Here is an 85,289-nt window from a genome sequence, read left to right on the forward strand (position 1 = left end):
CCCCCCCCCCCCCCCCCCCCCCCCCCCCCCCCCCCCCCCCCCCCCCCCCCCCCCCCCCCCCCCCCCCCCCCCCGCCAAGCGGCGCCCCCGGGCGAACACCCCGCCAAGCCCCCTCAAAACCCCAGCTGCGCCGCCGCCAGGTTCCGCATCGTCTCGTCGGTTCCGCCGCCGATGGTCATCACCTTGACCTCGCGATAGATCCGCTCCGAGGCGGTTCCGCGCATGAAGCCCATGCCGCCGAGGATCTGCACCGCCTCGTCCGCGCAGAATTTCATCGCGTCGGTCGCCATCACCTTGGCCATGCTGGTGCGCGCCACGTGGATATTCAGCGGATCCAGCCCCGCCATCCGCCGCCGCGTCACGTCATAGGCCAGGGTGCGCGCCGCATCGATCCGCCCGGCCATGTCGGCGAGCTTGTGGCGGATCACCTGCTGCTCGATCAGCGGCTTGCCGAAGGCGCGGCGCTCGCGCGCCCAGGACAGCGCCTCGTCGAAACAGACCTGCGCCATCGCCGCGGCCTGGGCGGCCATGAACAGCCGCTCGTCGTTGAAATTCATCATCACCGCGCGGAACCCCGCGCCTTCCTCGCCCACCAGGTTGGCGGCGGGCACGCGCACCCCGTCGAAGCGCAGATGCGCGGTGTCCGAGGCGTGCCAGCCCATCTTGTCGAGGGGCGAGCGCTCCAGCCCCTTCGCATCGCCGGGGATCACCAGCAGGCTGATCCCGTACATGCCCTGGCTGCACGGGTCCGTGCGCACCGCGGCGGTGATGAAATCGGCCTGCATCCCCGAGGTGATGAAGATCTTCTCCCCGTCCACCACGAAATCATCCCCGTCCCGCCGCGCGGTGGTGCGCAGCGCGGCGACGTCCGACCCGCCCCCCGGCTCGGTGATCGCCAGCGCGGCGATGGCCTCGCCCGCGATCACCGGGACCGCGACGCGGGCCTTCAGGTCATCGGAGCCGTGCCGGACGATCGGCGGGATGGCGATGGAATGGGAGCAGAGCGAGGCGACCACGCCCCCGGCGCCTGCGCGCGACAGCTCCTCGGTCAGCACCATCTGCATGAAGAGATCCCCGCCCGAACCGCCGAGCGCCTCGGGGAACACCGCGCCCTGCACGCCGACCGCGGCGGCCTTGCGGTAGAGGTCGCGCGGCAGCCGCCCGGCGGCCTCCCACGCGGGGAGGTTGGGGATGATCTCGGCCTCGACGAAGGCGCGCAGGCTGGCGCGGAAGGCCTGGTGGGCCTCGGAGAAGTCATGGTCGGGGCGCGTGGCGTCGTACATGGCAGGGGCCTTTCGCGGGGGGCTGCTTCTGTCCCGTCCTTGGTGGCATGACCCGCGGGCCGCTTCTTGTCCCGACAAGCTGCGCCCGCGCCCCCTGCCCCGCCCCCGGCCTCGGCGTCGCCCCCGCAAAACGCGAACGGGCGGGCGCATCGCTGCGCCCGCCCGCTCCGTGTCGCCGCCCCCGGGAGGGGCCGCGCCCGCCTCAGCGCTGCATCACGCAGCCATTCGGCGCGTCCGCCTCGATCGGCAGGGCGGCCAGGATCTTCTGGTCGATCTTGCCGTCGGCGGTGCGGTCGTTGCGGTAGACATAAATCGGCTGGGCGAGGTTGTTGGTCTTCTCGTCCACGATGATCGTCCCGCGCGGGCCGGAGAACTTCACGTGGGCCAGCGCTTCGGCGATGCCCTCGCGCCCGCGGGCGCCGTTGGCCACCGCCTCGGCCAGCACGCGCGCGGCGTCATAGCCCTGGACGGCGAATTCCGACGGTTCGCGGCCCGTCAGGCGCTGCCACTTGCGGCGGAACACCCGGTTCGAGGCGTTGGAGATGGTCGGCGCGTAATGCGAGGACACGATCACGCCCTCGACCGCCTCGCCCTGCACGTGGCTGTAGAGCGGCGAGGTCAGGAAGCCCGACCCGAAGAGCTTCGCGTCCTCGCCCTCGGCCTTCGCCAGGGCATGGTACTGCTTGACGAACTTGATCGCCTCGCCGCCCGCGTAGAACACGTAGACCGCCTCGGCGCCGGTGGCCCAGGCCTTCTTGAGGTAGGGGCCGAATTCGTCGGTCTTGCCGAAGGGGGTGTAATCCTCGCCCAGCACCTTGCCGCCCGCGGCTTCGAAGGTCTTGCGGAAGGCGCCGACATGCTGGCGGCCGGCGGCGTAGTCGGGGGCCAGCAGGTAGGCCGATTTCAGCCCCTGCTGCGCCAGCCAGGTCCCCATCGGCCGGTTGACCTGCGCGTTCGAGAAGGACACGCGCACCACGTAGGGGCTGCAGGACTTCCCGGTGGCGTGGTCGTTGCCCGCGTTGGCCACGATCAGCGGCGTGCGCGCGTCATGCACCATGTCGCGCACATTGCCGAGCACGGCCGAGGAGACGAGGCCGACCAGCACGTCGACCTTGCGCTCCTCGATCATCTCGCGCGTCACGGCCACGCCGGTGGGCACGTCGGCGGCGGTGTCCGACAGCGCCATGGTGAAGTTCACGCCGACGTCGCTGTAGCCCTCGAGCCCGAGCTTGAAGCCCGCCTCGATCTCCTTGCCCAGCACGGCGTAGACGCCGGTCATCGGCAGCACGAGGCCGATGGAGATGGTATCCTGGGCGGCGTCCTGAGCCGCCGCCTGCCCGCCGAGTCCCGCGCAGACCAACGCGGCGAGCATCTTCCTGTACGCGATGCGCATGCCTTCCTCCCTGAAGCGCCGCGCGAAGGGGGCCGTCGCCCGCCCCCTCGCCCGGCGCGATGCTCCGCACGCGGCGGAACAGGCGGCCTCCGCCCGCGCGGGGGACCGTGTGAACACAGATGGCGGGACCCGCCCAGGCGGACGCGCCGCACGGCGCGTGTTCCCCCCGCGGCAAGCAGGGCGATCCCGGAACCGGCGGCGCCGCGACGCGGATAAGAGGGGCGCGTCGGCGGGCGGCGTCGCCGCTTCGCCCCGCCGCGCGCCGGGGGCGCGCGCGCAGGGTCGGCGCAATCATTGGGTTAATCCCGGTTCGGCGCAAGGGATGGAATCGAATTAATCAGGTATAGGCGCCTAGAACCGTTCACGTGCGGTGCGAAAAGATTGTAGTTTCCAAAAGAAGCTGTGAAAAGCCGCCGCAGCGCACGCCGCACGCCGCGCCGCAGCAGCGCCTTACCGGCGGGCGCGCCCGGCGGAACTCGCGCCCGGCGTGCATCCGCTTCCCCCTTTCGCGTCCCTCGCCCCGGGGGCCTGCGCCCGGCCGGCCCGCGCCGGGGCGCGGCGCATCGGGCATGGCGACCGCGGGCGGCGCGCCGGCCCGGCGGTGCGAATCGATCCCGGCCGTTCGGACCCCGCCGGTCTACGAAATCAGGCGCGCCGCCGCCGCCGCCGAGGACGGCCCGCCTCAGCGCAGCGGGCCTGGACGCCAGGACCCGGCATGGGCCCGCCAGGCCGCGAAGCCGGGCCGCGCGTCGCCCGCCGCGTCGAAGCCCAGCGGCCCCGAGGCGCCCATGTAGCGCACCGGCCCCTGCGCCGCGAGGCGCTTCGCCCGGGCCCAGTCGCCCGGCAGCACCTGCGGCGCGCCGGGGGCGGTCACCTCGCGAATCGCGGCCGCCAGCGCCGCGCCGCCCTCGCCGCCCGAGCGCACCAGCGCCAGCGCCAGCACCATCGCGGCGTCATAGCCCTGCGCGGCCAGCGGCGCGGCGGGGTCGAGCCCCTGCGCGCGGGCCGCCTCGGCGAAGGCCGACCAGGCCGCCAGCCCGCGGTCGGGCGCCGGCGCGACCAGCGTCACCCGCGTCAGGTTCAGCGTCCCGACCGAGCGCGCCACCGCGTCGTCCAGCAGCCCGTCGCCGCCGATCACCGCGCCCCAGGCCCCCTCGCGCAGCGCCGCCTTCAGCGCCGCCTCGCCGCCGCCGCCCGCATAGGCGAACAGCGCCAGCGCATCCGCCGCGCCGATCCCGGCCAGCGCGCGCATGTCGTCGGTGTAATCGTCGTCGCCGTCCGAGAAGCCCTGCATCGCGCGGACCTCGATCCCCGCCGCGCGGGCCGCCCCGGCGAAGGCCTCGGCCAGCCCCTGCCCCCAGGCGTCGTCCCCGTGCGCCACGGCGACCGAGGCGTAGCGGCGTCGCTGCGCCAGCTCCACCAGCGCCTCGGCGGCATGGGTGTCCACGGCCGCGGTGCGGAACACCAGGTCGCCATCCTCGAGCGCCGAGAGCGCGGGCGTGGTGGCCCCGTCCGAGATCAGCGGCGCGCCGAGCGCGATCGCCGCCTCGGCCGCCGACAGCGCCGCGTCCGAGCAGACCGGCCCGAGGAAGGCGACGGCGGCGGCGGCCTCGTAGCTCTGCGCCGCGACGCTCCCGGCCGCGTCGGCCTCGTCCCCGGCGCAGCCCACGTCCACCGGCTCGAGCGCCAGCGGCGCGCCATCCGCCAGCCCGCCGCCGGCGTTGACCTCGAGCGCGGCGAGCTCGCGCGCCGCCATCAGGTCGGCGGCGACGCCCGCGGCGGCGGCGGTCAGCCCGCCGAGCGAGATCACCCGCACCGGCGCGGGCCCCTGCGGCGCGGCCTCGGGCGCGGCGCCCGGCGCGGCGGGCGCGGCGGCCTGCTGCGCGGCGACGGGCGCGGCCAGCGCCAGCGCGGCGATCAGCGCGGCGAGAGAGGCGGCGGGGCGGGACCAGCTGGCGGACACCATGGCGGCGAACTCCGAAACAATTGACGCGACTGGGCGCACAGTATCCGCCGCGCGCGGCCGCAGGAAGCGCGGGCTTCGAAGGCGAGACATTTCAACGCCCGCCGAAGCGTCTCCGCCCCCCGCCGCCGCCGCCCGGTTTTCCCGCCCGGCGCCGCATCCGCGATATCCGGCGCCGCACAGGCCGCTTTCTTCCCCGCCCGGATCGGCCTAAATGACCCGATGCCGCCCCTTCACGCGATGCAATTCCCCCTTCGGAGCCTTCAATGACCGACCAGAGCCAGGACCCGCTCGTGATCTTCACCCCCTCGGGCAAGCGGGGGCGCGTGGCGCGCGGCACCAAGGTGCTCGACGCCGCCCGCCGCTTCGGGGTGGACCTCGACAGCGTCTGCGGCGGGCGCGGCATCTGCTCCAAGTGCCAGTGCGAGCCGGGGGTCGGCGATTTTCCCAAGCACGGCCTGCATGTCGAGGCCGACGCGCTGTCCCCGGTCAACGCGGTCGAGGAACGCTATGACCGCATCCGCGGGCTGAAGCCCGGCCGCCGCCTCGGCTGCCAGGCCGAGATCCAGGGCGACTGCGTGATCGACGTGCCGCCCGAATCCCAGGTCCACAAGCAGGTGGTGCGCAAGCGCGCCGAGGTCCGCGCGGTCGAGGTGAACCCGGTCGTGCGCCGGTACCTCGTCGTCGTCGAAGAGCCGAACATGCACGAGCCGTCGGGCGACCTCGAGCGCCTGCAGGACGCGCTCGCCGCCCAGTGGGGCGTCCATGGCGCGCGCTGCCCGCTCGCAATCCTCACCCGCCTGCAGCCGGTGCTGCGGGAGGGGAACTGGCAGGTCACCGTCACCGTCCACGACGCCTCCGAGGACGGGACCGCGCCCGTCATCATCGACATCGCCCCGGGCTTCGACGAGACCCCGCCGCTGGGTCTCGCCTTCGATCTCGGCTCCACCACCATCGCCTGCCACCTGTGCGACCTGGCGACGGGCGACGTCCTCGCCTCGGGCGGGCGGATGAACCCGCAGATCCGCTATGGCGAGGACCTGATGTCCCGCGTCTCCTATTCCATGATGAACGAGGGCGGCGCGGCCGAGATGACCCGCGCGGTGCGCGACGCGCTCGGCGCGCTGATCGAGGAGGTCTGCGCCGAGGCCGGCGCCGCCCCCGCCGCCGTCCATGACGCGGTGTTCGTGTGCAACCCGGTGATGCACCACCTGCTGCTGGGCGTGGACCCGAAGGAGCTGGGCTGGGCGCCCTTCGCGCTGGCCACCTCGGACGCCGTGGCGCTCGAGGCGCGCGATCTCGGCCTGCCGATGGCCGCCGCGGGCCGGGTCCACATCCTGCCCTGCGTGGCGGGCCATGTCGGCGCCGACGCCGCCGCGGTGGTGCTGTCGGAGGCGCCGCAGGAGGCCGACAAGCTCACCCTCATCGTCGACGTGGGCACCAACGCCGAGATCGTGCTGGGCGACAAGGACGGGCTGATGGCCTGCTCCTCCCCGACCGGCCCGGCCTTCGAGGGCGCGCAGATCTCCTCGGGCCAGCGCGCCGCGCCGGGCGCCATCGAGCGGATCCGCATCGACCCGGTCACCAAGCTGGCCCGCTTCCGGGTCATCGGCTCGGAGCTCTGGTCGGACGAGGATGGCTTCGACCACGGCGCCGTCACCGGCATCTGCGGCTCGGGCATCATCGAGGCGGTGGCCGAGATGCGCCTCGCCGGCATCATCGACGAGGACGGCGCGGTCGGCTCGGCCGAGCAGATCGGCCTGCCCGTCACGATCCCCGAGGGGCGCACCCACGCCTATGTCGTCCATGACGGGCGCGCGGCGGGCGGCCCGCTGATCACCGTCACGCAAGGCGACGTGCGCGCGATCCAGCTGGCGAAAGCGGCGCTGATGGCGGGCGCGAGGCTGCTGATGGACCGCCGCGGCGTCGACGCGGTGGAGCGGGTGGTGCTGGCGGGGGCCTTCGGCGCCCATATCTCGCCCATGCACGCCATGGTGCTGGGGATGATCCCGGATTGCCCGCTGGACCAGGTGGTCAGCGCGGGCAACGCCGCGGGCACCGGCGCGCGCATCGCCCTGGTCGACAAGACCGCGCGGGCCGAGATCCAGTCCACCGTCCGCCGGATCGAGAAGGTGGAGACGGCGGTCGAGCCGCGCTTCCAGGAGCATTTCGTCGACGCCATCGCGGTGCCGCACAAGACGGCGGTGTTCAAGGCGCTCGAAGGGGTGGCCGAGATCCCGGCGGTGAAGTTCGGCGGCTCGGATGGCGGCGAGGGCGGCGGTCGCCGCGGGCGGCGCCGGCGAGGCTGAGGCCGCGGCGCGGGCGCACGGGCGGGCGGCGGCGCCCCGGCCCCGCGCATGGCCATGATTTCGGCGAAGGGGGCGGCCAGGCTGGCCGCCCCCTTTGGTTTTCTCGTGACGGGAGGACGCGATGCGCCCCGGCCTGATCCTGCTTGTCCCCGCCCTGCTCCTCTCGGCCTGCGCCACGCCCGAATACCGGGCCGAGCGGGATATCTGCGAAGCGAAATGGCTGCGCCTGGTCCCGCCGGACTGGCGGCAGCGGGTGGTGACCCGGTTCCGGTATGAGCGGCGCCAGACGGGGCGGATGGTCTGCACCACGCGCGGGAACCGGACGTATTGCGAGCCGGTCTGGGAGAATGTGCGCGTGCCCTACACCGCGGTGGAGAGTTTTGACGCGGCGAAGGCGGAGCGGGATGCGGAGATCAGGGCCTGTACGGCGCGGGCGTGTCTGGAGCGGTATGGGAATGTGGCGTGTGAGGGGGGTAGTTAGCCCCCCGCGATCTTCTTTGCCCCGGATTTGTTCAATTCCACACTCAGACCGTCAGGGCCTGCTTTTGCAGAACTCGACATTGACAAGAGTGCCGCCAACGCCGCCGCCTCCGGACCTACGTCAGAAGCAGTGGTGTGCTTCTCAAACAGGCCACGAGTCGCACCAGCAACCCAATCCCCCGAGAGTTTTGTACCTTGTTCCTTCTCGGCTTCCAGCAGCGCCTCTGCAACCCAACTTGCGCGCGTAAAATCAAGAAAGTACCTCTCTCGCTCCCTGTGGTCGGCTGCTGCGTCAGTGTAAATTTTTCGCGTCCAATTGACCAAATAAAAACATGAATAAATGGCAACGCCAGAAAACAACAGAACGCGCAAAGCCACCAGAAAAACAGGCACATAGGACTCTGCAGACGACAACGTGAACCCGTCACTTTCCACCAGCGCCGCCAAGCTCTGAAGCGCCGACCACGCAAAGTACCCGGCAAAACCAGAGATAATCAAGATCATGTAAGCTGAAATGGCAAACCAAAGAGAATAAGAAGACCTTTGCCCGTTAAAATTAAGCTTTCCGGCTTGCATCTTTTGAAAAATTGAACGCCTTTCGCTCTTGTATGAGTGTGCCAAAAGTTCCTGACGGGCGACATCAAGCTTTTGACGCTGACTTTCAGCTTCGGCGGTCAGCGTAGCTCGTGCTTTTGAAATCTCTTCCTTCTCCAGCTTGCGCTCTTCGGCCATTGAGGCAAGCAAAGCCTGAGCCTGCATCGAAAAGTGCTTCTGGTTTTCCACCAGAGATATCATGGCGGCCCTGAAATCATCGGCAACCTCAGGCCGCTCTTCGCGCCCCAGAAATGCTATAGACGACAACTTTCGCTCAAGATGAGTGATGACCTCCGCCCTAGCGGAGGGACTTATCTGGCCCGAGTCCTGAATATTGAACTCAAACTCACAGTAAAATGAAAAATCGATCCATTCCTGATTGGAACGCCGACCCCGCCGAAAGAGCACCTGCGAAACAGCGCCCTTCTCCATCAACTTCAGTGTAGCAGATGATACCGCAAAGCCATCTCCGGAAAGGAGCAGCTCCGCCTCCTCACCCTGAACAACATGACCAGTCATCAATGAGGCAGTAACATCACCAAGAACCCAATCGAATGCCTTCAGCTCATCAAACACTTCCTTTACGAAGGAGTCAGGCACTCTTACAATTTTAAAAACTCTGGACTGCGGCATACCTCAAAACTCCTCCACCATAACAACGCCACTTGCCGCCTTCACGGCCCCCGCCACCTGCGGCGTCAGCGGCCACTCGCCCTTCAACTCCAACTCCACCTCGCAGGGCAAGTCCTGCGCCATCAGCACCAGCGACACCGGCCCGCCCTTGCGCCGCCCGGCCGCCTTCCTGGCGTCCCCCAGCACCCGCGCGACGCTCTCCACCGCCGCCTCGCTCTCCACGAACACCTTCAGCCCCATCGAGGCCGCGTCCGCCACCGCGTCGTCGATCCGCTGCACCGCGCGCAGCAGCATCTTCACCTGGTCCGGCCCCTCCGACGTCGCCTCCACCGTCGCCACCACGTTGGTCCCCGGCTCCAGGATTTCGCGATACATCGCAAGGGGTTCGGCGAAGCACATCGCCTCGTACATCCCCGTGGGGTCCGAGAAGCCGACGAAGGCGAAGCGGTTGCCGCGGGCCGATTTCCGCTCCTGCCGCGACACCACCGTGCCGGCGATCTTCACCGTGATCCCGGCGGAATTGGCCTTGGCGCAGACTTCGGCATAGGTCAGCACCCGCTGGCGCTTCAGCGGCCCGGCATAGTCGTCGAGCGGATGGCCCGTCAGGTAGAAGCCCACCGCGCCATGCTCCTCCGAAAGGCGCTCGGCGGGCAGCCAGTCATCCACCGCCTCCATCCGCGGCGGCGGCAGGTCGTCGCCGCCATCGCCAAACAACGAGGACTGGTCCGAGGCCGCCTGTTCATGGCTCGCCGCCGAATAGGCGACCAACTTGTCGAGCGACTGGAAGACACGCCGCCGGTTGCGGTCGATCCGGTCGAAGGCCCCTGCCCGCGCCAGCATCTCCAGCGCGCGCTTGCCGACCTTCTTCAGCTCCACCCGCCGGGCGAAGTCGAACAGGTCCTTGAACGGGCCGTCCGCGCGCGCATCCACGATCAGCTGCATGGCGTCGAGGCCCACGTTCTTCAGCGCCCCGAGCGCGTAGATCAGCTTGCCCTCGCGCACGTCGAAGGTGGCGAGCGAGGCGTTGACGCAAGGCGGCACGGTCTCGATCCCCAGCCGGTCGACCTCGCGCTTGTAGACGGCGAGCTTGTCCGTGAGGTGGATATCGCAGTTCATCACGCCGGCCATGAATTCGACCGGGTAATTGGCCTTCAGGTAGCCGGTCTGGTAGCTGACCACGCCATAGGCGGCGGCGTGGGACTTGTTGAAGCCGTAATTGGCGAATTTTTCCAGGAGGTCGAACACCTCCTTCGCCTTCGCCTCATCGACGCCGTTCTTCTTGGCGCCCTCGACGAACTTGGGGCGCTCGGCGTCCATCGCCTCCTTGATCTTCTTGCCCATGGCGCGGCGCAACAGGTCCGCGCCGCCGAGCGAATACCCGGCCATGACCTGGGCGATCTGCATCACCTGCTCCTGGTAGACGATGATGCCCTGCGTCTCGGCCAGGATGTAGTCGATGGAGGGGTGCAAGCTCTCGAGCTTCTCGCGCCCGTGCTTCACGTTGCAGTATTTCGGGATGTTCTCCATCGGGCCGGGGCGGTAGAGGGCCACGAGCGCGACGATATCCTCGATGCAGTTGGGCTTGAGCTGCCGCAACGCGTCGCGCATGCCCGCGGATTCCACCTGGAACACGGCGACGGTTTCGGCGCGGGCGTAGAGGTCGTAGGTCGGCTTGTCGTCGAGCGGGATGTGGCCGATGTCGATGTCGACGCCCCGGCGCTTCAGCAGGTCCAGCGCGTTCTGGATCACCGTCAGCGTCTTGAGGCCGAGGAAGTCGAACTTCACCAGCCCCGCCTGCTCCACCCATTTCATGTTGAACATGGTGGCGGGCATGTCGGATTTCGGATCGCGGTACAGCGGCACCAGCTTGTGCAGCGGCCGGTCGCCGATCACCACGCCCGCGGCGTGGGTGGAGGCGTTCCTGAGCAGCCCCTCGAGCTTGCCGGCATAGTCCAGCATCTCGGCCACCACCGGCTCGTTCTTCGCCTCTTCCGTCAGGCGCGGCTCATCCTTCAGGGCCTGGGCGATGGAGACGGGTTTGACGCCCTCGACCGGGATCATCTTCGAAAGGCGATCCGTCTGGCCGAAGGGCATCTGCAGCACGCGGCCGACGTCGCGCACGGCGGCCTTGGACAGCAGCGCGCCGAAGGTGATGATCTGGCCCACCTTGTCGCGCCCGTATTTCTCCTGCACGTAGCGGATCACCTCCTCGCGCCGGTCCATGCAGAAGTCGATGTCGAAATCCGGCATCGAGACGCGTTCCGGGTTCAGGAAGCGCTCGAACAGCAGCGAGTAGCGCAAGGGGTCGAGGTCGGTGATGGTCAGCGCGTAGGCGACCAGCGAACCGGCGCCCGAGCCGCGGCCCGGCCCCACCGGGATGCCCTGCTCCTTCCCCCACTTGATGAAGTCGGCGACGATCAGGAAGTAGCCGGGGAAGCCCATGCCCTCGATGATGTCGAGCTCGAATTGCAGGCGCTTCTCGTATTCCTCGACCGGGGCGGCATGGGGGATGACGTCGAGGCGGGACTTGAGGCCGTCCCAGCTCTGGCGCCGCAGTTCCTCGACCTCGTCATCGGCGAATTTCGGCAGGATCGGCGCGCGGGTATAGGCCTTGAAGGCGCAGCGCTTCGCGATCTCGACGGTGCTTTCGACCGCTTCGGGCAGGTCGGCGAAGAGGGCGCACATCTCCTCCTGCGACTTGAAGTAATGCTCCTCGGTCAGGATGCGCCGGTCGGACTGGGAGACATAGGCGCCCTCGGCGATGCAGATCAGCGCGTCATGGGCCGAGTACATGTCCCGGGTCGGGAAATAGACGTCGTTGGTGGCGACCAGCGGCAGGTCGCGCGCATAGGCCATGTCGATGAAGGCCGGTTCGGTCTTCGCCTCGGGGGCGGTGCGCACATCCTCGCCGCCATGGCGCTGGACCTCCATGTAAAGCCGGTCGGGGAAAGCGGCGGCGAGGCGATCGAGCAGCGCCTCGGCGGCGGCGCGCTTGCCGTCGCGGATCAGCAGGCCCAGCGGGCCCTCCGCCCCGCCGGTCAGGCAGATGAGGCCCTTCGACTGGCGCTCGAGCTGGTCGATGCTGGTCTTGGCGAGGCCCATCTCCGCGGTCACCCAGGCCTCGGAGACCATGGCCATCAGGTTCTCGTAGCCTTCCTCGTCCTGGGCGAGCAGGACGATGGGCGCGGGGTCCTTGGGCTTCTCGCCCGGCGCGGCGGGGGGCATGTAGTCGAGCGACAGCTGCACGCCGATGATCGGCTGGATCCCGGCGCCCGAGGCGGTGACCGAGAATTCGAGCGCGCAGAACAGGTTGTCCGTGTCCGTGACGGCTACGGCGGGCATGCCGCCCGCGGCGCAGAGCTTGGGCAGCGGCTTCACCTGGATCGCCCCTTCGAGGAGCGAGTAGGCGGAGTGAAGGCGCAGGTGGATGAATCGGGGATCGCTGGGCTCGGTCATGCGGCGAAGGTATGCCGCGGGGGGGCCGGGCGGAAGCGCGGATCGCGCCGGGAAGGCCGCGCGCCGGGCCGCGCCCCCGTGGCGGGCCGGGCGCCCGCGCGGCGCGTCGGGCGCGGCGCGTGCGGCTGGGGGCGCGTGCCGCAGGCGGGGCGCGAGCAGCCCGCCGCGGGCGCCCCGGCCCGCAGCCTGCGCAAGGTCCGGCGCGGCGGCCCCCCGCGGCGCGGGCGGCGCTTGCCCCGCCCGGCCCGGCGCGTCACGCTCCGCCCCCCGGCCCTTGCAGGAGAGACCCGCCATGCTGACCGACGACGCCCTGGCCGTCCTGCGCGCCATGAAGACCGACGGCCCCCTGCCGCCCGCCGCGATCGCCGAGATCGAGGCCCTTGTCGGCGCCCCCCTTCCCGACGACCTGCGCCAGGTCTACGAGGCGGTCGGCCTGCCCTCGGGCTTCACCGGCGGCGGCCCGGCCGAGGCCGAGACCCCGGACGACGCGGCGTTGGAGATCGCGTTCTTCGAGCTCGACGCCCTGCAGGGCCTCTACGCCCAGCTGCGCGACCCCGAGCTCGACTTCGACCCGGCGCTGCTGGAGGGCTGGTTCGTCTTCGCCACCAACGGCATCGGCTATGAATACGCCTGCCGCGCGGGGGATCCGCGGGTCCATGTCTGCGGGCTGTTCAACCCCGACAGCGCCGACGGGCCGGCGCCGCTGGCCGCGGATCTTTCGACCCTGCTGACCCGCGCCACGTGGAAGGATTTCGAGGCGGCCGAGGACCTGTTGCTGGACTGAGGCCCCGCCTCCCCGCCTCACTCCGGCGGCGCGGCGCGGTCGTCGAGGATCTTCTGCAGGAACACCATGTCGAGCCAGCGGCCGAACTTGGCCCCGACCTGCTCGTGCCGGGCAACCACCTTGAACCCGAGCTTCTCGTGCAGCGCGATGGAGCCGGGATTGTCCGCGTCGACGCTGCCCAGCATCACGTGGATGCCCTGCGCCCTGGCCCGCGCCTCCAGCGCCTCCATCAAGGCGCGCCCGAGGCCGCGGCCCCGCGCGCCGTCGCGGATCATGATCGTGTGCTCGACCGTGAAGCGATAGCCCGGGAAGGCCCCGCGCCACGGCCCGTAGGAGGCGTAGCCGAGGACCGCGCCGTCCGCGTCCTCGGCCACGATCACCGGGAAGCCCGCGCCCTGGCGGTCGGCGATCCAGGCCGCGCGTTCCTCGGCCGTCGCGGGATCGTCGCGGTAGATGGCGGCGCTGTCGGCGACGACCTGGTTGTAGATGGCGAGCATGCCGGGAAGGTGCCGCGGTGCGGCGTCGATGATCTGCATGGGAAAGCCCCGTGGGATGGCGCGAAGGCGCGCATCCTGCGCCCGCCGCCCCGGAACGGCAAGACCCGCCCGCGCGGGCGCGCAGGCGGGTCCTTCGGCAGGTAGACGGCAGGTCGGGCGGCACGTCGGGGACGGGCGACGGGTCCAGCGCCCCTGCCCCCGGCTTCGCGCGGCCCGGGCGTCAGCTCAGCGCCTGCACCTCGGCGCCGTAGCCGCCGGCCTCGAGCCAGGCGGCCTCCTCCGCCGCCGTCTCGCGCGACAGGGCCGCGTTGCGGAACGGGAAGCGGCCGAAGCGGCGGATCACCGCGCGGTGGGCGCGGGCATGGACCAGCGTGTCGACATGCCCCGGCATCCGCGCCGCCACCAGCCGCACGGCGCGGTCCTGGTCGAACAGGTTCTCGGAATGGGACAGCGGCAGGTAGAAGAAGATCCGCGCCTCCTCCTCGGTCGCCAGGTCATGGCCGAGCGCGATGGAGAGCTTGGCCAGCCGCCGCGCCCGCGCATCGCATTCGAAGCTGCGCGGATCGCCCCGGAACATGTTGCGCGGGAACTGGTCCACCAGGATCAGCAGCGCCAGCGCGCCCGCCGGATCCACCGACCAGCTGTCGAGCGCCCCGGCCCGGGCCTGCCGCCAGGCGGGCATGAAGCGGGCGCGGATCTCGGCGTCGAGCGTCTCGTCCACCGCGAACCAGCGCGACGGGCCGACCTCGTTCAGCCAGTAGTCCAGAACGGCTTCGGGCGTGGTGTGCATGGCGAAAGCCTCCCCTGTGATGCACCCTTGTCCCCGGCCCGCGCCGCTGCTCGCCAGGCGGGCCGTCGGTTTTTACGAATGTGCTTCGTAAAAATAATATGAACCTGTCATATCCCTTCGGCAAGAAAATTTCGCGCGGATCATCCAAAAGGATAGGTCATTGCGCAGCGCCCGACCCCTTCGCGGCGCCCGCGCCCTCCGCGGCGGCCTCCTCCGCCGCCTCTTCCTCCGCCGCCTCTTCCTCCTCTGCGGCGAGGATCTGCTCGATGGCCACCTCCTGCGCGACCTCGACCGCGACCGGCGAGGCCGAGGGCATGACCGCGGCATAGGCGGCCTGGTCCTCGACCGCGACCGAGGCGCGGCGGGTGGAGCGCCACAGCGCGTAGCTGCACAGCGCCGTCAGCGTGGCGGCGAGATAGGCGAAGAAGGCGGGCGCCCCGAAGGCCTGCATCAGCGCGCCCGCGATGACCGGGCCGCCGACCGAGCCGAGCCCGTTGAGGAACAGCATCCCCCCCGACGCCGCCGCCATGTCCTCGGGCGGCAGGAAGTCGTTGGCATGGGCGATCAGCAGCGAATAGAGCGGGTTGAACGTGCCCCCGATCAGCAGCGCGGCGGCGAAGACCAGCATCCCCTCGCCCTGCGCGACGAAGGCCGCGGCGGCCGCGGCGGCCCCGAGGCCCGAGGACGCGATGATCAGCAGGCGGCGGTCCATGCGGTCCGACAGCCAGCCGATGGGGGCCTGGAACACGAAGCCGCCGATATAGACCAGCGCGACGAAGAGCGAGATCTCCTCGACGCTCAGCCCCTGCTGGGAGCCGTAGACCGCGCTCATCGCGAACACCGCCGAGGCGCCCGCGCCCAGCAGCAGCTGCCCCACCGCGCCCAGGGGCGACGCGCGGTACAGCCGGCGCAGCGTCATCGGCGACGCGGTCTCGTAGACCGGCGCCGGCGAGACCGAGAGCAGGATCGGCGCGAAGGAGAGCGAGACCACGACCGAGATCACGATGAACAGCGTGAAGCCGCCCGGATCGGCCAGCGTCAGCACCACCTGCGCCAGCACCAGCCCCGCCATCGAGACCATCATGTAGACCGACAGCGCCTGCCCGCGCGTCTCGTTCGTCGCGGTGTCGTTCAGCCAGCTCTCGGTCACCACGTAGACCCCGGCGAAGCAGAAGCCCACGATCAGCCGCATCACCGCCCAGGCCACCAGGTCCGGCGCGGCGGCGTAAAGGATGAAGGCGGCCGAGATGATCGAGGCCAGCGCCGCGAAGACCCGCACATGCCCCACCCGCTTGATCAGCCGCGGCGCCGAACGCGAGCCGATCAGCAGCCCGAGGAAATAGGCCGACATGACCCAGGACAGCCCCGCCGGGTCGAACCCCTCGATCGCCCCGCGCACGCCCAGCAGCGTCCCCTGCAAGCCGTTCCCGAGCATGAGCAGGAGCATCCCGAGCAGCAGCGCCCAGGCGTTGGAGAGGATCGAGAGCATGACGTCATCCGCGCGGCCGGTCGGCGGGGGGAAGGGTCGGCCGCTGCTTCCTGCCTAACAGCGCGGCGCCGCGCGCCTCAAGCCCATGACCGACAGAACCCGTGTCGTTTTCAGACCGAAACCGCCCCGTCCCGCCACAGAAGCGACCCGTCGCCATAGGAATAGAAGCGGTATTTCTCCGCCACCGCGTGGGCGTAGATCGCCCGCAGCCGCTCCATCCCCGTCAGCGCGCCGACCAGCATCATCAGGGTCGAGCGCGGCAGGTGGAAATTGGTGATCAGCCCGTCGGCGACGCGGAACGGAAAGCCCGGGGTGATGAAGATGTCGGTATCGCCCACCCAGGGACGCAGGGCGCCCGTCTCGCGCGCCGCCGTCTCGAGGAGGCGCAGCGCGGTGGTGCCGACGGGGATGATCCGGCCCCCGGCGGCGCGGGCGGCCTCGATCTTCGCCACGGCCGCCGCGTCGATCTCGCCCCACTCGGAATGCATCTTGTGCCCGTCCACGGTGTCGGACTTCACCGGCAGGAAGGTGCCCGCGCCCACGTGCAGCGTCAGGCGGGCCGAGCCGACCCCGCGCGCCGCGAGGGCGGCGAGGAGGGCGTCGTCGAAATGAAGGCTCGCCGTCGGGGCGGCCACGGCGCCGGGGCGCTCGGCGAAGACGGTCTGGTAATCCTCGGCGTCCCGCTCGTCCGCGGGGCGCTTGGCGGCGATATAGGGCGGCAGCGGCATCGCCCCCGACGCGGCGATGGCGGCGTCGAGATCGGGACCCGAGACGTCGAAGCGCAGAAGCGTCTCGCCCGCCTCGCCCTTGTCTTCCACGCGCGCGGAGGCGGCGCCGAAATGCACCCGGTCGCCGGGCTTCAGCCGCTTGGCGGGCCTGGCGAGGGCGCGCCAGGCGTCGGGGCCCTCGCGCTTGATCAGGGTCGCCTCGATCTTCGCCTCGCCAGAGCCGTCCGGCGTCTCGCGCCGCCGCACGCCCGAGAGGCGCGCGGGGATCACGCGGGTGTCGTTGAAGACCAGCAGGTCGCCCGGGCGCAGCTCCTCGGCCAGGTCGGTGAAATGGCGGTCGCGGATCGCGGCGCCGGGGGCGCTGACCAGCATGCGGCTCGCGCTGCGCGGACGGGCCGGGCGCAGGGCGATCAGCTCCTCGGGCAGGTGGAAGTCGAAATCGTCGACGCGCATGACGGGCCTCCCCGAAGGATTGCAGGCGGGATCGCGGCCGGGATCGCGCAGCGGCCCCCGGCTGGGGCGCGAGGTAGCGCGGGCGCGGCGCGCTTGTCCAGAGCGGCGGCGCCCGCGTCCCCCGCCCGCCGCGGGGCGCGGGCTCGAGGGCCCCGTCCCTCCCCGGACCCGCCCCCGGGCGCCGCGGGGCGGACCCGCGCCGGGGCGCGCGCGAAATGTTTCAACCCGCTCGCCCCCGGTGACGGCGCTTCACGGGGCCGCGGGGATTGTTACACCGAGATTGCCGTCGCGGCGCCCGATCCCCTTCTGACAGGAGCGCCCGCCCCGGGCCGCCCCGCCCCGGCGGGCCCCAAGCCTCGTCGCGCCCTGCCCCGGGCCGCCATCCAAGGACCAGTTCGATGACCTACGCCGCCGCCCCCGCCGAGACCGCCGCCGCCACGCCCGGCCGGGGCGTCGCCCGCCTCGTCTCCACCATGCTGCTGGCCGGCGCCGCGGCCACCATCGCCTTCGACCTGTTCGGCCAGGCGCTCTCGCCCCTGTTCGGCTTCGCCCGGCTGGCGCCGGTGCCGCTGGCGACCCAGACCTGGGCGACCCTGTTCGGCGAGACCTCGGCCTCCATGGGCCACCTCCTGCACTATGTCGCCGGGCTGATCGCCTATCCCCTCGGCTGGCACGTCGCCCGGGCCCTGCTGCTGCGCGCCGCGCCGGCCTCGCTGCCCCGCCCGGCGGTGCTCGGCCTCGGGGTCCTCGGCTACGGCGTCGCGCTCTGGGTCTTCGCGCTGTGGTTCATGGCCTCGGTCGTCAACGGGCTGCCGCCCTTCCTCGCCTTCACCGGCATCACCTGGGTGGCGCTGGTCGGGCATGTCCTCTTCGCCGCGGTCTACGCCGCGGTCGCCGAGACGCGCCTCCCCGACTGAGCCGCCGTCCCGCGCGAAAACGCGAAAGGGCCGCCCCGCCGGGCGGCCCTTTCGTCACGTCGCGCGCGCCGCGCCGGGGGTCACATCGCCCAGTCGAGCGGCTCCGGCAGGTCCTCGGCCGCGTAATCCACCCGCACCGAGCGGCGCGGCAGCGTCTGCGCGCCGGACACGGTCCGGTGCAGCGTCAGCATCTTGGTCAGCACCACGTCGCCGCGCCGGGCGCCGATCGGCTCCCACGGGCATTTCGCGGCGGCCTCCTCGGCGGCGGCGCCGGAGACGGCCCCCGCGCGGTGGCTGCCGAGCGCGAATTGCCGCCCGCCATGCGCCTCGTCCCAGTCATCGAGCAGCACCCGCGCGACCACCATGCGCTCAAGCACCGACTCGGGCGCCTCGACATGCCAGATCCCGCCCTTGCTGGACCAGTTGGAGAACCCGTCGACCTCGGCGCGCTCGGCCACCAGGATCTCGCGGTCCTGGCGCCAGGGCTCGGCCTCGGGGGCCGAGGGCCCGGCGGCGAAGACGGCGGCGCGCACCGGGCGCGCGAAGGGCAGCGCCTCGCGCACCAGGGCGGCGAGGGCGGCGGTGGGGGCGATGGCGGCGCCGAGGGCGGCCGCGGCCTGCATCCGGGCGCCGGGGCGCTCGGACAACGCGCAGGCGCTGTCGAACGGGGCCAGCTGCGCCTCGGACAGCGCGCCGCGCAGCCAGGTGCGGCCGTCGATCTCGAGCGGCGAAGCGAATTGGGGTTCTACGATCATGACGTGGACACGGTCCTGCACGGGCGCCCGGCGCCCCGCCCCGTCGGCGGGCCGTCCGGACCGATCAGGCCCCCCGGCGCGCATCGGCGCGCCGGGGGGCGGGGCCGATCAGAGGTCGGCGACGACTTTCATGGACAGCATCCGGTCCGGGTTCGCGGGCGGCTCGCCGCGGGTGATGGCGTCGACATGCTCCATCCCGGCGACGACCTGGCCCCAGACGGTGTACTGGCCGTTCAGGAAGTGACCCTGGTCGAACATGATGAAGAATTGGCTGTTGGCGCTGTCGGGCATGGCCGAGCGGGCCATGCCGCAGGTGCCGCGCTCGAACGGGGTGCGCGAGAATTCGGCCTTCAGGTTCGGGTGGTCCGAGCCGCCGGTGCCCGCGCGGCGGAACTCGGCCGCGCCGGTCTCGGCCTTGCCGAACTTCACGTCGCCGGTCTGGGCCATGAAGCCCTCGATCACGCGGTGGAAGGCGACGCCGTCATACTCGCCGTCGCGGGCGAGCTTCTTGATGCGCTCGACATGGCCCGGGGCCACGTCGGGCAGCAGGTCGATCACCACCGCGCCATCGTTCTTGAGCGCGATGACGAGGGCGTTCTCGGGGTCTTTCACGGCGGCCTTGATCGCATCGGCGTCCATGGCGGTCTCCTCTCGGGTCTGTCTGTCTGTCGGGTCGGACGGCGCGCGGGCGCGCCTGTCCGGGGAAAACAAAGCCCCCGCACGGGGCATGAAGCCCGTGCGGGGGCGAGGCGCGGCGCGGCTCAGCGCTGGTCGGCGGTGCGCACGCGGATCATGCGGGACGGGTTCGCCGGCGGCTCGCCCTTGGCGATGGCGTCGACCGCGTCCATGCCGTCGATCACCTGGCCCCAGACGGTGTACTGGCCGTTCAGCGACGGATACGCGGTGAACATGATGAAGAACTGGCTGTTGGCGCTGTTGGGGTTGCGCGACCGGGCCATGCCGACGATCCCGCGCTCATACGGAACCCCCGAGAACTCGGCCGGGATGTCGGGCATGTCCGACCCGCCGGTGCCGGCGCGGAAATACTCGTTCGAGCCGGGCTCGGCCTTGCCGAACTGCACGTCGCCGGTCTGGGCCATGAAACCGCGGATCACGCGGTGGAAGGCGACCCCGTCATAGGCGCCGGAATTGGCCAGCTTGCGGATCTGCTCGACATGTTTCGGCGCGATCTGCGGCAGCATCTCGATGGTGATGACGCCGGTGTCGGCCTCGATCACGAGGGTGTTCTCGGGCGACTGGGCCGCGGCGGTCTGAGGGGCCATGGCGGCGAGCGCGAGGCCGAGCGCGGCGGCGAGGCGGGCGAGAAGTCGGGTCATGGGGCGTCTGCTCCGGGTCCGTTTTGCGCGAGGCGCCGCGGCGTCCTGCCGGGCGGAAGCGCCCGACCGCGGGGCCGCGGGTCTTCGGGGATAGCCGCTGGGGCCGCCCGGCTCAAGGACTTCCCTGCGCGGTCCCGCCGCATGGGAGGTGAACGGAACGGTAACGACCCTTGGCGCGTCTTTACCGGCGCCGGGGCCGGGACGCGCCGGGCACGGGGGGAATCGCCTCCCCCGCGCGACCGGCCGGGCAGGCCGGGCGGCCGGGCCCGGGGCGGCTCAGCCGCGGCCGAACCTGTCCAGCAGCGCGGCCTCGACCGCCGGGGTCACGAAGCCCGAGACGTCGCCGCCGAGGCGCGCGATCTCCTTCACCAGCTTCGAGGCGATGGCCTGGTGATGCGCGTCGGCCATCAGGAACACCGTCTCGACCCGGTCGTTCATCGCCCGGTTCATGCCGACCATCTGGAACTCGTATTCGAAATCCGACACCGCGCGCAGGCCGCGGATGATGACCTGGGCCCCGACCTCCTCGGCGAAATGGATCAGCAGCGTCTCGAACGGAACGGCGACGATCTCGGTCCCCGTCTCCTGCGCGATGGATTCGCACTCCGCCTCGATCATCGCCGTGCGTTCCTCGAGCGTGAACAGCGGGCCCTTGTCGCGGTTGATGGCGACGCCGAGCACCAGCTTGTCGACCAGCGTGCAGGCCCGGCGGATGATGTCGAGATGCCCGAGCGTGACCGGGTCGAAGGTCCCCGGGTAAAGGCCGGTGCGGGTCATGGTGGCGGTCCCCCCTGGCCCCCCGTGCGGCGGGGCCCGTTCAAGCGCGGCGCGCGCGCGATCCGGCGGGCCCGGCGGGCCCGCGTCGCTCCTGACCCCGACGCAACATTATTGCGCCGCGGGGGTCAAGGCCTGTTCAGGACTGGATGCAGGCATGGGACGGAACGTCGCGAAACATCGTTCCACAATGAAAGCGCCGCCCCGGCCGGACCGGGGCGGCGCGCCCTGCCCCGCGCGGGGCTCAGTAGCCCTTGATCATGTCGGCGAGGGCGGTCGTCTCGTGCTCGAGATCATCGATCCGCGCCTGGACCAGGTCGCCGATCGAGACGAGCCCGACCAGGGTTCCGTCCGAGACGACGGGCATGTGGCGGAAGCGGCCCTCGGACATCCGCCCCAGCACGGATTCCACCGTGGCGTCGGGGGCGCAGGTCTGCACCTTGGAGGTCATGATCGCGGAGATCTTCCGGTCGAGGCAGCCGGGGCCGTCGGCGCCCAGCACGCGGATGATGTCGCGCTCGGAAATCATCCCGGAGACGCTCTTGCCGTCCTCCGAGCAGATCAGCGCGCCGATGCGCATCTTCGAGAGCGTGGCGGCCGCGTCGGCGATGCAGGCCGAGGGCGAGACGGTCTCGACGTTCTTGATCTGCTTCCTGCGCAGGATCTCGGCGACGGTCATGGCGTTCCTCCCAATGAATGCGACCAGATTGTCGCACCATCGTGGCGTCGCCTCATGCGGGCGGTCAAGCGGATTGCGTCGCGAATCCCGCGAATTCACCCGTGTTTCTCAGGCTGGTTAACGACGGGTGACCGGAAGGCCCCCCGCCCGGTTCATTCGGCGGCGATCCAGCCCTTGGCGCGGAGGATCGGGTCGAGGTACCGCCCGGTGTGGGAGCGCGGCTCGGCCGCCACCGTCTCGGGGGTTCCGGCGGCCACCACCTCGCCGCCGCCATCGCCGCCCTCGGGGCCGATGTCGATGATCCAGTCGGCGGTCTTGATGACGTCGAGATTGTGCTCGATCACCACCACCGTGTTGCCCTGCTCCACCAGTTCCTGCAGCACTTCCAGCAGCTTGCGCACGTCTTCGAAGTGAAGGCCCGTGGTCGGCTCGTCGAGGATGTAGAGCGTGCGGCCGGTGGCGCGCTTCGACAACTCCTTGGACAGCTTCACCCGCTGCGCCTCGCCGCCCGACAGGGTGGTCGCCTGCTGGCCGACCTTGACATAGCCGAGGCCGACGCGGATCAGCGTCTCCATCTTGTCGCGGATCGCGGGGACGGCCTGGAAGAAGTCGCGCGCATCTTCAACCGTCATGTCAAGAACGTCCGCGATGCTCTTGCCTTTGTACAGAATTTCCAAGGTCTCGCGGTTGTAGCGCTTGCCCTTGCAGGTCTCGCACTCGACATAGACGTCGGGCAGGAAATGCATCTCGATCTTCTTCACGCCGTCGCCCTGGCAGGCCTCGCAGCGCCCGCCCTTGACGTTGAAGCTGAAGCGCCCGGCCTGGTAGCCGCGGGTCTTCGCCTCGGGCAGGCCGGCAAACCAGTCGCGGATCGGGGTGAAGGCGCCGGTATAGGTCGCGGGGTTCGAGCGCGGCGTGCGCCCGATGGGCGACTGGTCGATGTCGATGACCTTGTCGAGATGCTCGAGCCCGCGGATCTGCTCGCAGGGCGCGGGGGTCTGGCGGGCGCCGTTGAGGCGCATCGAGGCGGTCTTGAACAGCGTCTCGATGGTCAGGGTCGACTTGCCGCCGCCCGACACGCCGGTGACGCAGACGAATTTGCCCAGCGGGAACTCGGCGCTGACGTTCTTGAGGTTGTTGCCCGTGGCCCCGATCACCTCGACCGACTTGCCATTGCCCTTGCGCCGCTCATGCGGGATCGCGATCTCCCGCTCGCCGCGCAGGTACATGCCGGTGATGCTGTCGTTGTGGGCGGCGATCTCGGCCGGGGTCCCCTCGGCGATGATCCGGCCGCCATGCACCCCCGCCCCGGGGCCGATGTCGAGCACGTAATCCGCCTCGCGGATCGCTTCCTCGTCATGCTCGACCACGATCACCGAGTTGCCCTGGTCGCGCAGGTTCTTGAGCGTGGTCAGCAGCCGCCCGTTGTCGCGCTGGTGCAGGCCGATGGAGGGTTCGTCGAGCACGTAGAGCACGCCCTGAAGCCCCGAGCCGATCTGCGAGGCGAGCCGGATGCGCTGGCTCTCGCCCCCCGACAGGGTGCCGGAGCCGCGCGCGAGGGTCAGGTAGTCGAGCCCGACATTCACAAGGAATCCAAGGCGTTCGCGGATTTCCTTCAGGATCGGCCCGGCGATCTCGTTCTTCTGCTTGCCCAGCTGATCCGGGACCGAAAGCGTCCACTCATGCGCCTCGCGGATCGACATCTGCACCACCTGGCCCGCGTGCAGCCCGCCGATCTTCACCGCCAGCGCCTCGTCGCGCAGCCGGTAGCCTTCGCAGACCGAACAGGGGCGGGTGTTGCGGTACTGCTCCATCGCCTCGCGCGCGAGGGCGGAGCCGGTCTTGAACCGGCGGCCCAGGTTGGGAATCGCGCCCTCGAAGCTGCGCTCGAGGTTGTAGACCCGCCCGCCATCGTCGAAGCGGAACTTGATCAGCTCCTTGCCCGAGCCGTAGAGCATCACCTTGCGCACCTGTTCCGGCAGGTCGCGCCAGGGGGTCTTGAGATCGAATTCGTAATGTTTCGCAAGGGCTTCGAGCGTCTGGCGCCAGTGCGGGCTCTTGGTCTCGGAGAGCGAGGCGACGGCGCCGCCGATCAGCGAGAGCGAGGCGTCGGGGACGACCAGCCGCGGGTCGAAATAGGCCTCGGTCCCCAGCCCGTCGCAGGACGGGCAGGCGCCGAAGGGCGCGTTGAACGAGAACAGCCGCGGCTCGATCTCGGGGATCGTGAAGCCGCTGACCGGACAGGCGAAATTCTGGCTGAAGGTGATGCGCTCCGGCTCCCCCTCGCGCGGGGCCGTCTCGAGCACCGCGATGCCGTCCGCCAGCCCCAGCGCCGTGGAAAAGCTGTCGGCCAGGCGCTGCTCGATCCCCTCTTTCACCACGATGCGGTCAACCACCACGTCGATGTTGTGGCGGTACTTCTTGTCGAGGGTCGGCGGCTCGTCGAGCTCGTAGAACTCGCCATTCACCTTCACCCGCGCGAAGCCCTGTTTGCGCAGGTCGGCGAATTCCTTGACATAGGCGCCCTTGCGGTCGCGGATGATGGGGGCGAGCAGGTAGGCCCGCGTCCCCTCCTCCATCCCCATCACCCGGTCGACCATCTCCGAGACCTGCTGCGCCTCGATCGGCAGGCCGGTGGCCGGGGAATAGGGCGTGCCGGCGCGCGCGAACAGAAGGCGCATGTAGTCGTAGATCTCGGTCACCGTGCCGACGGTGGAGCGCGGGTTCTTCGAGGTCGTCTTCTGCTCGATGGAGATCGCCGGGGAGAGGCCCGCGATATGGTCCACGTCGGGCTTCTGCATCATGTCGAGGAACTGGCGCGCATAGGCGCTGAGCGACTCGACATAGCGCCGCTGCCCCTCGGCATAGATGGTGTCGAAGGCGAGCGACGACTTGCCCGAGCCGGACAGCCCGGTGATCACCACCAGCCGGTCGCGCGGGATGTCCACGTCGATGCCGGTCAGGTTGTGCTCCCGCGCGCCGCGGATGGAAATGCTCTTCAGCTCGGTCATGATGCGCTCCGGTCCCAGACGCGTTGCAGCATAGGGCGCGGCGCGGGGGTTTCGAGTCCCTCCATTGGTAAACAAAAAGAGAACATCGCGCCAGAGGTCCCGCCCGTGCGGGGGCGCGACGAAAAACCCCCGGACGCGGGCGGGCGTCCGGGGGCGGAACGGCGGCGCGGCGCGGCGCGGGCGGCGTCAGGCGCGGCGGCGCAGCGCCAGCAGGCCGAGCGCGCCGAGCAGCAGCGGCGCGGCGGCGGGAACCGGCACGTCCGACACCGCGTCGCCGGTGACGGAATAGGCGAAATTCTCCACGCCCACGTCCCAGGAATCGGCGCCCCACTGGAAGATCAGCCCGCCGACGGCCGAGATGCCGGGCGCGACGTTCAGCGCCGGGCCGGTGTTCAGCGCGATGCCGGTCCCCGAGCCGATCTGGTTCCAGGCGAGGTCGAAGATGAACCACTCGGCCGCTTCATCGGCGCTCCAGCCGCCCATGTCGAAACTGTCGATGGTCACCGTCTCTCCGGGGTTGCGCGCCTCGATGCGGATCTCGCCATGCGAGCCGTCGATGGTGCTCCAGGCCGCGCCGTCGAGATCGGCATAGCCGGTCGTCCAGAACTGCAGCGTGCCGTTGGACCCCACGTCGCCATAGCCGGCCTGGGTGATGGCCCGATAGGACAGGTCGGCCCAGCCATTGTCGCCGAAGTTGTTGGGGATGATGCCCGAGCCGGTGAAGTCGAGCGTGAAGCCGACGGCGTGCGCGGGCGCGGCGGACAGCGCGGCCAGCATGGCGGCCGCGATGATGGGTCTGCGCATGGGTCTTTCCCCCTCTGGAAGGCCTGTCGAATGAAAGCCGGAATCGAAAAAGCCGCGCCAGAATAGCACCGGCGCGGCCTTTCGAGCAAAATTTATGACCCCGAAACGCCCCAGCGGGGTCCGATCACTGCGGGGTCCGATCACTCCGGCAGGCGCAGCCGCTGGCCGGGCGCGATGGTGTTGGGGGTGCGCAGCACGTCGCGGTTGGCGGCGTAGATCCGCTGGTAGTTGAGCGAGTCGCCATAGGCCCCGACGGCGATGGAGCCGAGCGTGTCGCCGACCTGCACCGTGATCCAGCGCTCGCCGTTCACCAGCTCGACCCGCGACAGGAACGGGTCCGGCTCGGCCACGGCGGCCGCGGTCGGGGTCAGCGCCGCGGGGGCCTCGGGCTCCAGCTCCGCCAGGGTGGTGCGGGCGCCCTCGCCGTTGATCGCGGCCAGGTAATCGGCGTCGATCTTCGCGGTGCGGGCCTGGGTGGCGCCGACCACGCCCGCCAGCAGCTGCGCGGCGTCGAGACGCCCCTGCCCGTCCTGCAGCGCCGCGGGCACGCGGCCCCCGAAGGCGGCCTCGGCGCCCTGCTCCAGCATGGCGTGCAGCAGCGCGTCGGGGATGCGGTTGAAGCGGGCGGCCTTGGCGAGGTCCTGCACCGAGGCGCGGACCGCGGCGATGGTGTCGTCGGTGATCGGCGCGCCCGAGGCGGCGGCGGCGTCCTGGTCGGCGAGCGCCCCGAGGGCGCCGATCACCGCCTCGACCTTCGGGGCGATGGAGGTCAGGCGGCGGTCCGACACCCGGCCCTTGCCGATGCGCTGGACCATCTCGAGGGTGGTTTCGGAGCCCGGCAGCGGCGCCGCGGTCGCGGCGGGGGCGGCCAGCAGGAAGGCGGCGACGAGGGCGGGAGCGAAGCGAAGCGAGGTCATGGCGTGAGCCTCCGGGTCATACGGCAAAGGCGGCCGGCCGGCGATGCGTGCGTGGACGCGGCCCGGCCGGGCCGAGGGCGGCGCGCCGGGATCAGCCCTGCGGGTTGTTCGGCACGATCACGTTGAAGCCCATCGACTGCCAGGCCTGCATGCCGCCGCGGTAATAGAGCAGCTTTTCAGGCGGGTAGCCGAGGGAGATGAGGTTGCGGATCGCGCGCGGCGACTGCCCGCACCACGGCCCGTTGCAGAACATCAGCAGTTTCTTGGCGTTGGAGAAGTCCCACTGCCCCGAGGTCAGCAGCGTGCCGCCGAGCGCGCGGCTGATGCTGTCGAGGAACGGGTTGGACGGATCGTTCGCGAACACGGTGAAGGGCAGGTTCACCGAGCCGGGGATGGTCCCGCGCTCGAACCAGCTCTGCACCCGCGCATCCACGAGATACCCCGTGCCCGCGGTCACCTCGGTCTCGAGGAAGCTGATGATCTCCAGCTCGCCCACCGTCTCGACCCCGTCGGCCACCTTCGCCGGCTGCACGCAGAACGGCGGACAGGGGCGCGAGGTCTTGGCGAAGCTGTTGGTGATGGTGTGCTCGGTGTCCTGCTCGCGCTCGATGGCGTAGGTCTTCCCCTCCACCTCGAACTCGAAGAACGGCATGTCGGGGGTGATCCAGACCTCCTGCGCCGAGGCGGGGGCGGAGACGAGGGCTGCGAGGCCGAAAAGGGCGGAGGCGAGGGGCAGACGCATGGGGGACGCTCCTTGAAGCTTTCGGCAGTGAAACGCAGCGTCGATCTTTTCTGGTTTCACCACAATGACGCTGAGGAAAAGTCTGCCTGTCGTTCGGCGACAAAATCAAGACGCTGAATGCGTGTTCAGGCGGCAAATTCCTCGTCCCCCGGTTGAAATAAGGGTCCTTGCGTCATTGTGCAGGCGCGAAATGTACATATTCGCACAACCCATGCGTGGAATATTGTTTTCCGGTTGAAACGTATGCAGCGGCGTTCAACTCGGGATTGAACGCGGTCATCGGGGATCGCCGACATGTCCGGCCGTCGCGAATCATCTCTCGCGCCGCCTCCCCTCGCCCCGCCGGACCGAACCCGTTAGGCTGCGCGCGACTTCGAGAATCGACGACAGGGAGAGCCGCATGGCTGGCAGCGTCAACAAGGTCATTCTGATCGGGAACCTGGGCCGCGACCCCGAGGTGCGGACCTTCTCCAACGGCGGCAAGGTGTGCAACCTGCGCATCGCCACCTCCGAGACCTGGAAGGACCGCAATTCCGGGGAGCGCAAGGAGAAGACGGAGTGGCATTCGGTGGCCATCTTCTCCGAGGGGTTGGCTGGTGTGTGCGAGCGCTATCTGCGCAAGGGCATGAAGGTCTATATCGAGGGCCAGCTCGAGACCCGCAAATGGCAGGACCAGTCCGGCCAGGACCGGTACACGACCGAGGTGGTGGTCCGTAACTTCGGCGGCACGATGCAGATGCTCGACCGCCAGGGCGACGGCGGCGGCGGCGGCTCCTATGGCGGCGGCGGCGGTGACTACGGCGGCGGGTCGGGCGGCGGCTTCGGCGGCGGCTCGGGCGGCGGCGGCGGGTCCCAGGGCGGCGGCGGCTTCGGCGGCGGGCGCTCGGACATCGACGACGAGATCCCGTTCTGAGCCGAGCCCTCAGCCGACGGGGGCGCGGATCACAGGGGGCGGCGCCGCAACGCGCCGCCCCTTCTGCGTTCCGCCCGGCCCGCCCGGGATTTCACCGGGTGAAACGGGCCGCACTCTCGCGTTGACCTGTCAACTCACCCCCGTTTATCCCCTTTTCCCCAGAACAAGCGCCCGCGCGCCGGGCCGCGGGAGGAGCATCCATGACCCATATCGCCGTCATCGGCGCCGGCCAGGCCGGCGCGTCGCTGGTCGCCAGGCTGCGCTCGGAAGGCTTCGAGGGGGAGATCACCCTGCTCGGCGACGAGGCCGCGCCGCCCTACCAGCGCCCGCCCCTGTCCAAGGCGTACCTGCTGGGCAAGCTGGCGCGCGAGCGGCTCTTCCTGCGTCCCGAGGCCTGGTATGGCGAACACGGCGTGACCCTGCGCACCGACGCGGCGGTGGAGGGGATCGACCTGTCCGCGAAGACGCTGACCCTGGCGGGCGGCGAGACGCTGGCCTGGGACAAGCTCGCCCTGTGCACCGGATCGCGCCCGCGGATGCTGCCCGAGGCGATCGGCGGCGCCCTGCCCGGCGTGCTGCCGCTGCGCTCCCTCGCCGATGTCGACGCGCTGATGCCGCTGGCGCAGGAGGGCGCGAAGGCGCTGATCGTCGGCGGCGGCTATATCGGCCTTGAAGCGGCGGCGGTGCTGCGGAGCCTCGGCGTCGAGGTCACGCTGCTCGAGGCCGCGGACCGCATCCTGCAGCGCGTCGCCTCCCCGGAGACCTCGGCCTATTACCGCGCGCTCCACGCCTCGCACGGCGTCGACCTGCGCGAGGGCGCGGCGCTGACGAAGATCCTCGGGGAGGGCAAGGCGACCGGCGCCGAGCTCGCCGACGGCTCCACGGTCGAGGCCGATTTCGTCCTCGTCGGCATCGGCGTCATCGCCAATGCCGAGGCCGCCGAGGCCGCGGGCATCGCGGTCGAGAACGGCGCCATCGCGGTGGACGCGCATGGCCGCACCTCCCATCCCGACGTGGTGGCGGCCGGGGACTGCACCATCTTCCCGCGGCGCGGCGCGCATATCCGGCTCGAGTCGGTGCAGAACGCCATCGACCAGGCCGAGAACTGCGCCCTGACCCTTCTGGACAAGCCCGCGCCATACGACCCGATCCCCTGGTTCTGGTCCGACCAGTACGACGTGAAGCTGCAGATCGTGGGCCTTTCGACCGGCTATGACCGGGTGATCGTCAAGGAAGGCGCCCGCCCCGGGTCCCAGTCCGTCTGGCATTTCCGCGGGCCGGAGCTTCTGTGCGTCGACGCCATGAACGACCCGCGCGCCTACATGACCGCCAAGCGCTGGCTCGAGGCCGGGCATTCGCCGGACCCCGACGCGCTGGCCGCCCCGGACGCGGACCTCAAGGCCCTCTGAAAGCCGCGCGCGACCGCGCCGAACATCGCCCGTCCCCGGCCCCGGGGGCGGGCGTTTTTCATGCTGCACCGCGAAAGGCGCCGAAACCCTTCCGAAACCCCCTCCGCACGCCCGTGGCCCCGTTGCCCCGCCCCTGCCCGGGGTCTATAACCGGGGCCTTAAAACCATAAACGGCCGCGAGCAGGACCCACCTTGACCGACGAGACCGATCAGCCCGAAGACGACACGCCCGAGGGTTCCGGGGGCGCGCCCCGCCCCGAGCGTATGTTCCATGACGGCCCGACCATCGCGGTCGAGGACGAGATGAAGCGCAGCTATCTCGATTACGCGATGAGCGTGATCGTCAGCCGCGCCATCCCGGACCTGCGCGACGGCCTCAAGCCCGTGCACCGCCGCATCCTCTACACGATGCACGAGAACGGCCAGACCGCGGACAAGCCCTACCGCAAGTCCGCGACCGCCGTCGGCGACGTCATGGGCCGCTATCACCCCCATGGCGACAGCGCGATCTACGACGCCATGGCGCGCCTGGCGCAGGACTTCTCCATGCGCCTGCCGCTGATCGACGGCCAGGGCAACTTCGGCTCGATGGACGGCGACAAGCCCGCGGCCCACCGCTACACCGAGGCGCGGCTGCAGAAGGTCACGCAGTTCCTGCTCGAGGACATCGACAAGGACACCGTCGACTTCCAGCCGAACTATGCGAACGAGCGGAACGAGCCCATCGTGCTCCCCGCCCGCTTCCCGCACCTCCTGGTCAACGGCGCCGGCGGCATCGCGGTCGGCATGGCGACCAACATCCCGCCCCACAACCTCGGCGAGGTGATCGACGGCGCCCTGGCGCTGATCGAGCGGCCGGAGATGACCGTCTCGGAGCTGATGGAGATCATCCCCGGGCCGGACTTCCCCACCGGCGGCCTGATCCTTGGCCGCGCGGGCGCGCGCAAGGCGTATCACACCGGCCGCGGCAGCGTGATCCTGCGCGCCAAGACCCGGATCGAGGAGATCCGCAAGGACCGCTTCGCCATCGTCATCGACGAGATCCCCTACCAGGTGAACAAGGCGACGATGATCGAACGCATCGCCGAGCTCGCCAAGGAGAAGAAGATCGAGGGCATCGCCCATGTCGCGGACGAGTCCGACCGGCTCGGCGTGCGCGTGGTCATCGAGCTGAAGCGCGACGCGACGGCCGAGGTGGTGCTGAACCAGCTCTGGCGCTTCACGCCGATGCAGACCTCCTTCGGGTGCAACATGCTCGCCCTCAATGGCGGGCGCCCCGAGACGCTGGACCTGCACAAGATGCTCACCGCCTTCATCGCCTTCCGCGAGGAAGTGGTGGCGCGGCGCACGGCGTTCCTTCTGAACAAGGCGCGCGAGCGGGCCCACGTGCTCTGCGGCCTCGCCGTCGCGGTGTCGAATGTCGATGAAGTCGTCGCCCTGATCCGCTCCTCGCCCGACCCGGCGACGGCGCGCCAGCGGCTGATGGAGAAGGACTGGCCGGCCGAGGACATCGCGCCGTACATCCGCCTGATCGACGACCCGTCGCACAAGATGAACGACGACGGCACCTACCGGCTGTCCGAGATCCAGGCCCGCTCGATCCTCGAGCTGCGCCTGCAGCGCCTCACCGCCCTCGGCGTCGCGGAAGTGACGGACGAGCTCGAGGAGCTGGCGGTCAAGATCAAGGATTACCTTGAAATCCTGCGCTCGCGCGACCGGATCCTGTCGATCATCTCGGCCGAGCTGACCGAGGTGCGCGACAAGTTCGCCGATCCGCGCCGGACCGAGATCACCGACGCCGCCGGGGACCTCGACGACGAGGACCTGATCGAGCGCGAGGACATGGTCGTCACCGTCACCTCGCAGGGCTACATCAAGCGCACGCCGCTGGTGGATTTCCGCGCCCAGGCGCGCGGCGGCAAGGGCCTGTCGGGCGGGGCGATGAAGGACGACGACGTGGTGACCACGCTGTTCGTCGCCAATTCCCACGACCAGCTGCTGTTCTTCACCGATGACGGCATGGTCTACAAGATGAAGACCTGGCGCCTGCCCGCGGGCGGCCGACAGGCGCGCGGCAAGGCCATTGTCAACATCCTGCCGATCCCCTCCGGCGTCTCGATCGCCGCGATCATGAACGTGGACAAGCCCGAGGAGGAATGGGCCGACCTCAACATCGTCTTCGCCACCAACAAGGGCACGGTGCGGCGCAACCGCCTCTCGGACTTCACCAACGTCATGCGCAACGGCAAGATCGCGATGAAGTTCCCCGAGGGCGAAGACCTGCGGATGATCGGCGCCCGCATCTGCTCGCCGGACGAGGACGACGTGATGCTGGTGACGGCCCAGGGCCGCGCCATCCGCTTCCGCGTCACCGAGGTGCGCGAATTCAAGGGCCGCGATTCCACCGGCGTGCGGGGCATCCGCCTCGCCGACGGGGATCACGTCGTCTCCATGTCCGTGCTGCGCCATTTCGAGGCCGACCCGCAGGAGCGGGCCGCGTATCTGAAGATGCGCCGCGCGGTCGAAGGCGCGACCGAGGAGGTCGAGGCCGACGAGGACGAGGAGGCCGTCGAGGGCGCCGCGATCTCCCAGGACCGCTATGCCGAGATGTCGGCGGCGGAAAACCTGATCCTGACCATCACCGAGCGGGGGGCGGGCAAGCTCTCCTCCTCCCACGACTACCCGGTGCGCGGACGCGGCGGCCAGGGCGTGGCGGCGATGGACCGGGCGATGCGCGGCGGGGCCATCGCGGCCAGCTTCCCGGTCGATCTCGACGACCAGATCATGCTCGCCACCAATACCGGCCAGTCGATCCGCTGCCCCGTGGGCGGGATCTCGTTCCGCTCGCGCGGGGCCGGCGGCGTGCGGGTGCTGAACGCGGCGGAGGGCGAACGGGTGGTCTCGGTCGCCCGCATCGCCGAGGCGCATGACGAGGACGACCTGCCCCCCGAGGGCGGCGCGCCCGCGCCTGACGCGCCCGACGCGCCGCAGGCCCCCGATGCCTCGCAGACGCCGGACGCTTCGCCCGCCCCCGAGGGCGGCGCGGACTGACCGGGCCGGGACCGGGCGCGATGTCGGTCGGCCCCGGCCACGAACGGCTGGACGACCAGCTCCAGAATGAACCCGGGGCCCGGGGGACGCGCGATGCGTCCCCCGGGCCTTCCGGTTCGGGGCCTGCCGGGTCGCGGCCTGCCGGGTCGGGCGCGCGGGCGGGCGCGGCGCCCGAAGCCTCGCCCCTGCCGCGCCTCCACCGCGCGCGGCTGGAACAGCGCCTCGCCACCATCGCCCTCGCGGTCGGCATCGCCGGGGTGGCGGGGGTGCTCTACGGGCTGGTCCTCGCCTCGGTCACCGGCCAGGGGGATCACCTGCGCAGCGCGCTGCAGGGGCTGCTCTCGGGGCTGCTGATCGCCTCGGTCTGCGCCGGCGCGGACGTGCTGGTGCTCTCCAACCCGCGGTTCCAGCGCATCCGGGCGCTTCCCTTCGCGCTCTTCGTCAGCATCCGCGCGGCGATCTACGCGGCGGGCATCTTCATGGGCCTGCGCGTCCCCGCCCTGATCGTGCGCGGCCCGGACGCGATGCCGGACTGGACCTTCTCCAACCCGGTCTTCACCCAGTCCTTCCTGATCTCCATGGGCATCGCGCTGTTCGTGGCGCTGTCGATCGAAATCAGCCGCCTGCTCGGCCCCGGCATCCTGCCCGCGCTGCTCACCGGCCGCTATCACCGCCCGCGGCGCGAGGAGCGGGTGTTCCTCTTCGCGGATATCGAGGGCTCCACCGCGCTGGCCGAGCGCATCGGCGACCTCGAATTCCACCGCCTGCTCGCCGCCGTCTTCGCCGATTTCGCGGAGCCGGTGATCGCCGCCCGCGGCCAGACCTATCGCTATGTGGGCGACGAGATCATCGTGACCTGGCCGGTGAAGCGCGGCGTGGCGCGCAGCCGCTGCCTCGCCTGCATCTTCGACATGAAAGCCTCGCTCGCCGCCCGCGCCGACTGGTACGCGGCCGAATTCGGCCATGTCCCCCGCTTCCGCGCCGCGCTCCATTGCGGGCCGGTGGTGACCGGCGAAATGGGCGACCAGCGCAAGGAAATCGTGTTCCTCGGCGACACCGTGAACACCGCCAGCCGCCTGCAATCGGAATGCTCGGCGCGCGGCGAGGAGCTGCTGCTCTCGGGCCGCCTGGTCGATCTTCTCCCCAAGGACCCGCGCTTCCGCCTGCGCAGCCTCGGGGAATGGCTGCCCCGCGGCAAGACCCAGCCCATCCGCCTCTATGCCGCCGATCCCGCCGGGGCCGACGCGGCCGGGGCCGCCGCCGCCGCCGCCCCGATCCTGCCCGCGGGGGCCGAGCTTCCGGGCGCCCCCCGCCCCGAGGACGGCGTTCTGCGCGCCCCCCAGACCTGAGGGGCCTTCCCCATCGCCCCGCGCTGCGCTATGCCGCGCGGCATGACCCAGATCGAACCCATTCACGTGATCGGCGGCGGCATGGCCGGCTCCGAGGCCGCCTGGCAGGCCGCCCAGCTCGGCGTCCCCGTCATCCTGCACGAGATGCGCCCCCTGCGCGGCACCGACGCCCACCAGACCGACGGGCTGGCGGAGCTGGTGTGCTCGAACTCCTTCCGCTCCGACGATGACGAGACCAACGCCGTCGGCCTGCTGCATTGGGAGATGCGGCAGGCGGGCGGGCTGATCATGACCACCGGCGACAAGCACTCGCTCCCCGCCGGCGGCGCGCTGGCCGTGGACCGCGAGGCGTTCAGCGCCGAGGTGACCGCCAAGCTCGAGGCCCACCCGCTGGTGGAGATCCGCCGCGAGGAGGTTCCCGGCATCCCCCCGGCGGAGTGGGACAGCGTGATCGTCGCCACCGGCCCGCTGACCACCGTCGAGCTGGCCGAGGCGGTGCTGAAGCTCGGCGGCGAGGACGGGCTGGCCTTTTTCGACGCCATCGCGCCCATCGTCTACGCGGACTCGGTCGACCTCTCGAAGGCCTGGTTCCAGTCGCGCTATGACAAGGGCGAGACCGAGGAAGAGCGGACCGCCTATCTCAATTGTCCCATGGACAAGGAGACTTACGAGGCGTTCATCGACGCGCTTCTGAGCGCGGAGAAGACCGAGTTCAAGGATTGGGAGAAGGACACCCCCTATTTCGAGGGCTGCCTTCCGATCGAGGTGATGGCCGAGCGCGGGCGCGAGACGCTGCGCTTCGGGCCGCTCAAACCCGTGGGGCTGACCAACCCGCACCAGCCCGATGTCAAACCTCATGCAGTGGTTCAGCTTCGCCGGGATAACCAACTGGGAACGCTGTATAACATCGTCGGCTTCCAGACCAAGATGAAGTATGGCGCGCAAGCCGAGGTGTTCAGGATGATCCCCGGGCTGGAAGAGGCGCGCTTCGCCCGGCTCGGCGGCATCCACCGCAACACTTTCCTGAATTCCCCGCGGCTGCTGGACGGACGGATGCGCCTGAAGGCCGACCCGCGCCTGCGCTTCGCGGGCCAGGTGACGGGCGTGGAAGGCTATGTCGAAAGCGCCTCGATGGGCCTGCTGGCCGGGCGGCTCGCGGCGGCGGAGCGGCTGGGGCGCGAGATCGACCTGCCCCCGAACACCACCGCCATCGGCGCGCTGCTGAGCCACATCACCGGCGGCGCCGAGGCGAGCACCTTCCAGCCGATGAACGTCAATTTCGGCCTGTTCCCGCCGCTGGCCGAGGCCCGCAAGGGTCGCCGCGGCAAGCGCGAGCGCGCCATGGGCTACACCGCCCGCGCCAAGGAAGACTGGTCCGCCTGGCTGGCCCAGGCCGGGGGCTGAGGGCGATTTGACCCCATCCTCCGCCCCGTTAAGATGCGGGGCGGAGGTGTCGCCATGACCGACCAGACCGAGAAGACCAGCCTTTCCGCCGCCTATGCCGTCGAAACCGCCGAGGATGCCCGCAAGCTCTACGCCGACTGGGCCGAGGGCTACGAGGCCGAGATGCGGGAGAACGGCTATGCCGCCCCCGCCCGCTGCGCCGAGGCGCTGGCCCGGGTGATGACCGACACATCCGCCCCGGTGCTCGACCTCGGCTGCGGCACGGGCCTGTCGGGCGCGGCGCTGATCGAGGCCGGGTTCAGCGTGGTGGACGGGACCGACTTCTCCTCCGAGATGCTCGAGGTTGCGCGCCGAAAAGGCATTTATCGCAACCTGATGCAGGGCGATCTTGAGAACCCCCTTCAAGCGGAGAAAGGGGACTATTCCGCCATCTCCGCGATCGGCGTGTTCAGCCCCGGCCATGCGCCCGCCGAGCTGATCGACCAGGCCGTCGCCCTTCTGCCGCGCGGCGGCTGCATGGTGTTCACGCTCAACGATCATGCGCTGGCGGACGGGTCCTATACCGGCCGGGTGCGGGAGCTGGTGGATACCGGCTGGGCGATGCTGCGGGTCAAGGAAAAGGGCCCGCACATGCCCGGCGCCGGGATCGAGGCCGAGGTCTACGTGCTGCAGAAGGCCTGAGTCGCCCGGCGGGCCCCGGCCCGCCCGACGCGCGCCACGGCGGCCCGGGTCAGTACCGGCCCGTCACCGCCCGCCAGGCGAGGCGGCCGCGCTTGCGGAACTCCGATTCCAGCGCCGCGTCGCCGAACAGGTCGAACCCCGGCCGCGCCGCCGCCTTCAACGCCGGCTCGGCCCACCAGTCGGCCAGCAGCGCGGGGAGCGCCTCCGGAACCACCTCGGGCCGCCGCGCCCGCGCCGCCGCCAGCCGCGCCAGCGCCGCCTGCGCCTGCCCGCGCAGCCCCTCGGCCAGCGCCGCGGGCATCTGGCCGCGCACCAGCGCCGCCGCATCCATCCCCTCGACCGGCTGCGCGCCGCGATCGGCCAGCGCCGGCAGCGCAAGGATCATCCGCCCCAGCCCCGTGGCCGTCCCGACCTCGCGCGCCACGTCCCCGGTCGCCTGGTCCCCGCCCAGCGCCAGCGCCGCCAGCTGCATCAGCCCGCCCGAGGTCGCGGCGAGGTAGCCGTCCAGCGCCTCCCCGCCCGAGAGCTTGAGCCCGGTCACATCCTGCGCCCGCGCATCCAGCAGCGCATCGAAGGGCGCGCGCGGCAGCCCGGCCTCGCGGATCACGCCCGAGAGCGGCGCGACCACCTCGTGCGCGCGCGGCTCCTTGCCCGCATAGATCTCCTCGATCACGTCGCGCCACCATTGCAGGCGGATCTCGCCCAGCAGCTGCTCCGAGACCACGCCCGGAATCCGCGCGACCTCGAGGTTGAAGGCGTAGAGCGCGTGAAGTTTCCACGCGCTCTCGCCCGCCAGCCGCGCGGCGGCGAAGCGCTCGGGGTCGCCCTCTTCCACCAGGCGGGCGCAGGCGGCGCGATGGTCCATCAGGGTTTCCTCGCCACGATGAAGACATAGCCGTAATCGCGCCCGGCGGCGCCGCGGGCGGCGATCTCCTCGCGCGTCACGTCAAGGACGTGTCGCCCTTCCTCGGTCGCCGAGAACTCGTCTTCCAGCGCGTCGCAGCGGGCGGCGAGGGGCAGGTAGTAATTGTCCCATTCCTCGGCCCCCAGCTCGAAGGCCGAGACCGGCTCATACCCCGCCGCGACCACGCGGGCGCGCAGGGTGGCCAGGTCGGCCATGCCCGGGTACTCGGCGAAGACGGCGCGGGCGCGCGGGTCGGGCTCCGCCGTCAGCCACACGGCTTCCGACAGCGCCACGCAGCCGCCCGGGACCAGCAGCGGCGCCCAGGCGCGCAGGGCGGCCTCGACGCCGATGGCATAGGCCGCGCCCTCGCACCAGATCGTCTCGAACGGGCCCGAGAGCGGCGGCGCGGACATGTCGGCCACGACGCCGGTGAAGCGGGTGCGGGCGCCCATCGCCTCGGCTCGCTTCGCCGCCTCGGCCACGTAGGGCGCGTGCAGGTCGAGCCCCGTGACGTGGATGTCGCCCCGCGCGCCCAGCAGCGCCTCGACCGCCGCGCCGGGGCCGCAGCCGAGCTCCAGCACCCGCGCGTTCTCGGGCGGCGCGGCGATCTGCAGCGCGCGCAGGGTGGCGGCGGCGGAGCCGGGCGCCTCCCGCCCCAGCCCCGAGTGCAGCCGCAGGAAGCAGTCCCAGAGGGCGGCGTCGTCCATGGTCTCTCTCCCCTGCCCGCAGATGCGGCGTCAGTCCCGGCCCGTCAGTCCCGGCCCGTCAGTCGCGATCCGGCTCGGCCCCGTCGCGGACCAGCTTCCAGATGATGCCGTCATGCAGCGCCTGGAAGCTCGCGTCGACGATGTTTTCCGACACGCCGACGGTGGTCCAGCGGCGCCGCTCGCCATCCATGAAGTCGATGGTCACGCGGGTCTTCGCCTCGGTGCCGGTGCCGGTGATGCGCACCTTGAAGTCCACCAGCTTCATGTCGTCGACATAGGGCTGGTAGCGCCCGAGGTCCCGCTGCACGGCGCGCGACAGCGCGTTGACCGGGCCCTGGTCGCGGCCGGTGTCGGGGTCATGGGATTCCGAGACCGACAGCAGCCGCTCGCCATCCACCCGGGCCGAGACGACAGCCTCGGAGACGGTGATCCGCTCGCCCTTGGCGTTGGTGCGCCGCTCCACCATCACGCGGTAGCGCTCGATCTCGAAATAGGTCGGCAGCACGCCCAGCGCCCGGCGGGCGAGCAGCTCGAAGCTCGCCTGCGCGCCGTCATAGGCGAAGCCCTCGTCCTCGCGCTGCTTCACGCTCTCGAGGATCCGCGGCAGGCGCTTGTCCTTCGGATCGACGTCGAGGCCCATATCCGCAAGCCGCCCGCGCAGGTTCGACAGCCCCGCCTGGTTGGACATCGGCACCACGCGCTCATTGCCCACCACCTCCGGCGGGATGTGCTCGTACGTCGTCGGGTCCTTGAGGATGGCCGAGGCGTGCAGCCCCGCCTTGTGGGTGAAGGCCGCCGCGCCGACATAGGGCGCGTGCCGGTTGGGCGTGCGGTTGAGGATGTCGTCGAGCATCCGCGAAGTCTTCAGCAGCTTCGCGAGGTTGGCTTCCTCCACCCCCGTCTCGAAGCGCGAGCGGTAGGGTTCCTTCAGCAGCAGCGTCGGGATCAGCGAGACGAGGTTGGCGTTGCCGCAACGCTCGCCCAGCCCGTTGAGCGTGCCCTGCACCTGCCGCGCGCCTGCATCCACCGCGGCGAGGGAGCCCGCCACCGCCAGCCCCATGTCGTCATGGCAGTGGATGCCGAGCTGGCCCCCGGGCACCACGCGCAGCACGTCGGTGACGATCTCGTGGATCTCGGAGGGCAGCGTGCCGCCATTGGTGTCGCAGAGCACCACCCAGCGCGCGCCGCCTTCCAGCGCGGCCTCGAGGCAGGAAAGCGCGTAGCCCCGGTTCGCCTTGTAGCCGTCGAAGAAGTGTTCCGCGTCGAACAGCGGCTCGCGCCCGAGGCCCTTGAGGTGGGAGATGCTGTCGGCGATGGCGGCGACGTTCTCCTCCAGCTCCACGCCCAGCGCGGTGCGCACGTGGAAGTCATGGGTCTTGCCGACAAGGCACACCGCGGGCGTGTTCGCGTTGATGACCCCCGCCAGCACCTCGTCATTCGCCGCCGAGCGCCCGACGCGCTTGGTCATGCCGAAGGCGGTGAAGGTGGCGCGGGAGAGGGTCGGCGCGTTGTCGAAGAAGTCGCTGTCCGTCGGGTTCGCCCCCGGCCAGCCGCCTTCCACGTAATCGATGCCGAGATCGTCGAGCGCCTTCGCGATGCGGGTCTTGTCATCGGCGGAGAAATCGACCCCCGCGGTCTGCTGACCGTCGCGCAGGGTGGTGTCGAACAGGAAGAGGCGTTCGCGGGACATCACAGCCCCTCCAGCTTGGCCGCGTCGAAGGACGCGGAGAGAGTGAATTCGGCGCCCTGCGCCGTGTCCTTGACCTCGACGCCCGCGGCGGCGAGGCCGTCGCGGATCGCGTCGGCGCGGGCGAAGTCCTTGGCCTTCTTGGCCGCCGCGCGCTCATCCAGAAGCGCCTGGATGCGGGCCGCGTCGCCCCCTTCCGCCTCGGGGGCCTTCTCCCAGCCGCCGAGCTCCGGCGTCAGCAGGCCCATGAGGTTGGCCGAGGCCAGCAGCGTCGGCGCGTCGCCTTCGCCCGCGAGGCGGTGAAGCTCGGCGATGGCCTTGGGGGTGTTCAGGTCATCGGCCAGCGCGGCGATCACCGCCGGGTCGGGGGTTCCGGGGGTCGCGCCCTCGGTCACCTTGCGCCAGCGGCGCAGCGCCTTCTCGCAATCCTCGGCCAGGCGGTCGGTCCAGTCGAGCTCGCCCCGGTACTGGGTCGAGAGCAGCGCGAGGCGGATCACCTCGCCCGGCACATGCTCGCGCAGGTCGTAGACGGTGGTGAAATTGCCGAGCGACTTGGACATCTTCTGCCCGCCGATGCGGATCATGCCGTTATGCAGCCACACCCGGGCGAAGCCGCTGCCGGGGGTGGCGCAGCAGCTCTGGGCGATCTCGTTCTCGTGGTGTGGGAACATCAGGTCCGAGCCGCCGCCATGGATGTCGAAATCCGCCCCCAGCGCGTCCTCGGACATGGCCGAGCACTCGATATGCCAGCCCGGACGCCCGCGGCCCCAGGGGCTGTCCCAGCCCTGCTGCTCGGGGGCGGAGGGCTTCCACAGCACGAAGTCCATCGGGTTCTTCTTGTAGGGCGCCACTTCCACGCGGGCGCCGGCGATCATGTCCTCGACCGAACGACCCGAGAGCTTGCCGTAATCGCCATAGCTGTCGACCGAGAACAGCACGTGCCCCTCGGCGGCATAGGCGTGGCCCGAGGCGATGAGGCGCTCGATCATCGCCTGCATCTGCGCGATGTATTCCGTGGCCCGCGGCTGGGCGTCGGGGGGAAGGTTGCCGACGGCGGCCATGTCCTCCTGGTACCAGGCGCAGGTCTCGGCGGTGATCTCCTCGATCGGGACGCCGCGCTCCTCGGCGCGGGCCATGATCTTGTCGTCCACGTCGGTGATGTTGCGCACGTATTTGACGTGGCTCTCGCCATAGACATGGCGCAGCAGGCGGTAGAGCACGTCGAAGGCCACCGCGGGCCGCGCATTGCCGATATGGGCGCGGTCATAGACGGTCGGCCCGCAGACATACATGCGCACCATGCGCTCGCCCTCGGGAATGCCCGAGCCGTCCTGCCAGTCGAGCGGAATGAAGGCGGCCTTCGTTCCGGTCAGCGAGTTGCGCAGCGAGATGGGATGGTCGGTCATGTGGAGAGTCCCCGAATGGCGGGCGCCCCCGCGGCGGGTCTCTCAGGTCTGTGCTTTGGGCATGAGGAGACGACGCCGCGACGGTATGTCAGCGGATAATGCAGATCCCGGAGATGGCGATCATGTTCGTCATGGGCCGGGGTTGTGCCCGATGGGGGCGGCGAGGGCAAGCGGAAAGCGGCGGGCGGGCGCGCGAGGGGGGTCAGGCCGCGCCCTCGCCCGGCAGGCGGCGGAAGGCCGGGGGCAGCGTGTCCTCGGACGGCCACCAGCCCGAGCGCAGCGCGTCGGCATAGCCCTGCGGGAGGCCCGCCGCCTCCATGTCCCGCGCGGCGGCGTCATGGTCATAGGACAGGCGGTGGAGGGTGATGCGCCCCGCCGCATCGATCCGCGCATATTGCGTGCGCGGATCGCCGTCATGGGGCGGCAGGCCGATGGCCCCGGCGTTGAGCCACCGAAGCTCCCGCCGCGGGGTGATGCGCCGGTCATGGGCGATCCCGCAATGCCCCGCCAGCACCCGGTCCACCGGGCCGCCCGTGTCCGTTTCCAGCGCCTTGAACTCGGCCAGCAGTTCCACCGCCTTCGCGTTGGGCCAGATCCAGCCGTTCACCTGCCGCGCCGCGCCGTGGATCACCGCGACCCGCTGCCCGGCATGGGTGAAGACGGCGCGGTCCGGCAGGGCCCCGAGGAAGGCGCGCGCGCCCTCGTCCATCGCCGCGGTGCAGTGGGCGTGCCAGCGCGCGGCCATCAGGTCGCAGGCCGTCCCGTCCTCGAAATTGCAGCCGCAATCGAGCGCGCCCTCGGCCAGGCTCCGCTCCATGTTCCCGGCGATCATCCGCGGGCCCCAGTCGCGCAGCCGCGCCAGCGTGTCCCGCGGGTGGGCGCAATAGGCCAGCGCATCGCCGGTGAAGATGACGCGCGCGGGCGGGATGCCCTCGGCGCGCGCGAGCGCGATCAGCGCGTCGAGCGCGTGGCGGTTGGAATGGGCGCCGCCGAAGATCAGCAGCGGGCCGGAGATCTCGCCCCAGTCGGCGATGCGATCCTTCACCTGCATCTGCGGCCTCCCCTGTTCCAATCCCTTGCGGCGCGGGATGTTTCCAAAGGAGACATCCACCGCCGTCACCTGCCCCGTCAATGGCCCCGTCAATGGCCCGCCATCGCCCCGACGCCCTGCCCGACACCCTGCAAGCCGCCCTGCAAGCCGCCGCCGGACACCGCCGAACACCGCCGCCGGACGGCGCCGCGCCCGCCGCGACGGGCGCCGGGCCGCAATGTCACCAGCGGAAACATGCGCCCCGCGCGCCCCCGGCGCGGCTTCGCCCCATTGCCCGGGCGGGCGCGGGACCCCATAACACCCTCTCATACGACACGCGCCGCCCACGGAGCCACCGCCCAATGACCCCCGACGACGCCGCCACCGCCGCCACCGCCGCCCTCGACGCCACGGTGTTCTGGACCGGGGGCGCGATCCTGCTGCTGCTGATGCTCTCCGCCTTCTTCTCGGGATCCGAGACCGCGCTCACCGCCTCCTCGCGCGCCAAGCTGCACGGGCTCGCCGACAAGGGGGACGAACGCGCCGCCACCGCGCTGCGCCTGACCGAGGATGGCGAGCGCCTGATCGGCGCCATCCTGCTGGGCAACAACCTCGTCAACATCCTCGCCGCCTCGCTGGCGACGTCGCTGTTCACGGCCCTGTTCGGCGAATCCGGCGTGGCGCTGGCCACGCTGGTGATGACCGTCCTCGTGCTGGTCTTCGCCGAGGTCACGCCCAAGACCTATGCCATCACCACGCCCGAGGCCGCCGCCACCCGCGTCGCCCGCCCCATCAGCCTGGTGGTCAGGGTCCTCGCCCCCGTGGTCGCCGCCGTCGGCGCCTTCGTGCGCCTGCTCTTGCGCGCCGTCGGCGTCAAGGCCGACCCCGACGCGCGCGTGCTGGCGCACGAGGAGATCAAGGGCGCGATCGACCTGCATCACTCGGAAGGCGCGGTGGAGAAGGACGACCGCGACCGGCTCCTCGCCGCGCTCGACCTGCGCCACCGCGAGGTGTCCGAGGTGATGGCCCACCGGTCCGTGATCGAGAGCGTCGACGTGGACCTCCCCCCGCGCGAGATCCTCGCCTTCTGCCTCGCCTCCACCTACACGCGCATCCCGGTCTGGAAGGACGAGCCCGAGAACATCGTCGGGGTCCTGCACGCCAAGGACCTGCTGCGCGCCGTGCAGAAGGTCAACGAGACCGAGGGCTGGGAGGGGATCGACCACCTGAGCGTCGCCGAGATCGCGATGGAGCCGTGGTTCGTGCCCGACACCACATCGCTTGACGACCAGATGCGCGCCTTCCTGCAGCGCCGCTCCCACTTCGCGCTGGTGGTGGACGAATATGGCGACCTGCAGGGCCTGCTGACGCTCGAGGACATCCTCGAGGAGATCGTCGGCGACATCGCGGACGAGCACGACGCCCAGGTCGAGGGGATGGAGCGCGAGAGCGACGGCAGCGTCTCGGCGGACGGCTGGATGACGATCCGCGACCTCAACCGCGCCTGCGACTGGTCGCTGCCGGACGAGGAGGCGAACACGCTGGCGGGCCTGGTGATCCACGAGGCGCAGGCGATCCCCAGCGCCGGGCAGATCTTCAGCTTCCACGGCTTCCGCTTCGAGGTGCTGGAGCGCAAGCGCAACCAGATCACCAAGCTGCGGGTCAAGCGGCTGGAGGAGTGACGGGCGCCGCCCTGCGGCCCCTCTCGCCCCCGCCCGACCCGCGAAAAACCCCGCCCGGGCGCGTCCCGGGCGGGGTTTCGCTTTCGCGGCGCGCCCCGCGCCTAGTCGGGGCTGCGCTCGAAGAACAGCGGCCCGACGCCGTCGGCCGGGATCTCCATGCTCACCGTCGTCCCGTCGCCGAAGGCGATGACGTGGACCTCGACCTTGCGGACCGCGCGCAGCGCGGCGATCCCGGCGCGCGAGATGTCCGCCGCGGCGATGCAGCCGTCGGGAAAGCAGGTCTTGATCGGCAGGATCTCGGCCTGGCCGTCGATCAGCACCCGCACCCCCGGCTCGACCGCGATGCCGAGCGGCGTGCGGACCGTGGCGCGCACCCAGGGCGGGCGCACGCCCCCCTGCCGGGTGCGGGTGAAGGCGACGGTCCCCGCGAGGCGGCGCTGCAGCGCGTCCCGGTACTCGGCCTCGACGCTGCAGGTCTCGGCCGCGCACATCCGCCGCCAGCCGGCGCGCTCGGCGACCTCGGCCGGGGTCTGCCGGCGCTGGGCCTCGCCCGACTTGTTGAACAGGGACGCCCCCGCGCCCTGCGCGGCGGCGGGACGGTCGGGGGCGCAGACGAGAACGCCCGCCACGGCGGCGAGCAGCGCGGCCGCGCGGGCGGGACGAAGAAGGCTGGTCATGGAATGATCCCCGAAGCCGGGGGGCGCGCGGCCGGTCCGCCGCGCGCCCCCCGTCCGCGTCAGCCCTTGCGCCGGCGCGCGGCGCCGAGGGCCGCGAGGCCGGTCAGCATCAGCGCCGCGCCCGCGGGCAGCGGCACGTCCGACGGCGGCTGCGGGATGATCACCTCGCCGCCGACATCGGCGAAGGCGAAGATGAAGGTCTCACCTGCCGCATCCGAGGAGCCCTGGCCGTAGGAGGCCACCTCGGCCGCCACCGCGGCGAGGGCCGCGTCGGCATCGGCCTCGGTCGCCGCGGCGCCGTAGAAGATGTCGAAGGTGAAGGTCTCGTCCACGCCGAGGGCGCCGAAGCCAAAATCGAAGTTCGAGCCGTGGTCATCCGGGCCGAGATCGACGAAATCGCCGGTGCCGCCGAGCACCTGCTCGCTGCGGAAGGCGAACGGGTCGGAATCGACGAAGCCGTTGTCGACGGCGAGCAGCACGGTCGACGCCGCCGCGGTCCCGAAATGGGACACGAATTCATCGAACGTGTCGGGCTCGATGTCCCAGTCGAAGGTGCGGGTGTAGCGCAGGTCGTTGATCGCGACGCCAGAGGTGTTGGTGATCGACACCGACACGCGGTAGAGGTTCGGCGTCTCGGCCGCGGGCGCGAACTCATGCACGATCTGCAGCTCGCCGCTGGCCAGCGAGGTGGTCGAGGTCGCGGTGGAGGCCGTCGAGACGAAGCTGTCCAGCACCAGGTTCGAGACGCCGAAGTCGTTGTTGGCCGAACCCGACGCGCCGGTGTCGGCGATGCCGACGCCCCAGCCTTCGCACAGGCAGCCATGCGAGGTCGATTCGTTGCCCGTCGCCAGGTGGCGCAGGCCGACGGAGGTGGTCCCTTCGACCGGCGAGGCGACGCCGCCGGAGATGTTCAGCTGGCCGAAATCATCGACGCCCAGCTGCACGGTGCCGTTGTCGATGATCGCCGCGGCGTTGGCCGCGCCCGCGGCGAGGGTGAGCGCCGCGGCGGCCGCGACGGAGTGTTTGAAGGTCATGGAGCCCCCCATTTGAAATTTCGCGGCACACACGCAGCCGCACCAAAATAATTTACGCAAGGTAAAATACCAAACTCCGGATGAATGTCAGGTGTTTTTTAGCCATCCGCCGCCCGGGAGCGGGCCCGGGCGGGCGCCGCCCCACGCCGCGCCGGACGGCGCCGGCCGCGCGCCGCGGCGCCTTGCGCCCGGCCTCGGGTCGCGCGCACTCTGCAGGCGCGACTCGCGTCGCGCTTTCCCCCCGTGCCCGCCCGCGCCGCGCCGCCGTTCCAGGAGTCCGCCATGCCCGTCCCGTCCCAGCAGATCCGCTACATCCTCTCCGGCGGCGGCGACGGGTGGGAGATCCTGCACCGCGCCCGCCAGCTCGCCGCCGCGGGGGACCCGCCGCTGAACCTGTGCGTGGGCGAGCATGACGAGCCGACCCCGCCCGAGATCCTGGCCGCCATGGACGCCTCGGCCCGGGGCGGGCACACCGGCTATGCGGGCCTCGCCGGCACCCCGGGCCTGCGCCGCGCGCTGGCCGAGCGGGTGAGCGCGCGCCAGGGCGTTCCCGTCGGCCCGTCCAACATCGTCGTCACCGGCGGCGGCCAGGGGGCGCTGTTCTACGCGCTCAACGCCATGCTCGATCCCGGCGACGCGGCGGTGGTGATCGACCCCTATTACACCGTCTATCCCGGCACGATCCGCACCGCGGGCGGCGTGCCGCGCATCGCCCGCGCCCGGACCGAGAACGGGTTCCAGCCCGATTTCGCCACGCTCGACGCGGCCTGCGACGGCGCGAAGGCGCTGCTGGTCAACACCCCCAACAACCCCACCGGCGCGATCTACTCGGGCGAGACGCTGGAGATGATCGCCGAGATCTGCATCCGCCGCGACCTGTGGCTGATCTCGGACGAGGTCTATGACGGCATGTCCTTCGCCCGCCCGCACCGCTCGCCCGCCGCCCTGCCCGGCATGGCCGAGCGCACGGTGGTGGTCGGGTCGATGTCGAAAAGCTACGCCATGTGCGGCTTCCGCTGCGGCTGGGCCGCGGGGCCCGAGGGGCTGATCAAGCTGATGACGGACCTCGCGCTCAACGTCGCTTACGGCCAGCCCGGCTTCGTGATGGACGCGGCCGAGTTCGCGCTTGGCCGCCCGGATATCGAGGCGCGGATCTGCGGGACCTTCGCGCGGCGGCACGAGATCGCCCGCCGCGCGCTGGCCGGGGCGCAGGCGGCGCGGGCGGGGGCCTCGGACGGGGCGATGTACCTGATGATCGACATCCGGCCCACCGGCCTCTCGGGCCGGGACTTCGCGCGGCTGATGATCGAGGAGGAGCGCATCGCGGTGATGCCGGGCGAGAGCTTCGGCGAGGCCGCCGCGGGCCATGTGCGCGCGACGCTGACCCTGCCGGACGACCAGCTGCACACGGCGCTGACCCGGCTGGCCGAGGTGGCGGGGGACCTCGCCGCCGGGCGCCGCGCCGCGCCCGCCGCCTGAAGGGGCGCCCGCCCCCCCTTGCACGCCCCGGCGGCCCCCGCGGGGGGCGCCCCGCGCGCCCTCCGCATCGCCCGGGGTCCGCGTTGTCCCGCTGTTAAGCCCTTTGCGCCATCCTCCTGCGCGGATGGGTGAAAAAGGGACCTGAGGGATGAAGATCCTGATCGCGGATGATCACGACCTGGTGCGGGAGGCGCTCGGCTCCCTGATCGAGAAGGAGCCGGACCTCGAGGTCGACCATGCCGAGGATTTCGACGGCGCCCAGGCGCGGATCGACGCCGCCGGGCCGTTCGACCTGGTGCTGCTGGACTGGACCATGCCGGGGATGCGCGGGCTCGACGGGCTCGCCGACGCGATCCGGCTCAATGACGGCAAGCCCGTGGCGCTGATGTCCGGCACCGCCACGCGCAGCGTGGCCGAGGAGGCGCTGGCGGCGGGCGCCGCGGGCTTCCTGCCCAAGACCATGGCCTCGCGCTCCCTCGTCTCCGCCATCCGCTTCATGGCGATGGGCGAGCAGTTCGCCCCCGTGCAGTTCATGACGGAGAAAGAGCCCGAGCAAGCCGCCAGCCCCCTCGCCGCCAAACTGACGGAGCGGGAGCGGCAGGTGCTGGAGGGAATCTGCGCCGGCCAGTCGAACAAGGAGATCGCGCGCGATCTCGACCTGCAGGAGGTGACGGTGAAGCTTCACGTCAAGACCGCCTGCCGCAAGCTCGGGGCGCGCAACCGCACCCAGGCGGCGATGATCGCCAAGGATGAAGGGCTGGTCTGACCGGGCGCGGGGAGGGGGCGCGGGGCCTGCGCGACCCGGCGGCGCGCATCGCGGCGACGCAGGCGCCGGGCCGGGCCGGGCCGGGAGGCCCGCCCCCCCGAAAAGCAGTCGGCATCCCCGCCGGAATGCAGAAAAGGCCGCGCGACGCCCCGCGCGGCCTTTCGCATGTCTCGCGTCGCGCCCGCCTTGCGGCGCGGCGCGGGCCTCAGCCCCGGCGGCGGCGCAGGGCGACCAGCCCCCCGAGCCCCAGCGCCAGCAGCGGCGCGGCGGCGGGCAGCGGCACGTCGCTCAGCGCCTCGGCGGTCGAGCTGTAGGTGGCGATCTCCACCGACGTCCACCCGGCGGTCGACACCCGGAACTGCGAATTCACGCTGTTGTTGTTGTAGTCGAGCTCGAGATTGTTGCCGAACGGCGTGGTCGGGTTGACGTTGAAGGCGATGGCCAGCGCCTGCGGGAAGCTGGTGGTCGCGGCGGTGTTGTAGAGGTAGTGCAGGCCCCCATAGCCCGAGAACAGACCCGTCGCGACCTCGAACACCACCGGGAAGGTCCCGCCGTTGGTGTTCCAGTAGGGCGCGACGCCCGAGATCACCAGCGACCCGGTCGTGCCGTCGTCGAACTCGACCCACATGCCGATCCGGTCCGCCCCGGCGGTGTCGGCCGAGCCCCAGACGAAGTCGGGCATCTCGGCCGCCGCGGCCTCGGTGTCGAACCAGGTCTTCTCCATCCCCATGCCGGAGAGGGTGAGCGGCGCCGCGGAGGCCGATGCTGCGCCGAACGCCAGCGCGGCGGCGGCGATGAAAGATGCGATGCGGGTCATGAAAAGCGTCCCCTATTTCCCCAGAAGACGCGCACATTCACATGGAGTTCACCATTTCGCAAGCCTCGCGCGGGCGGGACCCCGCCCATGGGGCGGCGCAAATGCGAAAATGAGGGGAAAAGTGGAGCGGGTGATCGGGATCGAACCGACGACATTCAGCTTGGGAAGCTGACGTTCTACCACTGAACTACACCCGCGTCCGGGGCTGGAGATACGACGCCGCGCGGGGGGCGTCAAGCGGTGTCGCGCAGCAAAAGCGCAAAGATTTCCGCACCCCCCGCGCCCCGCCCCCCCTCGCGCCCGATGACGTCCCCGTGCGCGGCCCGCCCTGCGCATTGACCCGGGCCCCGCCCCCCGCGACAACGGGATCGTCCAGCCATCCGCCCGAGCCTTTCGCCCCAGCCTTTCGCCCAGCCTTCCGCCCCAGCCTTCCGACGGAGCCCGACCCGATGAACATCCAGACCCCGCCGCCCGCCGCCAAGTTCTCCGACCCCGAAATCACCGCGGGCGGCGAGGTCCGGGCCGAGGTGGCGCTGACCGGGCTGGAGACGCTGTGGTTCAACACCGGCACGCTCTGCAATATCGAGTGCACGCGCTGCTATATCGAAAGCTCGCCCACCAATGACCGGCTGGTCTACCTGAGCGCCGCCGAAACCGCCGCCTATCTCGACGAGGCCGAAGCCATGGGCGCCCCGCTGCGCGAGATCGGCTTCACCGGCGGCGAGCCGTTCATGAACCCCGAGATGATCGCGATGCTGGAGACCGCGCTGGCCCGGGGCTACGCGGTCCTGGTCCTGACCAACGCCATGCGCCCGATGATGCGCCCGCGGGTGCTGGCGGGGCTCGCGGACCTGGTGACCCGCTACGGCGACCGGCTGACCCTGCGCGTCAGCCTCGACCACCACGCGCCGTTCCACCATGACGAGGAACGCGGGGCGGGCGCCTTCGAGGCCTCGCTGGTCGGGATGCGCGCGCTGCGGGACATGGGCGCCAGGATGGCCGTCGCGGGCCGCACCATCTGGGGCGAGTCGCTCGAGGACGCGCGCCGGGGCTATGCCGCGCTGTTCGAGGCCGAGGGCTTCGCCATCGACGCCGCCGACCCCTCGGCGCTGGTGCTGTTCCCCGAGATGGACGAGGCCGGCGATCCGCCCGAGATCACCGAGAGCTGCTGGGGCATCCTGGACAAGTCCCCCGACAGCGTGATGTGCGCCAGCGCGCGGATGGTGGTGAAGCGCAAGGGCGCCGCGACGCCCACGGTCGCCGCCTGCACGCTGCTGCCCTATGCGCCGGAATTCGACCTCGGCGCCACGCTGGCCGAGGCGTCGCGGCCGGTGAAGCTCAACCACCCCCATTGCGCCACGTTCTGCGTGCTGGGCGGGGCGAGCTGTTCGGGCTGAAGCGCCCGCCGCCGCCGAACGCAACAAGGGCGCGCCCCGGCCCGGGGCGCGCCCTTCTTTCGTCCCGCGGACCGGGTCAGTCCGTGTCAGCCCTTGCGGCGGCGGCGGCGCAGCAGCGCCAGCCCCCCGAGGCCCGAGAGCAGCAGCGGCGCGGCGGCCGGGTCCGGCACGTCGGTGATCACCGACAGGTTGGCGCTGCCATAGAACGAGATGTGCGAGATCTCACCCCCGTCGAAGGGCGTGGTGTAATAGACGTATTCCGGCAGGCTGGGGATGTCGGTCACCAGGTACATGTAGAAATAGTCCTGCGCCTTCATCAGCAGCACGATGTTGTCATGGACCAGCCGCGCCGCTTCCGAGATGCGGAAATAGCCCGCCGTGCCGTCCGCCTCGGGGTCGGGCGTGTCGAGATAGTCCTGCACCACGATCTGGTCCGACCAGTTGCCGCCCCCCGGCCCGGCGAAGGCGCTGTCGCCGTCGATCCCGGCGTCGCCGTCGCGGTCCGTGGTGATGCCGCCGGCCACCTGGTACTTGGTCAGGAACACCCAGTCGGTGTCGACCAGGGACCCGCCGAAGGCGTCCGGCGCGTTCAGGTCGGTCTCGGTGTCGCCGATATTGCCGTCGCTGAGGTAAACCTCGCAGAGCGGGCTGCCGTCTTCGAGCGTCAGCCCCGCGTCGGAGTAGATGTCGACATGGGTTCCCGCGGCCGTGTTCGAATACTGGGGAACGCCCCGGTTCTTGCCCTTGGTCGGCGTGTAGCTGACGCCGGTGGTGCAGGAGGCCGCCGCGGCCGCGGTCGCCGAGAGGCCGGTGGCGGCCCCCCCGACCCCGAGGCCGATGGACAGCGCGACGAAACAGGCGGACAGGCGGCGGCGGAAAAGCGACGCGGGCATGTGGAACGCTCCCGAAAAATCGGGTCCCCGGCCCCGGGCGCCCACGCCGAAGGGCGCGGGATGGCGGGGACCCGAAGGCTCGACGAACTGAAAACCGATGCGCCGCACGGTCGGCGCTTGAGATGAACGTTACCTGAATCCGCCGGTCATTTCCACCGGAACGCGAACCGGCGGCCCCCCGCCTCAAGCGATGCCTGCAAGCGGTTGATCGCGCGCAATAAAGACCCCCGGGGCGCCGCCGGGGACGCCCCGGGGCTGCGAAACAGTCCACCGCGAATCGATTCGAACGGCGCCGGATCCGCACCCGGGCCCGCGGCGGGCCTCAGCGCGCCGCCAGCCCCTCTGCCAGCGCCTGGCGGACCACCGACAGGTCGGCGTCACGGGTCACGAAGGCCTCGCCGATGGCGCGGGCGAGGATGAAGGTGATCTGCCCCGCCTTCACCTTCTTGTCCTGGCGCATCAGCTCGATCAGACCATCGGCATCCGGCAACGCGCCCGGGATGTCGCGCAGCGCCCCCTTCATGCCCATGGACGCGAGGTGCGCGGCGACGCGGCTGGGGGCCTCCTGGCTGCACAGGCCCAGCCGGGCCGAGACGTCGAAGGCGAGCTGGCAGCCGATCGCCACTCCCTCGCCATGCGCCAGCCGGTCGGAATAGCCGGTAGCAGCCTCCAGCGCGTGGCCGAAGGTATGCCCGAGGTTGAGGAGCGCGCGGTCCCCTTTCTCGGTCTCGTCACGGGCGACGATCTCGGCCTTCATCTCGACGCTGCGGCGCACGGCATGAAGGCGCGCGGCCCGGTCCCCGGCTTTCAGCGCGGGGCCGTTCGCCTCGAGCCATTCGAAGAAGGCGGCGTCGCCGAGCAGCCCGTATTTGACCACCTCGCCATAGCCCGAGATCAGCTGGCGTTCGGGCAGCGCGTCGAGCACGTCGAGATCGGCCAGCACCAGCTTGGGCTGGTGGAAGGCGCCGACCAGGTTCTTGCCCTGGGGCGCGTTCACCCCGGTCTTGCCGCCGACCGAGCTGTCGACCTGCGCCAAGAGCGAGGTGGGGATCTGCACGAAGCCGACGCCGCGGCGCAGGATGGCGGCGGCGAAGCCCACGAGGTCGCCGATCACGCCGCCGCCGAAGGCGATCACGAGGTCGTCGCGCTCGACCTTGCGGTCCAGCAGCCATTCGACGGTGCAGCCAAGGTCGGCCCAGTTCTTGGTCGCTTCGCCCGCCGGCAGCACCAGCGCCTCGGAGGCGATCCCGGCGGCCGAAAGCCCCGCCTGCAGCCTGGGCAGGTGCTGGGCCACGTGTTCGTCGGTGACGATCGAGACCGCCGGGCGCGGCAGCATCGGCGCGACCAGGGCGCCGGCCTCGGCCAGCAGCCCCTCGCCGATCTCGACATCATAGGCGCGGTCCCCGAGGGGCACGTGGACGCGGGCGCGAAGGGGGGCGGTCATGGGGACATCCTCGGGATCAGGGGCGCGCCGGGGCGCGGTCACTCCGGCGGCGCAAGGCAGCCGCCATGGGCGTCGAGCCCGGCGATGATGCGGGCGGCGACTTCCTCGTGGCGGTCATTGGGGCGGCTTTCGACGCAGACATCCGCCTCGGCGTAGACCGGGTAGCGCACGCGCATCAGCTCGGCCAGGATCTCGCGCGGGTCGCCGCGGGACAGCAGCGGGCGGTTGGCGCGGCGCGAGGTGCGCTCGACCAGGGTGTCGAGCTCGGCCCGCAGCCAGACCGAGGCCGCGCGCTCCTTCACCAGGGCGCGGGTCAGGTCGTTCATGAAGGCGCCGCCGCCGGTGGCGATGACGCGCGGGCCGGCCTCGATCAGCCGGGCGATGACGCGGCGCTCGCCCTCGCGGAAGGCGGGCTCGCCCATGCTCTCGAAGATCTCGGGGATGGTCATGGCGGCGGCGGCCTCGACCTCGTCGTCGCTGTCGACGAAGGGGGCGCCGAGCGCATCGGCCAGGCGCCGTCCGACCGAGCTCTTGCCGCAGCCCATCAGCCCGACGAGGACCACGGGGCGCAGCAGGCGGCGGCGCGGGATCGGGGCCGGATCGGCGTCCCCGGCCGCGGCGGCGGCGGCCTCGGCGGCGGTCTCTTGCGCGGCCCCGGGGGCCTGTTCGCTGGTCATGGCGCGCCCTCCCCCCTCCTGGTCTGCGCGGCGCGGCCGCGTGGCCTGCGCCCGCCGGGCGGAACGGGTTTACGGCCTCGCGCGCGCGGCTGCAATCGGCGAGGCGCCCCACCCGACGTCGAAGCGATCCGGCGCCCGGGGGGGGCGGGCGGCGCGGGCCGCCCTGCCGCGTTGCGGCGCGGCGCCATGGCGGATAGGGTGCGCCCCTGTCCCGCGACGCCGCGGCCGCCCCCCGGCCCCGGCGCGCCAGAGCCACGGAAAGCCGAGGAGCTCCACCCATGGGCCGCGTGCTCAAATACTTGTTCTATCTCGTGATTCTTGGCCTTGCGGCGCTGGCGATCTTCGCCGCCGTCGCCGATCTTCCGCCCCCCACGGCCGAGGTCGAGGTGGTGGCCCCCGACCCGACCGCGGACTGAGGCCGGGCCATGTCCGGGGCCGCGCGCATCGACGGCTTCCTTGACGCCATGGCGGCCGAACGGGGTGCGGCGGCGAACACGCTGGCCGCCTATCGCCGCGACCTCGAGGATTTCGCCGCCCATGTCGGGCGCGATTTCCACGACGCGGACCGCGCCGATATCGAGGGCTATCTCGCCGCGCTGGAAGCCGCGGGGCTGAGCCGCGCCACCCGCGCGCGGCGGCTGTCCTCGATCCGCGGCTTCTTCGCCTTCCAGATGTCCGAGGGCTGGCGCGGCGACGACCCGGCGCAGCGGCTGACCGGCCCGGCCCCGAAGCGGGGCCTGCCGAAAGCGCTGACCGAGGAGGAGGTGAGCCGCCTCCTGGCCGCCGCCGAGCCGGGTCCGGAGGCGAAACCCACGGCGCTGCGCCGGTTCTGCCTGGTGCAGCTGCTCTATGCCGGGGGGCTGCGCGCGTCCGAGCTGGTGGACCTGCCGGTCTCCGCCGCAAGGGGCGATCCGCGGATGATCCTGGTGCGCGGCAAGGGGGACAAGGAGCGGATGGTCCCCCTCTCGCCCCCCGCCCGCGCGGCGCTGGCGGCCTGGCTTGCGGCGCGCGACGCCGGGGATGCGGCGAAGGTGAAGGCGGGGGCGAAACCCTCGCCCTGGCTGTTCCCGTCGCGCGGGGCGGGCGGGCGGCTGACCCGCGCGCGGCTCTGGCAGATCCTGAAGGAGCTCTCGGTCCAGGCGGGGATCTCGCCCGCCAAGGTCTCGCCCCACGTGCTGCGCCACGCCTTCGCCACGCACCTGCTGGCGAACGGCGCGGACCTGCGGGCGATCCAGGCGATGCTCGGCCATGCGGACCTGTCGACGACCGAGATCTACGCCCATGTCCTCGATGCGCGGCTGAAGGACCTGGTGCTGACCGCGCACCCGCTGGCGAAGGGCTAGGCGGCGGCGGCGCGGCGGCGGGCGGCGAGGGCGGCCAGCGCCGCGGCGCCGGTGGCCAGCAGCGGCAGCGCGGCGGGCGCCGGGATCACCGCCACCTCGCGCGTGCGGTCTTCCTCGAGCCTCAGCATCGCCACCTCGACCTCGAGGCTCAGCCCCCCGAGATTGTCGGATTTCAGCCAGTCGTCATTCCAGAAGCTGACCGTCTCGGCGCTCAGCAGGGTGAAGACCAGCGGCTCGAACTCCGCGGCGGCGAGGCCCGCGTCGGCGTAGCGCCCCGAGCCGACGCGCACGGTCCCCAGCCCGGCCGAGCCATAGGCGAATTCGGTCAGCCAGCCCTTGCTGCACCCCGCGCCGCCCGCGTCGCAGCCCTCGACCGCGCCGTTCCAGGCGTTCCAGGCGGTGAAGGCCCCGCCCTCGGCCAGCGATATGGTCCAGGTCCCGGCCCCGAGGGCGAGGCTGACGGCCGAGTCGGCGCCGGTGGTGCGCGCATCGATGTCGACGCGCAGGGGGTCCGCGGGCATGGAGGCGGCGTTGGCGACGCCCGGAACCAGCGCCAGCGCCAGCGCCAGGGCGGCGCGGCGCAGGGCCCCGCGCAGGGGCGCGGCGACCTCGGACGCGGCGTCCGAGGGGCGCAGGCGGCGGAAGCGCGCCGGGTCGAACCCCTCGCGCAACCCGCGGCGGGCGGCGCGGCGCGGCGCAGGGGCGCTCGACCCCCGGGCGTGCATCATACCCCCCGCGACGGCGGGCGCGCCGGGGGCGGCAGGCGACAGCCGGGCGAATTCGGGCATGGGTCGGAACCTCCGGGACCAGGGATGCTGAGCCCCCTGCCTGCGCCGAAATTCTGAACCGTTTCTGAAGTTAAGGATGATTGCGCGGGGACGCGGGTTCACGGCCCGCTTCGCCTCCGCGGCGCAGGCGCAAGCGGGCCTTGCGTAATCCGCCGCCCCGCGGGTTCTGAAGAAAAACGGGGGCCGCGCGGCCCCCGTCTTGTCGCCCGGCCTTCACGCCAGGGCTCAGATTCCGGGGCCAAGCCCCTGCCCCGCCGGCGCCTTCCGGGCCGCCGCTTCGGGCTCAGCCCGCGGCGCGCTCGGCCTCCGCCGCTTCCAGCCGCTCCTGCGCGTCCATCCACAGCGACTCGGCCCGTTCCAGCCCGTCCACGATCTCGCCGCGCTTGGCCTGGAGCGCCTCGATCTTCGCGCCGTCGCCGGATTCGTACAGCGCCGGATCGGCGAGGCGTTCGTCGATCTTCTCCTGCATTTCCATGAGCTTGGAGACGCGGGCCTCGCATTTGTCGACCTCGGCCTTCAGCCCCGCCAGCGCCTTGCGCGTCTCGGCGGCCGAGCGCCGCGCGGCGGCCTTGCCCGGCCCCTGCGCCCCCGCGGCGGCGCCATCCACGCGCGCCTCGGCCGCCCGCCCGCCGCCGCCGCGACGCGACAGCAGCAGCTTGCGGTAATCCTCCATGTCGCCGTCGAAATCCGAGACCCCGCCGTCTTCCACCAGCCACAGCCGGTCGGCCACCGATTCCACCAGGTGCGGGTCGTGGGAGACGAGGATCACCGCCCCCTCATAGGCCGCCAGCGCCTGCGCCAGCGCATCGCGCGATTCGATGTCGAGATGGTTCGTCGGCTCGTCCAGCACCAGCGCATGGGGCGCCCCCGCGGCGCAGATCGCCATGCACAGCCGCGCCTTCTGCCCGCCCGAAAGGCTGGACACCTTGATGTCGGCGATCGCCTCGCCCAGCCCCGCCTGCGCGAGGCGCGAGCGGATCTTGGCCGGCGCGTCCTCGGGGAACAGGCGCTGAAAATGCTGGATCGGGGTCTCGCCCGCCACCAGCTCATCGAGCTGGTGCTGCGCGAAATAGCCGACCTTCATCTTGCCCGAGTGCCTGAACGCCCCGTCCATGGCCGAGAGCCGCCCGGCGATCAGCTTCGACAGCGTCGACTTGCCCTGCCCGTTCGCGCCGAGGAGCGCGATCCGGTCCTCCTGGTCGATGCGCAGCGACAGGTTCTTCAGGATCGGCACGCCGTCATAGCCCACCGCGGCCTTGTCGAAGACCATCAGCGGCGGCGAGAGCGGCGCGGGGTTGGGGAAGCGGAACCCCGCCACGCCCGTCTCCACCACCGAATCGATGGGCTGCATCCGCTCGAGCATCTTCAGCCGCGCCTGCGCCTGCCGCGCCTTGCTGGCCTTGGCGCGGAACCGGTCCACGAAGCTCTGGATATGCGCGCGTTCCGCCTGGCGCTTGGCGGCGGCGGCGTTGGTCTGCTCGATCTTGGCGCGGCGCTCCTCGACGAAGCGGTCATAGGGCACGCCGTAATAGGTGAGATCCTTGTTCTCGAGATGCAGGATCCCGTCCACGGCCCGGTTCAGCAGCCCCCGGTCGTGGGAGATCACCAGCGTCGTCGCGGGGCGGGAGGCGAGGAACGTCTCCAGCCACACCGCGCCCTCGAGGTCGAGATAGTTCGTCGGCTCATCGAGAAGCAGCAGGTCGGGGCGGGAGAAGAGCACCGCGGCCAGCGCCACGCGCATCCGCCAGCCGCCCGAATATTCCGCCGCCGGGCGGGCCTGGGCGGCGCTGTCGAACCCGAGGCCCGAGAGGATCGCCGCCGCCCGCGCCTCGGCCGAATGCGCGTCGATATCGGCGAGGCGCAGCTGGATCTCGGCGATCCGGTGCGGGTCCTCGGCCGTCTCCGCCTCGGCCAGAAGCGCCGCGCGCTCGGCATCCGCGCGCAGCACGATCTCGATCAGCGGGTCGGGGCCCGCGGGGACCTCCTGCGCGACGCCGCCGATGCGCCAGCCGCGGGGGATCTCGATCTCGCCCGAATCGAGGGCGAAGTCCCCGCGGATCAGCTTGAACAGGGTGGTCTTGCCCGTCCCGTTGCGTCCGACCACGCCCACCGTCTTGTTGGCGGGCACGGTGGCGGAGGCGCCCTGCAGAAGCGGGCGGCCGGCGAGGGTGAAGGAGAGGTCGCGGATCTGGAGCATGGGCGCGGCATAGCGCGCCCGGACGGGGATGGGAAGCGCCCGCGCGCGGCGGGCCCCGCCTGCGGCGACATGGAGAGGGGGGAGCGGCCAAGCGCGCCCTTCCCCCGCCGTCCCGCATCGTGGAACAAACGCCGCCGCGCCCCGAAGTGTTGACCGCCGGTTTACGCAGCCCGGCGCAGGATGCGCGCGCAGGCGCGGGACCGGGGCCGCTGCGACTCCCCCCGCCCCCCGCGCCCGCCCGTCCCCAAGGATCCCCCGCGGCCGCAATCCCCGGGACCGCAGAATGCAGGAGCAGGCGCCGGCCATGACCCAGCGCATCGTCATCGCGGGCGCGACCGGCTATCTCGGCCGCCGCGTCGTCCAGGTCTTCAAGGCCCGCGGCTGGCGGGTCAACGCGCTCGTGCGCAACGCCGCCGCCGCCCGCCGCGCGGGAATCGCCCCCGCGGACATGCTGGTGGTCGACCTGCAGGGCGCCGCCCGCCTGGCCGAGGTGATGCGCGACGCGGACGCCGTGTTCTCGGCCGTCGGGCTGACGCGCCAGCGCGACGGGCTGACCTATGACCAGGTGGATTACGGGGTGAACCTGGCGCTGCTGAAGGCGGCGGTGAAGGCGGGGGCGCCCCGCTTCGGCTATGTCCATGTCCTGAACGGAGAGAACATGCGCCGCTCGGCCCTCGCCCGGGCCAAGAGCCGCTTCGTGAAGGTGCTGGAGGGCGCGGCGATCGAGCCGGTGGTGATCGCGCCCACGGCCTATTTCTCGGACATGGAGGATTTCCTGGAGATGGCCCGCCGCGGCGCGGTGTTCCTGGTCGGGGATGGCGAGCGGCGGCTGAACCCGATCCATGGCGACGACCTGGCGGCGGTCTGCGCCGACGCGCTGATCGCCGGGACGCGGCGGACCAACGTGGGCGGCCCGGACGTGTTCACGCAGGCCGAGCTGGGCGCGCTGGCCTTCGAGGCGCTGGGCAAGCCGCCGCGGATCATCCGCGTGCCGCGCGCCCTCGCCGGGGCCGCGGTCGGCGCGCTCAAGCTGCTGGGCCCGCAGCGGATGTGGGGCCCGGCGGAATTCTTCCTCGAGGCGACGGCGATGGACATGGTCGCGGGCCAGAAGGGCAAGAAACACTTGGCCGCGCATTTCAAGGCGCTGGCCGAGGGCACGGCGCAATAGGCCGCGGCGGCGGGCCGGGACCGGGCCGGTTTCCTGGTGTATATTCGGCCTCGCCCGGAACCTGCCGGGCCTGACCGTTTCAGGCCGGAGAAATTACATGATGAAACCTGCCTCGCTTCTGCGCGCCGCCCTGGCCGCCTGCCTGTGCGCCGGCGCCGCGCCGGCCCTCGCCGCCTCGATCGAGGTCGACGTCTTCGCCGCCGCGCATTCCTACAACGGCGGGTCGGGCGGCGGGCTGGCCACCGGGATCGTCCTCGCCTCGGGCGACAGCTTCGGGGTGTCGGCCGACCCGTCGGACGACTGGCTCGTGAACCCGTCCTATCCTGGCTTCGGCGCCGACGGGATCGACACGCTCGGCCCCTACACCTCGGCGGGGCTGACGGCCAATTACTCGGCGCTGGTGGGGCGGATCGGCGCCTCAGGGCCGTATTTCCTGGTCGGCTCGGCCTTCACCGGGGCCGCGGCGGGACCGGGCGAGCTGTTCCTGTTCAACTGGGATTCCAACAGCTCGGACAATTCGGGCTTCATCACCGCGACGATCACCACCGCCGACGCGCCGGGCGCCGACGTGCCCCTGCCCGCCTCGGCCGCGCTGCTGCCGCTCGCGCTCGGCGGGCTGGCGGCGCTGCGCCGCCGGGGCTGAGGCCCCGCGCCCGGGGAACGCACCATGGCCAGGCCCGGGGGCGGGGGCCTCGGTCGGGGCGCTGAAGCCGCCGGGCCCGCAGCGGATGTGGGGCCCGGCGGAATTCTTCCTCGCGGCGTCCTAGATGGACATGGCCGGCGCCCAGCACGGCGAGAAACACCTGGCCGCGCATTTCAAGGGCCTGGCCGAGGGGATGGCGAAGCAGGGGCCCGCGCCCCTAGAGCGCGACATCCTCCCACGTCCCGCCCTCGGGGCGCCACTGGGCCGAGAACGCCTCGGCGGTGACGATGATGCAGCCCGGGACCAGCGCCGCGGTCAGCGTCCTGCCCTCCGCGTCGAGGGTGACCGACGCCACCTGCCCCGCCCGCGCATTGTCCCGCAGCGCCGCCGCGTCGAGGGTCTGCGACACGATCCCGACGCCGCGCGCGGTGATGCGCATGGCGCCGGGACGATCCGCATCCGGGCGCCCCTCCTTCACCACCGATTCCCGAACCCGGGAGAGGACGAGCTCATAGGCGCCCTCGTCGGCCCGCCAGGCCGCCGAGCTCAGCAGCCCGTCGTGGAAATCGATCTCGTCGAAGCGCAGCGCGTCCGTCATCGCCCGGACAGCTCCGCGAGGATGCGCGCCGCGGCGCGGCCGTTGATCGCCTTCTCCTCGATCATCCTTGCCGCAACCGCCTCGACCAGCTCGCCCGCGGCGCCCGCCGCGACGGCGAGGTTCTTGGCATGCAGCGCCATGTGCCCCTTCTGGATGCCCACGGTCGACAGCGCGAACATCGCCGCGAAGTTCTGGATCAGCCCGACCGAGGCCATCACCCGCGCCAGCCGATCCGCCCCCGTCGCGCCCATGATCTTCAGCGCAAGCTGCGCCGTCGGGTGCGTGCGCGTCGCGCCGCCGACCACGCCCACGGGCATCGGCATCTCGATCACGCCGGTCAGATCCCCTTCCTGCGTCGCCTCGAACCGCGACAGGGCGGTGTAGCGGCCGGAACGGGCGGCATAGGCATGGGCCCCGGCCTCCAGCGCGCGGGTGTCGTTGCCGGTGGCCAGCGCCACGGCGCAGACGCCGTTCATGATGCCCTTGTTGTGGGTCGCGGCCCGGTACGGGTCGGCCGAGGCGAAGTGCGAGGCGGCGATAACGCCGTCGCGCCCCTCGGGCCCGCCGATCTGGTCCAGCGGCCAGACCGCCCGCGCCCGCACCACCCGCCGGTCGGCGAGGTTCGACAGGATCCGCAGCCCCGCCTTGCCGCCGGTCCACTCGGCCAGCCGCGGCGCCACGGTCTCGGCCATGGTGTTGACCGCGTTGGCCCCCATCGCGTCGCGCACGTCGACGACCAGGTGACAGACCAGCATCGGCGGAACCCCGGGGCCGCCGTCGACCACCCGCGCGTCCAACTCCCGGAAGCCGCCGCCGAGCTCGACCAGCATCGGGTCGCACGCATCGCAGATGGCGCGGATCTCCTCGACATGCTCCAGCGCCCGGGCGCGGGCGCCGAACGGGTCGCGCAGGCCGGTCAGCTGCACCTGCGCGATCATCCGCGGCGCGTCGGCGCTGGTGAACACGCCCCCCGCGGGCAGGCAGCGCCGGGCGCCGTTGCAGACCGCCGCGACCACCGAGGATTCCTCGGTCGCCATCGGGACCAGCACCGGGTCCCCGTCCACCACCAGGTTCACCGCGACCCCGAGGGGCACCGCGAAGGCGCCGATCGCGTTCTCGGCCATGTGGTCCATCAGCTCGGCCTGCGGGCGCGAGGCGGCGGCGAAGGCCGCGACCTCCTCCGGGTCCAGCTTCGCGGCCGCGGCCACGGCGGCCAGGCGCTCGGCCATGCCCAGGCGGTGAAAACCGGGGATGCGCGCATGGCCCCCGATGTCGTTGCGGCGGCTGTCGTCCATGCCCCCGTCCTCCCTCTTGCGCGGCCATCGCTCGTCCGGGCCGCTTCGGCGGCATCCTGCACCGCGCCCGGCCCCGCGCCAAGCGCCGCCCGCGTCCCCGCCGCGCGCCCGCGCCCCCTTTCGCGCCCGCGCCCCCTTTCGCGCCCGCGCGCGCTGATGCATAACCCGTCCCGCAGAACCGCGAACCGCCCGCGAGAGGACCGATCCCATGCACGACATCCGCCAGATCCGCGAGAACCCGGAGGCGTTCGACGCCGCCCTCTCCCGCCGCGGGGCCGCGCCGGTCTCGGCCGAGATCCTCGCCGTCGACGAGAGCCGCCGCGCGAAGATCAAGGCCGCCGAGGACGCGCTGGCCGAGCGCAACGCCGCCAGCAAGCAGGTCGGCAAGGCCAAGGCCTCGGGCGATGAAGCGGAGTTCGAGCGGCTGCGCGCCCTCGTGGCCGACAAGAAGGCCGAGATCGCCCGCCTTGAAGAAGAGGCCAAGGCCGAGGATGCGCGCCTGAACGATTTGCTGCTGGTGATCCCGAACCTGCCCCTCGACAGCGTGCCCGAGGGCGCGGACGAGGACGCGAACCAGGAGCTGTCGCGCTGGGGCGAGATCCCCGACTTCCCCTTCGCGCCGAAGGAGCATTACCAGCTCGGCGAAGCCATGGGGCTGATGGATTTCGAAACGCCCGCCAAGATCTCGGGCGCGCGCTTCATGATGCTGACCGGGGCGCTGACGCGCCTGCACCGGGCGCTGGCGCAGTTCATGCTCGACACCCATGTCGACGAGAACGGCCTCGAGGAGACCTGGACCCCCGTCCTGGTGCGCCCCGAGACCATGCTCGGCACCGGCCAGCTGCCGAAATTCGCCGAGGACAGCTACCAGACCACCAATGGCTGGTGGCTGATCCCCACCGCCGAGGTGACGCTGACCTCGATCCCCGCGGGCGAGATCCTGGCCGAGGGCGACCTGCCGAAACGCTACGTGGCCTGGTCGCAGTGCTTCCGCTCCGAGGCGGGCTCCGCGGGCCGCGACACCGCGGGCATCCTGCGCCAGCACCAGTTCGAGAAGGTGGAGATGGTCTCCATCACCCGCCCCGAGGACGGGGAGGCCGAGCTCGAGCGCATGACCCGCTGCGCCGAGGGCATCCTCGAGGCGCTGGGCCTGCCCTACCGGCGGATGCTGCTCTGCACCGGCGACATGGGCTTCGGCGCGCGCCGCACCCATGACCTGGAGGTGTGGCTGCCCGGGCAGAACACCTATCGCGAGATTTCGTCGGTGTCCCTGTGCGGCGATTTCCAGTCCCGCCGCATGAACGCCCGCTTCCGCCGCGAGGGCGAGAAGAAGCCCGAGTTCCCGTCCACGCTCAACGGCTCCGGACTCGCCGTCGGGCGCACGCTGATCGCGGTGATGGAGAACGGCCAGCAGGAAGACGGGTCCATCACGATCCCCGAGGTGCTGCGCGGCTACATGAAAGGCGCGACGAAGATCACCGCCGAGGGCGCGCTGGCCTGATCCGGGCCGCGCCGCATTGGAACACCCCGACGGGGGGCGCGCAGGCCGCGCCCCCCGTTTTCGTCTCGCGGCGCGCGCCTTTGGGCCCACGCCTTTCGCATAGACGCCCCATCCGGCGGACTCAGGTCCCGATCCCGGCGCGCCGGTGTCCGATACCTCCACGTTCTCCAATTCACTTCGCATTCGAGTAAAACAGGTTTCGAAAGTCAGGTCAGACAGGGGAGACCACGCGAATGTCCTCGATCAGCAGCATGTCCGGCGCCTCGGCCATCCACGCCCAGAACATCGCGGCGATGCAGCAGGCGGCGCAGACCCGCCAGGACGCGGCCGCGGCCGAACAGCAGACCCCGGCCAACAAGACCACCGGCGCGGGCGGGACCGAGATCGCCCGCCAGCAGGCGGTGACCCGCGCGCAGCTCGCCTCGGCCGTCAGCCCGGTGGAAGGCCAGAAGCGCGTCGCCGAGAACAACGAGTCGATCAAGCCCCCGACCGAGCAGACCTTCGAGGCCCCCGGCCTGAAGATGAAGGCCGAGATCGCCCGCCAGGCCCGGATCGAGGTGCGCCAGGCGATCGAGAGCTCGTTCCTGCAGTCGATGATGGAGGGCGCCACCACCGCCTCGCGCGACGCGGCGATGGAACAGGGCGACGCCATGGCCCGCAACCGCGAGACCATGCGCTCGATGGAAATGCCCGAGGCGAGCCGCGCCTTCCGCGCCGAGCAGGAGATCTCGACCAAGCGGTTCGAGGCGCAGCTGGCCGAGCTGCGCTCCATGGTGCTGGGTCAGCCCGGCGGCGGGAGCATGGGCATGGACATGCGTGCGTGACACGGACAGGCCCGCAGAGAGGGCCGCGTAGCAGACGAGGGACGGGGGAAAGGGGGCCGCGAGGCTCCCTTTCCTTGTTCGGGCTTGATTCGGCCCGGCGGGCGCGCGGAACCGCCCGCCGCCCCGCCATCGCCGCAGCTCCGCGCCGGCGACCATGGTCGTATGGATCCGCAACTTTCGGTTGCACAGCGGTACTGATCCGCATGGAAACGGTATTTCGACACCGCGGACGTAGCGTCAATCTGCTTTTTCGTTCATAGTGGCGGCAGCCCGCCCGCTGGGGAGGCGGGCCCGCGGCCGAAGCGCCGACGAAGAGACGGAAAATGCTCATGTTGCTAGTAAAATGCCTGCACCTGCCCGATCCCGACGCCGGGACGGGCCTCTATACGCTCGAGCCGATCCGCGCCGGGGACGTGGTCTGGCGCTTCGGCAGCGCCGCGGAACGGCCGCTTCCGGCCGCCACCTGCGCGGCGCTGGGGCCCGCGCAGCGCCGCGCGGCCGAACAGGTCGCGCCGCAGGACGTCCACGCGCTCGCGCTGCGCCACGACGCGGCCCCCAATCTCGATTTCTCGCGCCCCATGGTCGGCGTCGCGCTGCGCGACATCTCCGAGGGCGAGGAGCTGACCGCCGACCTGTCGCAATTCGCCCTGCCCGGCGCCGCGGCGGCCTGAGCGCCCGGCCGTCGCCCGGCCGCCGCGGCGCCGCCCCGCCGGGCGCTTCACCCTGCTGCGCGATGGACCGCGGCGGCGCAAGCCGCTAGACCGGGGGTCGAGACCTTCTGCCCCCGGAGACCACGCATGCGCATCCTGATCACCAATGACGACGGCATCACCGCCCCCGGCCTGAAGGCCGCCGAGGACATCGCGCACGAGCTTGCGGGCCCCGAGGGCGAGGTCTGGGTGGTCGCGCCCGAGAGCGAGCAGTCCGGCGTCGCGCATTGCATCAGCTACACCAAGCCGATGCGCCTCAACCAGCTGGGCCCCCGGCGCTTCGCGGTCGACGGCTCGCCCGCCGACTGCGTGATCTGCGCGGTCAAGCACCTGATGGCCGACTGCCCGCCCGACCTCGTGCTCTCGGGCGTCAACCGCGGGCACAACGTGGCCGAGGACATCGTCTATTCCGGCACCGTCGGCGGCGCGATGGAGGCGGCGATCCACCGCTTCCCCGCCGTGTCGCTGTCGCAGTATTACGGGCCGAACAATCTCGGGCTCGACGACACGTTCGAAGCCTCGCGCCGCCACGGCGCCGCCGCCGTGCGCAAGGTGCTGAAGATGGGATTCGGCCAGCGCAGCGACCCGTACCAGCTGTTCTGGAACGTGAATTTCCCGCCGATCCCCGGCGACCAGGTGCGCGGGATGCGCGCGGCGCGCCAGGGCGCGCGCCCCGGCGGCGCCTTCCAGATCCGCCAGGACGTGGCCCCGAACGGGCGCACCTATTTCTGGCTGACCCACGGCAAGGGCAATATCGAGAGCCGCCCCGGCGACGACGCGCGCGAATGCGCCGAGGGCTGGGTGACGGTCACGCCGCTGCGCGCCGACCTGACCTCCGAAGACGACCTCTCGGCCGCCGCCGCGGCCCTGAACGGCTGACGCCCGGCGACAGGGGCGCGCTCAGCGCCCCTCGCCCTCCCCCAGGGCCGCTTCCTTCCGGGCGCGGCGCGCGTGGTGGGACATGGCCGAGGCGACGGCCCCCGCCACGCCCCCGCCGATGAAGGCGCCGGGCCAGGTCCCGAAGAGCTCCGCCGCCGAGAGCCCCGCGAGCCCGCCGAGCGGCAGCGCGATCCACAGAAGATGCGCCCCGGGCGGGCGCGGCGGCGCGCCGGGGCCCCGCGCCGGGTCCTGCCCGCCGCTCCGCCGCCCTGCATCTGCGCCTGTCCGTGCCATGGGCCAAGGGTCCCCCGCCGCGCCCGGCAGGGTCCAGCGAAAAACCCTTCGGATTTTAACGATTTGGCGGCGGCCCCGGCGCCGCGACCGGCCCATGCGTCGCCCTTTCGCCACGCTGCGGCGCCTCGGCGACTCCGCGCCCGCCGCGCCCGCTTGCAGCCCCCCTTCGCCCCGCCATATCCTGCGCCCCGCAGGGCCTGAAGGCCCCCGCGCGGCCCGCCGGATCCCCCGCCTGCCGCCGCCGCGAGACGAGGAGCGGATGACCCAAGCCCACACCCCCTCCGACCCCGAGGAACGCGCGCAGATCGTGTTCGCGCTGCGCTCCTGCGGGATCACCGACCCGCGGGTCCTGGAGGCGGTGGAATCCGTGCCCCGGCGCCTGTTCATCGACCGCGCCTTCCGCGCCCGGGCCGCCGAGGACACGCCCCTGCCGATCGCCTGCGGACAGACCATCTCGGCCCCCTCGGTGGTCGGGATCATGACCCAGGCGCTGGCCGTCACCCCCCGCTGCAAGGTGCTGGAGATCGGCGCCGGCTCGGGCTACCAGACCGCGATCCTCGCCCGCCTCGCCCGCCGGGTCTATGCCGTGGAGCGTCACCGCCCCCTGGCCCGCGCCGCGCGCGAATTGATCGAGCGCGAGCTCGACCTGCCCAACGTCACCATCATGGCCGGGGACGGCACGCTGGGCCTGCCCGACCAGGCGCCCTTCGACCGGATCCTGCTGGCGGCGGCGGCCGAGGACGTGCCGCGCGACCTGATGCAGCAGCTGCGCGTCGGCGGCATCATGGTGCTGCCCGTGGGCCAGTCCGACGACATCCAGCAGCTGATCCGCATTGAAAAGACTGAAAACGGCCCAGTTTATTCGGAACTGTCGCCGGTGCGGTTCGTGCCGCTCCTCGAAGGCGTCGCCGCCGACCTGGACTGACGCCCGCCGCCGCGACGCCGCCGCCTTGATGCGGCGCCCAACAGACGACCCATGGCGCAGCGCCCGTGCCGCGCGCGCCGACCAAGGAGAGACCCGCCATGTCCCGCCGCCCCGCGCCGCGCGCCCTTCGCGCCGCCCTGCTGATCGGCCTGCCCGCCGCCCTCGCGGCCTGCGTGGGCCAGGGCGACCAGGGGCCGCCCCCGGCCGCGCCGCCGCCCACGCCCGCCGCGCCGCAGGTCAAGGCCGCCGGCCCCGCCCAGCCCGACGCGCGCGGGATGATCTTCATGGACGGCTACGTGCTGGCGGTGGCCCGCGCGGGCGACACGCTCGAAACCCTCGCGGCGCGCACCGGCGCCGACGCCGTCGCCATCGCCTCCTATAACGGGCTGCCCGCGAACTACGTGCCCCGCGCGGGCGACGAGGTGGTGCTGCCCCCGAAGCTCGGCGGCTACGCCCGCCTCGCCGCGCCCGCCGCCGGTCCCGCCGGGGCCGCCGCCGCGGCGCGCCCGCTCTCGGCCCCGATCGAGCCGATGGAGACGCTGGAGACCCTGCCCGAAGACGCCGTGGCCGCGGCGCCGGACGGCCGGCTCGCCGGGGACGCCCCCGAAGCGGGCGCCGGCGCCGGCCCCGCGGGCGCGCCCGGCCCGAACAATGCCGAGTGGTCCGCCGCCCGCATCGCCGACGCCATCGCCCGGGGCGAGCAGGCCCCGGCCCAGGCGCAGGCCCAGGCGGCGCCCGCCGCGTCCGAGCAGGCCCCGGTCCTCAACGGCGGCCGCGACATCGTCTATCACGAGGTCCAGCCGGGCGAGACGGTGGCCGACATCGCCGCCCGCTACGGCGCCACCATGGACCAGGTGGCGAGCTGGAACGCCCTCGCCGGCCCCGCCTACCGCGTGACCCCCGGCCAGGTGCTGACCGTGCCGGTCGAACCCGGCGCCCAGGCCGCCCGCGGCGCCAACCCGGTGGAGCTTCCGGGCCAGGCGGGCGCGACCCTGCCACCGCCCGAGAGCGCGGCCCAGCCCAAGCCCGCCGACAGCATCGCGCCCCGGCCCCTCGCCTCGCCGCAGCTGGGCCAGTACCAGCAGGCGGCCGAGGTCCCGGCCCCGCGCGCCGTCGACGCCCCCGCCGCGCCGGAAGAACAGGCCCAGGCGGTCGCGAGCCTCGAGGAAGCGGCCCCCGCCCCGGCGGCGGCCCCCGCGGCCCCCGAAGCCGCGCCCGCCGATGATGGCGGCCGCTTCCTGCGCCCCGTCCCGGGCCGGGTCCTGTCGCCCTACAACCAGGGGACCGGGCCGGACCGCAATGACGGCGTCGATTTCGACGCCGCGCCGGGCGAGCGGGTGCGCGCCTCGGCCGACGGCACGGTGGCGCTGGTGTCGACCAGCCTCGGCGACTGGGGTTCGATCGTGCTGGTGCGGCACGAGGCCGATTACATGACCGTCTATGGCCGCCTCGGCGCCGTGAACGTCAGCAAGGGCCAGCGGATCAAGCGCGGCGACATCGTCGGCCAGGTGGCCACGCCCACCGGCGACAACCCGGCGATGCTGCATTACGAGGTCCGCCGCGGCGCGTTCTCGGAAGACCCGATGACCTTCTTCGAGTGAAATGAAAAGGCCCGGAGCATCGCTCCGGGCCTTTTCATTTCAGCGGCTTGTGCGTCGGTCTTAAAGCGCGATCTTGACGCCCTTGCGCCCCGCGAGATCGGTGATGAACTGCCACGCCACGCGCCCCGAGACGCCGCCGCGGGTCTGCCGCCACTCCACCGCCTCGGCCAGAAGCTCCTCGTCCGCGACCGGGATCGAGAAGGCGTCGCGATAGGACTTCACCATCTCGAAATAATCGTCCTGGCGGCAGGCATGGAAGCCGAGCCACAGCCCGAAGCGGTCCGAGAGCGACACCTTCTCCTCGGTCGATTCCGAGGGGTTGATGGCGGTGCTGCGCTCGTTCTCGATCATGTCCCGCGGCATCAGGTGCCGCCGGTTGGAGGTGGCGTAGAGCAGCACGTTTTCCGGCCGCCCCTCGACCCCGCCATCCAGGATCGCCTTGAGCGACTTGTAATGGCTGTCATCATGGTCGAACGACAGGTCGTCGCAGAACAGCAGGAAGCGCACGGCCGGCGCCTCGCGCATGATGTTCATCAGCCGGCCGACCGAGGGGATGTCCTCGCGCTGGATCTCGACCAGCTTGACCTCGCCTTCGCCTTCCGCGTTGACGGCGGCGTGCACGGCCTTGACCAGGCTCGATTTTCCCATGCCGCGCGCGCCCCAGAGAAGGGCGTTGTTCGCGGGCAGGCCGCGGGCGAAGCGGCGGGTGTTCTCCAGCAGCGTCTCGCGCGACCGGTCGACGCCGACCAGCAGCTCCAGCGGCACGCGGCTGACCGCGCGCGCCGGGTCCAGCCGGTCCGGCGACACGCGCCAGACATAGGCCTCGGCGGCGTCGAAGCGCGGCGCGGGCATCGGCGGCGGGCTGATCCGCTCCAGCGCCTCGGCGATGCGCGTCAGGGCCGAGACCATGCCCTCTTCGGCGGCGATGGTCATTCCTCGTCGTCCTCGTCCACCAGGCCGTCCTCGATGTCGCGCTGGCGGCGCTTCTTCTCGGAGGCTTTCACCAGGAAGATCGAGACCTCGTAGAGCAGGTAGATCGGGATGCCGAGGCCGAGCTGCGAGATCGGGTCCGGCGGGGTCAGCACCGCGGCGGCGGCGGCGATGGCGACCACGGCGTATTTGCGCATGTTCGCCAGCCCCTCGCCCGTCACCAGCCCGGCGCGGCCCATCAGGGTCAGCAGCACGGGAAGCTGGAAGCAGATGCCGAAGGCGAGGATGAAGGTCATCATCAGGTCGAGGTAGTCGCGCACCTTCCCGAGGAACTCGGTCGAGGTGACGGTCGACCCGTCGACATTCGTGCCGTAGTCGAGGAAGAACCCGAAAGCCATTGGCGCGACAAGGAAATACACCAGCGACGAGCCGAGCAGGAACAGCACCGGCGTGGCCGCCAGGAACGGCCAGAACGCGTCGCGTTCATTCCGGTAGAGGCCCGGCGCGACGAATTTCCAGACCTGCATGGCGATGATCGGGAACGCCAGGAAGAAGCCGCCGAACAGCGCCACGCGCAGGTCGGTGAAGAACTTCTCGTGCAGGGCGGTGTAGATCAGCTTCGGCGCCATGTCCCGCGCCTCGAGCGCGTCATGCAGCGGCCGGGTCAGGAAGTCGAACAGCTGGGTGGCGAAGATGAAGCACAGGATCATCATCGCGGCCAGGCCGACGACGGACCAGATCAGCCGCGTGCGCAGCTCGACCAGGTGTTCGATCAGCGGGGCCTTGGTGCTGTCGATGTCTTCTTGGGTGCTCACGGCTGGGGATCCCTCAGGAGGACGCGGAGGGCTTGGACTTCGCCTCGTCGCGGGCGAGCTCGGCCTCCAGCTCCTCGGCGGAACGGTTCACGGCCGAGAGGCGCTCGGCCTCCGCCTCGGCCTTCGCTTCGGCCGCGCGCAGCGCGGCGGCGCGGGCCTCTTCCTCGGCGGCGGCGGCGCGCTCGGCGGCGGTCCGGGTCTTCTCGCCCTGCGCCTTCGCGGCCTCGGCGGCGGCCTTGGCGGCCTGCTCGACCTCCCAGGCCGCGTTCTCGGCGGCGTCGGCCTCGTCGTAGGAGCCCTTGGCGGGCGCCGCGGCGGGCTTGTCATCGTCAAGCAGGGACTTGGCCATGCTCTTGGGCCCCGAGGCGCCGAAATTGGACGACCACTTGGAGACGTCCTTTTTCAGGTCGGCGACATCGCCGAGATCGGCCTGCCGCGCGGCGTCTTCCATCGCGCCCTGGAATTCGCGGGCCATGCCGCGGGCCTTGGCGACGAAGCGGCCGACATTGCGCATCATGCCCGGCAGGTCCTTGGGCGGGACCACGATCAGCGCCAGTCCGCCGATGACGAGCAGTTCGCTCCAACCGATGTCAAGCATGGGTCACGCCCTTCTCATGCATGTCGGGCGCGCCCGGGTCGGGGCGCGCCGGACAGGAACGCGCCGCCCGGGGAATGCCGGGCGGCGGGTTGCGAAATCAGGCGTCTTTCTTCTCGGCCGGGGTGACGTCGATGGCGCCCTTGCCCTCGTCGTCTTTCTTGGCGACTTCCTGCGGGTCGTCGGCCATGCCCTTCTTGAAGCTCTTGATGCCCTTGGCGACATCGCCCATCAGGCCGGAGATCTTGCCGCGTCCGAACAGCAGGACGACAAGAACGGCGACGATCGCAATCTGCCAGAAGCTCGGGGCCATGGTCAGCTCTCCTCAACTCGGCGCGCCCGGGATGTTTGCGGCGACGCGTCGATGCGTGGGGTCGTGGCGCCCGCCTCCCGCGGAGCGCCGGTTTCGCCTTCCTATTTATGAGATCGGGCAAGCCGTTGAAAGGGGCGATTGCGCGCTTGGCGCGGATCGGGGCCGCGCATTCCACATCCCGGCGCCGCAGAATGAGGCCCGCGCCCGCAAGGCGGGCCTCAGCCGCGCTCCGCGGGGAACAGGAAGCAGCGGTCGCGGCGCATCGACAGCCACAGCGGCGCCCCCGCCTCGGGCAGGAAGGCGCCCGGCACGGTCGCCCGCAGGCGGGCGCCGTCATGGTCCATGCGCAGCTCGATCAGGCTTTCCGAGCCCATGAAGCGCGCCCGCTCCACCACCGCGCGGGCGGCGACGCCGTTGGCCGCGGTGGGGCGCGGACCCTCGCCGCCGTCATCGGGGTCGATCTTCAGGTGCTGCGGGCGGATCACGATGTCCACCGCCGCGCCGTCCGCCAGCCCTGGCGGCGACAGGAACCGCCCGAACGGGGTGTCCACCTGGCGCGAGGACGCGACGCCGCGGATGATGTTGACGTCCGAGAAGAACGCCGCCGCCCGCAGGTCCGCGGGGTGGTTGTAGATGTTGTAGGGCGCGCCGATCTGCACCACCCGCCCGCCGCGCATCAGCGCGATCCGGTCGGCCATGCGCATCGCCTCCTCGGGTTCGTGCGTGACCAGCAGGACGCCCGCGCCCTCCTCCTTCAGCACCGAGAGGGATTCGTCGCGCACCTCGTCCCGGAGCCGCTTGTCGAGGCCCGAGAACGGCTCGTCCATCAGCATGACCTTGGGCCGCGGCGCCAGCGCGCGCGCCAGCGCCACGCGCTGCTGCTCGCCCCCCGACAGCTGGTGCGGGTATTTCGGCCCGTAGCCCGACAGGCCCACGCGCGCGAGGTATTCATCCGCCCGCTTGCCCTTGCCCGTCCCCTTCAGCCCGAAAGCCACGTTGTCGGTGACCGTCAGGTGCGGGAACAGCGCGAAGTCCTGGAACATCAGCCCGACGCTGCGCTTCTCGGGCGGGGCGTGGCGGGCGTCGTCCGAGAGGATCTTGCCGTCGACCGACACGCTCCCCGCCGTCTGCCGCTCCACCCCCGCGGCGATGCGCAGCGTCGTGGACTTGCCGCAGCCCGAGGGGCCGAGCAGGCACACGATCTCCCCCGCGCCGACGTCGAGCGTGACGTCGTCCACGGCGTTGCGGCCCTCGTAGACCATGCTGACGGAGGACAGTCCGAGGCGGGGAGGCGGCTGGGTCAAGTTGCGGTCACGTCCGGCGTCCGGCGCGCGCCCCGATCCCCGGGCAAGGGGCGGCGGGGCGCAAGCCTTATCATTTCACTCGGGAAGCATCTAGCAAGCGGCGCCCGGCGGGGCAAGGCGGCGCGTCCGATGGGCGCGCCCGCCCGCCGCCTCCGCCCGCCGCCTCGGCGCGCCTCCCCCGCCACGCCCCCGGCCCGCCCCGGCGGCGCTCAGCCCCGGCGGCGCAGCGCGGCGAGGCCCCCGAGGCCCAGCAGCAGGAGCGGCGCGGCCGCGGGCGCCGGCACGTCGGAGACCGCCCCCGCCTCGGCCCATGCCAGGTCGTCGAACCCCACGGCGCTGTCGTCGGAGCTGTCGAAGGCGAAGCTGGCGAAGCCGTCCGAGGTGAAGCCGAAGAAGCCAGAGCTTCCCGAGGGCACGATGGTGACGATGGAGCCGACGGTGATCGTCGCCGCGCCCGCGCCCGGGGCCAGGGAGGTGTAGTTGAACCCGAAGGCGGTCAGCGTGCTGTCGAAGGTGAAGGTCGTCACCGCGCCGGTGAAGGCGATGTCGGTGTCGAGGTACATGTAGTTGGCCCCGCCCGGGGTGGTGTTCGAGGCCCCGATGGCGGGAACGCCCAGCACCTTGACCGCGGCGGGGCTGGACCCGACGGCGAAATCTCCGAAATCGATCGAGGACGCGGCCCCGCTGCTCGCCGTTCCCGACAGCGCGCTGGATTCGAAGTCGAAATCGACGGAGGCGCCGATGGCGGCGAGGAAGCTCGCGCGGTCGGTGTAGGTGGCGTTGATGTCGGCGGCGACGGCGGCCGAGCCAGATACGACGAGCGCCGCGGCGGCGATGGCAAGATGCTTGGTTTTCATGCGTGATGTTCCTTGAAATAGGCGGGCCCGCAACCGGGGACGATCCCCAAGAGGTAACGCGTTCGCCGGGGCCGAACAATGAAAGCGGCCCGGCGGGCGCTATTCACACCCGGCGCATCATCACCACCCGGGCCGACACGTCCTGGCCCGCGGCCGCCATCCGCTCCACCTCGCCGCGGCAGACCGGGGGCCAGTCCGCGGGGTCCATCACGTGGTAGCCGCGGCGGGCATAGAAAGGCGCGTTCCAGGGCACGTCGATGAAGGTGCTCAGCGTCACCGCCCCGCGGCCCGTGCGCCGCGCCAGCGCCTCGGCCGCGCGCAGCAGCATCGTGCCGCCGCCGCGCCCGTGCAGGGCCGGGTCCATGTCGAGCTCGCCCACATGCAGCGCCGGGGTTCCGTCCAGCAGCGTCGCGGGCATCCAGCCGAGGAACCCCGCGGGCCGGTCCCCGCCCGCCGCCGCCACCAGCAGCGCCCCCTGCCGCGCAAGCCGCGCGAACAGCGCGGCCGCGGGCGGGTCGGGGTCCACCACCTCGGGATGGGCGGTATCAATGAACAGCGCCCCCGCCCGCCAGTAGATGCGGGCGAGGGCGGGGGCGTCGTCTTCCCGCGCCCCGCGGATCACGAAGGGCGCGGGCGCCATGCCGCCTCAGAACGAGGAGTTGAAGGCCCCGCCGTCGAGCAGGATGTTCTGCCCCACGATGAAGCCCGCGTGCTGCGAGCACAGGAACGCGCAGGTGGCGCCGAATTCCTCGGGCGTCCCGTAGCGGCCCGCGGGGATGGTGGCCATGCGCTGCGCGCGGGCTTCGTCCATCGTGATGCCCGAGGCGTTCATGGCGGCGGTGTCGAGCTGCGTGATCCGGTCGGTCTGGTGGATGCCGGGCAGGATGTTGTTCATGATCACCCCCTTGCCCGCCACCTGGCGCGAGGTTCCGGCGAAGAAGCCGGTGAAGCCCGCGCGGGCGCCGTTCGACAGGCCCAGCACCCCGATGGGCGTGCGCACCGAGGCGGAGGTGATCGACACCACGCGCCCCCAGCCCTTCTCGAGCATCCCCGGCAGGATCTCGGTGGTCAGCAGGATGGGGGTGAGCATGTTGGCGTCGATCGCCGCCTGCCATTCCTCGCGCCCCCAGTCGGACCACATCCCGGGGGGCGGGCCGCCGGCGTTGTTCACCAGGATGTCGGCGCCGCCCATGGCGTCGGCGGCGGCCTTCACCTCGGCCCGGCCGCTGTCGGCGGTGATGTCGGTGGCGATGGTCTCCACCGTCACGCCGTACTGGTCGCGGATCTTCGCCGCGGTCTCGTCCAGCGTGGACTTGGTGCGGGCGTTCATCACCAGGTTGACGCCCGCTTCGGCCAGCGCCTCGGCGCAGCCGCGGCCCAGCCCTTTCGAGCTCGCGCAGACGATGGCGGTCTTGCCCTTGATGCCCAGATCCATGTGTCGGCCTCCCTGACCCTTGGGTTGTTCGGGTCGGAGCCTAGGGCGGCGGCCGGGCGGCGGCAATGGCGGCGCGCGCCCGTAACGCTGCGTTTCCACGCGGCGGGCCGGGGCGGAGGGCCGGGGGCCTGCGCCCCCGCGCGCTTACCGCTCGAACGGATCGCCGAAGGGCGAGGGCCGCTCGCCCCGGCCCAGCATCCAGGCGTAGACGTCCCGCACCTGCTCGGCCTTGCGGGCCCAGTGGAACTTGGCCGCGATCTCCGCCGCCGCAGCGTTCCCCATGGCCGCCAGCGCGTCGGGGTCGGCGGCGGCCTGCTCCAGCGCCCTGGCGAAGCCCGCGATCACCTCCTCCCGCGTGCCGATGGGCGACTTGAGGCCGATGCCGTCATGCACCAGCTCGCCCGGCCCGGCATAGTCCACGATCACCGGCGCCAGCCCCAGCGCCATCGCCTCGAGCACCACGCCGCCGCCGAATTCGCGCACCGAGGGGAAGGTGAGCGCGTCGCAGCCCCGCGCGATGCGCTGCACGTCGCGGTGGTCGATCCAGCCGTGGAAGGTCACCGCCTGCGCCACCCCAAGGCGCTCGGCCAGCGCCTTCAGCTCGGGCTGCATCGGCCCGTCGCCGATCATCTCGAGCGTCATGCGCCCGTCCCGCAGCAAGGGCGCCGCCGCCTCGATCAGCATGTCCGGGCCCTTGTAGGGCACCATCCGGCCGATGAAGACCCCGCGCATCGGCCCGTCATGGGGCGCGCGCGGGCCGGGGGCGGCGAAGCGGTCGGGGTCGATGCCGTTCTCGGGGATGTAGAAGGTGCGGCAGCGCAGGTCCCTGGGGATCTCGGTCGCGGTATGGCGGCTGCCGGTCATGATGGCCGAGCAGCTGCGCAGCATCCGGCCCCGGCCGGGCATCAGCTTGTAGACCCCGCGGATATAGGACAGCCACTCCTTCTCCTTGCGCCGCTCGGCGTCGAAGGCTTTCGGCCAGGGCACCCCGCCATTGAGCGGCCCGAGCGCGAAGGGGACCTTCGCCCCCGCGACGCGCGCGGCCAGCGGCCCGACATTGGTGGGCGAGAGCGGCGTGATCCGGTGCACCACGTCCCAGCGCCCGGCCTTGATCTCTTCCCCGAAGCGGTCCCAGACGAGGCGTTCGAAATAGGGATAGCCGAGGGCCGAGAGCGCCTGGAGGGTCGTCCACCCCTTGCCCTCGCCCATGCGCAGCACCTGGCCGATCTTGTAGAGGGCCTTGGCGACGGCCTCGGAATCGATGGCGGTGAAATCCTCGCCCTCGACCAGGCCCGCGCGCAGGAACGCCTCGCGGTTGCGGACCTGGGTGACGATATGCGCCTCGATCCCGTCCGTGCGGCGCAGGGCGTCGGCCAGCGACCAGCCGACGAGCGGGACCGAGACCCATTCGGGATTGGCGGCCTCGGCGACGAGGAGGGCGCGGATGGGGGCGGTCATGGGCGGCTCCGGGCGCGGGAAATGGCGAGGGGCGAAAACAGGGCGGCGAAACGGTCCCGGACGATGCTTGGGGGCGCGCCCGCCAGCAAGGGCGCGAGACGACGCATCGGGCGGCGGCAGGGGCCAGGAGACCTGCCGGGGTTGCGACGATGCCGGGCCCTCCCAATATTGGTTAACGGAACGTTAATTCGCGAGGGGGAGGGTCGACGTCACGCAGCACCTGGCCGGCGGCGCCGCGGCGCTCGCCTTCCTGCTCCTCGCCGCAGGGGCCAGCCACGCGCAGGACCGCAACTGCGCCGACTTCAGATCCCATGCCGAGGCGCAGGATTTCTTCCTCTCCCAGGGCGGACCCCAGCGGGATCCCCATGGTCTCGATGGCGATGGCGACGGACAGGCCTGCGAGGCGACAGGCTGGGGCGCGACGGCCCGCGCGGCGCGGTCCTCGCGCGGAACGGCCGGCAGGAACTGCTCGGATTTCCGCACGCACGCCCAGGCGCAACGTTTCTACACCGCCGAGGGCGGACCGGCGCGCGACCCGCACCGGCTGGATCGGGACCGCGACGGCCTCGCCTGCGAGGGGCTGCCCGGCGGCCGCGCGGCGCAGGCGGCGCGGCGCCAGGCCCGGGCGCTGTCGGGCTGATCCCGCCGCCGCCCCCACACGCGCCCCGGCCAGGCCGCCGCGCCGGCGCGCGGCCCGCAGCGGGCGCGACGCCGCCGGGCGCGGCCCCCGGCCCCGGATCAGACCTTGCGGATGGTCCCCTGCGCCGCGGCGCAGAGCTTGCGCGTCCCGTCCTCGGCCTCGTCCCAGATCTCGCAGCGCGTGATGGCCGAGGCCTTGCCCGCCGACAGCACCGCGCCCTCGGCCACCAGCGCCACGCCCTGCCCCGGCCGCATGAAGTTGATCTTGAACTCCGCCGTCAGGCAGTCGCCCAGCACCGAGCCCCCGGCGAAGGTCAGCGCGCAATCGGCCATGTAGGCGATGGCGCCGCCATGGGCGAAGCCCATGTGCTGCTTCAGGTCCGCGCGCATCGGCAGGCGGATCACCACCTTGCCGGGCGTGAAATCCACCAGTTCCGCGCCCATCGCCGCCGAGAAGGGCTGGGCGGCGAGGATCCGCCGCCCCCGCGCCATCACCGCGTCGTCGAGCGCCCCGTCTTCCGCCTTGTCTTCCGCCCCGTCTTCCGCCTTGTCCGCCGCCGCATCCGCCATCCCGAAATCCTCCGCTGAAACACAGTTCCGTTTTCGAACCCTCCCGCAGCCCGACGCGCAGGTCAACCGTGCCGCAAGGGCGCCCGCGCCCCCGCGCATCCGCCGCCCGCGCCCCCTTCCCCAAGGCCCCACGCCGCGCTATAGGGCGCGGATGCTCGACCATGGCCACAACTCCGCTCCGCTGCCGCCCGAAGTGGGACGCCGTCGCACCTTCGCGATCATCTCCCACCCCGATGCGGGCAAGACCACGCTGACCGAAAAGCTGCTGCTGTTCGGCGGCGCGATCCAGGCCGCGGGCCAGGTCCGCGCCAAGGGCGAGGCGCGCCGCACCCGCTCGGACTTCATGCAGATGGAGAAGGACCGCGGCATCTCCGTCTCGGCCTCGGCGATGTCGTTCGAATATGACGGCTGCTGGCTGAACCTCGTCGACACGCCCGGCCACTCGGATTTTTCCGAGGACACCTACCGCACGCTGACGGCGGTGGACGCGGCGATCATGGTGATCGACGGCGCGAAGGGCGTGGAGAGCCAGACCCGCAAGCTGTTCGAGGTCTGCCGGCTGCGCGACATGCCGATCCTGACCTTCTGCAACAAGATGGACCGCGAGAGCCGCGACGTCTTCGAGATCATCGACGAGATCCAGGAGGAGCTGGCGCTCGACGTCTCGCCCGCCTCCTGGCCCATCGGCCTCGGGCGCGACTTCCTCGGCTCGTACGATTTGATGAACGACCGTCTCGGCATCATGGACCGGGCCGACCGCAACACCCGCGGGGCGGAGATCGACCTCAAGGGGCTCGAAGACCCGCGGATCGCCGAGCATGTCCCCGAGGGCCAGCTCGAGACCCTGCGCGAGGAAGTGGAGATGGCCCGCGGGCTGCTGCCGGAATTCGACCGGCAGGCGTTCCTTGACGGCGCCATGACCCCGATCTGGTTCGGCTCGGCGCTGAACTCCTTCGGCGTGAAGGAGCTGCTCAACGGCCTCAAGCACTTCGCCCCGCCGCCGCGGCCCCGCCCGTCGGAGACGCGCGAAGTGCAGCCCGATGAAGACAAGGTCTCCGGCTTCGTCTTCAAGGTGCAGGCCAACATGGACCCCAAGCACCGCGACCGCGTGGCGTTCATGCGGCTCTGCTCGGGACATTTCAAGCGGGGCATGAAGCTCAAGCATGTCCGCTCGGGCAAGCCGATGGCGGTGTCCAACCCGGTGATGTTCCTGGCCTCGGAGCGCGAGGTCCTGGACGACGCCTGGGCGGGGGACATCATCGGCGTGCCGAACCATGGCCAGCTGCGGATCGGCGATGCGCTGACCGAGGGCGAGGACCTGCGCTTCACCGGCATCCCCTCCTTCGCGCCGGAGCTTCTGCAGGCCTGCCGCGCCGGGGACCCGATGAAGGCCAAGCACCTCGAGAAGGCGCTGACCCAGTTCGCCGAGGAAGGGGCCTCCAAGCTGTTCCGCCCGAATATCGGCTCGGGCTTCATCGTCGGCGTGGTCGGCCAGCTTCAGTTCGAGGTGCTGGCCAGCCGGATCGAGCTGGAATACGGGCTTCCCGTGCGCTTCGAGCAGACGCAGTGGACCGGCGCGCGCTGGGTCTCGGGGCCGGAAGCCAAGGTCGAGGAGTTCATGAAGGCCAACAAGGGCCACATGGCGACCGACCATGACGGCGACCCGGTCTACATGGTGCGCATGCAGTGGGATCTCGACCGGATCGAGCGCGATTTCCCGGACGTGAAGCTGACCGCGACCAAGGAGACGACGGGGTAAGCGCCCCTCCCTGCCGCGATTTCCGGACGGGCCGGGGCCATGCGCCCCGGCCCGTTCGCGTTCCGGGCGCCGGCCCCCGCCGCCTCCCGCGCTCCGGTGCGCACGGGAACGTGATCGCGATCATCGCCGCCGCCTGAACCTTTCCGCCCCCGGCGCCCGTTGCTTCCCCGGAAGCGCGCAGAAAGCGGCGGAGACGGAGCATGACCGACGAGACGGCGACGGAGCAGCCCCGAAGACAGGGCCCGCGCGGGTTCGAACGCCTGCAGGGCGGCCCGCGCAGGGCGGCCCCGCGCAGGCGCCTTCCCCTTGGATATTGCGTGCCCGCGGGGGCGGCGATGCGCGGGATCGGCGCCGCGGACGCGCCGCCCCCGCGCGAGGCGCCGGGGACCGGGCGACCCCGCCCCGCGACGCCGCCCGCCCCGGACGCCGCCGGGACCGCCCGACCGGCGCCCGGGGAGCTCGCCCGGATCCGCGCCGCGATGCGCCCCGAGCGGCCCGGCGAGGACGCCGCCCCGCCCTTCGCGCCGTTCCTCGCCGACCCGCCCCCGGCGCGCGGCATGGCGGCGACGGGCCGGAGCGCCGCCCCTCCCGTTCCCCGACCCTCTCCGACATCTGCGCCCGCGCCGACGCCCGCGCCCGGATCCGCGCCGCCCTTGCGGCCCGAACCGGCGCTGAGCCGGGGGGCGCGGCCCCTGCCCGCCGCGCCCCTGCCCGCCGCGCCCCTGCCCGCCGCGCCTGCGCCGGAGGCCCCCGGCCCCGACGCGCCCCCGCCCGCCCGGCGCCTGCGCGCAGACCGGCGCGCGCCGCGTCCCGACGCCGCCCCGCGCCGGGGTCGGCCCGCGGCGGCGTTGTTGGGCCTTGCGCTGATCGGCGGCGCGGCGCTGGCGGCCCATACCGGGATCCCCGGCTGGTCGCCGGGCGGGTTGCGCCCCGCGCCCCTGCCCCTTGCCGCCACGGCGCTGTCGATCCAGCCCGCGCCGGGACCGGCGCCCCTCGCCGCGCCCGCGCTGCTGGGGGCCGCGTTGACCATGCAGGGGGACGCGGCGCGACGACCCGCGCCCGCCCGCCGCGCCGCCCTCGGGACCGCGGCCGCCGCCGCCTTCGCCTTGGCCCGGACCGACGCGCGGGCCGAGGCCGGAACGCCGCCCCAGGCCGCGCCGCTGCGCCTCGCCGCCGCCGCGCCGGGGCGCCCGGAAAGCCTCGCGCTCATGGCCGCCCCGGCCCGGACGCCCGCGCCCGCAAGCGGCGCGGCGGCGCGGGGGGGCGAGAGGGCGGCGGCGCTCGTCCTCGCCCCGCGCGGCGCGGCGCCCGCCGCACAGGCGCCGGACCGCCCGCAAGCGGCGGCCGCGCCCGCGCCGCTGCGCGTCGTCATCCACCACCTGCGCGCCGAGGAAGGCCGCGCCGCGGCGCTGGCCCGGCGCCTCTCGGGGGCCGCGCCGGGCGGGGTGCGCCTCGTGGCCGTCGGGGCGACGCCGGGGCGCGCGGACATCCGCGTCTTCCACGCCGCCGACCGGGCGGGCGCGGCCCGCATCGCGGCCCTGCTGCCCGCCGCGCGCGGCCCGCGCGACTTCACCGCCTTCCGCCCCGCCCCGCGCCCGGGGCTGGTCGAGATCTGGCTGGCTCCCGCCCCGGATCCGCGCCTTTCGCGCCCTTGAAACCCGTTTCAGCGAACTAGTTAACCAACCATCGACAACAGCGAATGGATTGCATCATGACCCGCACCGCTCTTCTGCGCCTCGCCTTCGTGCCTTTCGCCTTCTCGGTCCTCGCCGCGTGCAACACGGTCGAGGGCGCGGGTCGCGACATCCAGGCCGGCGGCAAGGCGGTGTCCAACGCGGCCGAGGAGGTCGAGCAGGAAATGCAGGAGTGATCCTGCCCCCCGGCCGGACCGGCTGATCGTGACGAGGCCCGGCGCGCCCCCCGCGCCGGGCCTCTCCCGTTTCCGCCCCCCTCTCCGCGCCGCGCGCGCGGGGAGGGGGCGGAGAGGGCGCGCCCGCGGCTCCCCCAAGAGGCCGCGGGCGCGTGCCCCATCGCCCGCCCCCATCGCCCCCCCATCGACCGCCCGCGGGCGCGCCCGCCGCCCCTCCCCGGCCGAAGTGATTCTCCGTCCCGGGGCGAAACCGGGCGGCGCCCCGCCGCGCGCGGCGTGAAATCCCGGCCCGCGACCCGGAATCCCGGGCGATTCACCGCGATTCCCCCACGGACAATTGACTTTCAAGGCCTTGGGCGTAGATTGCGCGCGCACAACGCCAATACGGGCGTCCGGACCGCGTCGACGCTGCGGTCGCACTGCAACTGACCGCAACAACATCAAGGTCCCTGCATGAAATTCTCCGAACTCGATCTCGACCCCAAGGTGCTCGCCGCCCTGGACGAAGCGGGCTACGAAACCCCGACCCCGATCCAGGAAAAGGCGATCCCCACCGCGCTGATGGGGCGCGACGTGCTCGGCATCGCGCAGACCGGCACCGGCAAGACCGCCGCCTTCACCCTGCCGATGATCACCATCCTCGCCCAGGGCCGCGCCCGCGCGCGGATGCCGCGCAGCCTGATCCTGTGCCCCACGCGCGAACTCGCCGCCCAGGTGGCCGAGAACTTCGAGATCTACGGCAAGAACCACAAGCTGACGATGGCCCTGCTGATCGGCGGCGTCTCGTTCAAGGACCAGGACAAGCTGATCGACCGCGGCGTCGACGTGCTGATCGCGACGCCCGGCCGCCTGCTGGATCATTTCGAGCGCGGCAAGCTGATGCTGACCGGCGTCCAGGTCATGGTGGTCGATGAGGCCGACCGCATGCTCGACATGGGCTTCATCCCGGATATCGAGCGGATCTTCGGCCTGACCCCCTTCACCCGCCAGACGCTGTTCTTCTCGGCCACCATGCCGCCGGAGATCACCCGCCTGACGGAGCAGTTCCTGCACAATCCCGAGCGGATCGAGGTGGCGCGCCAGTCCACCACCTCCGAGACCATCACCCAGTCGGTGGTCAAGCACACCCCCTCGGCCAAGGGCGCGGTGGGCGAGCGGGAGAAGCGCGAGCTGCTCTACGCGCTGATCAAGCGCGAAGGCCCGACGCTGACCAACGGCATCGTGTTCTGCAACCGCAAGCGCGACGTCGACATCGTGTGGAAATCGCTCAAGAAACGCGGCGTGAACGCGGGCGCGATCCATGGCGATCTCGACCAGTCCGAGCGGATGCGCGTCCTGTCCGGCTTCCGCGACGGGAACATCGACATCATGGTCGCCTCGGACGTCGCCGCCCGGGGGCTCGACATCCCCAACGTGTCCCACGTCTTCAACTTCGACGTGCCGATCCACGCCGAGGATTACGTCCACCGCATCGGCCGCACCGGCCGCGCGGGCCGCTCCGGCGCCGCCATCACCATCTGCTTCCCGCATGAGCAGAAGCATCTCGACAAGATCGAGGAGCTGATCAAGCAGCCGGTCCCGGCGGGCGAAAACCCGCTCGGCGGCGACGCCCCCGCGCAGGCCGAGGAGGCCGGGGACAAGACCGACGCCAAGGTCGAGGGGGAGCGCAAGCCGCGCCGTTCGCGCCGCAAGCGCAAGGGCGAGGAGCAGGCCGAGGAGGCCGCGGCCGAGACTACCGAGGCGACCGCCGCCGAGGCCGCTGCGCCCGAGGCCGCCGCCGAGGCCCCGCAGGACGAGGCCGCCGAGGCCCCGGCCAGGGACGAGAAGCCCCGTCGCCGCCGCTCGCGCCGCCGCAAGGACGAGGGCGAGGCCGAGGCCGAGGCGAAGCCCGCCGAGACCGCCGACGCGCAGCCCGAAGCCGCCGCCGAGCAGGCTCGGCCCGAGGCCGCTCCGGTCGAGGCCCAGGCCGAAGCCGCCCCTGCCGAGGCGCAGGCCGAGGACGCGCCCGCCGAGGCGCCGAAACCGGCCCGCGAGCGGTCCCGCGGCCGCCGCAACAAGCGCGAGGACCGGGCGTCCTCTTCCGACGACAAGCCTGCCCCCCGCCGCGCCGCCCGCCTGCCGGAGCCGGAGGAAGAGCATCTTCCCGTGCGCCGCGACCGCGGCGGCCGGATCATCGGCATGGGCGACCACGTCCCCGCCTTCATCGCCCGCCCGATCGACGTGGCGGCGCTGATCCGCGCCTCCTCGCGCAGCGACGACAACGCGCCGGTGGACACGACGGACGAGGCCGAGAGCGACGCGGCCTGATCCGCCGCCCTCCGCTGACAAACGCAAACGCCCGGACCGAAAGGCCCGGGCGTTTCGCTTTTGCGCGCACCGGTTTCGGGGGAGTGCGGAGGGGGCCCCGCCCCCTTGCCTGGGGGGCTCGGGGGGACTGGTCCCCCCGAAACGGGGCGCGGGCCCCACCGCCCGCGCCTACTCCGCCCCCATCCTGCGGCACTCCACCACTTCGCCCCACTTCGTGCGAAACTTGGACCGCTCTGCATCCACCGACAGCACCCGCAACGCCCCCGAAGGCTCACCATTCATCCAGTCGATCAACCACTTCGCCGTTTCCTCGGCAGGCGCCGCCAGCCAGGGCTCCATGTCCGGCCCGATGGTCTCCGCCCGCTCCACCCAATGCGCAGTGTTGACCCGGCTGAACACGCTCCCGGTCAGCGCCCAGGTCCCGCGCGCCCCGATCTCCACCAGCACCGTCGGCGACTCGGGCGCCTCCCAAGCGTACTCCACCGTTTCGAAGAACGTCCCGTCTTCCTGCAGCCGCGATACGCCGACCGAGTGGAACCGCGTGTCGGCCTCCTCGATCCTGTCGGTCTCGCAGACCCAGGTGCCCGGCAACAGGGCGCGGTCGATCTCCGCAGCCTGAGCGGGCGCCTGGACGGGCGCGGCGACAAGAAAAAGGGCGAGGGCGAACAAAAGGCGCATGAAAAAGGCTCCGGCAGATGCACTGCCGGAGCCTTGCCCGCTCGCACCCGCGCGGTCAACGCCCGCCGCACCGCCCCCCCCGGTCACGCCCGCGTCAGGCCCGCCTCAGAACGGCAGGCCGACATAATTCTCGGCCAGCGCCGTCTGCGCGGCGCGGGAGCTCTCGAGGTAGTCGAGCTCCGCCTCCTGCATCCGCTGGTCGAATTCCGACTGGTCGGGGAACCGGTGCAGGGTCGTCGTCATCCACCAGGAGAACCGCTCGGCCTTCCACACCCGCGCGAGGGCCCTGGCCGAGTATTCCTCGATCCCCTGCCCGTCCTTGTCCTTGTAGTGCCGTGACAGCGCGTCATGCAGGTAATGGATGTCCGAGGCGGCGAGGTTCAGCCCCTTGGCCCCGGTGGGCGGGACGATATGCGCCGCGTCCCCGGCGAGGAACAGCCGCCCCCAGCGCATCGGCTCGGCCACGAAGGAGCGCAGCGGGGCGATGGATTTCTCGATGCTCGGCCCGGTCTCGAGGCGCGCGGCGGCGTCGGCGGGGATGCGCGCCTTCAGCTCGGCCCAGAAGCGCTCGTCGGACCAGTCCGCGACCTTGTCGGTCAGCGGGCACTGCACGTAGTGGCGCGACAGCTGCGGGTTGCGCATGGAGCACAGGGCGAAGCCGCGCTCATTGTTGGCGTAGATCAGCTCGTCCGACACCGGCGCGGTTTCGGAGAGGATCCCCAGCCAGCCGAACGGATAGACCTTCTCGTACTCGCGCAGGATGGAGGCGGGGATGGTCTTGCGGCTGACCCCGTGGAACCCGTCGCAGCCGGCGATGAAGTCGCAGTCGAGCCGCTGCTCGGCGCCGTCCTTCACGTAGGTGATATAGGGCGCGTCCGTATCGGCGCCGTGGATCTGCACGCCCTCGGCTTCATGGATCGTGGCGGCGCCGCAGGCCTCGCGCGCGTCATAGAGGTCGCGCGTCACCTCGGTCTGGCCATAGACGGTGACGACCTTGCCGGTCAGCTCCTTGAAATCGATGCGGAAGGACCGGCCCGCGGCGGCGATGTAGGTCCCGTCATGCACCAGGCCTTCCTTGGCGCAGCGCGCGCCGACCCCGGCGCGGTTCAGCATCTCGACCATGCCCGCCTCGAGCACCCCGGCGCGGATGCGCCCCAGCACGTAATCGCGGGTCTTCGCCTCGAGGATCACCGTGTCGATGCCCTCGTTGTGCAGGAGCTGGCCAAGGAGCAGGCCGGACGGGCCGCCGCCGATGATCGCCACCTGGGTGCGCATGGGTGTTCTCTCCCTGAACAGTTTCGTTGGGGGCGAGTTTACGGTTGAAACGGCGCGCGTGAATGGAGAGGCTGGACGCAGACTTGCACGGATCGAACATGATGGATGACCTCGCCCCGCCCCGCGGCGCCCCCGCGCCGATCCCCGCCTATGCGCTTTATGGCGAGCAGGCGGGCGATGGCGGCCCTTTTCCGGACGTTCTGCACCTCGAGACGATCCCGGATCGCGCGGCCCTGCATGACTGGGAGGTCGGCGATCACCGCCATGCTGCGCTTGCACAGTTCCTGCTGCTGACCGCGGGCGGGGCCGAGGCGCGGATGGACGGCGCCGCCCGGCGGATCGGGCCGGGGACCGGGGTGTTCAACCCACCGCTCTGCGTCCATGGCTTCGATTTCGACGAGGGGGCCGACGGCTGGGTGCTGTCCATCGAGGCCGCGCGGCTCGGCGCCGCGCCCGAGGGACCCGCGGTGATCGACCCGGGGCCCGAGGCGGCGGCGGAGCTCGCCGCCCTGTTTCGCCTCGCCGCCGCCGAACATGCCGCCGCCCGCCCCGGCCGGGCCGAGGCGCTGGCGGCGCTGGCCGAGCTGATCGGCCGCCATTTCGCCCGCGCGGCGGGGCGCGGCGCGGGGCGAGAGGACCCGTCGGCGGCGCTGGCGCGGGCCTACCTGGCCTGGCTCGAGGAGCATTACCGCACCCAGCCCTCCGTCGCCGACGCCGCCGCGGCTTTGGGCGTGACGGCGACGCATCTGAGCCGCGTGTGCCGGCAGGTGACCGGGCGCCCGGCCTCGGCGCATCTGCACGCGCGCCTGGCGCTCGAGGCGAAGCGGCTGCTGGTCTACACGCCGATGCAGGTGGCGCAGATCGGCTTCTCGCTGGGCTTTGCGGACCCGGCCTGGTTCTCGCGGTTTTTTGCGAAGCACGCGGGGCTGCCGCCGTCGAAGTTTCGGGCGGCGTTCGGGTAGCGCCTGGGATGGGGGGCGTGGCGAGGGGCGGCGCAGGGGAGGAAGGGGCTTGCCCCTTCCTCCCCCGCACCCCCACCTTCCCCAGTGGAGCGTTGCGCTTCGGCGCAGCGGCATTGCCCGGATGCACGCCGAAGCCCATATTCAACGAAGACCCCAGCGAAGGAGACGACCATGCCCCTGCCTGTCGCCGCCCTGCCCCCGCTTGCGCTGAAGCTCGGCGGATATGCGCTGGTCGCCGCCGCGGCCTGGACCGCGGCCCGAAAGCTCCCCGCCGACGCCCCGCGCGATGCGGGCCGCGAGGCGGCGCTGGACGGCATGCCCGAGGGCGTGCGCCTGACCCGTGCGAGCCTTGGCGATGATGCGCGGATGGATGCCGATGCGCGGCTGGCCCGCGTGCTGCGGCTGGGTCCGAACGGGCCGGGTGTGGCGGCGGAGTTCACCGGGTTGGCGCGGCTGCGTTTGCGCCGGCTACGCGGGTGAATGCGAGGGGGGGGGGGGGGGGGGGGGGGGGGGGGGGGGGGGGGGGGGGGGGGGGGGGGGGGGGGGGGGGGGGGGGGGGGG

77 protein-coding genes, 2 tRNA genes and 1 pseudogene are annotated in these 85,289 nt (G+C 71.8%); 31 read left to right on the forward strand and 49 right to left on the reverse strand.

The window, feature by feature from the left end; genetic code table 11:
* Positions 1 to 113: 113 nt before the first annotated feature.
* From ACQ5SO_RS09165 to ACQ5SO_RS09175, 3 genes are all read right to left on the reverse strand, one after another.
* The gene (locus ACQ5SO_RS09165; protein WP_430941292.1) at positions 114 to 1,283 is read right to left on the reverse strand and encodes an acyl-CoA dehydrogenase family protein; all 1,170 of its coding nucleotides are present in this window, start codon (positions 1,281 to 1,283) and stop codon (positions 114 to 116) included.
* A gap of 202 nt (positions 1,284 to 1,485) precedes the next feature.
* On the reverse strand, positions 1,486 to 2,676 hold the full coding sequence (locus ACQ5SO_RS09170) for an ABC transporter substrate-binding protein (RefSeq protein WP_430941293.1): 1,191 nt from the start codon (positions 2,674 to 2,676) through the stop codon (positions 1,486 to 1,488).
* A 682-nt stretch (positions 2,677 to 3,358) separates the two neighbouring features.
* Positions 3,359 to 4,642, reverse strand: coding sequence for an ABC transporter substrate-binding protein (locus tag ACQ5SO_RS09175; protein ID WP_430941294.1), 1,284 nt, complete (start codon positions 4,640 to 4,642; stop codon positions 3,359 to 3,361).
* A gap of 263 nt (positions 4,643 to 4,905) precedes the next feature.
* Here ACQ5SO_RS09175 and ACQ5SO_RS09180 point away from each other — a divergent pair, with 263 nt between their 5' ends.
* Both ACQ5SO_RS09180 and ACQ5SO_RS09185 read left to right on the forward strand, forming a co-directional pair.
* A complete protein-coding gene (locus ACQ5SO_RS09180; RefSeq protein WP_430941295.1) occupies positions 4,906 to 6,948 on the forward strand; it encodes an ASKHA domain-containing protein in 2,043 nt (680 codons plus the stop codon).
* 121 nt (positions 6,949 to 7,069) lie between these two features.
* The gene (locus ACQ5SO_RS09185) at positions 7,070 to 7,429 is read left to right on the forward strand and encodes a hypothetical protein (protein WP_430941296.1); all 360 of its coding nucleotides are present in this window, start codon (positions 7,070 to 7,072) and stop codon (positions 7,427 to 7,429) included.
* On the opposite strand, the gene ACQ5SO_RS09190 is transcribed toward ACQ5SO_RS09185, so the two are convergent.
* Both ACQ5SO_RS09190 and dnaE read right to left on the reverse strand, forming a co-directional pair.
* Entirely contained in the window at positions 7,426 to 8,655 is a 1,230-nt protein-coding gene (locus ACQ5SO_RS09190) for a hypothetical protein (RefSeq protein ID WP_430941297.1), read from the reverse strand. The genes ACQ5SO_RS09185 and ACQ5SO_RS09190 overlap by 4 nt on opposite strands.
* A 3-nt stretch (positions 8,656 to 8,658) precedes the next feature.
* Entirely contained in the window at positions 8,659 to 12,111 is a 3,453-nt protein-coding gene (gene dnaE, locus ACQ5SO_RS09195; RefSeq protein ID WP_430941298.1) for a DNA polymerase III subunit alpha, read from the reverse strand.
* A gap of 292 nt (positions 12,112 to 12,403) precedes the next feature.
* On the opposite strand from dnaE, the gene ACQ5SO_RS09200 reads away from it, so the two are divergent.
* Complete coding sequence (locus ACQ5SO_RS09200; protein ID WP_430941299.1) at positions 12,404 to 12,895, forward strand: SMI1/KNR4 family protein; 492 nt, start codon at positions 12,404 to 12,406, stop codon at positions 12,893 to 12,895.
* A gap of 17 nt (positions 12,896 to 12,912) precedes the next feature.
* On the opposite strand, the gene ACQ5SO_RS09205 is transcribed toward ACQ5SO_RS09200, so the two are convergent.
* The 4 genes from ACQ5SO_RS09205 to queA all read right to left on the reverse strand — a co-directional run bounded on the left by ACQ5SO_RS09205 (position 12,913) and on the right by queA (position 16,852).
* Positions 12,913 to 13,431 (reverse strand): GNAT family N-acetyltransferase, encoded by a 519-nt coding sequence (locus ACQ5SO_RS09205; RefSeq protein WP_430941300.1) that lies wholly within the window; start codon positions 13,429 to 13,431, stop codon positions 12,913 to 12,915.
* A gap of 181 nt (positions 13,432 to 13,612) precedes the next feature.
* The gene (locus tag ACQ5SO_RS09210) at positions 13,613 to 14,182 is read right to left on the reverse strand and encodes a DUF924 family protein (protein ID WP_430941301.1); all 570 of its coding nucleotides are present in this window, start codon (positions 14,180 to 14,182) and stop codon (positions 13,613 to 13,615) included.
* Positions 14,183 to 14,339: 157 nt separating this feature from the next.
* Positions 14,340 to 15,671, reverse strand: a complete 1,332-nt coding sequence (locus ACQ5SO_RS09215) for an MFS transporter (RefSeq protein ID WP_430941302.1) — start codon at positions 15,669 to 15,671, stop codon at positions 14,340 to 14,342.
* A gap of 110 nt (positions 15,672 to 15,781) precedes the next feature.
* The gene (queA, locus tag ACQ5SO_RS09220; RefSeq protein WP_430941303.1) at positions 15,782 to 16,852 is read right to left on the reverse strand and encodes a tRNA preQ1(34) S-adenosylmethionine ribosyltransferase-isomerase QueA; all 1,071 of its coding nucleotides are present in this window, start codon (positions 16,850 to 16,852) and stop codon (positions 15,782 to 15,784) included.
* A 398-nt stretch (positions 16,853 to 17,250) separates the two neighbouring features.
* On the opposite strand from queA, the gene ACQ5SO_RS09225 reads away from it, so the two are divergent.
* Entirely contained in the window at positions 17,251 to 17,769 is a 519-nt protein-coding gene (locus tag ACQ5SO_RS09225; protein WP_430941304.1) for a hypothetical protein, read from the forward strand.
* A gap of 80 nt (positions 17,770 to 17,849) precedes the next feature.
* Here the strand turns inward: ACQ5SO_RS09225 and ACQ5SO_RS09230 are convergent, their stop codons facing one another.
* The 11 genes and pseudogenes from ACQ5SO_RS09230 to ACQ5SO_RS09280 all read right to left on the reverse strand — a co-directional run bounded on the left by ACQ5SO_RS09230 (position 17,850) and on the right by ACQ5SO_RS09280 (position 26,788).
* Entirely contained in the window at positions 17,850 to 18,524 is a 675-nt protein-coding gene (locus ACQ5SO_RS09230; RefSeq protein ID WP_430941305.1) for a hypothetical protein, read from the reverse strand.
* Between the two features lie 108 nt (positions 18,525 to 18,632).
* Positions 18,633 to 19,163 (reverse strand): peptidylprolyl isomerase, encoded by a 531-nt coding sequence (locus tag ACQ5SO_RS09235; RefSeq protein WP_430941306.1) that lies wholly within the window; start codon positions 19,161 to 19,163, stop codon positions 18,633 to 18,635.
* A gap of 122 nt (positions 19,164 to 19,285) precedes the next feature.
* Positions 19,286 to 19,807 carry a peptidylprolyl isomerase gene (locus ACQ5SO_RS09240; RefSeq protein WP_430941363.1) on the reverse strand — a complete coding sequence of 174 codons (522 nt, stop codon included), beginning with the start codon at positions 19,805 to 19,807 and terminating at the stop codon, positions 19,286 to 19,288.
* 330 nt (positions 19,808 to 20,137) lie between these two features.
* The gene (gene coaD / locus ACQ5SO_RS09245) at positions 20,138 to 20,638 is read right to left on the reverse strand and encodes a pantetheine-phosphate adenylyltransferase (protein WP_430941307.1); all 501 of its coding nucleotides are present in this window, start codon (positions 20,636 to 20,638) and stop codon (positions 20,138 to 20,140) included.
* 241 nt (positions 20,639 to 20,879) lie between these two features.
* A complete protein-coding gene (locus ACQ5SO_RS09250; RefSeq protein WP_430941308.1) occupies positions 20,880 to 21,314 on the reverse strand; it encodes a CBS domain-containing protein in 435 nt (144 codons plus the stop codon).
* Positions 21,315 to 21,466: 152 nt separating this feature from the next.
* A complete protein-coding gene (uvrA, locus tag ACQ5SO_RS09255; RefSeq protein WP_430941368.1) occupies positions 21,467 to 23,128 on the reverse strand; it encodes an excinuclease ABC subunit UvrA in 1,662 nt (553 codons plus the stop codon).
* Between the two features lie 13 nt (positions 23,129 to 23,141).
* A tRNA-OTHER gene (locus ACQ5SO_RS09260) sits at positions 23,142 to 23,221 on the reverse strand.
* Positions 23,180 to 24,325, reverse strand: a pseudogene (locus ACQ5SO_RS09265) (excinuclease ABC subunit UvrA); the annotation flags it as partial. The pseudogene ACQ5SO_RS09265 and the gene ACQ5SO_RS09260, both read right to left, overlap by 42 nt.
* Before the next feature lie 186 nt (positions 24,326 to 24,511).
* A complete protein-coding gene (locus tag ACQ5SO_RS09270) occupies positions 24,512 to 25,129 on the reverse strand; it encodes a hypothetical protein (protein WP_430941309.1) in 618 nt (205 codons plus the stop codon).
* 140 nt (positions 25,130 to 25,269) lie between these two features.
* On the reverse strand, positions 25,270 to 26,046 hold the full coding sequence (locus tag ACQ5SO_RS09275; RefSeq protein WP_430941310.1) for a LysM peptidoglycan-binding domain-containing protein: 777 nt from the start codon (positions 26,044 to 26,046) through the stop codon (positions 25,270 to 25,272).
* Positions 26,047 to 26,137: 91 nt separating this feature from the next.
* Positions 26,138 to 26,788 (reverse strand): rhodanese-like domain-containing protein, encoded by a 651-nt coding sequence (locus ACQ5SO_RS09280; RefSeq protein ID WP_430941311.1) that lies wholly within the window; start codon positions 26,786 to 26,788, stop codon positions 26,138 to 26,140.
* Between the two features lie 400 nt (positions 26,789 to 27,188).
* Here ACQ5SO_RS09280 and ssb point away from each other — a divergent pair, with 400 nt between their 5' ends.
* The 6 genes from ssb (at position 27,189) to ACQ5SO_RS09310 (ending at position 35,595) form a co-directional block, all read left to right on the forward strand.
* Complete coding sequence (gene ssb / locus ACQ5SO_RS09285; RefSeq protein WP_430941312.1) at positions 27,189 to 27,701, forward strand: single-stranded DNA-binding protein; 513 nt, start codon at positions 27,189 to 27,191, stop codon at positions 27,699 to 27,701.
* Positions 27,702 to 27,901: 200 nt separating this feature from the next.
* Positions 27,902 to 29,110 (forward strand): NAD(P)/FAD-dependent oxidoreductase, encoded by a 1,209-nt coding sequence (locus ACQ5SO_RS09290; protein WP_430941313.1) that lies wholly within the window; start codon positions 27,902 to 27,904, stop codon positions 29,108 to 29,110.
* Between the two features lie 264 nt (positions 29,111 to 29,374).
* The gene (gyrA, locus tag ACQ5SO_RS09295) at positions 29,375 to 32,161 is read left to right on the forward strand and encodes a DNA gyrase subunit A (protein WP_430941364.1); all 2,787 of its coding nucleotides are present in this window, start codon (positions 29,375 to 29,377) and stop codon (positions 32,159 to 32,161) included.
* Between the two features lie 20 nt (positions 32,162 to 32,181).
* Positions 32,182 to 33,510, forward strand: a complete 1,329-nt coding sequence (locus tag ACQ5SO_RS09300) for an adenylate/guanylate cyclase domain-containing protein (RefSeq protein ID WP_430941314.1) — start codon at positions 32,182 to 32,184, stop codon at positions 33,508 to 33,510.
* A gap of 42 nt (positions 33,511 to 33,552) precedes the next feature.
* Entirely contained in the window at positions 33,553 to 34,914 is a 1,362-nt protein-coding gene (gene trmFO, locus ACQ5SO_RS09305) for a methylenetetrahydrofolate--tRNA-(uracil(54)-C(5))-methyltransferase (FADH(2)-oxidizing) TrmFO (protein ID WP_430941315.1), read from the forward strand.
* Between the two features lie 54 nt (positions 34,915 to 34,968).
* A complete protein-coding gene (locus tag ACQ5SO_RS09310) occupies positions 34,969 to 35,595 on the forward strand; it encodes a class I SAM-dependent DNA methyltransferase (RefSeq protein WP_430941316.1) in 627 nt (208 codons plus the stop codon).
* A gap of 49 nt (positions 35,596 to 35,644) precedes the next feature.
* Here the strand turns inward: ACQ5SO_RS09310 and ACQ5SO_RS09315 are convergent, their stop codons facing one another.
* From ACQ5SO_RS09315 to ACQ5SO_RS09335, 5 genes are all read right to left on the reverse strand, one after another.
* Entirely contained in the window at positions 35,645 to 36,460 is an 816-nt protein-coding gene (locus ACQ5SO_RS09315) for a phytoene/squalene synthase family protein (RefSeq protein WP_430941317.1), read from the reverse strand.
* Complete coding sequence (locus ACQ5SO_RS09320) at positions 36,460 to 37,206, reverse strand: SAM-dependent methyltransferase (protein WP_430941318.1); 747 nt, start codon at positions 37,204 to 37,206, stop codon at positions 36,460 to 36,462. The genes ACQ5SO_RS09315 and ACQ5SO_RS09320 overlap by 1 nt, the downstream gene beginning before the upstream one ends.
* Positions 37,207 to 37,264: 58 nt before the next feature.
* Positions 37,265 to 38,896 carry a citramalate synthase gene (gene cimA / locus ACQ5SO_RS09325; RefSeq protein ID WP_430941319.1) on the reverse strand — a complete coding sequence of 544 codons (1,632 nt, stop codon included), beginning with the start codon at positions 38,894 to 38,896 and terminating at the stop codon, positions 37,265 to 37,267.
* Positions 38,896 to 40,299 (reverse strand): cysteine--tRNA ligase, encoded by a 1,404-nt coding sequence (cysS, locus tag ACQ5SO_RS09330; protein WP_430941320.1) that lies wholly within the window; start codon positions 40,297 to 40,299, stop codon positions 38,896 to 38,898. The genes cimA and cysS overlap by 1 nt, the downstream gene beginning before the upstream one ends.
* Positions 40,300 to 40,501: 202 nt before the next feature.
* Positions 40,502 to 41,350 carry a metallophosphoesterase family protein gene (locus ACQ5SO_RS09335; RefSeq protein WP_430941321.1) on the reverse strand — a complete coding sequence of 283 codons (849 nt, stop codon included), beginning with the start codon at positions 41,348 to 41,350 and terminating at the stop codon, positions 40,502 to 40,504.
* 341 nt (positions 41,351 to 41,691) lie between these two features.
* On the opposite strand from ACQ5SO_RS09335, the gene ACQ5SO_RS09340 reads away from it, so the two are divergent.
* The gene (locus ACQ5SO_RS09340; RefSeq protein ID WP_430941322.1) at positions 41,692 to 43,011 is read left to right on the forward strand and encodes an HlyC/CorC family transporter; all 1,320 of its coding nucleotides are present in this window, start codon (positions 41,692 to 41,694) and stop codon (positions 43,009 to 43,011) included.
* 101 nt (positions 43,012 to 43,112) lie between these two features.
* Here the strand turns inward: ACQ5SO_RS09340 and ACQ5SO_RS09345 are convergent, their stop codons facing one another.
* Together ACQ5SO_RS09345 and ACQ5SO_RS09350 are read right to left on the reverse strand one after the other, a co-directional pair.
* The gene (locus ACQ5SO_RS09345) at positions 43,113 to 43,688 is read right to left on the reverse strand and encodes an invasion associated locus B family protein (protein WP_430941323.1); all 576 of its coding nucleotides are present in this window, start codon (positions 43,686 to 43,688) and stop codon (positions 43,113 to 43,115) included.
* A 59-nt stretch (positions 43,689 to 43,747) separates the two neighbouring features.
* Positions 43,748 to 44,722, reverse strand: a complete 975-nt coding sequence (locus ACQ5SO_RS09350; protein ID WP_430941324.1) for a VPLPA-CTERM sorting domain-containing protein — start codon at positions 44,720 to 44,722, stop codon at positions 43,748 to 43,750.
* A 282-nt stretch (positions 44,723 to 45,004) separates the two neighbouring features.
* On the opposite strand from ACQ5SO_RS09350, the gene ACQ5SO_RS09355 reads away from it, so the two are divergent.
* Together ACQ5SO_RS09355 and ACQ5SO_RS09360 are read left to right on the forward strand one after the other, a co-directional pair.
* Entirely contained in the window at positions 45,005 to 46,201 is a 1,197-nt protein-coding gene (locus ACQ5SO_RS09355; protein ID WP_430941325.1) for a pyridoxal phosphate-dependent aminotransferase, read from the forward strand.
* 148 nt (positions 46,202 to 46,349) lie between these two features.
* A complete protein-coding gene (locus ACQ5SO_RS09360; protein ID WP_430941326.1) occupies positions 46,350 to 46,967 on the forward strand; it encodes a response regulator transcription factor in 618 nt (205 codons plus the stop codon).
* A gap of 205 nt (positions 46,968 to 47,172) precedes the next feature.
* On the opposite strand, the gene ACQ5SO_RS09365 is transcribed toward ACQ5SO_RS09360, so the two are convergent.
* Together ACQ5SO_RS09365 and ACQ5SO_RS09370 are read right to left on the reverse strand one after the other, a co-directional pair.
* A complete protein-coding gene (locus tag ACQ5SO_RS09365) occupies positions 47,173 to 47,784 on the reverse strand; it encodes a VPLPA-CTERM sorting domain-containing protein (protein WP_430941327.1) in 612 nt (203 codons plus the stop codon).
* 122 nt (positions 47,785 to 47,906) lie between these two features.
* Positions 47,907 to 47,981, reverse strand: a tRNA-Gly gene (locus ACQ5SO_RS09370).
* Between the two features lie 252 nt (positions 47,982 to 48,233).
* Here ACQ5SO_RS09370 and ACQ5SO_RS09375 point away from each other — a divergent pair.
* Complete coding sequence (locus tag ACQ5SO_RS09375; protein ID WP_430941328.1) at positions 48,234 to 49,181, forward strand: radical SAM protein; 948 nt, start codon at positions 48,234 to 48,236, stop codon at positions 49,179 to 49,181.
* 86 nt (positions 49,182 to 49,267) lie between these two features.
* Here the strand turns inward: ACQ5SO_RS09375 and ACQ5SO_RS09380 are convergent, their stop codons facing one another.
* The 3 genes from ACQ5SO_RS09380 to ACQ5SO_RS09390 form a co-directional block, all read right to left on the reverse strand.
* Positions 49,268 to 50,074 carry a VPLPA-CTERM sorting domain-containing protein gene (locus ACQ5SO_RS09380; RefSeq protein ID WP_430941329.1) on the reverse strand — a complete coding sequence of 269 codons (807 nt, stop codon included), beginning with the start codon at positions 50,072 to 50,074 and terminating at the stop codon, positions 49,268 to 49,270.
* Between the two features lie 322 nt (positions 50,075 to 50,396).
* Positions 50,397 to 51,518: a 3-dehydroquinate synthase gene (gene aroB / locus ACQ5SO_RS09385; protein ID WP_430941330.1), complete on the reverse strand. Its 1,122-nt coding sequence runs from the start codon at positions 51,516 to 51,518 to the stop codon at positions 50,397 to 50,399.
* Between the two features lie 38 nt (positions 51,519 to 51,556).
* Positions 51,557 to 52,195 (reverse strand): shikimate kinase, encoded by a 639-nt coding sequence (locus ACQ5SO_RS09390; RefSeq protein ID WP_430941331.1) that lies wholly within the window; start codon positions 52,193 to 52,195, stop codon positions 51,557 to 51,559.
* Between the two features lie 278 nt (positions 52,196 to 52,473).
* Between ACQ5SO_RS09390 and ACQ5SO_RS09395 the strand changes: the two genes are divergently transcribed.
* The gene (locus tag ACQ5SO_RS09395) at positions 52,474 to 52,611 is read left to right on the forward strand and encodes a hypothetical protein (RefSeq protein ID WP_430941332.1); all 138 of its coding nucleotides are present in this window, start codon (positions 52,474 to 52,476) and stop codon (positions 52,609 to 52,611) included.
* Positions 52,612 to 52,620: 9 nt separating this feature from the next.
* Positions 52,621 to 53,538, forward strand: a complete 918-nt coding sequence (locus tag ACQ5SO_RS09400; RefSeq protein WP_430941333.1) for a tyrosine recombinase — start codon at positions 52,621 to 52,623, stop codon at positions 53,536 to 53,538.
* Here the strand turns inward: ACQ5SO_RS09400 and ACQ5SO_RS09405 are convergent.
* On the reverse strand, positions 53,535 to 54,326 hold the full coding sequence (locus ACQ5SO_RS09405) for a hypothetical protein (RefSeq protein WP_430941334.1): 792 nt from the start codon (positions 54,324 to 54,326) through the stop codon (positions 53,535 to 53,537). The two genes, ACQ5SO_RS09400 and ACQ5SO_RS09405, sit on opposite strands and share 4 nt — an antisense overlap.
* 283 nt (positions 54,327 to 54,609) lie before the next feature.
* The gene (locus ACQ5SO_RS09410) at positions 54,610 to 56,523 is read right to left on the reverse strand and encodes an ABC-F family ATP-binding cassette domain-containing protein (RefSeq protein WP_430941335.1); all 1,914 of its coding nucleotides are present in this window, start codon (positions 56,521 to 56,523) and stop codon (positions 54,610 to 54,612) included.
* Between the two features lie 304 nt (positions 56,524 to 56,827).
* Between ACQ5SO_RS09410 and ACQ5SO_RS09415 the strand changes: the two genes are divergently transcribed.
* Both ACQ5SO_RS09415 and ACQ5SO_RS09420 read left to right on the forward strand, forming a co-directional pair.
* Complete coding sequence (locus ACQ5SO_RS09415) at positions 56,828 to 57,691, forward strand: SDR family oxidoreductase (protein WP_430941336.1); 864 nt, start codon at positions 56,828 to 56,830, stop codon at positions 57,689 to 57,691.
* A 97-nt stretch (positions 57,692 to 57,788) separates the two neighbouring features.
* Positions 57,789 to 58,334, forward strand: coding sequence for a hypothetical protein (locus tag ACQ5SO_RS09420; RefSeq protein ID WP_430941337.1), 546 nt, complete (start codon positions 57,789 to 57,791; stop codon positions 58,332 to 58,334).
* A gap of 217 nt (positions 58,335 to 58,551) precedes the next feature.
* Here ACQ5SO_RS09420 and ACQ5SO_RS09425 read toward each other — a convergent pair whose 3' ends face one another.
* Both ACQ5SO_RS09425 and ACQ5SO_RS09430 read right to left on the reverse strand, forming a co-directional pair.
* Entirely contained in the window at positions 58,552 to 58,932 is a 381-nt protein-coding gene (locus ACQ5SO_RS09425) for a hypothetical protein (RefSeq protein WP_430941338.1), read from the reverse strand.
* Positions 58,929 to 60,227 (reverse strand): hydroxymethylglutaryl-CoA reductase, degradative, encoded by a 1,299-nt coding sequence (locus ACQ5SO_RS09430; RefSeq protein ID WP_430941339.1) that lies wholly within the window; start codon positions 60,225 to 60,227, stop codon positions 58,929 to 58,931. The genes ACQ5SO_RS09425 and ACQ5SO_RS09430 overlap by 4 nt, the downstream gene beginning before the upstream one ends.
* Positions 60,228 to 60,435: 208 nt before the next feature.
* Here ACQ5SO_RS09430 and serS point away from each other — a divergent pair, with 208 nt between their 5' ends.
* From serS to surE, 4 genes are all read left to right on the forward strand, one after another.
* Positions 60,436 to 61,728 carry a serine--tRNA ligase gene (gene serS / locus ACQ5SO_RS09435; RefSeq protein WP_430941340.1) on the forward strand — a complete coding sequence of 431 codons (1,293 nt, stop codon included), beginning with the start codon at positions 60,436 to 60,438 and terminating at the stop codon, positions 61,726 to 61,728.
* A gap of 233 nt (positions 61,729 to 61,961) precedes the next feature.
* Positions 61,962 to 62,552, forward strand: a complete 591-nt coding sequence (locus tag ACQ5SO_RS09440; RefSeq protein WP_430941341.1) for a hypothetical protein — start codon at positions 61,962 to 61,964, stop codon at positions 62,550 to 62,552.
* Between the two features lie 323 nt (positions 62,553 to 62,875).
* Positions 62,876 to 63,223 (forward strand): hypothetical protein, encoded by a 348-nt coding sequence (locus ACQ5SO_RS09445; RefSeq protein WP_430941342.1) that lies wholly within the window; start codon positions 62,876 to 62,878, stop codon positions 63,221 to 63,223.
* A 126-nt stretch (positions 63,224 to 63,349) separates the two neighbouring features.
* A complete protein-coding gene (gene surE / locus ACQ5SO_RS09450; RefSeq protein WP_430941343.1) occupies positions 63,350 to 64,141 on the forward strand; it encodes a 5'/3'-nucleotidase SurE in 792 nt (263 codons plus the stop codon).
* Between the two features lie 21 nt (positions 64,142 to 64,162).
* On the opposite strand, the gene ACQ5SO_RS09455 is transcribed toward surE, so the two are convergent.
* The gene (locus ACQ5SO_RS09455; protein ID WP_430941344.1) at positions 64,163 to 64,435 is read right to left on the reverse strand and encodes a hypothetical protein; all 273 of its coding nucleotides are present in this window, start codon (positions 64,433 to 64,435) and stop codon (positions 64,163 to 64,165) included.
* Positions 64,436 to 64,694: 259 nt separating this feature from the next.
* Here ACQ5SO_RS09455 and ACQ5SO_RS09460 point away from each other — a divergent pair, with 259 nt between their 5' ends.
* A complete protein-coding gene (locus ACQ5SO_RS09460) occupies positions 64,695 to 65,360 on the forward strand; it encodes a protein-L-isoaspartate(D-aspartate) O-methyltransferase (protein WP_430941345.1) in 666 nt (221 codons plus the stop codon).
* Between the two features lie 98 nt (positions 65,361 to 65,458).
* On the forward strand, positions 65,459 to 66,961 hold the full coding sequence (locus ACQ5SO_RS09465) for a peptidoglycan DD-metalloendopeptidase family protein (protein WP_430941346.1): 1,503 nt from the start codon (positions 65,459 to 65,461) through the stop codon (positions 66,959 to 66,961).
* Positions 66,962 to 67,021: 60 nt separating this feature from the next.
* Here the strand turns inward: ACQ5SO_RS09465 and ACQ5SO_RS09470 are convergent, their stop codons facing one another.
* The 9 genes from ACQ5SO_RS09470 to ACQ5SO_RS09510 all read right to left on the reverse strand — a co-directional run bounded on the left by ACQ5SO_RS09470 (position 67,022) and on the right by ACQ5SO_RS09510 (position 74,668).
* A complete protein-coding gene (locus tag ACQ5SO_RS09470) occupies positions 67,022 to 67,870 on the reverse strand; it encodes an ATP-binding protein (RefSeq protein ID WP_430941365.1) in 849 nt (282 codons plus the stop codon).
* 20 nt (positions 67,871 to 67,890) lie between these two features.
* Positions 67,891 to 68,706 carry a twin-arginine translocase subunit TatC gene (gene tatC / locus ACQ5SO_RS09475; protein WP_430941347.1) on the reverse strand — a complete coding sequence of 272 codons (816 nt, stop codon included), beginning with the start codon at positions 68,704 to 68,706 and terminating at the stop codon, positions 67,891 to 67,893.
* A 13-nt stretch (positions 68,707 to 68,719) separates the two neighbouring features.
* Positions 68,720 to 69,304, reverse strand: a complete 585-nt coding sequence (gene tatB, locus ACQ5SO_RS09480; protein ID WP_430941348.1) for a Sec-independent protein translocase protein TatB — start codon at positions 69,302 to 69,304, stop codon at positions 68,720 to 68,722.
* Positions 69,305 to 69,401: 97 nt separating this feature from the next.
* Positions 69,402 to 69,614, reverse strand: a complete 213-nt coding sequence (locus ACQ5SO_RS09485) for a twin-arginine translocase TatA/TatE family subunit (RefSeq protein WP_430941349.1) — start codon at positions 69,612 to 69,614, stop codon at positions 69,402 to 69,404.
* Between the two features lie 218 nt (positions 69,615 to 69,832).
* Complete coding sequence (locus tag ACQ5SO_RS09490) at positions 69,833 to 70,876, reverse strand: ABC transporter ATP-binding protein (RefSeq protein ID WP_430941366.1); 1,044 nt, start codon at positions 70,874 to 70,876, stop codon at positions 69,833 to 69,835.
* Positions 70,877 to 71,127: 251 nt separating this feature from the next.
* Positions 71,128 to 71,775, reverse strand: a complete 648-nt coding sequence (locus ACQ5SO_RS09495; RefSeq protein WP_430941350.1) for a hypothetical protein — start codon at positions 71,773 to 71,775, stop codon at positions 71,128 to 71,130.
* Between the two features lie 103 nt (positions 71,776 to 71,878).
* Positions 71,879 to 72,415 (reverse strand): GNAT family N-acetyltransferase, encoded by a 537-nt coding sequence (locus ACQ5SO_RS09500; RefSeq protein WP_430941351.1) that lies wholly within the window; start codon positions 72,413 to 72,415, stop codon positions 71,879 to 71,881.
* A 6-nt stretch (positions 72,416 to 72,421) separates the two neighbouring features.
* On the reverse strand, positions 72,422 to 73,210 hold the full coding sequence (locus ACQ5SO_RS09505; protein WP_430941352.1) for an SDR family oxidoreductase: 789 nt from the start codon (positions 73,208 to 73,210) through the stop codon (positions 72,422 to 72,424).
* A gap of 144 nt (positions 73,211 to 73,354) precedes the next feature.
* Positions 73,355 to 74,668 carry a glycosyltransferase family 4 protein gene (locus tag ACQ5SO_RS09510; protein ID WP_430941353.1) on the reverse strand — a complete coding sequence of 438 codons (1,314 nt, stop codon included), beginning with the start codon at positions 74,666 to 74,668 and terminating at the stop codon, positions 73,355 to 73,357.
* 250 nt (positions 74,669 to 74,918) lie between these two features.
* Between ACQ5SO_RS09510 and ACQ5SO_RS09515 the strand changes: the two genes are divergently transcribed.
* The gene (locus tag ACQ5SO_RS09515) at positions 74,919 to 75,308 is read left to right on the forward strand and encodes an excalibur calcium-binding domain-containing protein (RefSeq protein WP_430941367.1); all 390 of its coding nucleotides are present in this window, start codon (positions 74,919 to 74,921) and stop codon (positions 75,306 to 75,308) included.
* A 98-nt stretch (positions 75,309 to 75,406) separates the two neighbouring features.
* Here the strand turns inward: ACQ5SO_RS09515 and ACQ5SO_RS09520 are convergent, their stop codons facing one another.
* Positions 75,407 to 75,877, reverse strand: a complete 471-nt coding sequence (locus ACQ5SO_RS09520; RefSeq protein WP_430941354.1) for a PaaI family thioesterase — start codon at positions 75,875 to 75,877, stop codon at positions 75,407 to 75,409.
* 151 nt (positions 75,878 to 76,028) lie between these two features.
* On the opposite strand from ACQ5SO_RS09520, the gene ACQ5SO_RS09525 reads away from it, so the two are divergent.
* From ACQ5SO_RS09525 to ACQ5SO_RS09540, 4 genes are all read left to right on the forward strand, one after another.
* Entirely contained in the window at positions 76,029 to 77,636 is a 1,608-nt protein-coding gene (locus ACQ5SO_RS09525; RefSeq protein WP_430941355.1) for a peptide chain release factor 3, read from the forward strand.
* Between the two features lie 851 nt (positions 77,637 to 78,487).
* On the forward strand, positions 78,488 to 79,291 hold the full coding sequence (locus ACQ5SO_RS09530) for a hypothetical protein (protein ID WP_430941356.1): 804 nt from the start codon (positions 78,488 to 78,490) through the stop codon (positions 79,289 to 79,291).
* A gap of 56 nt (positions 79,292 to 79,347) precedes the next feature.
* The gene (locus tag ACQ5SO_RS09535; protein WP_430941357.1) at positions 79,348 to 79,506 is read left to right on the forward strand and encodes an entericidin A/B family lipoprotein; all 159 of its coding nucleotides are present in this window, start codon (positions 79,348 to 79,350) and stop codon (positions 79,504 to 79,506) included.
* 453 nt (positions 79,507 to 79,959) lie between these two features.
* Entirely contained in the window at positions 79,960 to 81,813 is a 1,854-nt protein-coding gene (locus ACQ5SO_RS09540) for a DEAD/DEAH box helicase (protein ID WP_430941358.1), read from the forward strand.
* A 168-nt stretch (positions 81,814 to 81,981) separates the two neighbouring features.
* On the opposite strand, the gene ACQ5SO_RS09545 is transcribed toward ACQ5SO_RS09540, so the two are convergent.
* Both ACQ5SO_RS09545 and pobA read right to left on the reverse strand, forming a co-directional pair.
* Positions 81,982 to 82,491 carry a hypothetical protein gene (locus ACQ5SO_RS09545; protein ID WP_430941359.1) on the reverse strand — a complete coding sequence of 170 codons (510 nt, stop codon included), beginning with the start codon at positions 82,489 to 82,491 and terminating at the stop codon, positions 81,982 to 81,984.
* Between the two features lie 105 nt (positions 82,492 to 82,596).
* On the reverse strand, positions 82,597 to 83,766 hold the full coding sequence (gene pobA, locus ACQ5SO_RS09550) for a 4-hydroxybenzoate 3-monooxygenase (RefSeq protein WP_430941360.1): 1,170 nt from the start codon (positions 83,764 to 83,766) through the stop codon (positions 82,597 to 82,599).
* 101 nt (positions 83,767 to 83,867) lie between these two features.
* On the opposite strand from pobA, the gene ACQ5SO_RS09555 reads away from it, so the two are divergent.
* Positions 83,868 to 84,728 carry a helix-turn-helix domain-containing protein gene (locus tag ACQ5SO_RS09555; protein WP_430941361.1) on the forward strand — a complete coding sequence of 287 codons (861 nt, stop codon included), beginning with the start codon at positions 83,868 to 83,870 and terminating at the stop codon, positions 84,726 to 84,728.
* A gap of 171 nt (positions 84,729 to 84,899) precedes the next feature.
* Entirely contained in the window at positions 84,900 to 85,208 is a 309-nt protein-coding gene (locus ACQ5SO_RS09560) for a hypothetical protein (RefSeq protein ID WP_430941362.1), read from the forward strand.
* The last annotated feature ends 81 nt before the right edge of the window (positions 85,209 to 85,289 follow it).

The organism is Rhodovulum sp. DZ06 (assembly GCF_050586345.1).
Taxonomy (GTDB): Bacteria; Pseudomonadota; Alphaproteobacteria; order Rhodobacterales; family Rhodobacteraceae; genus JBOCEF01.

What these genes read in the sequence shown, in the direction of transcription:
- ACQ5SO_RS09560 (WP_430941362.1), top strand. Translation starts at nt 84,900, where the DNA reads ATGCCCCTGCCTGTCGCCGCCCTGCCCCCGCTTGCGCTGAAGCTCGGC.
- ACQ5SO_RS09555 (WP_430941361.1), top strand. Translation starts at nt 83,868, where the DNA reads ATGGATGACCTCGCCCCGCCCCGCGGCGCCCCCGCGCCGATCCCCGCC.
- ACQ5SO_RS09180 (WP_430941295.1), top strand. Translation starts at nt 4,906, where the DNA reads ATGACCGACCAGAGCCAGGACCCGCTCGTGATCTTCACCCCCTCGGGC.
- ACQ5SO_RS09225 (WP_430941304.1), top strand. Translation starts at nt 17,251, where the DNA reads ATGACCTACGCCGCCGCCCCCGCCGAGACCGCCGCCGCCACGCCCGGC.
- ACQ5SO_RS09500 (WP_430941351.1), bottom strand. Translation starts at nt 72,415, where the DNA reads ATGGCGCCCGCGCCCTTCGTGATCCGCGGGGCGCGGGAAGACGACGCC.
- ACQ5SO_RS09395 (WP_430941332.1), top strand. Translation starts at nt 52,474, where the DNA reads ATGGGCCGCGTGCTCAAATACTTGTTCTATCTCGTGATTCTTGGCCTT.
- ACQ5SO_RS09190 (WP_430941297.1), bottom strand. Translation starts at nt 8,655, where the DNA reads ATGCCGCAGTCCAGAGTTTTTAAAATTGTAAGAGTGCCTGACTCCTTC.
- ACQ5SO_RS09320 (WP_430941318.1), bottom strand. Translation starts at nt 37,206, where the DNA reads ATGGACGACGCCGCCCTCTGGGACTGCTTCCTGCGGCTGCACTCGGGG.
- ACQ5SO_RS09355 (WP_430941325.1), top strand. Translation starts at nt 45,005, where the DNA reads ATGCCCGTCCCGTCCCAGCAGATCCGCTACATCCTCTCCGGCGGCGGC.
- ACQ5SO_RS09350 (WP_430941324.1), bottom strand. Translation starts at nt 44,722, where the DNA reads ATGACCTTCAAACACTCCGTCGCGGCCGCCGCGGCGCTCACCCTCGCC.
- ACQ5SO_RS09455 (WP_430941344.1), bottom strand. Translation starts at nt 64,435, where the DNA reads ATGGCACGGACAGGCGCAGATGCAGGGCGGCGGAGCGGCGGGCAGGAC.
- ACQ5SO_RS09310 (WP_430941316.1), top strand. Translation starts at nt 34,969, where the DNA reads ATGACCGACCAGACCGAGAAGACCAGCCTTTCCGCCGCCTATGCCGTC.
- ACQ5SO_RS09400 (WP_430941333.1), top strand. Translation starts at nt 52,621, where the DNA reads ATGTCCGGGGCCGCGCGCATCGACGGCTTCCTTGACGCCATGGCGGCC.
- aroB (WP_430941330.1), bottom strand. Translation starts at nt 51,518, where the DNA reads ATGACCGCCCCCCTTCGCGCCCGCGTCCACGTGCCCCTCGGGGACCGC.
- ACQ5SO_RS09490 (WP_430941366.1), bottom strand. Translation starts at nt 70,876, where the DNA reads ATGGTCTACGAGGGCCGCAACGCCGTGGACGACGTCACGCTCGACGTC.
- ACQ5SO_RS09250 (WP_430941308.1), bottom strand. Translation starts at nt 21,314, where the DNA reads ATGACCGTCGCCGAGATCCTGCGCAGGAAGCAGATCAAGAACGTCGAG.
- coaD (WP_430941307.1), bottom strand. Translation starts at nt 20,638, where the DNA reads ATGACCCGCACCGGCCTTTACCCGGGGACCTTCGACCCGGTCACGCTC.
- ACQ5SO_RS09535 (WP_430941357.1), top strand. Translation starts at nt 79,348, where the DNA reads ATGACCCGCACCGCTCTTCTGCGCCTCGCCTTCGTGCCTTTCGCCTTC.
- gyrA (WP_430941364.1), top strand. Translation starts at nt 29,375, where the DNA reads ATGTTCCATGACGGCCCGACCATCGCGGTCGAGGACGAGATGAAGCGC.
- ssb (WP_430941312.1), top strand. Translation starts at nt 27,189, where the DNA reads ATGGCTGGCAGCGTCAACAAGGTCATTCTGATCGGGAACCTGGGCCGC.
- ACQ5SO_RS09520 (WP_430941354.1), bottom strand. Translation starts at nt 75,877, where the DNA reads ATGGCGGATGCGGCGGCGGACAAGGCGGAAGACGGGGCGGAAGACAAG.
- ACQ5SO_RS09465 (WP_430941346.1), top strand. Translation starts at nt 65,459, where the DNA reads ATGTCCCGCCGCCCCGCGCCGCGCGCCCTTCGCGCCGCCCTGCTGATC.
- ACQ5SO_RS09240 (WP_430941363.1), bottom strand. Translation starts at nt 19,807, where the DNA reads ATGGCCCCTCAGACCGCCGCGGCCCAGTCGCCCGAGAACACCCTCGTG.
- cimA (WP_430941319.1), bottom strand. Translation starts at nt 38,896, where the DNA reads ATGTCCCGCGAACGCCTCTTCCTGTTCGACACCACCCTGCGCGACGGT.
- ACQ5SO_RS09540 (WP_430941358.1), top strand. Translation starts at nt 79,960, where the DNA reads ATGAAATTCTCCGAACTCGATCTCGACCCCAAGGTGCTCGCCGCCCTG.
- cysS (WP_430941320.1), bottom strand. Translation starts at nt 40,299, where the DNA reads ATGACCGACCATCCCATCTCGCTGCGCAACTCGCTGACCGGAACGAAG.
- ACQ5SO_RS09380 (WP_430941329.1), bottom strand. Translation starts at nt 50,074, where the DNA reads ATGCCCGCGTCGCTTTTCCGCCGCCGCCTGTCCGCCTGTTTCGTCGCG.
- ACQ5SO_RS09230 (WP_430941305.1), bottom strand. Translation starts at nt 18,524, where the DNA reads ATGATCGTAGAACCCCAATTCGCTTCGCCGCTCGAGATCGACGGCCGC.
- ACQ5SO_RS09440 (WP_430941341.1), top strand. Translation starts at nt 61,962, where the DNA reads ATGTCCTCGATCAGCAGCATGTCCGGCGCCTCGGCCATCCACGCCCAG.
- ACQ5SO_RS09505 (WP_430941352.1), bottom strand. Translation starts at nt 73,210, where the DNA reads ATGGATCTGGGCATCAAGGGCAAGACCGCCATCGTCTGCGCGAGCTCG.
- ACQ5SO_RS09200 (WP_430941299.1), top strand. Translation starts at nt 12,404, where the DNA reads ATGCTGACCGACGACGCCCTGGCCGTCCTGCGCGCCATGAAGACCGAC.
- ACQ5SO_RS09510 (WP_430941353.1), bottom strand. Translation starts at nt 74,668, where the DNA reads ATGACCGCCCCCATCCGCGCCCTCCTCGTCGCCGAGGCCGCCAATCCC.
- ACQ5SO_RS09315 (WP_430941317.1), bottom strand. Translation starts at nt 36,460, where the DNA reads ATGGACCATCGCGCCGCCTGCGCCCGCCTGGTGGAAGAGGGCGACCCC.
- ACQ5SO_RS09205 (WP_430941300.1), bottom strand. Translation starts at nt 13,431, where the DNA reads ATGCAGATCATCGACGCCGCACCGCGGCACCTTCCCGGCATGCTCGCC.
- ACQ5SO_RS09335 (WP_430941321.1), bottom strand. Translation starts at nt 41,350, where the DNA reads ATGCAGGTGAAGGATCGCATCGCCGACTGGGGCGAGATCTCCGGCCCG.
- ACQ5SO_RS09445 (WP_430941342.1), top strand. Translation starts at nt 62,876, where the DNA reads ATGCTCATGTTGCTAGTAAAATGCCTGCACCTGCCCGATCCCGACGCC.
- ACQ5SO_RS09175 (WP_430941294.1), bottom strand. Translation starts at nt 4,642, where the DNA reads ATGGTGTCCGCCAGCTGGTCCCGCCCCGCCGCCTCTCTCGCCGCGCTG.
- ACQ5SO_RS09185 (WP_430941296.1), top strand. Translation starts at nt 7,070, where the DNA reads ATGCGCCCCGGCCTGATCCTGCTTGTCCCCGCCCTGCTCCTCTCGGCC.
- ACQ5SO_RS09365 (WP_430941327.1), bottom strand. Translation starts at nt 47,784, where the DNA reads ATGACCCGCATCGCATCTTTCATCGCCGCCGCCGCGCTGGCGTTCGGC.
- ACQ5SO_RS09210 (WP_430941301.1), bottom strand. Translation starts at nt 14,182, where the DNA reads ATGCACACCACGCCCGAAGCCGTTCTGGACTACTGGCTGAACGAGGTC.
- ACQ5SO_RS09470 (WP_430941365.1), bottom strand. Translation starts at nt 67,870, where the DNA reads ATGGTCTCGGCCCTGACGCGCATCGCCGAGGCGCTGGAGCGGATCAGC.
- ACQ5SO_RS09290 (WP_430941313.1), top strand. Translation starts at nt 27,902, where the DNA reads ATGACCCATATCGCCGTCATCGGCGCCGGCCAGGCCGGCGCGTCGCTG.
- ACQ5SO_RS09275 (WP_430941310.1), bottom strand. Translation starts at nt 26,046, where the DNA reads ATGACCTCGCTTCGCTTCGCTCCCGCCCTCGTCGCCGCCTTCCTGCTG.
- ACQ5SO_RS09525 (WP_430941355.1), top strand. Translation starts at nt 76,029, where the DNA reads ATGCTCGACCATGGCCACAACTCCGCTCCGCTGCCGCCCGAAGTGGGA.
- ACQ5SO_RS09345 (WP_430941323.1), bottom strand. Translation starts at nt 43,688, where the DNA reads ATGACCAGCCTTCTTCGTCCCGCCCGCGCGGCCGCGCTGCTCGCCGCC.
- ACQ5SO_RS09340 (WP_430941322.1), top strand. Translation starts at nt 41,692, where the DNA reads ATGACCCCCGACGACGCCGCCACCGCCGCCACCGCCGCCCTCGACGCC.
- ACQ5SO_RS09300 (WP_430941314.1), top strand. Translation starts at nt 32,182, where the DNA reads ATGTCGGTCGGCCCCGGCCACGAACGGCTGGACGACCAGCTCCAGAAT.
- ACQ5SO_RS09430 (WP_430941339.1), bottom strand. Translation starts at nt 60,227, where the DNA reads ATGGACGACAGCCGCCGCAACGACATCGGGGGCCATGCGCGCATCCCC.
- pobA (WP_430941360.1), bottom strand. Translation starts at nt 83,766, where the DNA reads ATGCGCACCCAGGTGGCGATCATCGGCGGCGGCCCGTCCGGCCTGCTC.
- ACQ5SO_RS09495 (WP_430941350.1), bottom strand. Translation starts at nt 71,775, where the DNA reads ATGAAAACCAAGCATCTTGCCATCGCCGCCGCGGCGCTCGTCGTATCT.
- ACQ5SO_RS09545 (WP_430941359.1), bottom strand. Translation starts at nt 82,491, where the DNA reads ATGCGCCTTTTGTTCGCCCTCGCCCTTTTTCTTGTCGCCGCGCCCGTC.
- ACQ5SO_RS09375 (WP_430941328.1), top strand. Translation starts at nt 48,234, where the DNA reads ATGAACATCCAGACCCCGCCGCCCGCCGCCAAGTTCTCCGACCCCGAA.
- queA (WP_430941303.1), bottom strand. Translation starts at nt 16,852, where the DNA reads ATGCGCGTCGACGATTTCGACTTCCACCTGCCCGAGGAGCTGATCGCC.
- ACQ5SO_RS09485 (WP_430941349.1), bottom strand. Translation starts at nt 69,614, where the DNA reads ATGGCCCCGAGCTTCTGGCAGATTGCGATCGTCGCCGTTCTTGTCGTC.
- ACQ5SO_RS09410 (WP_430941335.1), bottom strand. Translation starts at nt 56,523, where the DNA reads ATGCTCCAGATCCGCGACCTCTCCTTCACCCTCGCCGGCCGCCCGCTT.
- ACQ5SO_RS09360 (WP_430941326.1), top strand. Translation starts at nt 46,350, where the DNA reads ATGAAGATCCTGATCGCGGATGATCACGACCTGGTGCGGGAGGCGCTC.
- tatB (WP_430941348.1), bottom strand. Translation starts at nt 69,304, where the DNA reads ATGCTTGACATCGGTTGGAGCGAACTGCTCGTCATCGGCGGACTGGCG.
- ACQ5SO_RS09425 (WP_430941338.1), bottom strand. Translation starts at nt 58,932, where the DNA reads ATGACGGACGCGCTGCGCTTCGACGAGATCGATTTCCACGACGGGCTG.
- ACQ5SO_RS09460 (WP_430941345.1), top strand. Translation starts at nt 64,695, where the DNA reads ATGACCCAAGCCCACACCCCCTCCGACCCCGAGGAACGCGCGCAGATC.
- trmFO (WP_430941315.1), top strand. Translation starts at nt 33,553, where the DNA reads ATGACCCAGATCGAACCCATTCACGTGATCGGCGGCGGCATGGCCGGC.
- serS (WP_430941340.1), top strand. Translation starts at nt 60,436, where the DNA reads ATGCACGACATCCGCCAGATCCGCGAGAACCCGGAGGCGTTCGACGCC.
- ACQ5SO_RS09390 (WP_430941331.1), bottom strand. Translation starts at nt 52,195, where the DNA reads ATGACCAGCGAACAGGCCCCCGGGGCCGCGCAAGAGACCGCCGCCGAG.
- ACQ5SO_RS09415 (WP_430941336.1), top strand. Translation starts at nt 56,828, where the DNA reads ATGACCCAGCGCATCGTCATCGCGGGCGCGACCGGCTATCTCGGCCGC.
- ACQ5SO_RS09165 (WP_430941292.1), bottom strand. Translation starts at nt 1,283, where the DNA reads ATGTACGACGCCACGCGCCCCGACCATGACTTCTCCGAGGCCCACCAG.
- ACQ5SO_RS09280 (WP_430941311.1), bottom strand. Translation starts at nt 26,788, where the DNA reads ATGCGTCTGCCCCTCGCCTCCGCCCTTTTCGGCCTCGCAGCCCTCGTC.
- uvrA (WP_430941368.1), bottom strand. Translation starts at nt 23,128, where the DNA reads ATGGAGCAGTACCGCAACACCCGCCCCTGTTCGGTCTGCGAAGGCTAC.
- ACQ5SO_RS09420 (WP_430941337.1), top strand. Translation starts at nt 57,789, where the DNA reads ATGATGAAACCTGCCTCGCTTCTGCGCGCCGCCCTGGCCGCCTGCCTG.
- dnaE (WP_430941298.1), bottom strand. Translation starts at nt 12,111, where the DNA reads ATGACCGAGCCCAGCGATCCCCGATTCATCCACCTGCGCCTTCACTCC.
- ACQ5SO_RS09405 (WP_430941334.1), bottom strand. Translation starts at nt 54,326, where the DNA reads ATGCCCGAATTCGCCCGGCTGTCGCCTGCCGCCCCCGGCGCGCCCGCC.
- ACQ5SO_RS09170 (WP_430941293.1), bottom strand. Translation starts at nt 2,676, where the DNA reads ATGCGCATCGCGTACAGGAAGATGCTCGCCGCGTTGGTCTGCGCGGGA.
- ACQ5SO_RS09270 (WP_430941309.1), bottom strand. Translation starts at nt 25,129, where the DNA reads ATGCGCAGACCCATCATCGCGGCCGCCATGCTGGCCGCGCTGTCCGCC.
- ACQ5SO_RS09235 (WP_430941306.1), bottom strand. Translation starts at nt 19,163, where the DNA reads ATGGACGCCGATGCGATCAAGGCCGCCGTGAAAGACCCCGAGAACGCC.
- surE (WP_430941343.1), top strand. Translation starts at nt 63,350, where the DNA reads ATGCGCATCCTGATCACCAATGACGACGGCATCACCGCCCCCGGCCTG.
- ACQ5SO_RS09215 (WP_430941302.1), bottom strand. Translation starts at nt 15,671, where the DNA reads ATGCTCTCGATCCTCTCCAACGCCTGGGCGCTGCTGCTCGGGATGCTC.